The organism is Glaciecola sp. 33A (genome assembly GCF_002836745.1).
GTDB lineage: Bacteria > Pseudomonadota > Gammaproteobacteria > Enterobacterales > Alteromonadaceae > Glaciecola.
Map to the genome: position 1 here is coordinate 519,042 of NZ_PJAR01000044.1, position 115,343 is coordinate 634,384.

Annotated in this window: 90 protein-coding genes (2 of these 90 cut by a window edge); 62 read left to right on the forward strand and 28 right to left on the reverse strand. The window is 40.8% G+C overall.

The annotated features are described in order from the left end of the window. The 3 genes from CXF81_RS18395 to CXF81_RS18405 all read left to right on the forward strand — a co-directional run. Nucleotides 1-474, forward strand: partial view of a YceI family protein gene (locus CXF81_RS18395; RefSeq protein ID WP_101182860.1) — the 3' portion only. 192 nt of this gene lie to the left of the window's left edge; the window shows 474 of its 666 coding nt (coding positions 193-666); the start codon falls outside the window, past its left edge; it ends in the stop codon at nt 472-474. A 78-nt stretch (nt 475-552) separates the two neighbouring features. Then, nucleotides 553-1,728, forward strand: a complete 1,176-nt coding sequence (locus CXF81_RS18400) for a GGDEF domain-containing protein (protein WP_101182861.1) — start codon at nt 553-555, stop codon at nt 1,726-1,728. A gap of 123 nt (nt 1,729-1,851) precedes the next feature. After that, on the forward strand, nt 1,852-2,541 hold the full coding sequence (locus CXF81_RS18405) for a pseudouridine synthase (RefSeq protein ID WP_101182862.1): 690 nt from the start codon (nt 1,852-1,854) through the stop codon (nt 2,539-2,541). Nucleotides 2,542-2,606: 65 nt separating this feature from the next. On the opposite strand, the gene CXF81_RS18410 is transcribed toward CXF81_RS18405, so the two are convergent. Together CXF81_RS18410 and CXF81_RS18415 are read right to left on the reverse strand one after the other, a co-directional pair. Beyond that, nucleotides 2,607-3,077 carry an FKBP-type peptidyl-prolyl cis-trans isomerase gene (locus tag CXF81_RS18410; protein WP_101182863.1) on the reverse strand — a complete coding sequence of 157 codons (471 nt, stop codon included), beginning with the start codon at nt 3,075-3,077 and terminating at the stop codon, nt 2,607-2,609. Between the two features lie 60 nt (nt 3,078-3,137). Then, on the reverse strand, nt 3,138-3,326 hold the full coding sequence (locus CXF81_RS18415) for a DUF3012 domain-containing protein (protein ID WP_101182864.1): 189 nt from the start codon (nt 3,324-3,326) through the stop codon (nt 3,138-3,140). Nucleotides 3,327-3,713: 387 nt separating this feature from the next. Between CXF81_RS18415 and CXF81_RS18420 the strand changes: the two genes are divergently transcribed. From CXF81_RS18420 to CXF81_RS18430, 3 genes are all read left to right on the forward strand, one after another. After that, on the forward strand, nt 3,714-3,908 hold the full coding sequence (locus CXF81_RS18420) for a YwbE family protein (protein ID WP_101182865.1): 195 nt from the start codon (nt 3,714-3,716) through the stop codon (nt 3,906-3,908). Nucleotides 3,909-4,535: 627 nt separating this feature from the next. Further along, a complete protein-coding gene (locus tag CXF81_RS18425) occupies nt 4,536-5,903 on the forward strand; it encodes a polymer-forming cytoskeletal protein (protein ID WP_101182866.1) in 1,368 nt (455 codons plus the stop codon). 362 nt (nt 5,904-6,265) lie between these two features. Next, nucleotides 6,266-7,462, forward strand: a complete 1,197-nt coding sequence (locus CXF81_RS18430; RefSeq protein WP_101182867.1) for an FAD-dependent monooxygenase — start codon at nt 6,266-6,268, stop codon at nt 7,460-7,462. Between the two features lie 311 nt (nt 7,463-7,773). On the opposite strand, the gene CXF81_RS20535 is transcribed toward CXF81_RS18430, so the two are convergent. Further along, nucleotides 7,774-7,899 (reverse strand): hypothetical protein, encoded by a 126-nt coding sequence (locus CXF81_RS20535; protein ID WP_255409473.1) that lies wholly within the window; start codon nt 7,897-7,899, stop codon nt 7,774-7,776. Between the two features lie 479 nt (nt 7,900-8,378). Here CXF81_RS20535 and CXF81_RS18435 point away from each other — a divergent pair, with 479 nt between their 5' ends. Beyond that, nucleotides 8,379-9,851, forward strand: coding sequence for a DUF418 domain-containing protein (locus tag CXF81_RS18435; protein ID WP_101182868.1), 1,473 nt, complete (start codon nt 8,379-8,381; stop codon nt 9,849-9,851). Nucleotides 9,852-10,062: 211 nt separating this feature from the next. On the opposite strand, the gene CXF81_RS18440 is transcribed toward CXF81_RS18435, so the two are convergent. Together CXF81_RS18440 and CXF81_RS19965 are read right to left on the reverse strand one after the other, a co-directional pair. Continuing rightward, nucleotides 10,063-10,491 carry a hypothetical protein gene (locus tag CXF81_RS18440; protein ID WP_101182869.1) on the reverse strand — a complete coding sequence of 143 codons (429 nt, stop codon included), beginning with the start codon at nt 10,489-10,491 and terminating at the stop codon, nt 10,063-10,065. Between the two features lie 200 nt (nt 10,492-10,691). Then, on the reverse strand, nt 10,692-10,856 hold the full coding sequence (locus CXF81_RS19965; protein WP_157825587.1) for a hypothetical protein: 165 nt from the start codon (nt 10,854-10,856) through the stop codon (nt 10,692-10,694). Nucleotides 10,857-11,068: 212 nt separating this feature from the next. Here CXF81_RS19965 and CXF81_RS18445 point away from each other — a divergent pair, with 212 nt between their 5' ends. Further along, nucleotides 11,069-11,752, forward strand: a complete 684-nt coding sequence (locus tag CXF81_RS18445) for a phosphoglycolate phosphatase (RefSeq protein WP_101182870.1) — start codon at nt 11,069-11,071, stop codon at nt 11,750-11,752. Between the two features lie 123 nt (nt 11,753-11,875). Here CXF81_RS18445 and CXF81_RS18450 read toward each other — a convergent pair whose 3' ends face one another. Continuing rightward, nucleotides 11,876-12,565, reverse strand: coding sequence for a lipase (locus CXF81_RS18450; RefSeq protein ID WP_101182871.1), 690 nt, complete (start codon nt 12,563-12,565; stop codon nt 11,876-11,878). A gap of 151 nt (nt 12,566-12,716) precedes the next feature. Then, nucleotides 12,717-13,571 carry a carboxylate/amino acid/amine transporter gene (locus CXF81_RS18455; RefSeq protein WP_198556430.1) on the reverse strand — a complete coding sequence of 285 codons (855 nt, stop codon included), beginning with the start codon at nt 13,569-13,571 and terminating at the stop codon, nt 12,717-12,719. 276 nt (nt 13,572-13,847) lie between these two features. Here CXF81_RS18455 and CXF81_RS18460 point away from each other — a divergent pair, with 276 nt between their 5' ends. Then, nucleotides 13,848-14,876: a GGDEF domain-containing protein gene (locus CXF81_RS18460; RefSeq protein ID WP_101182873.1), complete on the forward strand. Its 1,029-nt coding sequence runs from the start codon at nt 13,848-13,850 to the stop codon at nt 14,874-14,876. A 70-nt stretch (nt 14,877-14,946) separates the two neighbouring features. Then, complete coding sequence (locus CXF81_RS18465; protein WP_101182874.1) at nt 14,947-15,900, forward strand: AEC family transporter; 954 nt, start codon at nt 14,947-14,949, stop codon at nt 15,898-15,900. Between the two features lie 127 nt (nt 15,901-16,027). On the opposite strand, the gene fldA is transcribed toward CXF81_RS18465, so the two are convergent. From fldA to CXF81_RS18485, 4 genes are all read right to left on the reverse strand, one after another. Next, a complete protein-coding gene (fldA, locus tag CXF81_RS18470; protein WP_101182875.1) occupies nt 16,028-16,552 on the reverse strand; it encodes a flavodoxin FldA in 525 nt (174 codons plus the stop codon). 40 nt (nt 16,553-16,592) lie between these two features. Further along, nucleotides 16,593-16,811, reverse strand: coding sequence for a DUF2788 domain-containing protein (locus tag CXF81_RS18475; RefSeq protein WP_101182876.1), 219 nt, complete (start codon nt 16,809-16,811; stop codon nt 16,593-16,595). A gap of 97 nt (nt 16,812-16,908) precedes the next feature. Then, nucleotides 16,909-17,709 carry an alpha/beta fold hydrolase gene (locus tag CXF81_RS18480; RefSeq protein WP_232771993.1) on the reverse strand — a complete coding sequence of 267 codons (801 nt, stop codon included), beginning with the start codon at nt 17,707-17,709 and terminating at the stop codon, nt 16,909-16,911. An 8-nt stretch (nt 17,710-17,717) separates the two neighbouring features. Then, a complete protein-coding gene (locus tag CXF81_RS18485) occupies nt 17,718-19,367 on the reverse strand; it encodes an electron transfer flavoprotein-ubiquinone oxidoreductase (RefSeq protein ID WP_101182877.1) in 1,650 nt (549 codons plus the stop codon). 244 nt (nt 19,368-19,611) lie between these two features. On the opposite strand from CXF81_RS18485, the gene CXF81_RS18490 reads away from it, so the two are divergent. Together CXF81_RS18490 and CXF81_RS18495 are read left to right on the forward strand one after the other, a co-directional pair. Next, complete coding sequence (locus tag CXF81_RS18490; protein WP_101182878.1) at nt 19,612-20,370, forward strand: electron transfer flavoprotein subunit beta/FixA family protein; 759 nt, start codon at nt 19,612-19,614, stop codon at nt 20,368-20,370. Beyond that, nucleotides 20,367-21,293, forward strand: coding sequence for an electron transfer flavoprotein subunit alpha/FixB family protein (locus CXF81_RS18495; protein WP_101182879.1), 927 nt, complete (start codon nt 20,367-20,369; stop codon nt 21,291-21,293). Before CXF81_RS18490 ends, CXF81_RS18495 begins: the two co-directional genes overlap by 4 nt. A gap of 139 nt (nt 21,294-21,432) precedes the next feature. Here the strand turns inward: CXF81_RS18495 and moaE are convergent, their stop codons facing one another. Further along, nucleotides 21,433-21,906 (reverse strand): molybdopterin synthase catalytic subunit MoaE, encoded by a 474-nt coding sequence (moaE, locus tag CXF81_RS18500; protein ID WP_101182880.1) that lies wholly within the window; start codon nt 21,904-21,906, stop codon nt 21,433-21,435. 290 nt (nt 21,907-22,196) lie between these two features. Here moaE and CXF81_RS18505 point away from each other — a divergent pair, with 290 nt between their 5' ends. The 3 genes from CXF81_RS18505 (at nt 22,197) to CXF81_RS18515 (ending at nt 27,262) form a co-directional block, all read left to right on the forward strand. Then, complete coding sequence (locus CXF81_RS18505) at nt 22,197-22,724, forward strand: hypothetical protein (protein WP_232771994.1); 528 nt, start codon at nt 22,197-22,199, stop codon at nt 22,722-22,724. Nucleotides 22,725-22,892: 168 nt separating this feature from the next. Next, a complete protein-coding gene (locus tag CXF81_RS18510; protein WP_101182881.1) occupies nt 22,893-24,101 on the forward strand; it encodes an efflux RND transporter periplasmic adaptor subunit in 1,209 nt (402 codons plus the stop codon). Next, nucleotides 24,101-27,262, forward strand: coding sequence for an efflux RND transporter permease subunit (locus CXF81_RS18515; RefSeq protein ID WP_101182882.1), 3,162 nt, complete (start codon nt 24,101-24,103; stop codon nt 27,260-27,262). The genes CXF81_RS18510 and CXF81_RS18515 overlap by 1 nt, the downstream gene beginning before the upstream one ends. A 139-nt stretch (nt 27,263-27,401) precedes the next feature. Here the strand turns inward: CXF81_RS18515 and CXF81_RS18520 are convergent, their stop codons facing one another. Beyond that, nucleotides 27,402-29,663, reverse strand: a complete 2,262-nt coding sequence (locus tag CXF81_RS18520) for a TonB-dependent receptor (protein ID WP_101182883.1) — start codon at nt 29,661-29,663, stop codon at nt 27,402-27,404. A 376-nt stretch (nt 29,664-30,039) separates the two neighbouring features. Between CXF81_RS18520 and CXF81_RS18525 the strand changes: the two genes are divergently transcribed. The 5 genes from CXF81_RS18525 (at nt 30,040) to CXF81_RS18545 (ending at nt 35,017) form a co-directional block, all read left to right on the forward strand. Beyond that, nucleotides 30,040-31,842, forward strand: coding sequence for an acyl-CoA dehydrogenase (locus CXF81_RS18525; RefSeq protein WP_101182884.1), 1,803 nt, complete (start codon nt 30,040-30,042; stop codon nt 31,840-31,842). Nucleotides 31,843-31,866: 24 nt separating this feature from the next. Then, nucleotides 31,867-32,871, forward strand: coding sequence for an NADP-dependent oxidoreductase (locus tag CXF81_RS18530; RefSeq protein WP_101182885.1), 1,005 nt, complete (start codon nt 31,867-31,869; stop codon nt 32,869-32,871). Then, nucleotides 32,871-33,638: an SDR family NAD(P)-dependent oxidoreductase gene (locus CXF81_RS18535; protein WP_101182886.1), complete on the forward strand. Its 768-nt coding sequence runs from the start codon at nt 32,871-32,873 to the stop codon at nt 33,636-33,638. Before CXF81_RS18530 ends, CXF81_RS18535 begins: the two co-directional genes overlap by 1 nt. A gap of 174 nt (nt 33,639-33,812) precedes the next feature. Further along, nucleotides 33,813-34,574, forward strand: coding sequence for an SDR family oxidoreductase (locus CXF81_RS18540; protein WP_006008365.1), 762 nt, complete (start codon nt 33,813-33,815; stop codon nt 34,572-34,574). Further along, nucleotides 34,574-35,017, forward strand: a complete 444-nt coding sequence (locus tag CXF81_RS18545; protein WP_101182887.1) for a YaiI/YqxD family protein — start codon at nt 34,574-34,576, stop codon at nt 35,015-35,017. Before CXF81_RS18540 ends, CXF81_RS18545 begins: the two co-directional genes overlap by 1 nt. Nucleotides 35,018-35,112: 95 nt before the next feature. Here CXF81_RS18545 and CXF81_RS18550 read toward each other — a convergent pair whose 3' ends face one another. Next, entirely contained in the window at nt 35,113-36,303 is a 1,191-nt protein-coding gene (locus tag CXF81_RS18550; protein WP_101182888.1) for an amino acid aminotransferase, read from the reverse strand. 81 nt (nt 36,304-36,384) lie between these two features. Next, complete coding sequence (locus tag CXF81_RS18555; protein WP_101182889.1) at nt 36,385-37,161, reverse strand: NRDE family protein; 777 nt, start codon at nt 37,159-37,161, stop codon at nt 36,385-36,387. Between the two features lie 160 nt (nt 37,162-37,321). Here CXF81_RS18555 and CXF81_RS18560 point away from each other — a divergent pair, with 160 nt between their 5' ends. Further along, nucleotides 37,322-38,578, forward strand: a complete 1,257-nt coding sequence (locus tag CXF81_RS18560) for a cystathionine gamma-synthase family protein (RefSeq protein ID WP_101182890.1) — start codon at nt 37,322-37,324, stop codon at nt 38,576-38,578. Nucleotides 38,579-38,784: 206 nt separating this feature from the next. On the opposite strand, the gene CXF81_RS18565 is transcribed toward CXF81_RS18560, so the two are convergent. Beyond that, nucleotides 38,785-39,336, reverse strand: a complete 552-nt coding sequence (locus CXF81_RS18565) for a glutathione peroxidase (protein ID WP_101182891.1) — start codon at nt 39,334-39,336, stop codon at nt 38,785-38,787. A 204-nt stretch (nt 39,337-39,540) separates the two neighbouring features. On the opposite strand from CXF81_RS18565, the gene CXF81_RS18570 reads away from it, so the two are divergent. Next, the gene (locus CXF81_RS18570) at nt 39,541-42,048 is read left to right on the forward strand and encodes a prolyl oligopeptidase family serine peptidase (protein ID WP_101182892.1); all 2,508 of its coding nucleotides are present in this window, start codon (nt 39,541-39,543) and stop codon (nt 42,046-42,048) included. A 345-nt stretch (nt 42,049-42,393) separates the two neighbouring features. Continuing rightward, the gene (locus CXF81_RS18575) at nt 42,394-43,266 is read left to right on the forward strand and encodes a GGDEF domain-containing protein (protein WP_101182893.1); all 873 of its coding nucleotides are present in this window, start codon (nt 42,394-42,396) and stop codon (nt 43,264-43,266) included. 83 nt (nt 43,267-43,349) lie between these two features. On the opposite strand, the gene CXF81_RS20420 is transcribed toward CXF81_RS18575, so the two are convergent. From CXF81_RS20420 to rrtA, 3 genes are all read right to left on the reverse strand, one after another. After that, the gene (locus CXF81_RS20420; protein ID WP_232771995.1) at nt 43,350-44,255 is read right to left on the reverse strand and encodes a hypothetical protein; all 906 of its coding nucleotides are present in this window, start codon (nt 44,253-44,255) and stop codon (nt 43,350-43,352) included. A gap of 245 nt (nt 44,256-44,500) precedes the next feature. Continuing rightward, nucleotides 44,501-48,415: an S-layer family protein gene (locus tag CXF81_RS18585; protein ID WP_101182894.1), complete on the reverse strand. Its 3,915-nt coding sequence runs from the start codon at nt 48,413-48,415 to the stop codon at nt 44,501-44,503. A gap of 308 nt (nt 48,416-48,723) precedes the next feature. Beyond that, nucleotides 48,724-49,326, reverse strand: coding sequence for a rhombosortase (rrtA, locus tag CXF81_RS18590; protein WP_101182895.1), 603 nt, complete (start codon nt 49,324-49,326; stop codon nt 48,724-48,726). Nucleotides 49,327-49,450: 124 nt separating this feature from the next. Between rrtA and CXF81_RS18595 the strand changes: the two genes are divergently transcribed. Together CXF81_RS18595 and ggt are read left to right on the forward strand one after the other, a co-directional pair. Continuing rightward, nucleotides 49,451-50,206 (forward strand): enoyl-CoA hydratase-related protein, encoded by a 756-nt coding sequence (locus CXF81_RS18595; RefSeq protein WP_101182896.1) that lies wholly within the window; start codon nt 49,451-49,453, stop codon nt 50,204-50,206. 42 nt (nt 50,207-50,248) lie between these two features. Next, nucleotides 50,249-51,991: a gamma-glutamyltransferase gene (gene ggt, locus CXF81_RS18600; RefSeq protein WP_101182897.1), complete on the forward strand. Its 1,743-nt coding sequence runs from the start codon at nt 50,249-50,251 to the stop codon at nt 51,989-51,991. A gap of 28 nt (nt 51,992-52,019) precedes the next feature. Here ggt and CXF81_RS18605 read toward each other — a convergent pair whose 3' ends face one another. Both CXF81_RS18605 and cysK read right to left on the reverse strand, forming a co-directional pair. Continuing rightward, the gene (locus CXF81_RS18605) at nt 52,020-52,478 is read right to left on the reverse strand and encodes a hypothetical protein (RefSeq protein WP_101182898.1); all 459 of its coding nucleotides are present in this window, start codon (nt 52,476-52,478) and stop codon (nt 52,020-52,022) included. 224 nt (nt 52,479-52,702) lie between these two features. Further along, nucleotides 52,703-53,668 (reverse strand): cysteine synthase A, encoded by a 966-nt coding sequence (gene cysK, locus CXF81_RS18610; protein ID WP_101182899.1) that lies wholly within the window; start codon nt 53,666-53,668, stop codon nt 52,703-52,705. A gap of 235 nt (nt 53,669-53,903) precedes the next feature. Between cysK and CXF81_RS18615 the strand changes: the two genes are divergently transcribed. The 3 genes from CXF81_RS18615 to CXF81_RS18625 all read left to right on the forward strand — a co-directional run bounded on the left by CXF81_RS18615 (nt 53,904) and on the right by CXF81_RS18625 (nt 56,731). Beyond that, nucleotides 53,904-54,740 carry a MoxR family ATPase gene (locus CXF81_RS18615; RefSeq protein ID WP_101182900.1) on the forward strand — a complete coding sequence of 279 codons (837 nt, stop codon included), beginning with the start codon at nt 53,904-53,906 and terminating at the stop codon, nt 54,738-54,740. Next, entirely contained in the window at nt 54,740-55,921 is a 1,182-nt protein-coding gene (locus CXF81_RS18620) for a VWA domain-containing protein (protein ID WP_101182901.1), read from the forward strand. Before CXF81_RS18615 ends, CXF81_RS18620 begins: the two co-directional genes overlap by 1 nt. Nucleotides 55,922-55,993: 72 nt before the next feature. Then, nucleotides 55,994-56,731 (forward strand): pseudouridine synthase, encoded by a 738-nt coding sequence (locus tag CXF81_RS18625; RefSeq protein WP_101182902.1) that lies wholly within the window; start codon nt 55,994-55,996, stop codon nt 56,729-56,731. Between the two features lie 8 nt (nt 56,732-56,739). On the opposite strand, the gene CXF81_RS18630 is transcribed toward CXF81_RS18625, so the two are convergent. Further along, entirely contained in the window at nt 56,740-58,122 is a 1,383-nt protein-coding gene (locus tag CXF81_RS18630; RefSeq protein ID WP_369828727.1) for an MATE family efflux transporter, read from the reverse strand. A 116-nt stretch (nt 58,123-58,238) separates the two neighbouring features. Beyond that, nucleotides 58,239-62,372, reverse strand: a complete 4,134-nt coding sequence (locus tag CXF81_RS18635) for a S8 family serine peptidase (RefSeq protein ID WP_198556431.1) — start codon at nt 62,370-62,372, stop codon at nt 58,239-58,241. Nucleotides 62,373-62,979: 607 nt separating this feature from the next. On the opposite strand from CXF81_RS18635, the gene CXF81_RS18640 reads away from it, so the two are divergent. From CXF81_RS18640 to rmf, 27 genes are all read left to right on the forward strand, one after another. Further along, on the forward strand, nt 62,980-64,167 hold the full coding sequence (locus CXF81_RS18640; protein WP_198556441.1) for a thiamine pyrophosphate-dependent dehydrogenase E1 component subunit alpha: 1,188 nt from the start codon (nt 62,980-62,982) through the stop codon (nt 64,165-64,167). Further along, the gene (locus tag CXF81_RS18645) at nt 64,167-65,144 is read left to right on the forward strand and encodes an alpha-ketoacid dehydrogenase subunit beta (protein ID WP_101182904.1); all 978 of its coding nucleotides are present in this window, start codon (nt 64,167-64,169) and stop codon (nt 65,142-65,144) included. Before CXF81_RS18640 ends, CXF81_RS18645 begins: the two co-directional genes overlap by 1 nt. Before the next feature lie 6 nt (nt 65,145-65,150). Beyond that, nucleotides 65,151-66,815, forward strand: coding sequence for a dihydrolipoyllysine-residue acetyltransferase (locus CXF81_RS18650; protein ID WP_101182905.1), 1,665 nt, complete (start codon nt 65,151-65,153; stop codon nt 66,813-66,815). Between the two features lie 99 nt (nt 66,816-66,914). Next, nucleotides 66,915-67,826, forward strand: a complete 912-nt coding sequence (locus tag CXF81_RS18655; protein ID WP_101182906.1) for a 23S rRNA (adenine(2030)-N(6))-methyltransferase RlmJ — start codon at nt 66,915-66,917, stop codon at nt 67,824-67,826. Continuing rightward, nucleotides 67,826-69,658 (forward strand): protein kinase, encoded by a 1,833-nt coding sequence (locus CXF81_RS18660; protein WP_198556432.1) that lies wholly within the window; start codon nt 67,826-67,828, stop codon nt 69,656-69,658. Before CXF81_RS18655 ends, CXF81_RS18660 begins: the two co-directional genes overlap by 1 nt. A gap of 34 nt (nt 69,659-69,692) precedes the next feature. After that, nucleotides 69,693-70,547 carry an acyl-CoA thioesterase II gene (locus CXF81_RS18665; RefSeq protein WP_101182908.1) on the forward strand — a complete coding sequence of 285 codons (855 nt, stop codon included), beginning with the start codon at nt 69,693-69,695 and terminating at the stop codon, nt 70,545-70,547. Nucleotides 70,548-70,566: 19 nt separating this feature from the next. Then, nucleotides 70,567-71,091: a gamma carbonic anhydrase family protein gene (locus CXF81_RS18670; RefSeq protein WP_101182909.1), complete on the forward strand. Its 525-nt coding sequence runs from the start codon at nt 70,567-70,569 to the stop codon at nt 71,089-71,091. A gap of 676 nt (nt 71,092-71,767) precedes the next feature. Further along, on the forward strand, nt 71,768-72,997 hold the full coding sequence (locus CXF81_RS18675) for a nucleoside recognition domain-containing protein (protein WP_101182910.1): 1,230 nt from the start codon (nt 71,768-71,770) through the stop codon (nt 72,995-72,997). Nucleotides 72,998-73,244: 247 nt separating this feature from the next. Beyond that, entirely contained in the window at nt 73,245-73,724 is a 480-nt protein-coding gene (locus CXF81_RS18680) for a GAF domain-containing protein (protein WP_101182911.1), read from the forward strand. Beyond that, nucleotides 73,721-74,029, forward strand: coding sequence for a hypothetical protein (locus tag CXF81_RS18685; protein ID WP_101182912.1), 309 nt, complete (start codon nt 73,721-73,723; stop codon nt 74,027-74,029). Before CXF81_RS18680 ends, CXF81_RS18685 begins: the two co-directional genes overlap by 4 nt. Continuing rightward, a complete protein-coding gene (gene proQ, locus CXF81_RS18690; RefSeq protein WP_101182913.1) occupies nt 74,029-74,673 on the forward strand; it encodes an RNA chaperone ProQ in 645 nt (214 codons plus the stop codon). The genes CXF81_RS18685 and proQ overlap by 1 nt, the downstream gene beginning before the upstream one ends. Nucleotides 74,674-74,702: 29 nt before the next feature. Further along, nucleotides 74,703-76,766: a carboxy terminal-processing peptidase gene (gene prc / locus CXF81_RS18695; RefSeq protein WP_101182914.1), complete on the forward strand. Its 2,064-nt coding sequence runs from the start codon at nt 74,703-74,705 to the stop codon at nt 76,764-76,766. Nucleotides 76,767-76,863: 97 nt separating this feature from the next. Beyond that, complete coding sequence (locus CXF81_RS18700) at nt 76,864-78,207, forward strand: sodium-dependent transporter (protein WP_101182915.1); 1,344 nt, start codon at nt 76,864-76,866, stop codon at nt 78,205-78,207. Nucleotides 78,208-78,216: 9 nt separating this feature from the next. Beyond that, nucleotides 78,217-79,734 carry a Na+/H+ antiporter NhaC family protein gene (locus tag CXF81_RS18705; RefSeq protein WP_101182916.1) on the forward strand — a complete coding sequence of 506 codons (1,518 nt, stop codon included), beginning with the start codon at nt 78,217-78,219 and terminating at the stop codon, nt 79,732-79,734. A gap of 2 nt (nt 79,735-79,736) precedes the next feature. Further along, nucleotides 79,737-82,352, forward strand: a complete 2,616-nt coding sequence (gene pepN, locus CXF81_RS18710; RefSeq protein ID WP_101182917.1) for an aminopeptidase N — start codon at nt 79,737-79,739, stop codon at nt 82,350-82,352. 43 nt (nt 82,353-82,395) lie between these two features. Further along, on the forward strand, nt 82,396-82,620 hold the full coding sequence (locus tag CXF81_RS18715) for a DUF2835 family protein (protein ID WP_101182918.1): 225 nt from the start codon (nt 82,396-82,398) through the stop codon (nt 82,618-82,620). A 164-nt stretch (nt 82,621-82,784) separates the two neighbouring features. Beyond that, entirely contained in the window at nt 82,785-84,866 is a 2,082-nt protein-coding gene (locus tag CXF81_RS18720) for a DUF1302 domain-containing protein (protein WP_101182919.1), read from the forward strand. Nucleotides 84,867-84,876: 10 nt separating this feature from the next. Further along, entirely contained in the window at nt 84,877-86,244 is a 1,368-nt protein-coding gene (locus CXF81_RS18725) for a DUF1329 domain-containing protein (protein ID WP_101182920.1), read from the forward strand. Between the two features lie 54 nt (nt 86,245-86,298). Continuing rightward, nucleotides 86,299-87,342, forward strand: a complete 1,044-nt coding sequence (locus tag CXF81_RS18730; RefSeq protein WP_101182921.1) for a sialidase — start codon at nt 86,299-86,301, stop codon at nt 87,340-87,342. A gap of 5 nt (nt 87,343-87,347) precedes the next feature. Continuing rightward, entirely contained in the window at nt 87,348-89,669 is a 2,322-nt protein-coding gene (locus CXF81_RS18735; RefSeq protein ID WP_101182922.1) for an RND family transporter, read from the forward strand. A 254-nt stretch (nt 89,670-89,923) separates the two neighbouring features. Then, nucleotides 89,924-94,762: an NAD-glutamate dehydrogenase gene (locus CXF81_RS18740; protein ID WP_101182923.1), complete on the forward strand. Its 4,839-nt coding sequence runs from the start codon at nt 89,924-89,926 to the stop codon at nt 94,760-94,762. Nucleotides 94,763-94,821: 59 nt separating this feature from the next. Then, on the forward strand, nt 94,822-95,826 hold the full coding sequence (pyrD, locus tag CXF81_RS18745; RefSeq protein WP_101182924.1) for a quinone-dependent dihydroorotate dehydrogenase: 1,005 nt from the start codon (nt 94,822-94,824) through the stop codon (nt 95,824-95,826). Continuing rightward, entirely contained in the window at nt 95,819-98,017 is a 2,199-nt protein-coding gene (gene rlmKL, locus CXF81_RS18750; protein WP_101182925.1) for a bifunctional 23S rRNA (guanine(2069)-N(7))-methyltransferase RlmK/23S rRNA (guanine(2445)-N(2))-methyltransferase RlmL, read from the forward strand. The genes pyrD and rlmKL overlap by 8 nt, the downstream gene beginning before the upstream one ends. Further along, the gene (locus CXF81_RS18755; RefSeq protein WP_101182926.1) at nt 98,014-98,304 is read left to right on the forward strand and encodes a glutaredoxin family protein; all 291 of its coding nucleotides are present in this window, start codon (nt 98,014-98,016) and stop codon (nt 98,302-98,304) included. The genes rlmKL and CXF81_RS18755 overlap by 4 nt, the downstream gene beginning before the upstream one ends. After that, nucleotides 98,301-100,232 (forward strand): ABC transporter ATP-binding protein, encoded by a 1,932-nt coding sequence (locus CXF81_RS18760; protein ID WP_101182927.1) that lies wholly within the window; start codon nt 98,301-98,303, stop codon nt 100,230-100,232. The genes CXF81_RS18755 and CXF81_RS18760 overlap by 4 nt, the downstream gene beginning before the upstream one ends. Before the next feature lie 11 nt (nt 100,233-100,243). Further along, entirely contained in the window at nt 100,244-101,932 is a 1,689-nt protein-coding gene (locus tag CXF81_RS18765) for a DUF3466 family protein (protein ID WP_101182928.1), read from the forward strand. Nucleotides 101,933-102,214: 282 nt separating this feature from the next. Further along, on the forward strand, nt 102,215-102,391 hold the full coding sequence (gene rmf, locus CXF81_RS18770; RefSeq protein ID WP_101182929.1) for a ribosome modulation factor: 177 nt from the start codon (nt 102,215-102,217) through the stop codon (nt 102,389-102,391). A gap of 134 nt (nt 102,392-102,525) precedes the next feature. Here the strand turns inward: rmf and fabA are convergent, their stop codons facing one another. Further along, a complete protein-coding gene (fabA, locus tag CXF81_RS18775; protein ID WP_026843638.1) occupies nt 102,526-103,044 on the reverse strand; it encodes a bifunctional 3-hydroxydecanoyl-ACP dehydratase/trans-2-decenoyl-ACP isomerase in 519 nt (172 codons plus the stop codon). Between the two features lie 145 nt (nt 103,045-103,189). On the opposite strand from fabA, the gene CXF81_RS18780 reads away from it, so the two are divergent. Further along, nucleotides 103,190-103,504: a hypothetical protein gene (locus CXF81_RS18780; RefSeq protein ID WP_034896855.1), complete on the forward strand. Its 315-nt coding sequence runs from the start codon at nt 103,190-103,192 to the stop codon at nt 103,502-103,504. Nucleotides 103,505-103,525: 21 nt separating this feature from the next. On the opposite strand, the gene CXF81_RS18785 is transcribed toward CXF81_RS18780, so the two are convergent. Both CXF81_RS18785 and CXF81_RS18790 read right to left on the reverse strand, forming a co-directional pair. After that, the gene (locus CXF81_RS18785; RefSeq protein ID WP_101182930.1) at nt 103,526-104,998 is read right to left on the reverse strand and encodes a cryptochrome/deoxyribodipyrimidine photo-lyase family protein; all 1,473 of its coding nucleotides are present in this window, start codon (nt 104,996-104,998) and stop codon (nt 103,526-103,528) included. After that, a complete protein-coding gene (locus CXF81_RS18790) occupies nt 104,995-106,314 on the reverse strand; it encodes a DASH family cryptochrome (RefSeq protein WP_101182931.1) in 1,320 nt (439 codons plus the stop codon). The genes CXF81_RS18785 and CXF81_RS18790 overlap by 4 nt, the downstream gene beginning before the upstream one ends. Nucleotides 106,315-106,510: 196 nt before the next feature. Here CXF81_RS18790 and CXF81_RS18795 point away from each other — a divergent pair, with 196 nt between their 5' ends. Genes CXF81_RS18795 through CXF81_RS18805 form a run of 3 tightly spaced genes read left to right on the forward strand, consistent with a single transcriptional unit; the run spans nt 106,511 to nt 109,597 of the window. Further along, the gene (locus tag CXF81_RS18795) at nt 106,511-107,947 is read left to right on the forward strand and encodes a deoxyribodipyrimidine photo-lyase (RefSeq protein WP_101182932.1); all 1,437 of its coding nucleotides are present in this window, start codon (nt 106,511-106,513) and stop codon (nt 107,945-107,947) included. Beyond that, a complete protein-coding gene (locus CXF81_RS18800; protein WP_101182933.1) occupies nt 107,944-109,482 on the forward strand; it encodes a cryptochrome/photolyase family protein in 1,539 nt (512 codons plus the stop codon). The genes CXF81_RS18795 and CXF81_RS18800 overlap by 4 nt, the downstream gene beginning before the upstream one ends. Continuing rightward, nucleotides 109,469-109,597, forward strand: coding sequence for a DUF2256 domain-containing protein (locus tag CXF81_RS18805; RefSeq protein ID WP_101182934.1), 129 nt, complete (start codon nt 109,469-109,471; stop codon nt 109,595-109,597). The genes CXF81_RS18800 and CXF81_RS18805 overlap by 14 nt, the downstream gene beginning before the upstream one ends. Before the next feature lies 1 nt (nt 109,598). Here the strand turns inward: CXF81_RS18805 and CXF81_RS18810 are convergent, their stop codons facing one another. Next, nucleotides 109,599-110,342 carry a DUF3307 domain-containing protein gene (locus tag CXF81_RS18810; protein WP_101182935.1) on the reverse strand — a complete coding sequence of 248 codons (744 nt, stop codon included), beginning with the start codon at nt 110,340-110,342 and terminating at the stop codon, nt 109,599-109,601. Further along, entirely contained in the window at nt 110,339-110,989 is a 651-nt protein-coding gene (locus CXF81_RS18815) for a hypothetical protein (protein ID WP_101182936.1), read from the reverse strand. The genes CXF81_RS18810 and CXF81_RS18815 overlap by 4 nt, the downstream gene beginning before the upstream one ends. 315 nt (nt 110,990-111,304) lie before the next feature. On the opposite strand from CXF81_RS18815, the gene CXF81_RS18820 reads away from it, so the two are divergent. From CXF81_RS18820 to CXF81_RS18830, 3 genes are all read left to right on the forward strand, one after another. Continuing rightward, nucleotides 111,305-113,455, forward strand: a complete 2,151-nt coding sequence (locus CXF81_RS18820; RefSeq protein WP_101182937.1) for a prolyl oligopeptidase family protein — start codon at nt 111,305-111,307, stop codon at nt 113,453-113,455. 333 nt (nt 113,456-113,788) lie between these two features. Further along, the gene (locus CXF81_RS18825) at nt 113,789-115,201 is read left to right on the forward strand and encodes a DUF2868 domain-containing protein (RefSeq protein ID WP_101182938.1); all 1,413 of its coding nucleotides are present in this window, start codon (nt 113,789-113,791) and stop codon (nt 115,199-115,201) included. After that, nucleotides 115,198-115,343 carry the beginning of a GTPase/DUF3482 domain-containing protein gene (locus CXF81_RS18830; RefSeq protein ID WP_101182939.1) on the forward strand. The gene runs 1,294 nt beyond the window's last position, so the window shows 146 of its 1,440 coding nt (coding positions 1-146); it begins with the start codon at nt 115,198-115,200; its stop codon lies off the right edge, out of view. Before CXF81_RS18825 ends, CXF81_RS18830 begins: the two co-directional genes overlap by 4 nt.

Here is a 115,343-nt window from a genome sequence, read left to right on the forward strand (position 1 = left end):
CTGCTATTTAAAATTAATCACATGGGGTTCTCAAGCTATGTGGGTCGCTTAAATGCGTTTGATGTCAGTCTGAATTTTGATCCCAATGACATCGAAAACGCGAACATTGAGGCGGTAATTGATATGCGTAGCATTGATGTTAATAATCCAGATTTTGCAGCAACGCTGAGAGGCACAGCATGGCTAAATACTGAAAGCTTCCCTCAGGCGGTGTTTCGCAGCGTGTCGGTCGAGAAAATAGATAATGAACAGTTACGTGTGCAAGGCGATCTGACTTTTTTAGGCGTAACGAAGCCTGTTACCATGGATGCTAAGCTCAATGGCGCGGCGAATAACCCGCTGACTCGGATCTATACAATGGGCTTTACTGCCAATCTGCGTTTTAAACGCGCTGACTTTGGTTTAAAGAAGTTCATTCCTATCGTTGGTGATGAAGTTGAGATTGAGATACACAGTGAGTTTCAGCGCCGGTAGGGTAAAAGATTAAATACGCATAGGTAATGCAGTACGTTAACTTAAATTTGGCTTTTGATTTAAATTGGGATCATTACTATGCAACGAAATGTGGTAGAAAAAACCGAACTGGAAATTATCGCTTTAACATTTGCGCAAACTGTCAGTGCATCGATTGCGCACCTGTTTGCGATTACGCTTATCGCTGTTTGGTTTTCTTATGTTGCCCCTATTAGCGAATTGCTCATTTGGGCAGGTGCTATTGCATTTGTATCTGTAGTGCGAATTTCTACATTTTTTGCATTTAAAAAATATGGGAATGGCCAAAATGCTAGGCTTTGGTTGCACGGATGGACCGGTTTATTCTTTATACTAGGCGTAATTTATGTTGGCGGATTTATGTATTTCACGCCGTTAAATAGGCCAGAATATTTGGTATCTATCGGTATGTTCGTCGTTGCATTTAGCGCTGCTTCTGCGATTGGTCATACCGCGAGTCTGTATGCGAGTCTAAGTTTCTTTGTACCCATCACGCTGCCAAGTGTGGTTTTCTTATTTTTATATGGTGGGTCAGCAGGCAATGTAGCAGCATTTACCATTGTCATATATTCGGTCACTGCGCTGTATTTACTGAAAAAAAGTAACCAAGCCTATAAGAAATCTATTTTTTTGAATTTTGAACACACACAAGAAATTGAAAAGCGTAAGCAAATAGAAAAGCAATTACACGATATTTCGCGCAAAGATAGTCTTACCAATCTTTTCAATCGCAGATATTTTGATGAAATGCTAGCAGTTGAAATAGGAAGGGCGAAACGCAACAATTTACCACTTTGTTTAATTATGTTTGATCTTGATTGCTTTAAGGAATATAACGACAAATATGGACATGTTAGTGGTGACAATTGCTTAATTCAAGTCGCACAAATTGCGCAAAGTTTGGTTTCTCGACAAGGCGACATGATCGCTAGGTACGGCGGGGAAGAATTCGCAATTATTCTGCCTAATATTGAATTAGATGGTGCGGTTTCGTTCGCTATTAACCTCCAAGAGCTGATTAAAAGCAAAAATATACCGCATGGCGGCACAAAAGTAGCCAATATAAAATGTGTCACTATAAGTTTAGGTGTGACTACGTTGATGATAGGTAAAGAAACAACAGCTTCCGAGTTGATTGAATGCGCTGATATTGCGCTTTATGAAGCCAAGAATCGAGGACGAAACCGCGTTCACTTCGATGCCAATGACTTTTCTTCAGAGGCTGCCCTAACGTAAGCAATAACCAACAGGTGTTAGGGTAACCTTGTCAACACTAAACTTATGAAAAAAATCAGTCGTTGACAGTTGTCGTCCTAAAACGCTACCGTCACGTGCCCAACTATCTTAATATTCCCTACAATGCGTCTCGATAAATTTGTTTGTAAAAGTACACAACTAAGCAAAAGCCACGCAATCCGATGTATTAACGCTGGTGAGGTTGTCGTGAATGATAAAGTAACAACGGATGAGGCTACTCAGGTTCATGAAAATAATACGATAACGCTGAACGGTATGGTACTGAAGAGTCGACAATTTCGCTATATTCTCATGCACAAACCAGCAAATACAATTTGCTCAAATATTGATGAAGTGTATCCCTCAATCTTCAATTATTTACATGTTGAAAAGATCACAGAGCTTCATATTGCGGGGCGTTTGGATGCGGATACAACTGGATTGATTTTGATTACTGATGATGGGCGCTGGTCGTATTCTCTTACAGCGCCAGCTAATCAGTGTCCTAAAGTTTATCGTGTGAATTTGTCCAAGGAGTTAAAAGCTGATGTTGCCTCCGCGTTTGAAAAAGGGGTGCAATTACAAGGCGAGAAAGAATTAACATTACCCGCTCGTTTGGAAAATATTTCCTTAACAGAAGTGCTGTTGACCATCACGGAAGGTAAGTTTCATCAAGTAAAACGCATGTTCGCCTCAGTTGGTAATCGCGTGGTTTCGCTACATCGAGAAAAAATTGGAGATATTTATCTCGATGTAGCGGTGGGCCAATGGCGTTATTTAAGCGACGATGAAGTTCAGTCATTTAAACGTTAAGTTTACTATATTTGCTAGCAATTCAGTGCAACTTGCGCATGTTTGACTGACTGGCACCTACGTCACTATTTAATTTCCAAAAGTTCGACTTCAAAGATAAGTAACGAACCTGGCGTTATTTTTCCAGTAGCTGAATTGCCATATCCCAACCTAGGTGGGATAAAAAATTTAAATTTATCACCCACAACCATCAGTTGAACGCCTTCGGTCCAACCCGCTATCACTCGATTTAGCGGGAAACTGATCGGTTCACCTCGGTCTACCGAGCTATCAAAGACAGTGCCGTCCAGCAATAAGCCGTGGTAATGCACTTTTACAGTTGTCGTGGCATTTGGGTGAGTACCGCCATCGCCTTTTTGTAATACTTGATATTGCAAGCCAGAATCTGTCTCTAGCACATCTTCATTAGTTTTGTTCTTTGCCAAGAAAGCGTTGCCTAGCTCAATGTTTTCAACAGCTAGTTTTTTATTATTTGAATTTCTAGTGAAATAGAATATGGCTATTCCAATAACGACGGCTAAAACAATATATTTCATAATTCATCCTGTCATGTAGCTAGTTCTGTATATTAGCAATGGATTTTTTTGGCGATAAAATTATTCTTTATCTTTACTTTTAAATAAGCAATGTTTCGCATAATCAGTCGCTTCGTTGGTTGACCAATCTCCTTTTGGTTTTTCGTCCAAATTATCACACCATTCTTTGCTACCGACTTCTGGGGCGCAACCACTTAAGACTATTAATAAGCCCGAGACCGCAATAATTCCTAAGCTTTTTTTCATCATTTATTCCTCTAACAGCAATTTCTATAAGCATAACCCAAAGCTTAGCTAACGTCAGTCAAATATTCTATGCTATTCGCTCGCGATCTCGCTTTGAATCGGGGGAATTTAAAATCCGTTTAACCTAAATGAGCAACGTCTTCAGCTTGTACACCTTCTTCTTCATTGCTTAATGACCCATCACAAGACTCGTGTAAAAAAGTATGTGTATTAAACATCAACAATTACCTTTATTTTGGTGGGATTAAACCCTACTTATAAATAGATCAGCATTTCCTGATGACAGATTAATCGAATTAAGTGAATTCGTGTTGATAGTTATCAAGCATGTAGTTTATTCTCGTGTAGTTACGAATTATGTGTATCTAAATATAAGACTAGGAAGTGACGATGGAAGGCACAAAACGAGTAAATATTAAGATTGGTACGAAAGTTTCTATCGTATTGAAACAAGATCAACGGTCGGGTGATTTAACTGAGGGTACGGTTGAAAAAGTCCTTACCAACTCACCAAATCATCCGCATGGAATTAAAGTCAGATTAGATAGTGGCGACGTTGGGAGAGTTAAACAAATTCATCGATAAAAAGTGCACTACAAAACCCCCTATTGTATCAACTGTGTTCCTATTAATAGTTAGTTGTTCATAAGCTTGGTCAGGCTAAGGCCTTTGAAAATCTGTACATTCTTATCCACTGGTAAATGCAAAGTATAAATGGCTCTCAGCTTGAGGTTGAGCATTCAGTGACTCACGTTTGTGGCTGGATTCAATGGCATCTTGTATGTCAAAGAACCTTGCTTATAAACCAAAGGCAATTGCCACAGATGAGATCTAGTTGCTCTACTTTATATTCAGACGCAGATAGAAGAGGACTGGGTATCTTACGTGTCTTTTTATCGTGCTGTCCATTCAGTAATTTCTCGATGTCGTAAGTGTCAAATAACGCAATCTCACCGGCTTGCCAAGCTTGAGCAGCATGCTGCGCAATGGTTCCAGAAATGTGCCCACGACAATCATCTAAAAAGCTAGATTCGATTCCATTTAACTTTATATAGATCGAGATACCTATGTATCACAGTGAAGGTTTTGCAATGATTCATCTTAGTGCTTTATGTGTCGACAGGCAGTTAGGTGCATAAATAGTAAAAAACGCTATGTATGACATGAACGCCTTAACTGGAGAAAGATAATGACAGCACTGGGGAGTTTTTAATGCAACACTTTACTATGAAGAAGAACAGATTTATTCGTTCTAGCACATTAGGTATATTTTGTATCTCAATGTCGATGACCAGCGGTGCCTTCGCTGACTATGATGAAGAAAGTGAATATGAAAATTCTAAATATATACCTATCGTTTATTCAGGCGCAGCTGTGACTATGGGTGCTGACTCAAGCGTCTTTGGTGATGTTCAGTCAGTCAGTGCAATAACCCTTGGAGACTCAGCAGTAGTTAATGGCAGCGTTCTGGCCGGAGCCGCTGTGACGATCGAAAGAGCTGGTGTGGTAACTTTCGATGTTAGGGCAGGTGACGCCGCTACCTTGGGCGCGAATGCGACGGTTTTTGGAAATCTAGCAGCTAGAGCCGCAGTATTTATTGGCGCAGAGTCAGAGGTCTCAGGTGAACTTACGTCCGGTGGTGACGTAAAACTAGGTGCTGCAGCAAAGGTTGGTGGCAATGTTACGGCCACAACCTCGGTAACGCTTGGCGCCCACGCAGAAGTAGGCAACTATGAATCTGCGGGCAACGTTCAGGCGGTCCATGGTTCCGTCGTTCTTGGTGGATACTCTACAGTGAAAGGTGATGCGCAATACGGAACTGTTATCTCGCTAGGTGATAATGCAATAGTCGAAGGCAATGAAATACAAAGTTACCCTGGGGATTTTATTAACCATGTTGAGGCCCCGCTAGCTAGTAAGAGAGAGCAACTGATTCAGAAGCAGCAGAAGTTTGCTGACATGCTGGTGCCTACCAACAATGAACTCGCGACAACCATCGATGCGGACAGAGATTTTGAACCAGGGGTCTATCATGCAACAGGTTTAACAACGACAGCGGACATAACGCTGACGTTCAGAGGCTCGCCGACTGAGCAGCCTGAACATTGGGTTATTAATGTTGATACCTATATAAGTTTTGGTGCAAAGATGAAAATAGAGTTAGTTGACGTAGCACTGGGCAGCACTATTATTTTTAACTCTGGTACCTACACAACTATCGGCGCGAATTCAATTGTCAGAGGGACGCTTTTAGCAGGCACTTACATCACCGCTGGCGCAAATACAACAATACATGGTATCGGTCCAGATTGTGGTGGTATGTTTGCAACCAACGGGGCTATTACAATGGGCGCAGGTAGCACATTTGGTGAAGCGGGTTGCTGGCCGGTAGAGCAGCAAAACGATAACGCTGACGAACATGATGGAAGTGAAGGGTCAAGCTGTGGTGATGAATCAAACGATAGCAATGAATCCAACTTTGGCGATGAATCCAACGAGGGTGATGAATATAACTATAGTGATGAATCTAACTGTGGTGATGAATCTAACGAGGGCAATGAATATCACTATTGGGAGTAATATAACTGAAGTAACTACAGGTATTGCACTCTTTGGAGATGGATAAATTAATGCCAATGGTCCGTATTGATGTTCCAACCTCTTAGTTGTAACAATAAATCTTAGTCAAAGCCCTATTTTCATAGGGCTTTTTTATCGATACGCTGCAAGATCAATTTCCTTGAGAGCACTAATCTATCAATTTATTGCAGCGGCATTTTCAAGCCAGTGAAGACGCTTTACTTGTAATTTTGTCATCTAAATTTGATCTGTCTCAATCAACTGAATTGATTAATCAATTTGAATGGGCATAACGCACTAGCCAAACTGCCAGCAACCATATTACTATCGGGGTAACGTTTCTAGATCGCAGGATAGTTGTTTTGAGTAAAAAAATTGTTATAGCTGGCGCAGGTATTGGTGGTTTATGCGCGGCGTTAGCATTGGCTAAACGTAAATTTGAGGTGGTTGTTTACGAAAAAAGTAGGCAGCTTGGCGAAGTAGGGGCTGGTTTGCAATTAAGCCCTAATGCCATGCATGTATTAGAAAATTTTGGCATAGCTGACGAAGTGAAAACTAAGGCTTTTTGTCCAGATTCCGCAGTGATGCGACATTATCGAACTGGCAAACCTTACTTCACTGTTCCTTTGGGTGATAGTGCGACACAAAAATACGGTGCTAACTACCTGCATATTCACCGCGCTGATTTACATGCTATTTTGCACCGTGCCTGCATAAATATGAGTGTAAATATCCACTTAGGTCACGCTATTCAAAGTTACCAACAAACGCCAAAAAGACTAACAATCCAATTAGATAACAATGAAAGTGTCAATGCCGACCTGTTAATTGGTGCGGACGGGATTAAATCCAATGTCCAAGCTTGTATGTTAGGTCAAACTGCAGCTGAATTTACTGGACAAGTTGCCTGGCGCGGAGTGGTCGAAGCCAACAAACTTCCAAAAGAATTAATTAAACCCAATGCGAATCTATGGGTAGGACCGGGCAAACATGTTGTGAGCTATTTTCTACGCGGCGGCGAATTAGTCAACTTTGTTGCTGTGCAGGAACGTACTGATTGGCAAAAAGAATCGTGGAATGAACCCGGCGATATCAGTCAACTGCGTCAGACCTTTGCTGATTGGCATCCAGAAGTAACCGAATTATTAAGCGCAACCGAGCATTGTTTTTTGTGGGCTTTGTTTGACAGAAAACCGCTTAAGCAATGGTCAGACCGAAACGTGACACTTCTGGGTGATGCATGTCATCCCATGCTGCCATTTTTAGCCCAAGGCGCGGCGATGGCCATTGAGGACAGCTATGCTTTGGCGCATTGTTTGGCGGGTGACACCAACATACAATCGGCGTTGCAAACCTACCAAAATATACGCTTGCCGCGTACCCGCAATATTCAACTTAATGCGCGTAAAAATGCAGCCTTATATCATATGAGTTCGCCAATCGAGCAAGCCAAATTAATGGTTTTATCAGGATTATCCGCTGTTGGTTTAAGTAATAAATTTGCGGCGACCAAGCTCGACTCCATCTATACATATAATATTGTTGATCAGTTAGCCTAATTAGCTAGAGTTGCAATGACCTGCGCCCCACGGGCAGTTGTTTAACCCAAATTAACAATGTAAAGGTCAAATACAAGTGGCACATTAAAGGATATATTTTTTTCATCCATAAATATGCTCTCACTTTGTCTTTTGCAAACTAGGCGAGGGATTAATGAACGCATAAAACGGTTTCGGATCTGCATGGATAAAACAATCTAGTCATTCTTGTATGGCCAGATTGCACAGTTGTCGCAACTGATTGTCATTTATTTGCTTGTCGACTTGACGCTGCAAGGCGTTTAGATAATTGAAGCGTATTGCTTAGCTATTTAAGCAAGAATAAGTGTTCCGATAAATACCAAATAGGGCGATAGGCATAATAAAATCAGCGTACCAACAATAACTAAAACCTGCCACCAACAAAACGAATCATTTACTTCGGCTGCTGCGACCATATTACATTCCTCCAACGATTAAAATTTCACTCTCAAGGAAGTGCGTGAAGGATTTTAGGTTGATACATGTTAATCCCTTATCCGCACACTTAACTAGACCTTTCCACTATTAGAGTATATGCATAACAAAGACTCGCACTCTTGATATAGATCAATAATGCATTGAAATCATTGGCTCACATCAAAGCCACCTTGGCTGTTTCCATCAAAGGAGACCTTTATCGATAGACCGTTACCTCAAGTGCGTTGTCATAGGCCATTTAATGGCGCCTAGCAATGTCTTTTTTGAATAGGAAATGTGCTTTTAGAATGACGTTTTTAACCGTAAATTAACGCTCCGTGTGTTGATCTATTATCTGTCTGCAAGCAAGTATCTTTGAAAGCATAATTTGCAAAGGCGACAGATTCAATCACTTGCTTTAAAGTAATGGTTCGTTTGCTATTACACATAGAAATTTATAATAAGGCCATAAAATACTATGCATGCAGAACAAGAGGAAACAAACAAACTTAAGAATAACGAATTGCCCGAGTTGTGCCCAATTTCTGTCAGTCAACGTATTGATACACTTGATATGTTGCGTGGTTTTGCACTCATTGGCATATTGATGATGAACATTGAGTGGTTCAATCGTGCGATTTCCGAAGGAATTACGCTTGATTATAGCCATACTGGTGCAGACTGGGTTGCCTCTTGGTCGGTAAAACTGTTTGTCGAGGGGAAGTTCTATAAGCTGTTTTCCTTGTTATTTGGGATGGGATTTGCAGTAATGCTGCTTCGGGCGAAGGATATAGGAAGGCCCTTTGGGGCTTGGTTCATTCGGCGTATGGGCTTTCTATATTTGTTTGGTATCTGTCACTTAATCTTTTTATGGGAGGGCGATATTCTTAATAGTTATGCAATAGGGGGACTGATTTTACTCGCATGGATATATATCACTCGCTTAAAGTTAATGCGCTATTTCAGTGGGTACACAGCCTTTTTACGTATGGGCATAGTGATGTCCTTTATACCGATTTTTATTGGCATTGGGCTAAGCTTGTATTTTGGCAACGTCCGGTCTATGGATGTTATCACGGATATTTACGAGCAAAATGTTGAAGCACGGGCGCGGGCTAAAATAATAACAGAGGATACTGAGCTATCAGCGCCGTTAATCGAATTTGCCGAGGCCTTAGAATCGGGTGAAGAGAAAGAAAAAGATATTGATGAGGATTCGCTTGAACAACCAGATTTAATTGAACATAAGGCAGAGCAATACTTTATTGAGCAATACTTCAAAGACAAAGACATCGCGAATGAGCGAGCCGCATTTACGCAGGATAGTTATTGGATAGCGACCAAATTCCGCTTTAAAAGAGCACTTTTTCAGATGCCAATTTCGTTAATTACGGGTCTGTTTGTCTTTTTTCCAATTTTTTTAATTGGTTACTGGTTTGTTGTCAGCGGCGTCATTCGTGAGCCTCGTAAACATTTGTTATTGTTTAAGACGATGGCTTGGGTTGGGTTACCCTTCGGCTTATTTTTTAGTGCTGGAGCACTGTTGATCATTGTTCACCCTGTCACTGCGCATACTGACCAGATAACGTTCGCAGCCAATGCGATATTTAATGTCAGTCAATATTTGGTCACTGCAGGATATTTAGGAATATTTGTATTGATATGTCTCACTGCAACAGGTCATCGACTGTTTTCTTGGATGGCACCTATGGGTAAAATGGCATTAACTAACTACATAATGAATTCGGTTGTTTTAACGACTATTTTTTATGGTTATGCCGGCGGGATGTTTGGTGAAGTTGGACGTGCTGCACAACTAGGTATGGTATTTGCTGTCATTGCTATTCAAGCGTTGCTGTCGTTTTTGTGGTTGAAACTCTTTCGCTTTGGACCATTGGAGTGGTTATGGCGTTCGCTGAGTTATTGGACAATTCAACCTATATTACGTTAGTAACAATATCAACTCGCCACTGGCTTTATCGTGCAAGAAGGACAAGTCGAGTTTCGACAACATTTATGCACTAAAGATTCATGGGCTGCGGCTTTCTTGCCTTCATTCGCGTTTCAGGCCAGTCATATTTTTCCCATACCTTGATTAAACCAACTTTGCATGCAAAACCTAAAAAATCGGGGTGCTTTACACTTGCGTTTAAAGGAGCAATTTAGGCCTTTGCTTTTGCTAATGCCGACCAACATTTAGCGAATTGCTTATCTATCGCAAGTGCTTTTTCAAACAAACTAATTGCCGTAAAAAGTACACCTTCTCCAATAATTCGTCGAGTCAGATCGCGCCCTTGCATGCAATAATCATAGGCCTCTTGGCTAGTGGTCATCTGATGGATCTTAGGCGTGACTAAAACGATATTAAACATTATATTAATTTCATTGCACACATCGTTGGCGACGGATTGTTGCAATGTAAATACGCTGTCAAGCGCACCAGCGTATTGTTTGCTCCATTTGTTTAAGCCTGTAATACCTTCTATTAACCTAACGTTAATTTTAATATCATCATCGATGTGTTGAAGAGAGCCGTGAAGGATATACTGTAGGTTTAAAAGTTTTGCAATTTGAAGCAGCGTTTTTACCACTGTCGTGCAGTCCAAATGTGGAGGTACTGCCTGCAAGTGAGAGAGTAGGTACCCGTGCTCACAATGTATTTAACTCTTCAGACACATTGTCTGTAAAATACTGTTGTTGCGATACTTCTGAGATCGATTTAAATGGTAAAATAGCCAAACCAATAAAGTCAATTACTGTTGGGCGAATGGACCACGGTTGGCTTATTTTTTTATAACTGATGGGTACCCATTTTACTCAGGTTGCCGATTATTATATCTGTGTCTTTAGCATACAAGGCATGCTCAATCGTCAGCAATTCGGTTTGTACGAGTACATCATTAATGGCAACATGCGAGCGTAAAACGACTAATAACTCTGGATGCAACGCGCTCAAAATATTACTTAAATATAATAAACATTGTCGTAAGCTCGATTTAGCTTGCGCATCAAACTTAGAAGCAGGTTTAGCTAAAAGTTGCTGTTTAAAGTCCTAGTTATATACATATTTGAGTTTTTATAGTTAATGCCTAAGTATTCGTGTATCAATGCATTATGTCCTTTATTATAGAGCAACAAGCAATTGGTCTGAAGTCAAAGGGAACCACGATGGATAAAATCAAACCAAATTTCGTGTTGTTTGATTTAGACGGCACGCTAATCGACAGCGTGCCCGATTTATCATTCTGTGTTGATGAAATGATGAGGCAAGTTGGCATGCCGGTTCGTGGTGAAGCACTCGTGCGCAATTGGCTTGGTAATGGCGTTCGGCGTTTAGTCGAACGCGCATTGGTCGGCTCAGATGAAAGCATGCCCGCTCAAGAATTAATGGATAGGGCGTACCCAATATTTCTGGATCTTTACAAACACAACAATTCGCTGCGTTCTACCATTTATGATGGAGTGGTAGAAGGATTAAAATGGATGTTAACACAAGGTTATCGCATCGCTTGTGTAACCAATAAGCCGCAAATCTTTGCCATTCCACTACTGAAGGATAAAGGTTTATACGATTATTTTGAATTCGTTATTTCCGGTGATAGCTGCGCCGAAAAAAAACCACATCCAATGCCTTTGCTGAATGCCGCAAAGCGGATGAATTTTACTCCAGAAAGCGGACTCATGATCGGCGATTCGCGCTCAGATATTAAAGCAGCGCGCAGCGCAGGCCTGCATATTTTCTGTATGACCTATGGTTACAACCACGGTGAAGATATTCATGATTACGAGCCAGATGTTACATTGGACTCATTCACGGAGTTAGCAAATTACATAGAAACCAAGATAGGGTAATTAGATTACCCTAAAAATGCTTAATCAAATACAGCAGTGGTTTGAGGCGATAGCGCGGCCAACTTTGCATGAATAATGTAGGGCGCTTGTGTTTCAGCGCCAATCTGATTTGACGCATCAGGTCTACTGAATTAGATTAACTTGGTCAATGGCAGTATCTGTTTGCAATCCAAAATGGCCTAAAGTGTAAGTGTACGTAGCATCTTCGCTCCAAATACGGCTGCTGTGGATCCCATAAACATAACAAGTCCCTGTGGAGCAAACTACTTGGTCAATAACACTTTTCATTGAATACACTTTATCGCCTAAGGGCACTCCATAGATCCCATCAAGAAATGGACTGCTGATGGATAGACCAGAGCTTCCACAGGTACTATTCCACACGTTGTAAGGGTAAATACCGCAACTACGAAGTCCTAATAGTGCTCCAGCAATACCGACAAATGTATCCACATAGGATGCAGCGGCAAGTTTGTCAATTTGCTGAACGGCTAGTGTTACCCCCATGGAATGAGCAATAATATCAATTTTGCCGGTACAAGAACGGTTGATTGCGTCCACAATTGCGTTGCGTACGGGTGTCTCTTCGCTACCGTTGTGATTGTTGCAAGTAGCACAGGATTTAGAACCCCAATTGGGAACGAAAATTTGGTTGTTTGCATAGCCTCTCGCATACAACTCATTAAGGGTATTGTTCCAACTCGCGGGCGAAGCGGTATTGCCGTGAACTAATACGACGTTATCTTTACAGGCAGCCCTAGTTGTACCGCAGATTAAGATAAATAAGCCAATAGTAATTAAATAGTGTTTCACACTCGCCTCACTTGTTAATTTTGTGTTAACACTCTAGGCGAAAAGTAGTGGCGCTAATATAGTACTTTGGTACGTAAGACTAATAAGATCTATATTTCAACACTGATGAACATTAACCGAGTTCACTTCATTAAAATCTTAGCTTTTTGATTCAGTCGCGATTTGATTTAGCCGCGATTTGATTTATTAGTAACGCGGCTAAAATAATCCCTGCGCCAATGCTTAACCTGAATATGTCTGCATCTCTGTTCCATATAAGGACGTTAACAGCAATACCTGCTGGAATGAGTAAATTATTCATTACTGCTAACGTGCCCACGTTGACGAGGGTTGCGCCTTTATTCCACCCAAAATAGCCTAAGCCTGAAGCAATGATGCCTAAGTAGATGAGGACTCCCCATTGGGTCGATGTGCTGGGTAACTTATTGGTGTTGCCAAATAAAATAAAGCAGACAATAGCCACTATTAATGCGCCAATAAAAAACCAGCCAAATACAGTTTTATGCTCTAGCCCATTGCTAGTCATTAAACGTTTGTAGCTAACTTGTCCTGTGGCAAAGCAAATATTGGCTGCTTGCACTAAAAATAGGCCGATCAAAAAGTCACTATTAATACTTTCATAGCGGATAGCTAACGCACCAGCGACGGCAATAATAGCAGCAAGAAAAAACCGAGGATTAAAATGCCTTTCAATAGCATCGTTTAGTAGGGTGATATAAATAGGTGTCATTACTGTAAATAATAAGACTTCAGGCACAGACAAATATAAAAAGGAGTGATAGTAAAAACCATACATTACGCCAAGTTGTAAGGCACCTATAAGCATGAGCTTCATAGCTAAGGGCTTTGGTGTTTGTGTCAATTTCAAAAATGGCAGAAAAACCAACGTAGCCAACGCAATGCGCATCAGGACGCTAAACCACGCATCAACTTGGCCTGCTAAATAAACCCCAATTAAGCTAAATGAAAATGCCCAAAGCAGAGTTACTGCAAATAAATAGCGCATAAATACCATCGTTAAGTAAGTGATGGCGACAGTTTATCTGTTATAAATTGAGGGATAAACAATAAAAGGCCAAAATGATTTTAATCAAGCTTTCCTTGTCGCGATACTTAGCAATACTTTAGCCTAAAGTCTAGTCTTCTCATATATTTACAAAAAAAAGTTGGTTATTTGTTGCTTTAATTATGCAAATTCTTAGTATAGAAAATTAAGATCCAAACATGCAAGTGTAACCAACCCAATGAATTTGAAAACACAGCGATATAATCGAGGGCCAAGATGAATTTTTCCGACAATTCAGACCAAGCAGCAGACTACCTCCGTCAAGCTGTTCCAACGATGGTCAAGTATAAAATTGTACCTAATCCGCTGAACTATACGTTGTGGTACAGTTATTACGCGCAAGCATTTCCAACATTAAATAAAGAATTAGATCAAACCATAGAACGATACGGAACATGTCCCTCAGATGTAGGAGAAGCATTATTTATTCAGCATATAATACCGTTGAATAAAGGTAGTGAAAAACAACTACAGTCGTTTCACAAAGCCTTCTCCCATATCGTCGATAATTTATCTGTTTCCTTAGATAATACAGCGAAGGAAACAACGGGTTACTCGCAAGCCTTAATGGATAACTTAACGATGCTTGGCGCACATGACCTTGATACGGCAATAAAACCTGTATTAGAACGATTAAATGAAAATGCAAGTGCAATCTGTCTGGCAAATGAAGAGTTTCAAGGGCAATTAGTATCAGCTCAAACTGAAATTAGTATGTTAAAAGCGGAACTTGAACAGACTAAAAAAGAAGCAAACACAGATTCATTAACTGGCTTGTCTAATAGACGAGTATTGGAATCAATCTACCATCAGTTTGTTGAAGAACATGACGATAGCGATGAGCTTGCATTAATTATCATGGATATCGATAAATTTAAATTATTTAATGACACCCATGGTCACCTGTTGGGTGACCAAATTCTTAAATTTGTTGGCCAATTATTGCGTAAAGAATGCAAAGAACCTCTGGTGCCTGTGCGCTTTGGCGGTGAAGAATTTGCACTATTCTGCCCACGTTATAGTCTCGAAAAAGCACATCAAATAGCTGAAAATATTAGAGTTAAACTTTCATTGATTAGGTTTAACAATAAGCGAACAGGCGATAAAATTCCACCGATTACAGCATCCTTTGGGGTTACTATTAAAAAGCATGGTGACATTTTAAATAATGTTATTGAGCGCGCTGATCAAGCACTTTATGCTGCCAAAAGTGCTGGTAGGAACCAAGTTATGCTAGCCAATTAAGCGCTAGTGCTACATATCCTGTATATTACGCTAGCTGATTTTCATCTCTTATTTATTTGGCGGCGCCAACGTGTTAAATATTTCTCTATCAATTCTTCCTGTTTTTTTACTCTTATTGTTTGGTGCATTATTACAAACCAAGCGCTTTCCAGCTGAGGATTTTTGGCCCGGCGTCGACAAGCTGGTGTACTGGGTTTTATTTCCATCCATGTTGTTCTATAACATCTCAAAAGCCGACTTAAGCAGTTCTGTTTTACCAAGCTATACTTTGATACTCGGTTTGTCTCTCTTTACAGTCTCGGTACTAGCGTTAATTATTAGTCTGATGAATCGCGTCGACAGGCCAACGGGCACCTCCATATTACAAGCCAGCATACGATTTAATTCTTTTATCGCTTTGGCATTAGCTAGCACCATATACGGTGAAGAAGGCCTGATCTTAGCGACACTTGGTGCCGCTATTTTAATTCCTTGTGTGAACGTGGTGTTGGTTATCACTATGGTGAGTCTGCATGGCAACAAAAATGGCAAGTCTTTATCTAGTTTATTGATCAAAGAACTATTCAAAAACCCCCTGATCTTGTCTATTGCTGCTGGGGTGGTCGTGAATTTAACCGATATCGGTGAGTTCGTGATTTTACTGACGGATATAACCGGTATTTTAGCTCGCGCCACTTTACCATTAGTATTGCTTGCAGTTGGCGCCAGTTTGCGATTGCAAGCTTTGAAATCATCGCCTAGATTATTAGTTTTGTCTACATTAACAAGACTCGTTGGCTTTCCACTGTGCATTGGAATAGGCTGCACTATTCTTGGCGTAGGTCCATTGGAAGCGTGTGTTGCTATTCTTTTTGGCGCTGTTCCCACAGCTACATCTGGTTATGCGCTGGCCAAACAGCTGGGTGGCAACGCTTCAATATTGTCTGTATTTATAAGCGTACAAACTGGGCTAACCTTGCTGACGTTGCCGGTCACGGTATGGTTTAGCCAAATCTGGTTTGGTTATAATTTACTTCTCAATTAGTCGATATTAATAAGTGAAGCCAAGTTGTTTCGCCTCGGCATAAAAATAAGTCATAAAAAAGCGTGACAAGAAATTTTACTAATCCTCATCACCTCTTTTGTATTGTTACAATATGAAGTAGGGTGGCTTAGCTCAATTCAGCCAAACACAGTTCTTCATTAAGTTGTTTACACCACGCTTTCACTCGCTGTTCGGTTAGTTCCGGCTGGCGGTCTTCATCAATACCTAAACCGACAAAATGATCATCGTCGGCCATTCCTTTTGATGCTTCAAAGTCGTAACCTTCAGTTGGCCATTGTCCTACTAAAATTGCGCCTTTGGGTTCTACTATGTCTCTAATCATACCCATTGCATCGAGAAAATATTCAGCATAGTCTTCTTGATCGCCACAACCAAATATAGCGACAAGCTTGTCTTCAAAATTAATCTCATCTAGGTCAGGGAAGAAATCATCCCAATCACATTGAGCTTCTCCGTAATACCAAGTAGGAATACCAAAAATTAATAAATCAAAGCCAGCAATGTCTTCTTTACTGCTTTTAGCAATATCTTTGACGTCAATGAGATTACTACCCAATTCTTTTTGGATCATTTTGCCAATATGCTCTGTGTTACCCGTATCGCTGCCAAAAAATAAACCAACACTAGCCATTTGTTACCCTCTAAAACGTCTTATTGATTGCACTAGCTCATTAAATTCCGCTAGCGTCATAAATTAATTGAATGATGCCTTTAGCGATAAACCCTGCGGCGCCTAGTCCTAAAACCCCGTAAGCAATAACGCGACCCAACAGTGGTACATCATTTATAGTTAGTACGTCATGGATCGCTAAACCGAGCAGTATAAACAAACCGATTAAACTCGCATATAATACTATGGACTCAATTTGTTGATAGTTTTCTGGTGTCATACACATTCCGCAAGTGACATGAGTAAGTTTGTTGCAGATATTAGCACAACTAAGCTGGCTTTTTGAAGCCACTTAAGTGATTAATAATGTATCTTTGTCAGTTATGTGCGCCAAGTAAAATCAGGGTTAACAGCGTATTAACAAGTTGAGGCTTCTCAGCATGAAGCCAATGTCCAGTATCAACAATTTTCACTTTTGCATTCGGGAACTGAGCCATTATGGTTGCTTGATACGCCGTAATAATGTAGTCACTATTACTACCTTTAATAAATGTAATGTCACCACAGAATAATTCTCCTTCAAAAGGCCAATCACTCAATATCGGATAGTCACGGCTAAGCAAATGCAGATTGAATCGCCATCGCCACTGTTTTTCCACATCTTGATACAAGCTTTTGAGCAAAAATGATCGTATTCCCGGGGCTTCAATATACTCAGACAGCTGCGCCAATGCTTCTTTTCTATCCGCTATATTACCTAGTTCTACATTACTTAAGCCATCGATAACGTTTTGATGTCGTTGTTCATATTTGACGGGTGCTATGTCCATTATTATCAGTTTTTCTATCAGTTCGGGCGCTAAACTTGCTGCTCTCATCGCAATTTTGCCACCTAATGAATGCGCGACTACAAATGCTTTTTCAATATTCAGAGACTGCAGCGTTTGGATAATTTGTTGCGCCCAAACATCGAAACTAAAGCGCTTGCTCCAAGGTGACTTGCCATGATCAGGTAGGTCAATTGAAACAACATGATGGGTGGTTTCAAACTGGCGGCGAATAACAGAGAGGTTATCACTGTTGCCAAATAAGCCATGGATAAGCACCACACTGGCTTGATAGGGAGAGGAAGCTAAATGTTCCTCTCCAAAGGTCTGACTAAAAAGTAATTCTGACATATTAACAACTACATATTTGGGTAGTTTGGACCGCCGGTACCCTCAGGCACGATCCAATTAATGTTTTGATTTGGGTCTTTGATATCGCATGTTTTGCAATGTATACAGTTTTGAGCATTGATTTGAAGCTGTTTGTCTCCTGCAGCGCTTTCAATAATCTCGTATACACCTGCTGGACAATATCGTTGAGCCGGTTCATCATATTTTGGTAAATTTATCTTAATCGGAATACTAGGGTCTTTTAGCACTAAGTGGCATGGTTGGTCTTCTTCATGGTTTGTATTTGACAAAAATACCGATGACAATTTATCAAAACTTAACATACCATCAGGTTTTGGGTAGTCAATTTTCGGCATATCTGCGGCTAGTTTCAAACTAGCATGATCGGCCTTTGAATCGCTAATGGTAAAGGGCAGTTTGCCACCAAAAAAGTTTTGATCTAAGGTGTTGTATGCACCGCCCACGTAATTGCCAAATTTATGAATGGCTGCACCAAAGTTTCTCGAGCGATATAATTCGTCGTATAGCCAAGATTGCTTAAATGCCGCGGTATATTCAATAGGGTCTTTCACGTTAACAGACTCGACTGAAAGTAATTCAAACAAAGTCTCTGCCGCAATTAAGCCCGACTTCATTGCGGTATGATTGCCTTTGATTTTCGCGAAATTCAATGTACCAGCGTCGCAACCGACTATTAATCCACCTGGGAAGGTCATTTTAGGAAGCGAATGAAAGCCGCCTTTAGCTATCGCTCTTGCGCCATAGGTCACGCGCTTGCCGCCTTTTAGTGTATCGGCCATAATTGGGTGATGTTTTAGACGCTGAAATTCATCAAAAGGACTCAAATGGGGGTTCGAATAATTAAGGTCAACAATCAAGCCAACAAACACTTGATTATTTTCGGCATGATATAAATAGCTTCCACCGGTGGTATCACTTAATGGCCAACCTGCTGTGTGCACGACTAGCCCTTCTTGATGCTGCTCAGCTGGAATATCCCAAATTTCTTTGAAACCGAGCGCATAATGCTGGGGCGAAACACCTTTATTTAAGTCAAACCGTTGCAAAAGTTGCTTACCTAGATGTCCATGACAACCCTCGGCAAATACAGTGTATTTTGCGGTTAACAACATACCGGGCATGAAGCTGTCTTTTTGCTCTCCAGCCTCGTTAACGCCCATATCTCCGGTGATAACGCCACCGACACTGCCATCTTCATTATAATGAACATTGGCCGCAGCAAAGCCAGGAAACACTTCCACACCCAGTTGTTCAGCTTGTTCAGCCATCCAACGGCACATGTTCGCCATACTTGCAATATAATTGCCAGTATTATGCATGGTTTTGGGCGCCATAAAATTAGGTAGTTTAGTAGAACCTGTTTTGCTATTGAGTAAATAAATATGGTCTTCAGTTACTTTGGTGGTTAAAGGCGCACCTAATTCAGCCCAATTTGGAAACAATTCATCGAGTGCCCTAGTTTCGAAAACGGCACCTGAAAGAATATGTGCACCTACTTCAGACCCTTTTTCGAGTACACAAACGTTTAATTCCTGACCTTTTTCATTCGCCAATTGCTTGAGTTTACAAGCAGTTGACAGCCCTGAAGGGCCAGCGCCAACTACGATAACATCAAACTCCATTACTTCTCTTTCCACGTGTGTCTCCTAAACAACTCATACCAGTTATAGTAAAACATTAATTAATTGAATTTTACAGCTTGTCAAAACATTGTAAAATGTAAATACCAACTAAATTTATAATATAGTGAATACAGGTTGACGTTTACGTAAAGTGCAAGTAGATTTTGCACCAACAAGTTGGTATGAATGCTATATTTACTTACATCTGTAATTAAAGCGAATAGTATTTATTTATCGAAAGCCCTAAATAGAGGTTATTATGAAAATTTTAGTACCGGTAAAACGGGCAGTAGACTACAACGTGAAGGTACGAGTAAAACCTGATAACTCAGGTGTTGACCTGAATAATGTAAAAATGGCGATTAACCCCTTTTGTGAAATTGCGATTGAAGAAGCAATACGTTTAAAAGAAAAGGGCGTAGCGACTGAAGTTGTTGTTGTTTCAATTGGCGACAAGGCTTGCCAAGAACAAATTCGCACTGGCTTAGCATTAGGTGCAGACCGCGGCATTCATATTGAAACCGACGCCGGCGTGGTTGTTGATTCACTGCAAGTGGCAAAATTGTTGCAAAAAGTAGTTGAGGCTGAAAAGCCTGATTTGGTCATCCTCGGTAAACAGGCAATAGATTCTGATAATAATCAAACTGGCCAAATGCTTGCAGCACTGACTGGTATGCCGCAAGGTACATTTGCCTCTGAAGTGGTAGTGGCTGATGGCACTGTTAATGTTACTCGCGAAATTGATGGCGGTTTGCAGACGGTCAAGTTGCAGTTGCCAGCGGTGGTTACCACCGATTTGCGTTTAAACGAACCAAGGTATGCATCATTGCCCAACATCATGAAAGCAAAGCGTAAACCAATTGACGTTAAACCGGTTGCTGACTTTGATGTTGATATGACATCTAAAGTGACTGTGATTAAGGTTGAAGCACCCGCTCAGCGCGTTGGCGGGGTCAAAGTTGCTGACGTAGCTGAGTTGGTTCATAAATTAAAGAATGAAGCGAAGGTGATAGCATGAGTGTATTAGTTTATGCAGAACACGATAACGAATCGTTAAAAATAGAAACCAACAAATTAGTTCATGCCGCGCTTGGTGTGTCGTCAGATATTGTCGTACTGGTTGCAGGTTCAGGTTGCGCTGCTATTGCTGAGGCAGCAGCGAAAATCTCGGGCGTCTGCAAAGTAATTTTGGCTGACAATGCTGTTTATGAACATCAATTACCAGAAAATATTGCTGACCTAGTCGTTGAAGTTGCCGCTGATTATTCACATGTTTTTGCAGCAGCAACAACAACAGGTAAAAACTTTATGCCTCGCGTTGCTGCTCTTTTAGATGTAGCACAAATATCAGATATTATTAAAGTAGAATCCGAAGATACGTTTGTTCGCCCTATCTATGCAGGTAATGCTATTGCAACAGTGCAATCAACTGAGATTAAAAAGATAGTTACTGTACGGGCGGCTTCTTTTGATGCTGCGGCTAATGATGGCAGTGCATCAGTTGAGCTGTTGGACACAATTAAAACGTCTGAGAAATCAAGCTATGTATCGGCTGAACTAACCGTATCTGCACGTCCGGAGCTAACCGCAGCAGATGTAATTATATCGGGTGGTCGTGGTATGCAAAACGGCGAGAATTTTGTACTACTTAATGGTATCGCTGACAAACTGGGTGCTGCTATTGGTGCGTCGAGAGCTGCTGTTGATGCTGGTTTTGTGCCAAATGATATGCAGGTTGGGCAAACGGGTAAAATCGTTGCTCCACAGTTGTACATTGCTGTTGGTATCTCGGGTGCGATCCAGCATTTAGCGGGTATGAAAGACAGTAAAGTGATTGTAGCTATTAATAAAGATGAAGAGGCTCCAATCTTTTCGGTTGCTGACTATGGCTTGGTAGGCGATTTGTTTGATCTGCTACCGCAGTTAGAAGCTGCACTTTAAATAACACATGTAAAGTAAACCGATAGCTTGACAAGCCTTTGTGAACGTAAAGTCACAAGGGCTTTTTTTATTTTTTAAAAGGATAAAATAGCGGGGTATCTTCAGCAACTATATAGTAGATTTAGGTTCAAGAAATGATTTAGTTGGCAACTAACCAATCATCTGCTTTTTGTTTATCAGATAATTTTGCTTGAACCCAAAACTCACCTTCCGAACTAACTTCTTTCTTCCAAAATGGGGCATTTGTCTTCAAAAAATCCATGATATATTCTGTTGCTGCAAAGGCCGATTTGCGATGTTTGCTGCTTACTCCGACGAACACAATTTGTTCGTTAGGTGTTAATTTGCCAATTCGATGAATAATATTAATTACACCTAAAGGCCAACGTTTACGGGCCTGCTCACAAATATTCAGCAGGCTCTTTTGCGTCATCTCTGGGTAATGTTCGAGCGTCATGTAATGCAGGTTACCGCGTTCAGTAAACTCTCTTACTAGCCCTGTAAAGGTCACTATTGCGCCGTCTGAGTCAGCATTTTTTTGAATTTTTGCATATTCGCGAGCAAGGACAAAATCATGCGTTTGTATACTAATGAATGTAGTTGGTTGTTTCATAAATTCGATCGCAACGCCGATTAAAACTGGTTTAAGGGTTGATTGTTTTTGCTAAGCATTGTTGCTGTTAATTTGTAAAAATGAAAGCGCAACAGACAGCGCAACAGCATGTGATTAAAGCCCGCTTTTATGTACCGATATGTAACTAACACGTTCCCACAAAATAGGGTAATATTCAACTGTTAAACATGTATAATTAACAGCCTGATGTCAATTTGAGGGGAATGCCTAGGTTTAATAACGACCATTAAAAAGTCGAGAAATACTTATTTATTACTTATTCTGGCCTTGTGTTAATAAATTATCATTACACATTTAATAGGGGACTTATCATAAAAAAGCCAACCATTATTGATATTGAGGCTAGCGGATTTGGGCCTGACAGTTATCCTATTGAAATTGGGGTTATGCGTTCAGATGGACTTCGATATTGCCAGTTAATCAAACCTTTTGATGATTGGTTTCATTGGAATATTGAAGCAGAAAATATACACGGTATCAGTAAACGTTTATTGGACAAAAAAGGTATTTCAGGTATCCAAATTTGTTTAGAACTGAATGATTTTATTGGGTCTGAACAAACTTATAGCGATGGTTGGGTTGTTGATTCACCGTGGTTAATGAAGTTATACGATCGTTCCCAAGTAGAACTAGGCTTTCGATTAAGCGCGCTAGAAATGATTTTAAATGAATTTCAATACGATGTTTGGGATAAAACTAAAGCAGAGATACTAAGTAAAATGACGGTTCAACGTCATCGGGCAAGCAACGATGCAATGCTTGTTCAACGTACTTATGTCGAGACGTTGAATCGCTAAAACGCCATCTCAAATACGAAATTTAAGGCTGTTCTACCTTCAAGAATTACTCCTTCCTATTGGACACATCTATTTACACTTTTCACTAAATATAAAACAATTTTTGTTCTAAAATTTGCGTACAATCTTAGCCCTAAAATAATTTAATGAATTGACAAGGTTTTTTCAATGGCGAGTGGTTTCAAAAAAGTAGGTATACCAATATTGATTTTAATCGGTGCAATAACAGTAATGGTTATATTGATTAGCATAAAGGAACAGCCCGAGAAAGACCAAATAATTACACGTGACTTTCTAATTGATGCAAAACCAATAGAGGTCAAAAATGTCGATTTCTTAGTGTATTCACAAGGTTCGGTACAGCCAAAGAACAGAACAATGTTGAGTGCCCAAGTCAGTGGACGTGTTATTACCATTGCAGATAATTTCATTGAAGGTGGCTTTTTTAAGAAAGGTGATGTGCTAGTTGAGTTAGAAACTGCTGACTATCAAACCGATTTATTACTAGCTGAATCTGAAGTTGCGCGAGCACAAGCGACATTAGACGAAGAAAAAGCGCGTGGAAAAGTGGCGGCACAAGAGTGGCGTTCTTTTAACAAAGGAAACGCGCCTGAATTAGGACTTAGAAAACCTCAACTCGCTCGTGAAAAGGCCTCAGTCAAAGCAGCGCAAGCCAATTTGCAACGTGCAGAACGTAACTTGGATAGAACAAAAATCCGAGCACCATACGATGGCTTAGTTAAATCTCGCGATGTAGATTTAGGCAAATTTGTCTCTTTAGGTGGGCAGCTTGGGGAAGTTTTTGCAACAGACGTAGCTGAAGTGAGATTGCCATTAACTGACGATGATATTGCCTTTTTAGCTGACTTAAGTAAAGAAAGCCCGCAAGTAACATTAAGCTCTGACGTTGCTGGAAAGAACATTAAATGGCAAGGCAAATTGGTTCGTGATGAGGCCGTGTTAGACACTCAAAGTCGAGTAATATATGGTGTTGTAGAGGTTTATGACCCATACCAGCTAAATGCACCTGCAGAATCAAAAGGCATGGCACTACGTTTTGGACGGTTTGTAAGTGCGACAATCACCGGCATTACGTCAAGTAATATGGTGGTGTTACCGCGCAACATTTTACGCTTAGACGGCACAATATTAACGGTAGATGATGACAAAAAAATCAAAATTAACTTTGTAACAGTACAAAGGTCTGATGAAAATTTTGTGTATATTAGTGACGGTTTAAATCCTTTAGAACAAGTCGTTATGAGTGCTATACCTAACCCGTACGAAGGTATGCCGGTTCGTTTCTCGGATGATGAGGTAACGCCGAAGATTCAAGCAGAGTCGACTGTAGATGATAATGCTATTGAGGTTAAATAATGAGTGAACAATACGAAGAAGAACAGATTGATACCGAGAAAGGCGTCATTGCTTGGTTTGCACGCAACAGCGTAGCGGCTAATTTGTTAATGTTCATTATTATCATCGGTGGAATATTTGGTATTTTTAGAGTCCAAAAACAGATTTTCCCCGCATTCGAAGTCAACGTCATAGCTGTACAAGTCCCGTATTTAGGCGCTGCGCCACAAGAAGTAGAAGAGGGCGTTATACTCAAACTTGAAGACGCAATCAAAGATCTCGAAGGGATTAAAAAGCTAACTTCAACGGCTCGTGAGGGTGTCGGCTCTATTAGCATCGAAGTGGAAGATGGTTACGACGTACAAAACTTATTAGACGAGGTCAAAGTGCAGGTGGACGCGATTCCCAGCTTTCCCGGGAATACCGAAAAACCAGTGGTATATCGAATTAAGGTGCCACAAGACGTACTTTGGGTATCAGTGTATGGCGAAACAACGGAACGAGAGTTAAAACAGTATGCTCAAGGTATTCGCGATGAAATCGTCGATTTAGGCGGAATTTCAGACGTGTCAGTTGTCGGTTCGCGTGATTATGAAATTTCAGTTGAAATATCCGAATTAAAATTACAGGAATACGACTTAACCTTTAATGACATGGTGACCGCAATTCGCGAGTCTTCTATCGATTTACCAGGAGGGTCGATTCGTTCAGATAATGGTGATATTTTATTGCGCGCGAACGGTCAAGCCTATAACGCTTGGGACTTTGCTAAGATTGTTTTGATCAGTCGAAATGATGGTACAAGACTTCTTCTAGGTGACATTGCGACAATTAATGACGGTTTTGTAGAAGATCGACAATTTGCATTATTCGACGGTAAGCCAGCAGTTAGCCTTCGTGTTAGGGCCGTTGGCGACCAAAATGCCTTGCAGATTTCTAATTCCGTCAATGCATATTTAGATGAAAAACGTAAAACGATGCCCGCCAATTTAAGTGCTGACACGTGGGGCGACAGTTCATTTTATTTAGCTGATCGTCTTAGTATGATGCTTAAAAATATGGGATTTGGCGCGTTACTTGTTTTTATTGTTCTATCATTATTCTTGCGAGTGAAGTTAGCTTTTTGGGTGATATTAGGCTTGCCGGTTTGTTTCCTTGGTACGTTAATGTTCATGCCGGCGTCGCTGATAGATGTCTCCATTAATATGTTGAGCTTATTTGGATTTATCTTGGTTCTGGGGATAGTGGTAGATGATGCCATTATTATGGGGGAATCGGCATATTCCGAAATTGACCAAAAAGGACACAGCGCCGAAGCGGTTATTAGGGGTGTTAAAAAGGTAGCAATGCCAGCTACTTTTGGGGTGTTAACCACCATTGCCGCGTTCTCACCTATGTTAATGGTCAGCGGCACCTTTGGTGTTATATGGAAGACGATTGGTATTGTCGTCATCATGTGTCTTGTGTTTTCTTTAATTGAATCAAAATTAATATTGCCAGCGCATTTAGTACACATGAAATTAAAGCCTTACGACCCAAGTAAGGCCAATAAATTTCAGAAGTTTAGAGTCTTTTTTAGTGTCGGTATTAAAACTTTTATAACAAATAAGTACGTGCCATTTTTGAGAAAAGCGGTCAAATACCGTTACACCACATTAGCTAGCTTTGTTGGTTTATTGATTATTACCATTGGTTTATTTGCCAGCGGTTTAGTGCGCTGGCAGTTTTTCCCAAGTATACCTTCGGACTTCATGCAGGCTACCGTTGAGCTTGAGGCTGGTTCCTCTTTAGGACAGCGTGATGAAGCGATAAATGCCATGTTAGACGCGATGCGTAAAATGGACGATGACGTAGTAGATCAAACCGGCGTAAAAGCGGTTAAACATGCAATTGCATTTGATAATGGTATTTTAGGTGGTGTGGTCTTTATTGAATTAACAAAAGGCGAAACACGCGAATTAACAGATGTACAAATTCAAGATATTTGGCGCGAATACTTACCTGAAATTCCAGGCGTCAGGAACTTTACGATTGGCAGTCCTGGTGGTCCAGGCGGTGGCAATGGATTGAGTTTCGAATTCCGTTCAGATAATGTCTCGCAACTTGAAAATGTTTCTAAAGAATTACGCAGTTATCTAGGTGGCTATGCAGGAATTACTGAAGTAAACGATTCATTCAGCGGTGGCAGTGACGAAATAAATTTATCACTCAAACCAGAGGCCGAGGCGCTAGGTTTGTCTCTATCGCAACTCGCACAGCAGGTACGTTATGGTTTTTATGGTGCAGAGGCTCAACGTATTCAGCGCGATGACGAAGAAATAAAAGTAATGGTTCGGTACCCAAAAGACGAACGTAATTCAATTGGTAACCTTGAAACTATGCGGGTTCGTGCGCCAAATGGTGATGACATCCCGTTTAGTGAAGTTGCCGATATTGAGTTAGGTAAAGGCTACGCCAATATAGTGCGTGTAGATGGCAGTCGCTCAGTGTCTGTTACTGCAAAAGTAAACGCTGACATTGTTGATACTCGTGACTTGCTCATTGATGTGCAAAGCAAAGTTATCCCTGAGATGTTGGTGCGTTATCCTGAAGTTGAATTTCGCTTACAAGGTAACTCAAAAGACGAAACAGATGCGATGATGTCCTTGGCTCAAGGCTTCGTTTTTGCGCTTATTGCTATCTATGCTCTAATGGCAATTCCATTAAAGTCTTATTCACAGCCTCTTATTATTATGTCGGTTATTCCATTCGGTATGGTTGGTGCTATTGTTGGTCACCTTCTGTTGGGGCAAGCCGTCAGTGTGTTGTCAATATGCGGGATCATTGCTTTAGCCGGGGTAGTGGTGAATGACTCACTCATTATGGTGGACTTTGTTAATCGAGCTAGGGCAGAGGGTAGAAGCTTAATTGATTCTGTTTTAAAGTCTGGTAGTGAACGTTTTAGAGCGATTATCCTTACTTCGTTAACAACATTTATGGGTCTAATGCCAATAGTTTTCGAGCGCAGCTTGCAGGCTCAGGTAGTCATACCGATGGCGATATCGCTGGCCTTTGGTATTTTATTTGCGACGGTTATTACCTTGTTGCTAATCCCGGCTCTATACATGATTTTGGATGATTTTAAGCAGCTATTCAAACGTAAAAAACGGATTGATTCATCACCGCTGCCCGAAAAGGTGTAGTGATTATAAAAAAAGGCCATTTCACAATGTGAAATGGCTTTTTTTGTGTCTTCATTTCCTGTTGGCTAATCAATAAGGCTTGAGCGCATAGTGACAATTCAGGAAGGTGTCTTAAAAATCAAACACCTTCACCAAACGTTTAAAAGAAACTAATTTTACCTTCAACACCAATAACTCGAGGTTCATTCATAATACCGGCTAGATTATTAAAATCGACAGCGCCTTTTACATTATCTTCATCCGTTAAGTTTCTGGCAAATATAGCAACGGTGTAGTTTTGTGCAAAGTTTTCGTAACCTATACGTAGGCCTGCTTCAAAGTTGTTATCCGTTTGGAATTCAACTGATTCATATAGGAAAAAATTAGTTTTACCTTGGAATGCCCAATCAGTGTAAGCAAAAAATTCGCCATCATCACCCATCGGCACACTATAACGAGCCGTAAAGTTGAATATTGTTTCAGGTGCTTGCGGGAAAGGGTTACCGTCAATTAATGCACGATTATCGTTAGTCATAGGATCAGTAACCGTGCAGTTAGGACCAAATTCAGCGCTAGCACCACATGGAAAAACAGACAAACTATTATCTTCAATTTCAGTTTTGTTATAGCTATAACCGCTCGTTAATACGAGATTTTGATTAACAACATAAGTGGCGTCTATTTCAAAACCGTATGCAGAGCCTTTATCAGCATTTAGTAGCGAAACACTATTGGCATCGCCACCAATTGCAGAAAACTGTATGTCGTCAACTGTGTAGTAAAAAACAGCCGCATTTAAACGCAAACTGTTATCCAACACATCTGACTTAACACCAAATTCAATACTGTTAATGGTTTCGGCTTCAGCAACTGAAGGAGCTCCCTCAAAAGCGACATCACGACCCTGGATACTTTGTGCTCTGAAACCATTTGCGTAACGAGCAAACAAAGAAGAGTTCTCATCGAGCTTGTAGTTTGCACTTAGTTCGTAGCCGACTTGATCATCTTGAACATTTATAGGGTCGTAATCTTGAACACTCGCGATATTAAAAACTAAGGCTAATCCGTTGACGTTTTGATCACCTACGATCAATGATTTTTCATCGTCGGTATAACGTAAACCGCCGGTAATGGTCAATTTATCAGATACGTCGTATGTACCTTGACCAAAGATTGCCCAAGTTTTGTTTTCATGGAAAACGGTTGTGGCACCATAGAAACCATCGATACTAGTGACATTGAAAGAGGAGTCATAGTAAAACGCACCCACTTGCCAATTAAGAGGGGCACTGTAATTACTAGCAATGCGAAATTCTTGAGTAAACTGCTCAAGATCATTCATTTTATCTTGGGTAACTGCGGTAAATGGAATAAAGCCAGGAATACTCGTATTAAGTGAACCAGCACCGCCGTCGACGTCACCTAAACTGAAACCATCGGCTTCTTCATTCGCCGTAATGGATGTGAATGTAAGATCCCCTAAGTCATAATCTACTTTTAACGAGAAACCAACGTTTTCGTACTCTTGAGGATTATTGTCAAAGCCATTGCCGAGTAAGTTAGCATCGTAAAATACACTGTCGCGATCGTAGTTTTGGTTCAAATCGTTAGAACCTTTGGTAAACACGTTTGCACGGAATACGGATGCAGTCCCCTCCAAATCACGGCCGTGCACATTTAATAGCATTGATAAGTCGTCAATAGGTGTGAATAACAATTGCCCACGCCAAGCTAGTTCATCGTAGCCACCAAGAGCATCGTCCTCGCCTGCAAACGCATTATCTATATAATCGTCACGTTGTTGTGAAAGAAATGAGAAGCGACCAGCGAGATTATCAGCAAGGCCACCGCCTACCGCGCCTTCTATATTAATCGTACCAAAAGAGGCTATGCTCATTTTACCGTATGCGTCAAAATCTTCTGTTGGCTTAACGCTGTCAAACTTAATAATACCCGCAGTCGTGTTACGACCAAATAATGTGCCTTGCGGTCCACGAATTACTTCCACTTGTTGAATGTCAAACAATGGGAAGCTTTTTAGAATGACGTTCTCTTTAACAACGTCATCCATAATTATCGAAACAGGTTGTGAAGCAGCTAGGTCAAAGTCAGTGTTACCTAAACCACGAATATAAAAACGTGGAGCAACACGACCATTTGATGATTCAGCATACAAACCAGGCACTCTAACCGCCAGCGCTAAAATATCTTCGCCTCCGGAAAAAATATTTTCAAATTGTTCGCCACTTAACGTAGCAATCGAAATGGGCACATCTTGTATTGATTGCGTACGTTTTTGAGCAGTTACCGTTATTTTTTCTAAAACAGATTCTTTTTTTTGTGTCTCTTGCGCTGTTGCGACGTTGGCTTGTAGCGCGGTTGCTACGCATAATGCAATGCTAGCTAGTTTGTATGTTTTCATTCGATGCCACCTAAAATGAGTGTGTTGTATTGATATTTGAGCTGATTATGGCTGAAGTAGTCAACTTCCCGTGCTTTTTTGTGCTTTTTTGTGCTTATTTTTTACTCAACATTCGTTGCGATTGACTGCGCGCGCGTGACCTTACCAGAATTTACACGTAATCGCATCAACCTTAATTAGTAGCTGAATAAAGCATTGTATTTACCGAACCTTTATTCAATTAATTGTTAATCTTATATTAGTTAAATCAATTGGCAAAAGCGCGTGCATACATGCTGTAATGTTGAGTTAAATGGCCACTGACCATTGTGCATTTTAAAAAACAATGTGCGATAAAATGTGCGATAAAATGTCGATAAAACCGAGGCGTTTACTAATGACAGACAAATTGATCCCTGATTTGGAAATGAATTTCCAGCTTTATGATGTTTTACACGCTGACAAACTGTGTGAATACAGTAAATTTGAGGAGCACAATAAAGACACATTTTCTGCCACTCTTGCCACGGCAGAGAAAATCGCAACCGACCTATTTTTACCACATAATCATATTGCTGATAAAAATGAGCCAACATTCGACGGTCATAAAGTGACTATGATCCCAGAAGTTCAAGTTGCTTATAATGCGTTTTGTGAAGCGGGCTTCATCGCAGGTCGATACAGTTTTGAAGATGGCGGTATGCAATTACCAGAAGTGATAATGACGGCAGCGTCTGCGTATTTTATGGCGGCAAATCCAAGCACCACTTCTTACCCATTTTTGACCTCAGCAGCGGCTAATGTTATTTGCCACTTTGCCTCACCTGCATTAAAACAGCAATTTATGCCCAGAATGCTGACCGGAGAATTCACTGGCACAATGGCATTAACTGAACCTCACGCGGGTTCATCATTAGCCGACATTACGACCAGTGCAGTTAAGCAAGCCGACGGCAGTTATCGAGTAAAAGGAAGTAAAATATATATATCTGGCGGTGATCATGAATTGTCCAGAAATATTGTTCATCTGGTATTAGCGAAAATTCCAGGTGGCCAACCCGGGGTAAAAGGTATTTCTTTATTTGTAGTGCCCAAGTACCGACTCGATGAAAATGGCGATGCTGGCGATCGCAATGACGTGCAGCTGGCGGGACTATTGCACAAATTAGGTTATAGAGGAACAACATCAACTGCACTCACATTTGGAGAGAATGATGATTGTCATGGTTATCTTGTAGGTGAAGAGCATCATGGTTTGCGTTATATGTTTATGATGATGAATGAAGCGCGAATTGGTGTTGGTTTTGGTGCTGCTATGATTGGTTATCGTGGTTATCAGTATTCGCTAGAATTTGCGAGGGACAGAACTCAAGGTCGTCATGTTGATCATAGTGACTCAAGCAAACCGGCACCTATCGTCTTGCATGGTGATGTTAAAAGAATGCTACTTGCTCAAAAATCATATGCTGAGGGTGGGATGGCGTTGTGTATGTACGGCTCGCATCTTATTGATCGAGTTAATACGTGTGACGATATTGAGGAAAAACATGCGTTAAAAGAAATGCTTGACTTGTTAACGCCTGTTTTTAAAGCATGGCCGTCGGAATTTGGGCCAAAAGCAAACGACTTAGGTATCCAAGTTTTGGGTGGTTCAGGGTATACCAGAGAGTACTATTCTGAGCAGTTCTGGCGTGACAATCGCTTAAACCCAATACACGAAGGAACTAACGGGATCCAAGCTTTGGATCTTTCATTTAGAAAGCTATGGCAAAAAGAGAGTCTTGGCCTGAAAATACTCAAGCGTGAAGTAGCACATGACTTGTCACAAATAGTCACGCCTAAAACAGCGGCAATGGCAAAGGAATTAGTACATTACTTAACCGCCCTACATGAAATAATTGTGCATGTATCTGGTACGATTAAATCTGACAAGCAAGCGACATTATTGGCAAATGCTCAAGCGATGATGAATGTGTTTGCGCAAATAGTAGTGAGTTGGATTTGGATACGTCAAGCTAGTGTTGCTGAGCAAAAATTAATGGCTGGAGATGCCACCGAAAAAGAAGCTAATTTTTATAAAGGTAAAATTCAGGCGGCGCAATATTTTATTAGTTGGGAATTACCCACAATTGACCGTGATTTAAAAATACTCAAACAAGACAATGACGTTTGTAGTGATATGAATCCAGATTGGTTTTAGGAAAAATAATAATGAAAAATAATAATGAAAAATAAACAATGGCAACTTGCTAAAAGACCTTTTGGCGAAACTACAAGTGATACTTGGCTGTATGCTGAAACTGATGTCCCCGAATTAAAAGACGGTGAGTTGTTAGTTAAAATTCAATACATTTCTTTAGACCCTGCGATGCGCGGTTGGTTGAATGATACAAGATCCTACATTGAACCAGTACAAATTGGTGCTGTAATGCGCGCCGGTACTGTGGGGGAAGTGGTTGCTAGCAAAAATGAAAAATTTGCCGAAGGTGACCATGTTTGTGGTCATCAAGGCGTTCAAGAATATGCCGTAACTGATGGCAAAATGTTGCATAAGGTTGACCCCAAAATAGCGCCGCTTTCATATTATTTGGGTGTACTAGGCATGCCGGGTATGACCGGCTATTTCGGATTGCTTAAAACCGGTGAACCAAAAACCGGTGAAACGGTTGTTGTTAGCGGTGCAGCAGGTGCTGTGGGCGGTCTTGTTGGGCAAATTGCTAAAATTAAAGGATGTCGCGTTGTCGGTATTGCTGGGGGTGCTGCGAAATGTCAGTTCTTAATTGATGAATTAGGCTTTGACGCTGCGATCGACTATAAATCTCAAAATGTAAAAAAAGCATTAAGAGATGCTTGCCCAAAGGGCGTTGATGTTTACTTTGACAATGTCGGTGGTGATATTTTAGATGACGTCTTAACTCAAATTAATATGAAAGCGCGGATTGTAATTTGTGGTGCAATAAGTCAATACAATAATACAACACCAGTGAAAGGCCCTTCTAATTACTTATCGTTGCTGGTGAATCGCGCTAAAATGGAAGGCATTGTGGTGTTTGATAATATTGCTGAATACCCAGTTGCAATGAAGGATATTGCAGGCTGGATCGATTCCGGCGAAATGAAAGTGAAAGATCACGTTGTAGTAGGAATAGAGAAATTCCCTGAGACATTGATGATGTTATTTAAAGGTCAAAACTTCGGTAAGTTAGTACTAAAGGTAGGGGACGAATAATGCAGCCTGCAGCTCACGTAGAGAATAAACGTATTTTGATTACAGGCGGTGCATCAGGTATTGGCGCTGAGGTTGCTTTGCTTCTGGCGAGTCGAGGAGCGAAAGTCATTATTGCCGATTTGTCCGATGACAACGGCTTGAAAATTGTGGCACAAGCAAAAACTCAAGGTAATGATATTCACTTTGCAAAAGTGGATGTGACCAACGGCGATTCAGTAAGGGCATTGTTCACTCAAGCAATGCAAACATTGGGCGGTCTTGACGTGGTTATTAATAATGCCGGAATTGATCACACACCAGCACCTATGCATGAATTGTCAGATGACGACTTTGATCGCAATATTGCGGTAAACCTGAAGGGTGTTTGGCATTGTATGCGCGCCGCTATAGCTTGCTTTGCACCAAATGGAGGCGGCCATGTTATCAATGTTGCATCAGTTGCCGGTTTGCGTTCATCGCCAATGATATCGGCCTACTCAGCTTCAAAACACGGGGTCATTGGTCTAACCAAATCAGCAGCGGTTGAATATGCGCGCGCAAATATTCGTTTTAATGCTGTTTGCCCAAGTTTTGTAGATACGCCGATGGTGCAAAACACCTTGGCTAAGCTAGATGAGCGTGGTCAAAATGCAATAGTCAAAGCTAACCCAATGAAGCGATTGGGTAGACCTGAGGAAATTGCAGGTGCTATGGCGTGGTTGTGCAGTGATGAAAGTAGCTTTATGACTGGGCACACAATGGTACTCGACGGTGGTATGTTAGCTTGAATGTAGTTTTATATCCGGTTGACGACTAACTTAAAGTAAGTTGATCGCGATAACCACTGACTACCATCAATGATATTTTTGTTATGCATTTTACAGGAATGTTATATTTACATTAGTTACCTCACCAAGGCGCTAGTATTTTAGTCACAAAGAAAAATAAAATAAGGACAAAATATGCAAGATTTATTTGATTTAACAGGAAAAGTTGCGGTTATAACCGGCGCTAGTCGCGGTATTGGCGAGTCTATTGCTCGATTATTAGCAGCTAAGGGCGCGCACGTCATTGTGTCTAGTCGTAAAATTGATGGTTGTGAAGCGGTGGCTTCAAGTATCAGAGAAAACGGCGGAAAGGCTTCTGCTTTTGCATGTCATGTAGGTGAAATGGAACAAATTTCAAGCTTGTTTGAGCACGTCAAAAGCGAGTTCGGTAAAATTGATATTTTAGTCAACAATGCCGCTGCAAATCCTTATTTTGGACACATTCTTGATACTGACATAGCGGCATTTCAAAAGACCGTTGACGTTAATATTCGTGGTTATTTTTTTATGTCGGTAGAAGCCGGTAAGATGATGCGAGAGCAGGGCGGTGGTGTTATTTTAAATACTGCCTCCGTAAATGGCGTTACGCCAGGTGACATGCAGGGAATTTATTCGATTACTAAGGCCGCTGTTATCAGCATGACTAAGTCTTTTGCTAAAGAATGCGGCAAGTTAAATATTCGCGTTAATGCGCTACTACCCGGTTTAACTGACACTAAGTTTGCCTCTGCGTTAACCACTAATGATTCTATTTTAAAGCATGCACTCAAAGTGATCCCATTAGGTCGTGTTGCCCACCCTGATGAAATGGCAGGTACGGTATTATATTTGGTCTCTGACGCATCCAGCTATACTACAGGCGCATGTATTAATGTAGACGGTGGGATGCTGGCTTAATGCAAATATGGGTTGATGCGGACGCATGTCCAAGCGTTATTCGAGAAGTCCTCGTAAAGGCCTCTCAACGCACTCTGGTGCCACTTACTTTTGTGGCAAATCAGCACATTTCCGTACCGCATAATGAACACATTACTTCTTTACAAGTAAGCGCTGGATTTGATGTGGCTGACGATGAAATTGTTAAACGTTGTAATGCCAATGACCTAGTTATTACTGACGATATTCCTTTAGCCGCTGAGATCCTTGCGAAAGATGGATTAGCCGTCAATTTTCGTGGTCAAGCGTATGATAAAGCGACAATTAAAGCGACACTGACCATGCGCGATTTTATGGACCAAATTAGAGCAAGTGGTGAACGTACGGGGGGTCCAAAATCATTTTCCGCAAAAGACAAAATGAATTTTGCGAACCAAATAGATCGAATTCTGGCTACACGTTAAAAGCAAGACCGGTCGAGTTAAAAACAAGACCGGTTTTTGTATTCGCTACTTTGGGTTTCGTCTGCTCAAACAAAACCCCAATTACCTCCGATAGGCTAAAGTACACCAGAAATAGCTGCAGCTAGCACTTCAACGTTTTTAGTGTTAATACCTGCAATGTTGACTCGGCTAGAGTCAACAAAGTAAATGCTGTTTTGATCACGTAGCTTTTGTACTTGCTGTGGCGCAATACAAAGAAAGGAAAACATGCCTTTTTGTTGGTTAATAAAACTAAAGTCTTTGGATGCACCGTGCGCAGCTAAGTTATCAACAAGTAGCTTGCGAAGCTGGATCATGCGTTCACGCATTTCAGTGACTTCGCTTTGCCACAATGCACTCAAGTTTTCATTAGCTAATATAATATCGACCAAAGCGCCGCCGTATGCCGGGGGCATTGAATAAATACCGCGAGCAACATATTGAATTTGAGACTGCACAATGTCACGATTAGCCGAATTATGCGTAATCAATGCAGCCAATCCAACCCGTTCACGATATAAACCAAAATTTTTGCTACAGGAGGCTGCAATGATCGTTTCAGGCACTGACTCAGCCATTAAACGAAGCCCATAGACATCTGCTTCTAAACCTTCACCAAAACCTTGATAAGCTAAATCAATAAAAGGTAAAAAGCCAACTTCGTTGGCTAACTTAGCCAGCGCTTGCCATTGTTCTCTGGTTAAGTCAGCACCTGTTGGATTATGACAACATCCGTGCAATAACACGACGTCACCTTTTTTAACTTGAGCTAAACAGCTCATCATTTCGTCAAATTTAATGCTGGCAGTGGTTTTATCAAAATAAGGATAGGTAACTATTTCGAGACCGGCATCGCCAATGAGTGGAATATGGTTAGCCCATGTTGGATCACTGACCCATACTTTAGTCTCTGTATTACAACGTTTGAGCAACTCGGCTAATATGCGCAACGCTCCACAACCTCCGGGGGCCTGGACTGCAGCGACACGGTTTGCTAATAAAATGGGACTGGCTTTGCCTAAAATTAACTCAAGCATACCATCAATAAAACCTTGAACACCTTGGGGCGTGATATATACCTTTGAGGTTTCTGTTTCCATTAACTGCTTTTGTGCTTCAACGACAGCCTTTAGAATTGGCGTATTGCCTTGTTCGTCTTTGTAAACACCAACACCAAGATCAATTTTTGCTGGGTTGTTGTCTTTCTTGAAAGCGGTGGATAAACCTAGAATAGGGTCGGGCGCTAGAGCAGGCAAATGTTCAAACACGATTGTTCCTTAAAGATGAATTAAATGTGATTTTTTATAGAATTAGTATTATGCCAGTTTTAGGCTAATTTTCGAGATAAATTACTCTTTCTTGATATCAAATTCAAAATGTTGAACCGAGGTTTGCTCTGCTTGGGCATTAAACGAGCGTTCTTCCCAAGTCACATGCTGATCATGATCAACTAATAACACGGTTGATGCACGCGTACCATATTCAGGGCTTTGAATAAATATTGACGATAACCGTCGCTCCCACTCAATGGGAACGCCTGTTTTAGGCAGAGCACTGTCATCGGCAAGTTTGTCATTATGAAGTAGTTCAAAAAGGTGCTCAGTATCCAACACATCTGCATGTTGGCAATATTTTGCAAGCGCATCTCGCCCAGTCGATAACTTTGGCCAAGGACTGTTAAGTGATGCGTTTGAAAGCCCATAAACGCCGTCATCTAAAGCTACGCAGGTATCTTCAAAGTTATTATAAACGTGAAGCTGCTCCAGTGTTCCAAACAACAAGTTATAACCGTTATATTGTGCTTTCGAATCTGCGAGTGTTTGCGCATACTTCTTTTGTTGTTTATCTGAACCCAACAAGAAATTTAATACCAATTCACCGCGTGAATTAGCATCTTTTACTTCTTTGTTAAGTGCTCTAATATTTGTCAGTGCGGAGATGCTACCATTCTTGTTAATTCCCATCCATGTGCCGCCGGCCTGATTGTCTTTGCCTGCCAATATATCTTTATGATGTTCCCAAAACGCGGAATTAGTTGTTGACCGATGATGAAATTCATCACGGTTAGCCATAATAATGAGGGGGAATTTGGGATGCTGATTAACTGCAATAAACAAAATACACATATTTGAAGTAGGAACCTTTACTTATCATGCGTCGTGAAACGCTAGTACGAATAATGAACAAGGAAATAATGAAACCCGTTTTGTTCTAACAAGGTGCGCTAGAACGAGCCGCTAACTATGGTATTATCTCGGTAACAAGTCAATACGAGAAATATTTTCAGTGAAGAAATTAGCCCTTGATACTAAATTAGTACATGCAGACCGAAAAATAAACAAACCACAGTTTGGCGCTGTTCATGAAGCGACCAATAATTCAGTGTTATTTGAATTTGAAGACGTACAAGATCTCGTCGATGTGTTTCAAGGTAAAAAAGCAGGGCACGTTTATTCACGTTCAAGCAGCTCTTCGGCTGTCTCATTGCAAAACGTACTCAACGAGTTAGATGGTGGTGTTGGAGCCGTTGTTTTTGCAACAGGTATGGCCGCTATTAGTACAACCTTGTTGTCGCTGTTAAAAAGTGGTGATCACATTGTTGTAAGCCAATATCTTTTTGGTAATACACGCAGCTTCATGGCGACTATTGAAGGCTTTGGAATTAGTGTCAGCTATGTTGATGTTACTGACATTCATAGGGTGCAAGAGGCTTGCAATGCAAATACGAAAATGATCTTTTGTGAAACTATAGCTAATCCAGTAACACAAGTTTCGGACTTACAGGGAATAGGCGATTGGTGCGAGTCACATAACATTTTATTTGCACTGGATAATACGATGACGCCCAGCGTCTTGTTAGACGCAAAAACCATCAAAGCATCCCTGTTATTAACCTCGCTTACTAAATATATTGGTGGGCACGGTAATGTGTTGGGTGGTGTTTTAGTTGACACAGGTCTTTTTAATTGGACAAAGTACGACAATATTGAGAGTAAGTATAAGGTTGAAGACGAACACCAATGGGGACTCACGCAAATTAGAAAACGTGGATTGCGTGATATGGGAGCGACATTGGCTCCGCAGTCAGCGCATTTAGTTTCTATTGGTTTAGAAACATTGACTATGCGCTTGAGAAAAATCTGTGCCAATGCACAAGCGTTAGCGAAATACTTGTCGACGCATAAAGGCGTTGAAGCTGTTTATTATCCTGGTTTACAACAACATCCCCAGCATGTTAGGGCAAAGGGGCTTTTTAAACGCGGTTTTGGTGGCATATTATCGGTCGAGTTAAGCGCTGAAATCGAGCCGTATGCATTTCTGAACGCATTGTCTTTAGTTATATCGGCCACTCACTTAGGCGACACACGTACATTAGCGTTACCTGCTGCCTCTACTATTTTCTTCGAAAACGGTGCGCAAGAGAGAGCGAAAATGGGGATTTCAGACGCTTTGATTAGAATTTCCGTGGGCATTGAGGATATCGAAGATATTTTAGCTGACTTTGACCAAGCCTTCGCTTCAATGCTTATGGATAGGGTGTGAACTCATCATTTAGGATTTTTAAAATTAAATTAAAAGTTTTCTGAACTAATTTACGATCCACATGACTAACTAATGCTAGTCGATAACGTGTATTAGTTGTTTGATTAGTTATGTGTTCCTAGTTGAGTGTGTTTAGCCCCGCCCGTTAAAGGTGGGGCTTTTTTTTGCACGCTATTTATAGATGAGAAAAACAGGGTATTACGTCTTTACAACGCCAGCGCTGTTTTGATGTCGGCAACAAACTCGTCATTATCTGGTTTTGTAAATGCGCTATATGACTCGACTACATTGCCGTTTTTATCCATCAAATACTTGTAAAAATTCCACTTCGGTGCTGTACCTGCTTTCTTTGCTAACATCGCATAAAGCGGGTCTGCATTGTCGCCACGAACAGAAATTGATTCAAACATGGGGAAATTAACGCCGTACGTAAGTTCGCACAATTCGGCAGTTTCTTTTTCAGTCCCAAATTCTTGATTGAAGTCATTTGAAGGGAAACCTAAAACAACTAAACCTGCTTCTTTAAATTCAGTGTATAGCGCTTCTAGGCCTTCGAATTGAGGTGTAAATCCGCATTTACTTGCTGTGTTCACGAAAAGTACGGTCTTACCTTCATATGCTTCACACATATTGACAACTTCTTGTGAGTTGAGTTTTCTTTTCACAAATTTTAGTAAATCAGGGCATTCAGAGGCTACCGCTACTTGGCTGCCTAATATCATTGTCATCAGTAGTAGCAAGGAAATTACTTTTTTCATTTTCGGTAGTCCTTTTCACATTGTTATTGATTGTGGTTAGTTTGATCAAATTTAGGGAGCTGTTGTATTTATAAAAACCAGCTCAGTCGCTGTGCGGATAACGTTAACATGTTAACCTCTAGTTTGTTCAGTCTGAGAGGGAAATAACTTTGTCCCTTAACGACGTTAATATAACGTGATAACTACTTTTAAAGAACACTAATAATGACAAAATATAAAAAAATAGTTTATTCAAGTGTAGGTATAGCTTTACTTAGTGCTTGTTCTGCAACGGAAACCTCAGTTTCTAGTCCGAGTAAAAACCCAGTTGCTAATTTTCCAGTGGAAACTGTATATCAAGTAAACAAGACGGTAACAACAAGCGCTAAGATTCAACTTAATCTTAAGCAAATAATGTCGGACCCAGATTGGTTAGGCCGCAGTCCCGAAGATGCATTTTGGAGTGCTGATGGCGCTTCAATTGGCTATTATCGCAAGCAAGAAGGTAACCCAATCCGAGACTTGTGGCTAACTGCGCCAAATAGTGAGGATAATAACGCTGGAAATGGTCACAAGGTCAGTTTAGCTGATATTCATCAGTATCAGTATGATGAAATTATTAGTGATAAAGACATGGACTTTGTCGCGTGGCTGTTTGAGGGAAATATCTTCGTTCAATCTAAAACTGATAAATCAGTGCGTCAGTTAACGAAAAGTATAAATGGCGCGAGGAACCTTCAGTTTTACGAGCAAGATGGGGTTTCTTTCCAGCGTAATGATAGTTTTTATACCGTAAATGTTAGAACCGGTATGCAGGAACAAATGTTGTCGTGGTACTTTGATGATGAATATGAACCTGTTAGTGAGCCAGAAGACTACATAGCTGAAGAACAAATTAAGTTAATTGATTATGTAAAACTGCAACGCAAAAATAGAATTCTGCGCCATGATAACGACACTAGTTTAAGAGAGAAAAATAGCAGCTTGATGACATCGTCATTTTATTTTGATGCCGAACATAGAACGGTGCTAGCAAGCTTATCACCCAATGGCAAGTGGGCTATTGTGGTCACCACTGAAAATACGCCGAGCAATGATGATACTGACATTATGCCGGATTACATTGAAGAAAATGGGCGTATTATAGCGCAAAGCGTGCGTCAGAGAGTTGCTGATGCAAAGCCAATTCAACAAGATGTTTGGCTACTTGAAGTGCAGTCGGGTGAAAAAACCAAGTTAGACTACAAAGCCTTGCCAGGTTATAACGAGGACGTATTAGCCGCGGTAAAGCGCGAAAATGCAGAAGTGAGAGGCAATACCTATAAAGAGAACCGATTGCCTCGCGACATTGGTTTGCTGTTTGATTGGTACGCAACCGAGCCGCCGATTAAGTGGCATGATAACAGCGATAAAGTCGCTGTAATGTTGGAAGCTTGGGACAACAAGGATCGTTGGATAGCAACAATCGATGTTGATGATAAAGTGTTTGAGACCCAGCATCGTATGCATGACAATGCTTGGGTGAACTACCGATTTAATCAGTTTGGTTGGTTTGATGAAGCTGAAACACTTTACCTTTTATCTGAAGAGTCTGGCTACTCGCAATTATACACAAAACCAGTAAACGGTAAGTTAACGTCAGTAACGCATGGAAACTTTGTTGTTGATAATGTTGTTCTCAGCCAAGACGACAATTACTTTTATTATAAAGCCAATAAGAAGCACCCAGGCATTTACGAAATCTATCGTGTGTCTACCGATTCAATGAATTCGCAAGCATTGACCGATTTAAATGGAATGACGGATTACCAATTGTCTCCTGATGAGTCGTCGTTATTACTCATACACTCAAAATTGGTCAAGCCGCCTGAATTGTATTCAATGGATTTGCGTATTGAAAACGATGTACCGGTAAAAATTACAAGTACGATAAGCGATGATTTTCTTAGTGTTGATTGGACTTCACCTTCTATTGTTGCGGTTAAGTCAAGTCACACTGAGCAACCGATTTATTCACGTGTCTATGCACCGCAAGGTCCCGTTAGTGGAAAGCATCGAGCCGTCATGTTTAATCATGGTGCGGGTTACTTACAAAACTCACACTTGGGCTGGTCAGGGTATTTTCGTGAATTTATGTTTCATAGCTTTCTAGTGTCACAAGGCTATGTGGTTATGGATATGGACTATCGTGCGTCGGCAGGTTATGGGCGTGATTGGAGAACCGCCATATATCGTCAAATGGGCACGCCAGAAATCCAAGACCTAAAAGACGGAGTTGAGTGGTTAGTGCAAAATGCGAATGTCGATCGCAATAGAATAGGCACTTATGGGGGCTCATATGGTGGTTTTATGACCTTTATGGCATTGTTTACTGAACCTGATTTATTCCAAGCAGGTGCAGCGCTGCGTCCTGTATCCGATTGGGCGCATTATAATGATCCATACACTTCTAATATCCTCAATAGACCGGACGTTGATCCTATTGCTTATGAGCGTAGTTCTCCCATTTATTTCGTTGACGGCTTAACCAAACCGCTGTTGATTAACGCCCCAATGGTCGATGACAATGTGTTCTTTGTCGATGTCGTTAGATTAGTACAAGTTCTCATCGAAAAAGAAAAAGAAAATTTTGAAACAGCTATATATCCGGTAGAGCCACATGGTTTTGTGCAGCCTAGTTCATGGCTGGATGAATATCGCCGTATTTATAAGCTGTTTGAAGAAAATCTATAATTTATGTGAAGCGCTTATACACATCGTCACTCAGATTTAGTTGTTTGCAGTGATAGAAAGTAGAATATAAAGACAAAAAGGTGCGACTGATAAAGTGAGCACCTTTTTATTTTCGCTTCACAGTAACAAATACGTAAATATTTATCCAAATCTAACAAGAAAAATCTACCTCTTGGGGTAACAAGATAAGCCTGAGTCGGTGATATTTGTCTCAAGCACAGCCTGGTTATTGATAGGTCGTGATGGGTTATTTTAGACAGAGGGACTAATAATTCTACACTACCGCCAATTTTCCAATCGAGGCATATAAAAATTCACTGGGCTGATATTCTATAATGTGTCAAAGTGTTGATCGCGTTTATTGGTGGCTCACAACCGACTCTCAAAAAGAGTAAGATAATCTGGATAAATATTGTTCTGTTAACTGTTGTAAATACAGGCGTGTTTTATCTGTATATAGACAACTTTGCTATGCGAGCAACGATAACCAGTGTGAATATAGCCATCGTTTTTTATAGTTGCATTGCTAAAATTCCTAAAAATTTGAATCTTAAAACAGATGGCGAAAAAATCCTGCAGTTTGCGGTATGCATAATTGTTCTACTAACACCTGCTAGCGCCATTTTTTATTGGTTTGAACAATCGTTTTTCGTTTATATGTCGACCTTAATGTTTACTCAAGCAATTGCGGTTACTGGGTTAATAGGTGCTTTTTTAACCTTGTTAATGTCTGATTTAATTGAAGATCATTACCATAAATCGGTTATTGATCCTTTAACAGGGGTCTATAATCGACGTTTTTTTGAAGAAAAAGTGCTTAAGGTGACAGGCTTTACCCAAAAAAGTCAACACGGCATTATTATGGTAGATATCGATGATTTTAAAGATATTAACGATACTTTTGGTCACGCAGTAGGTGATGAAGTGTTAGTTAAATTTGCTAAAATAGTATCAAAAATTGTGAGGGATTCAGATATTGTCACTAGATTTGGTGGTGAAGAATTTGTTATTTTGCAGGCTTCTGCATCTATAACAGAGACCCAGAAGTTAGCTGAAAGGTTATGCGATGAAGTATCGAAGTGTTCAATAGAAACCCAAGCTGGAAATTTAACCATTACAGCCAGTTTTGGAGTGAGTTCACTGTCTGCTCCGGACCAACTAGAAAGCAGTTTAAAAATGGCGGATGACGCCATGTATGGTGCAAAAGAGGGGGGGTAAAAATAGCGTTGTTGTGCGCGATCCTTAACAGCTAATGGGGTGTGAAATTTGCAGTAAGTTTTTCTATATGTGCAGTACCGTATTTAATCTTCATTTCCAACAAATAGTAATTTAAGCCAGCGTATATCTTCTGGTCCTAATCGTGCCGCCTCATGTTTATTGGTGTCTTCGACGACGTCTCTATATACATGAAAAATTGCTTTTTCCGTGAGCTGTCGCCAACTTTCATCGCCCAACTGAGGAATAGTTCTGGGTGACAAATTGGGATCTAATAATGGATCATACTGCATCTCAGTTGTTCTAAGGGCATATTCTAGTTGATGTAATATTGGATTAGTCACCTTAAGCGTATTGGCTTCTGAAAACTGTTTAAGTACCTTTTGTTCTGCATTTTTTACTTGATTCTCTAATTGAGATTGGGTTAGTTTTTCACCTAAGGGGCGCAAACCATAGCTCGATAAGAGTCCAGCAACGCCAGGGAAAATGGCCTTTGCCGCAATACCGGCACCTACCAACGGATTAAAAATTGCCGCTATACCACCAATAATTAATATTCCATAAGTGAGTTTAGAATCCAAAGCGTCGATTTTATTAGCGAGCATTTCTAACGAGCTTACATTTTGTGCCTCGCTACCATAGGCAATATCTTTAGCCGTATTGACCATGTGAACACGCAAGGTTGCCTCGTAGTGTTCATTCGGAAAGTGAAACACCCTTCTTTTTGGTAAATCATTAATTTCAGGGACATGAGCTGGCAGGGAGCGCATAGTGTGGAGTGAAAAGCCTGCTTCGCATGAGTGAAATGGAATGATGAAGTAATGCTTTTCGTCGTATTCTAGTGTGGGATTTTTCAATCGTTCGAATGAGACAAAAATAGGCAGACCATTAACTACTTCTTTGACCATATGCATTCTCGAATCGACTTCACGTGTCAGCTTAATTGCCGCCGTATCAAATATGTTTTTACCTTTCTCGAATAATTTTTTCATAATCTAATCTTATTTGACACTGTCAGTCTGCTGTTTAGGTAGCGATAAAAAAATAACCGCCTCATCGGTGCCAATTAGAAACTATTGCAAGTTAGTGATTTTTTCATTGAGTTCATATCTTTTGTGACAGTAATCACTACTAAGAGTAGTTCACCAGATGTAGTACTTACGGTTAAAAAACCAAAAGTTAATTACCATCTTGCTTGACCACCCTTATATAACCGACGCTTACTGATCAAGTAAATTTATTGTGCAAAATTAAAGGTATTAATTAAAGCAAAAACGCTATTACTTTGGTCGTCAGAAATCACATATGAAATAATATAAATACGGGCTTCCACATCATTATCTAATTCATAACCAATAAAGCTAAACTCTCCCGCCGTTAGATCACCGTCACTGATAGCTGCGGCCGTGGTTATAGGTGATCCGGGAAAATCGACGAAAACGTTTCCATTATTGGGGTCGCGATAACCAATATTTATTTGTTCAATATTAAATACTCGATTAGTTAGGTTCCTGACGAGTACAAAGAAGGCACTACCCTGTTGAAGCATATTATTCTCATACAACCCATTTGATCTGCCAGTTGACGAAATCGCATCGGATAAACTATCTGTGCTTAATACGCCAGAAGTCACGGTATAATCATTAGTACTGGCAGACAAAGAAATAAACCCATCGTACGAGGATTGCAGCGAATAACTCACTGCACCATTTGTGGTAACTAAGTCTACATTTCGATCCATAGCACCTTCAGTTATCGTTAACGTTATGGGGGTACCGTCGGCTATTACACCCCCATTCGCACTCGGTACTAACACGAGATCAACTTGGGCTGCATCATTGCTATCGTTAATTATGATATTGGGTTGAACCAGCATATTAATGGCTTTTGGTAAATTGGGATTGAAGACAACTTCAAGCGCAATAGGGAGCGAATTAATACCCGACCTAGACGCTGATATATCAACAATACCAGGCGAAAGGGCGCTGACAAGTCCTTTCTCAAATTCAGTATTGCCAATGGATGCAATATTCACATTACTGCTCAACCAATTCACTTGAGATGACAAATCCTGAGTTGATGAATCAGAAAAGTGCCCAATTGCGGTTGCCAATACCGATGACTTTACATTCAATTGAGTGCTTACACTGCTGACCTGAATACTGGTTAGTAGTGCATCTGTAACATCAATATTAACTTGATCAATAAGCGAACCTAAGCTTGCTGACACCGTTAATTGACCCATCCCAATGGCTCTTAATAAACCTGACTCCGCATTATTATTTGAGACCGTGGCTTTTAGAATATCATCACTCTGCCAGCTTACTTGCTGACTAATATTTAGAATCGAGCTATCGGAGTAAGTGCCGGTTGCAATGAGACGCTGGCTCATGCCGCTTGGCAGCATGACTTGTGTTGGACTGATCGAAATACTCTGTAAGGTGGCCGCTGTTACTGTGATATTCCCCACGCCAGTCAAACCCTCTAGCGTTGCGCTTATTAGGGCGCTGCCGGCATCCAAACTTTGTACGGTTCCGTTATTAGCGGAGAGCATATTTACGGAACTATTATTTGATGAGCTCCATATTACTTCTGATGTTAAGTCAATTTTGGAACCATCCGTATAATAACCGCGCGCGCTAATTTGAGCATTTGTGCCCTTAGCCACGGCTTGATTAGCAGGTTGGATTTCTATACTACTTAACACTGCATTTGTTATCGTTAAGGATGTATCTTGTTGAATGTCGCCAACAACAGCAGTCAGCGTGACGGTGCCTGAGGCAACTGATTCAGCCAACCCTGTCAACGATCCGGTGTTGCTTATTAGTGCAAATCCTTCATTATTCGATAACCAAGTTACCACAGAGCTTAAATCCTGAACGCTTGCATCGGTATATGTTCCTTGAGCTGTGTAACGCTGTGACTGGCCAAGTGGAATAGACGCGTTAACGGGAGACAGTGAAAGAGAAACAAGTTGAGCATCGGTTACATTAATTAATAAGTCTGCTTGTTGGCCAGAAAGAGTAGCCGAAAGGGTTGTTGAACCAGCTAACCGCGCAATCACTGTGGATGAATTATCGTCAATGATTGCTATTTGGTCATTCGAATTAATCCAGTCAACCTGGCTGCTTACATCTAGCTTAGTGTTATCAGAAAAAACCGCGGTTATATTCACCTGTTCACTTGAGCCTGCGGCTAAGGTAATGTCAGAAGGTGAAATCGCTATACTACTCAAGGTAGCTTGAGTAACAAAGAAAGATAAAGCATTGCTCAAGCCCTCTTTAGTCGCAATAACCGAGACTGTGCCGGTTTCAAGTGCGGTTAACAAGCCTGTCTCTGGATCTATTGAAGCTATCGACTCGTCAGATACGCTCCAAACAACTTGGCCACTTAATACTTGCTCAGTGCCATCTGAATAGAGTCCTTTAGCTGATAACGACGCCGTTAAGCCAGCGGCCAGTTGCGAAACTTGGGAACTCACCACAATTGAACGAAGGGTCGCAGGAGACACTGTTACACTCAAACTTGAACTTACTGAACCAACACTGGCTGTAATAGAAATAGTACCAGTTGCAACACCAAGTACCACTCCTGAATTTGAGATGCTTGCAACGTTTACATCTGTCGTTTGCCAAGTCACTACGCTACCCAATGCTTCTACACTGTTATCAGTATATCGGCCAGTCACACTTAATTGTTCTGAAGACGCTATTGCTAGGGTCATAGAGGTCGGTGAGATACTCAAATCGGCTAAGGCTTTCACCGAAATACTGCGTTCAACCGTTAGACCTTTATATAATGCTGTTACTAAAGTTGTGCCTGCTGACAAAGCGGAGACTAAACCAGTACTTGATACGCTAAGTACTGTTACGTCAACGACAGACCACGTCGCTAATGAGGTTAAATTCTGTGTGGAAGCATCAGAATATATTCCTGTCAACGTCAGTTGAAAAGTGTCGAATATTTTAAGGCTCGGTATTACTTCAGTGCTTGACAACGAAACTAAATTTGGCAGAACGGTCACTTGTTTTGCTTCACTTACACCCTGCAAATTAGCGGTAACTGAAACTGTACCAGCCGAGATCGCAAGTACCATACCAGACGTTGATATAGTGGCAACACTTGAATCGGAGGATTGCCAAGTCACTAAATTATCCACACCCTCAACACTGTCATCGGTATATGTGCCGGTTACACTTAGTTGTTGTGAAGAGGCAATTGCCAGGGTTACAGAGGCTGGTGAAATACGCAAATTGAGCAAGGCTTTGACTGAGATACTTCGTTCAACGGTTAGTCCTTCATAAGCAGCCGTTACTATAGTCGTGCCTTCAGACAAGGCCGTGACTAGACCTGCACTCGATATATTGAGGATGGCTGCGTCGGCAACAGCCCACGTTGCTGATGAACTCACATTTTGTGCAGACGCATCAGAATAGGTGCCAGTCACAATTAGTTGAAATGTGTCGGACACCTTCAAAGTTGACGAAAGGTCGTTAATTGTTAATGAAACTAGATTTGGTAGGACGGTCACTTGTATTGCTTCACTTACTCCTTGCAAACTAGCAGTAACTGAAATTGTTCCGGCAGAAACAGCAAGAATTACCCCAGATGTTGAAATACTAGCGATATTCGGCGCGGAAGATTCCCAAGTCAATAAACTATCAACACCTTCAACACTGTCATCGGTATATGTACCGGTTACACTTAATTGCTGTGAAGAGTCAATAGCCAGCGTTACTGAGGCCGGTGAAATACCTAAATCTAGCAGCGCCTTGACTGAGATACTGCGCTCAACGGTTAGGCCTTCATAAGCAGCCGTTACGATGCTTGTACCTGCAGACAAGGCGGTAACAAGGCCTGTACTTGATACGTTGAGCACCGATGTGTCGGTAACAGACCATGTTGCTAATGAGGTTAAATTCTGTGAAGAAGAATTAGAATATGTTCCAGTAACAGTTAGTTGAAATGTCGCTGCTACTTTTAGGCTTGATTCAACAGGATTGATCGCTAACGAAGCTAAAGAAACGACAGGACTAGCACCTCCACCTCCATTGTCGTCACCACCGCCACCGCCGCATCCAGAGAGAATAAGGGCGAACAAAAAATAGATAAAAAATGAATAGATAGAGCTAGTATTTCTTAATGCAGGCATGGTGTAGCGTTCCTATTTTGAATATCAACGCCAAGTTAATATTCTTGCTAATAATCCCTATATTGACAAGCGGTAACTGTAGGCTTTAATCAACTCTGTAAACTTATCTATGACATTTGATTATAAATCGAGCCGTCATAACCGGCATATATGAATATCAGCTAAAAGACTTTTATTCGGCTAAGGTATTGTGAAATACTGCTCAACCCGTAGCGATTTGTTCCTTTTAGTCTCAAAATGGATTTGGGTCAACTCTGTCATTAAAAGATAAGTATATTTTGACATCACTATGAAGGTTGTGAAGACCGCTAAATTGCGGCTTTATGAACCAAGAAGCGGCGTCTTAGCAAGCTAGCAAAACCAATCAATAGGCCAATAATCGCACCGTATAGATGACTATCTACAGCTACATTAGCATCAATGAGATCAGGCATTAAACTACCTGCACCGTTTAATTGTTCGTTTCCTACTTTTAGTACCAGACCAATCAATAAAAGCCATCCACTCAACAGTTTGTTTTCCAAGTCTCTGATGCAACCCAAAGCGAATACCCCATGAATCGCACCTGACAGGCCGACATACCAGATGACATCCTCAGAAAATAGATATAAACAAAGTGAAAGAGCAACACAAATAAGAAAAAACTTGGCTAAATAGGAAACGGTCTCATAATCGTCGCCATGCAGTGCCCATAATAATAATAAGCCCAAAAGATTAAATAAAATGTGAATGAAATTGGTGTGTAGAAAATGCCCGGTCACTATCTGATAGTAATCTTCTTGTGTCCACCAACTGCGTTCAAGTGCAAAATAGTCTGAACTCATGGGCTCGAACAAAAAGGCGACGACACTAATTAACCCTATGATCAGCGGGCCTAAGTATTGATTTGGACGAGTAGGGAATTGGATCATGTGTAGATTGCTTAACTGCGTATAGATTATTTTAATGCTATCTTATCACTAGAAAACAACAATGTGCTCACACAATCTGTTAAATTAATGACGGAGTAAAATTTATGATAAACAGTGGTAAAGCATGATAAACGTTAGTCAACAAAATGCAGTTTTAACAATCGAAATTGATAGGCCTGATAAAAAGAACGCACTGCTCCCAAATATGTATATGGACATGGCAAAAGCCATTGAATCTGCCAGCGAAAGTGATATAAGAGCGGTGCTTATTCAAGGTTCCCACGGTTGTTTTACTGCAGGTAATGACATCGCTGATTTTATGTCAAAAAGTAATGACCAAGGGGTGAATGAAACTTATCGCTTCATGATGGCTCTGGTCAATTGTCCAGTGCCTGTTGTTGCTAAAGTGGAGGGTTTGGCGATTGGGATTGGAACAACATTGCTATTGCATTGTGACTTTGTTTACTGTGCCGACAAGGCTAAATTCGCAATGCCGTTTATCAACTTGGGCTTAGTGCCTGAATACGCGTCGAGTTATATTCTTCCTCGGATTTCAGGTAATTTGCAAGCCGCTGAATTGCTGTTGTTAGGAGAGACCTTTAGCGCTCAAAAAGCCTTTGAATGTGGTATTGTTTCCAGAGTCGTAAGTGAAGAGGCGTTATCAGGTTTAGTTGCACAGACCCTAGCAAAATTAGTCTCTAAACCTAAAATGGCACTGGTACAATCGAAAGCGCTTTTGCGCAATCAGAATGCTGAAATTGAACAGCATATTATTACTGAAATAGCGGCGTTTGCAGAAGCAATGGTGAGTGAGCCTGCGAAAGAAGCGTTTTCTGCTTTTTTAGAAAAAAGACCAGTAAATAGATTGATATACAAGTAGCTTCTCAATCAACACAAATATTGTTATCGAAACAGGTAAAAAATGAAAAAATTAGTTCTCGCTACATTGACAGTGTTCGCTTTTTCATCCTTTGCTCAAGCAGCAAATCAGGTACGAGAGGATCGCGAACCAGAAGCTGATACAGGAAAAACGGTTAAGCAAGCACATGAATCAAAGGAATATATGGTTGTCGCAGCCAATCCTTATGCCGCTTGGGCGGGTAAAAATATACTTGAAAAAGGCGGTTCGGCAATTGATGCCGCTGTTGCGATACAAGCGATGTTAACGTTAGTCGAACCGCAATCGTCGGGTATAGGTGGTGGAGCTTTCATGCTATATTGGGACAACAAGAATAAAAAGCTGCATACGTTTGATGGTCGCGAAACAGCCCCTCAAAAAGCAACACCTTATATCTTTTTAGACGATGGCGAACCTATGCGCTGGATTGACGCAGTGGTTGGTGGCAAAGCAATCGGTGTACCGGGTGTGTTAAAAGCGCTTGAAATGGCACATAAGGAATTTGGTAAGTTAAAATGGAGAGATTTATTTGAAGATGCTATTACAACCTCAAGGCAGGGATTTATAGTATCACCCAGACTAGATTCGTTACTAAAATTAGATATACATCCAGGTCTAAATAACTTTGTCACTTCACAAAACTATTTCAAACCAAATGGCGAACCGCTCGAACAGGGCACGCTACAAAAAAACCAACTGCTTGCAAATACCCTACTTAACATTGCTCATCACGGTACAGATTATTTTTATAAAGGTGAGTTAGCAGAGAAAATTGCTGAGGCGGCTCGCACAACGATAATTAATCCTGGCTTTATGACAGCTGACGATTTAGCCCTTTATGAAGCAAAGAAACGCGCGCCGATATGCGGGAACTATAGAGGTAAGAAAATTTGCGGGATGGCGCCGCCAAGTTCTGGTGGAATATCGGTATATCAAATTTTGAAAATGCTAGAACAATTCGAACTAAAAAAGTACGGGCCCGGTAGTAAAGAATTTATTCACTTGTTTTCGCAGTCTAGTGCGCTCGCATATGCTGACAGGGATCAGTACATTGCGGATACTGACTTTACCAACCTACCAGCAGTATCGCTTATTAATTCAGCCTACTTGTCGCAACGAGCTAAGCTTGTTGGGCTAAATAAACTGGTAACGAAAGCTGAGGCAGGAAAGCCATACATGAATGTAATGGTGGGTGAAGATCATACGCCAGAGTTGCCAAGTACCAGTCATTTTTCTATTGTAGATAAAGAAGGCAATGCGATTTCAATGACTACCAGTATCGAATTTATGTTCGGTTCTGGTGTTATGGTTGAAGGTTTTTTATTGAACAATCAACTAACAGACTTTTCGTTAGCGCCGTCTAAAAATGGTTATCAAGCATTGAATAGAGTCGAGCCCAACAAACGTCCCCGCAGTTCAATGAGCCCGACGATGCTGTTTAACGAAAAAGGAGAGCTAGAGTTGATTATTGGTTCCCCGGGAGGAAGTCGTATTATAAATTACGTTGCACAGACAATTATTAATGTAGTTGATTTTGATATGAATATTCAACAGGCAATAAATGCGCCTAGAATAACTAACCGTAATGATTATACTGCCCTTGAGAAAGGAACCGTGCTTACCGAGCTGAAAGTTGACTTAGAAAGACAAGGGCATGATGTGCGTGTGCTTGATCTTAACAGCGGTTTGCATGGCATTCAATTAATTGATGGTAAATTAATCGGTGGTGCTGATCCAAGAAGGGAAGGTGTTGCTGTTGGTCGCTAAGCTGACGAAAAAAAAATCAGTCCCGTTTCTAAGGGACTGTATTTGACACACCTACGATTTTCCAATCCCCTGATTGTCTAATCATAGAAATTGTTTTTAATTCGGTAATTTTTCTATTGTTGTAAGTGCCAATGATTTTAACGTCAACGGTCACTTCTTTTTTGAATTCTGTCATACTTTCAAAACCGCCTGAAACCGGCTCTACGGTCATTTCCGTTAATCGTAAATTCAATATATGGCGCTGAACCCCACTGTTTGTATGATATGACTTTAGCAGTCCTGCAAACTTATCAGTCGATAATTTAAGCGCACCGTCCAAATTATCATCTTCGTAAATTGCCATTATAAATACCAGTGCAGCATATTGCGGTGTTTCGTCACTCATCATGCCGTAACGACCCGCTTTTATTTCTCTGTCTGGTTTATCACAAGCAGCCATTGTTAGTGCAACCAAACACAATAAAATAACTTTGCTAATTTTCTTCATACACTATTGCTGCCGTAATAATTTATACCTTGCAGGCAGACTTACCCTCTAAGTAAATTTGTCTATGGTAATTTTAAAATAAAAAATATAAGGACACTAGTTTGTTTCTTTATAGACAAAAAGTAAAGGGACTGTAAAGCCCCGTTAAGTGAACCATCGAAATGTGCTGATTGTGATGGTTTGTGTAAGTATAAGCAGCTGATTAGATGGAGCCGTTAATTGGACTATTGAACTTCTTCTACGTCAGAAAACTCACCAGAAAACAATGGGCTACTCAAATAACGTTCTGTACCACTGGCTAACAATACTACGACGATTTTGTCCTTATTTTCTGGGCGCTCGGCATAACGTTTAGCTGCTACAACGGCAGCGCCAGAAGAAATACCAGCTAAAATACCTTCTTCTTTCATCAGTCTGTTTGCCATCGCCATTGTTTCTGCATTGCTCACTTGTTCTACTTCATCAATCAGGTCGAGGTCTAGATTGCCAGGAATGAAGCCCGCACCAATACCTTGTATTTTATGCGGGCCAGGAGTTAATTGCAGGCCGGCTTTAGCTTGAGTAATAACAGGGCTGTCCGTTGGTTCAACCGCTACTACCGTGATGGCTTTGCCCGCTGTCTTTTTAATGTAACGGCTTACACCAGTAATTGTGCCGCCTGTGCCCACACCTGCAACAAACGCGTCAACTTTGCCTTCGGTATCTTCCCAAATTTCGGGACCTGTTGTTTTCTCATGAATTTCTGGATTTGCAGGATTATCAAACTGATTTAATGGCACATAACGACCTGGGTCTGCATCCATAATTTCTTGCACTTTGGACAATGCGCCTTTCATGCCCTTAGGAGCATCGGTAAGTATTAAGTTTGCGCCTAACGCTCTTAACAACTTTCTGCGCTCTAAACTCATACTACTAGGCATGGTGAGCGTTAGTTTATAGCCACGAGACGCCGCAACAAAAGCAAGTGCGATACCTGTATTGCCGCTTGTCGCTTCAATAAGCTCTTTACCTTCAGTCATCAAACCTTTCTTTTCAGCGTCCCAAATCATATTGGCGCCAATGCGGCACTTGATACTAAAGCTGGGGTTGCGAGATTCAATTTTTGCGTATACGTTACCACCAGTGACTCTATTGAGTCTGACTAATGGCGTGCGGCCAATGGCAAGCGAATGGTCGTCAAATGTGTTCATTATACTTCCTTTGTTAAACAATCATCGCGAGTTAACTTCTCATTAATGGTTGTTATCAAAAAAAATAACTATCACCAAAAGTTACGTGTCGCTATTATTAATCGTTAGTGTTCAGTTAGTCGTAAAACTTCTACAGTGATAAGAGTATGCGCAAATTGAAAAAAACACAGTGCTTTTTTAGCTATATGTTATTTTTATTTCACTTAATCAATAAAAACAAAAGTTGAGGGATCCCATGGGGTTTACTGGTACCAAGAATTATATTGCGAGTAAAGAGCTACAACTGGCAGTAAATGCAGCTATCACACTAGAAAAACCACTTCTTATTAAAGGTGAGCCGGGCACGGGTAAGACAATGTTGGCGGAAGAGTTATCTGCTGCACTGGGTGCAGATTTATTACAATGGCACATAAAATCAACAACTAAGGCACAGCAAGGATTGTACGAATATGATGCAGTGTCACGTTTGCGTGATTCGCAACTAGGCGATGCGCGCGTTCATAATATCGGTAACTACATCGTCAAGGGTAAATTATGGCAAGCGTTCACAGCAGAAAAACGTCCTGTTTTGTTAATTGATGAAATTGATAAAGCGGATATTGAATTTCCAAATGACTTGTTACTAGAACTCGATAAAATGGAATTCTTTGTATATGAAACACAAGAAAGAATTGTGGCCAAGCAGCGTCCGATTGTCATAATTACCTCTAACAACGAGAAAGAATTACCTGATGCGTTCCTTCGCCGCTGTTTCTTTCATTATATTCAATTTCCTGAAAGAGAAGAGATGACCCAGATCCTTGATGTGCATTTCCCTAATATTAAGAAAGACCTTCTTGAAAAAGCGCTGACATCATTTTTCCAAATTAGGGATGTTGGTGGTATCAAGAAAAAACCGTCTACATCAGAGTTAATTGACTGGTTAAAATTACTAGTGGCTGACGATATTCCTGCTTCGGTATTACAAGACAACGATGCAAAAAATGCACTACCTCCGCTATATGGTGCCTTGCTGAAAAATGAGCAGGATATACACCTATTTGAAAAGCTTATGTTTATGGCTCGTCGTTAATGTTAATCGAATTCTTCTTTAAATTACGTGAATACCGTTTAAAGACGAGTATTACCGAATGGTTAGATTTAGTGAATGCCCTTGATCATAATGTTGTGCATGCAGATATTGAAGGTTTTTACTTTTTAGCCCGCACCGTATTGGTTAAAGACGAAAATCAGTACGACAAGTTTGATAAAGCCTTTGCCGATTATTTTAAGGGCGTGCAATCGATTAATTTGTTTGATAAAGAAATTCCAGAAGATTGGTTGCGCTCTGAAATGGAGAAGTTCTTAAGCGAAGAAGAGAAGAAAAAAATTGAAGCACTTGGTGGTCTCGATAAGTTAATGGAAACCTTGCAGGAGCGCTTAAAAGAGCAAGAAAAACGGCACCAAGGCGGCAATAAATGGATTGGTACAGGAGGTACATCACCCTTTGGGGCGAATGGCCATAACCCAGAAGGTGTGCGGATTGGTCAAGATAAAAACCGTAATTTTTCAGCTGTTAAGGTGTGGGATAAACGCCAATTCAAAAACCTTTCCAGTGACGTTGAAATAGGTACGCGTAACATTAAAGTTGCGCTCCGTCGATTACGTAAGTTTGCACGCACGGGCGCAAGTGAAGAGCTAGATATAAAAGACACGATTAGTTCGACAGCGCGAAATGCGGGTTACTTAGACCTGAAGATGGCACCTGAACGTCACAATGCGATTAAACTTTTGTTATTTTTTGATGTGGGTGGCTCAATGGACTCCCACATTAAGCGTTGTGAAGAGCTCTTTTCAGCAGTGCATTCTGAGTTTAAACACATTGAGTTTTTCTATTTTCATAATTGTATTTATGATGGTGTGTGGAAAGACAATCAAAGGCGAGGGCAGCAAACCATGGATATTTATCAAATAATCCATAAATATGGTGCTGACTACAAAGCCATATTCGTGGGTGATGCGACCATGGGGCCATACGAAATTACCTACCCTGGAGGTAGTGTCGAACATTGGAATGAGGAAACCGGCGCGGTGTGGATGGAGCGTCTTTTAAATCATTTTGAGCATGCTGTTTGGTTAAATCCACAACCCAAGCAATATTGGCATTATCATGCTTCATTGCAGATTATGCAGGAGTTGATGAAAAACCGAATGTACCCATTAACGGTAGATGGGTTAACTGAGTCAATAAAAACCTTGTTGAAAAAAGCGTAAGATACCCGCTATTCGTTGCATAATAGCGGGTGAAGCTTGTATCATTAGGCGTACTTAAAACAGGGAAGCCAAATGTTAAAACGTCTTAATAAATATATCAGTGATTCTGGTTTTTGTTCACGCCGTGAAGCTGATGCTTTAATTGAAAAAGGCAGTGTTGCAGTCAATGGCGCAGTGCCTGAATTAGGAACCAAAGTCAGCTTAGACGACAAAGTAACGGTTAATGGCAAATTGATTGAAGCGGTTGCTGAAGATAAAACGGATCGTGTTTACCTTGCTTACAACAAGCCAATAGGAATAACTTGTACGACTGAACGAAAAGTGCAAGGTAATATTATCGATGCTATTGGCTTTGCAACCAGAATCTTCCCCATTGGTCGGTTGGATAAACCGTCAGAAGGGTTGATACTACTGACTAGTGACGGGGACATCGTAAACAAAATTTTGCGCGCTGAAAACGCGCATGAAAAACATTATCGCGTGATAGTAAATAGAGTGGTTTCAGATGAATTTATTAGTAAAATGTCATCCGGCATACCGATACTGGATACGGTCACGAAACCCTGTGAACTAAGACGGGCTGGCAAGTTTGGTTTTGATATTATCTTAACGCAAGGGCTAAATCGTCAAATTCGTCGCATGTGTGAATACTTAGGCTATGAGGTTACACGCTTAACTCGTAAGCGTATTATGCATGTCAGTTTAAGCGGCATTAAGTCGGGTCAATATCGACATCTAACGGATGCTGAAATGGTAGAGATGAATAAAGCATTAGAAAGTTCTACTAAGACGTTTACGCAAGTTCCATAATAGCCGCCTTAAGCGAACGCTTTAACATCATTCGCTACGCGTTTTTGGATGATGCTTACGCGCCAATACATTAATACAGCAGCGCAACTTAGGCCAGAAATAAAGCCTATCCAAAAGCCTTTGGCCGCCATTGCAGGAAACAACCAATCAGTTAGACCAAGCACAACACCAACAGGCAGTCCAACTAACCAATACGACACAAAACTCAATATCAACATGGCCTTTGTGTCCTTGTATCCGCGTAATGCGTTAGCCGAAACAACTTGGATGCCATCGCTGAACTGAAATAAAGCAGCGAAAAACAAAAGGCTAGACGCCATTAGAATAACCTCTGTATTCTCGGTATATAGCGCCGATATTTTGGTACCCAAAATGACGGTCATGGTCGCTGTAAATAAGGCGATGAGGATTGCGGATACAAGGGCACAATATACCGATATTTTCGCTTTTAGCGCATCTTCTTTACCGACGGTATAACCAATCCGAATAGCTAGCGCCATGCCAATACTCATCGGTAACATAAACATCAGTGAGGAAAAATTCAAAGCGATTTGATGCGAGGCGACAACCTCAGCACCAAAGCGAGCAAGTAACAAGGCAACGACGCCAAATAGTGAGACTTCAAACACAATCGTGAAGGCGATGGGTAAGCCAATTTTTAACTGAGTTAATTGTAAGTCTAGTTTGGGCCAATGAAACTGGGTGAACAATTCATACTTTTTTAATTTTTTGGCCATCATCATATACAGCAATGTTACAAACGCCATTACGTAAATAACAAGTAAAGTAGCGATACCACATCCAGCACCACCCATTTGAGGAACACCAAACAAGCCGTTAATGAAAATATAATTTGCCGGAATGTTAACCAGTAAACCAGCAAACATGATGATCATAGTAGGGCGTGTACTGGATAAACCCTCACAACAGTTGCGTAAACTTTGATACAGCGCAAACCCGGGAGCTGCGAGCAAGATATAGACAATATAGTCGACCGCTTTGGACCTCACATCGCTCTCCATTTCAACACTTGCTAGCAGTGGCGATACAACAAAAACAAACAATAACGCCAACACGCTCAGCATGAGTGACAACCAAACACATTGATGGAGCGCGTTTGCCACTTTGTTGGTTTGATTACTCCCTTGTAAACGACTTATGATGGGAGACAGACCCAATGTTACGCCTTGAATAAACATTAATACCGGCATCGTAATACTGAATCCAATAGCGACAGCAGCCATATCAGTGTAGCTATATTGGCCAGCCATGATGGTGTCTGATACGCCCATTAATGTTTGAGTGACTTGTGCTATAAGCAGGGGCCAAGCCAGAGTAAACAGCGATTTCATTTCTGTAAAGAAGGCTTGTTTGGTAATTTTTTGGCTCAAGATGACGGTTCAGTTAACAATTTTGCTAATGCTACCACATTATTTAAGCAAAAAAGAGCCACGACATAGCGACTCTTTACTTTACTGCTTGCTCGACGTAACAAGCCAGCAGAGTGTTAGCGGTTATTTTTCCTACCTAGCCTAAACAGCCTCCTAAAAAACAAGATAGGTACTAATAAAAATATGAATGCGCCCATCGAGCCACCGCCGCTGTTAGAAGACGGCACTGCTGTTACGGTTATACTAACTGATTGGCTAACCTGATTAATACCATCTGAAGCAACCACATCAAATCGTAATGTGGTTGGGCTTGATGGTGCATTGCGAGTTAATACTGTGCCATTTCGACCATCAATAGTCACGCTAACGCTATCGTTTTCCGGATCACTGCTGGTTACGCTCACTGTGTAACTTTGCCCAACTGTGACTGATGTGGGCGACGACACAGTGATCGTAGGTGCTTCATTGTTGCCAATGCTCACCGTTACCCGTGCAGTATCAATGTTACCTTGTGGGTCCTGCACGCTTACTTCGAGTGTAGCAACTTGCGGTCCCTCAACAGATGGCGCAGTAAAACCAACTGTTGCAGATGTCGTATTGGTTAGAGTGCCACTGGGACCGTCAACTTGACGCCAAGTAAAGGTTATCGCTTCACCATTAGGTTCGACCGCAACAGCTGTGATATTGATTGTTTGCGTTTCAATCACAGCGGCAGTTGCGTTGTTAGAACCGTCAATAGTGACAATAGGTGGAGCGTCTAGTTGAATTACGCTAGATAATATGGATGTTTCAACTTGTGCAGCCTGAATATTCGTAACATCGGACGTAATCGAAAAACGTAAGTCTTGTTCAGTGATGGTTGATGTTGGAATGAGTTCAAAAGTAATGATCTGATTTCCAACTTCAGCAGTTTGTTTGGTAATATTCCAATTTACCTCATTACCGGAAACAGCACCGCCTTGGCCCACAGAGTTTGCATCCAAACTAAAGCCAGAAGGTATTGGCAGGGTAATATCATAATTACGGTTTTCGGGTGAAGACGTACCTTTGACCAGAATATGAAACTCAGTGTTCTCGCCAATGTTAATGAAACTTGCAGCAGAGCGCAGTTCAACGTCTTGGCCGCCTTTGGTCAGATTAAATAGACTAACGCCAGAATCATCTGGAGCGCCTGCATTGCCAAACACAACAATGCCATAAAACTTATCATCTGTTTGTGCATCACCTAGGTCCCAATTTGCTCGCACATCAAAAGCATTACCTGCAGAAACACTTGAAGGGACTGAGAAGGATAGGGATGTGTCATCTGTACTCTCGTTAACAGCGGCGTAAAACAAATTATAGGTATCTGCTTGCCCTTCAATTCCCGCTTCATAGTTTTGTACCATCACCCAGTATTTTCCAAGCGATAATTCTGTGGTGTCAATATATTCAATAGAACCGCTGGTAGTGCTGCTATTAACGACTTCAACATCCTCCGGAATACCATTACCATTGGCATCAAAAACTAAGAAAAGGTCGATATCAGTGGCGCTGCTTTGAGTGATTTGCGCAACAATTCTTTGATGACTGGAATCGACATCAAACTCAAACAAATTAACCCCTTGTTGAATATCGTCAAAGACAAATGTGGGTGTTGAATCTTGCAATATCTCGCCATTGACTTCATTCGCTTTAGTAAATCCAAGTGTTGTTGCTGTAAAGCTAGTTTGGGTTTTACTTTTAATATTTTTAACTAAATATGAATCAGCTAAGCGACCTGCAGTTATCCTTAACAACTCGGGTATTGAACCCGCAGTCGGATATACTGATACAGGGAGATGTAAATCGGGCTGACCATTCGCTGTCATTGTAACTGCGCCAAAAAGCCAATCTGAACTACTTGCATTGGTGACATCAATAGTGGTGGTGATGATTTGTGTTTCGCCGACGTTTAAGCTAAACGATGCCGGTGTGCTCGTAATTTGAATATTAGGTGAAATAGTTTCGCTATTTACACTCCATGTACCTGATTTAGCCGCAGTAAATGTTCGACTCCAAACACAGGTATTAGCGCATTGGTTATCGGTAATGCTCGGCAAATTAAGTTCACGCGGTTCGCCTCCAATATTGGGATCAGCCGCGGCATAGTTTGCTGCGGTCTCATTCATAATAAGTCCAGCCTCGACTGCTTTATCAACTTGCACTCGACCAGAGCCTGAATCAAACCAATCAGCATTGGTCACAGCATCCTCTTTTTTTACCGTTCTTGAGGCAGTCATGGCTAAAGCTGAACGAATATTATCAGGCGTCCATGCTGGCTGAGCAGCCTTAATTAGCGCCGCAGAACCAGCGACATGTGGACTAGACATTGACGTTCCTGATAAATAACTGAAATCACCGGCCGCTGGCTCATGTCCATCATGACCGAATTGTTGGTCAGCCCAAGCAGCATAAATTTGAACTCCGGGACCACCGATCGCGGGTGTTAGTGTGCTGATACTGTTACTCGGACCTTTTGAAGAAAACCCGGCCAACACATCTTCGCGTTGTTGGTTAATGATAATATTGCCAGATGAGGCCGTTATTGTTGCGACATGATTACTGCCAAAGGCTAACCAATTTCGCAACAACGATGCTTGTGCAGATTGAAGATGGATACCGGCAACAACATATTGATCATTTGCCAGGTTATCTGAACCACCAACTACGTTTCCTAATACATAGCCGCCAGCACCACCATCTCTGACATTCACTGCCTTTTGCACGCGTGCTATTTCGCCTCGATCACAAACCACAATTTGTCCACTAAAAGTGCCCGCTGGAAACGCTTCTAAACATTGTGCTGGATCATTGTTAGGATCATTGGGGTTACTAAAATCACCAGCATAAACAATAGGTGCGGTAATGCCCCCAGAATTACTGGTACCCGTCAATGAACTTAGGTTTGTATTACCACCAGAAAAATTAGTTAACTGCTTTTGATAGCTTATTGAGCGCCCATGTTCAGAGGCAGCCACAGCGGTATACCACGGTGCATATTTTACCGTAGAACCGGCACTTGGACCACTATTACCTGCAGATGTAGCTACAAAAATACCCGCATTTTGTGCAGCAAGAAAAGCCAGTTCGGTTGAGCTATTCCACGGTTGACCGCCGCCACTAATTGAATAGTTAATGATATCAACCTGATCTTGGATTGCATCTTCTATGGCTGCATTAATTGCCGCACCGGAACAATCTCCATACGTGTCTCCTGCATCTTCCCGTCCGCCCCAGCACACTTGGTAACTGATGATGTTAGCTCGGGGCGCAACACCCGATATTCTATCAAAGACAAAGCCAGTTGCTATACCATCGCTCTCTATAGCGCCTAGTTCGGGTAACGATTCAGGCGTATTTAACAGTATATTACCTGCTGCAGTGCCCGCTACATGCGAACCATGACCACCATAATCTTCACCATTACGTGGCAAATCAATGCCAAAAACATCGGTGTCTGCATATTCGTCTGTGATCACGGGGTAGCTATAAACACCAATGAGTTTACTGTTACATAAATTACTAAAGTCACCTGCACAGTCACCTAAATATACACCAGACCCGAACGGGTTAATGTGTACGTATCCGTCTCCCGCAACTGCTGAAAATGATGGGTGATCAGTATTAATACCTGAATCGATGATTCCTACCACAACACCTTCGCCATAAGTGCCGACACCGCTGTCTTGTGCTGCACCGCTCCAAACTGCGGGGGCGCCAATAAGACTCGGACCTGTATCGGTGTCAAGCTTGTAAATACGGTCTTTGACTACTTTCAATACGCCCGGGAGTCGTGATATTGCACTAGCTTGGTCTTGGCTTAGCTTTATTGCCAAACCATTAAATGCAATTTTGTAGGCTAATGTGGGTTCAACGTTAACGACTTGTTTTTTTAGTAATGATAAAAATTGGTCATGCTTCGATGCTAAATAGCCCGAATAGGATTCAACTGCAGGGGAATCCAACTGTAATTTTCGATTGTTTGGTTTTGTCGCAGCATATTTTTCTATGCCACCTTCATACAATGCTACCGGCGCGTCAGCCAAATGCACTACGTAAAGATGTAGACCTGTCGTATCCTTGGGGTCATAAATAAATGACGCAGCGGTTAAGTAACTGGGCACCGTCTGTTTTTGCACAGTTTGTCCATCTTTTTCACTAAGACTATATGCCATGAAGGCGCTTGACGAGAAAGCAGCTAATATTGCTAAGGTGAATTTATTGTTCAAACGAACCTCCGATAATACTGATCTGACGAAAACTAAATTCATCGCCGTTCATTGGGTAACGTAGCTCACTATTTATTTCGTGACTATGCTAAATTACCATTAATTTTACTTTGACCTATTGTTTTAATTTATAACTTTATTTCATAAAGAAGTGTAAACGTTTTATGCATTTAATATTTTCATCCTAGCAAGATTAGTTTACAAACAAATATATTCGTGGTGTTTTATTGGTTTTTGCGACAACTAAATCGCTGCACGATGGCTAAATATGGTTCCATGAATTGAATGAAAACACGCAGCCAGTTTTCACATTGCCGAGCTTAGTAAAAGTGTATCGGCAGCACAATGTGACATCGACAGTTTTATTTTGGTCAAAACAGGAACAAAATTTGGCCTAATAGTGCCCCCTTAAGTCGACGTTATATTGCTTCTATTATTCCACGCCCATTTAGCAAATTTTTAACAAATAGGATGATTCATTTAAAAAATATGAAAAAATAGGGGTTTTATAATTAGTCGTTTACAAAATATGAAAAAAATAGCAAAAAAGACGATTCCACTATTAACTAATATAGAGCCTGATAATAAAATCCAATGGATGTTGAATATGCAAGACAGAAATCACCTTTCTGATGTACAACCAACAAACAGCGTTTGCTTGATTGAAAACGGTCTGATAGAAATACCAATGTTGCAATTGCTTGATGAAAATGGACACGAAACCAATAAAGAACAAAGTCCTGAAATTGATGAAGCAACAGCTAAGAGAATTGCAGCTACCATGCAGTACATTCGTCTATTAGATGAACGTATGGTTGGTGCACAGCGCCAAGGCAGAATTAGTTTTTATCTTGCTTGTACAGGCGAAGAAGCGTCTACAGTGGCGAGCGCTGCTGCGTTGTCATCCGATGATATGATTATGTCGCAGTATAGAGAACAGGGCGCATTAGCTTATCGTGGATACACCACCGAACAGTTTATGAATCAAATGTTCAGTAATGAATTAGACCCTAATAAGGGACGCCAAATGCCTATCCATTATGGTGATAAGGCATTGAACTTCATGACGATTTCATCGCCATTAGGCACGCAAATACCGCAGGCCGCTGGTTATGCCTATGGACAAAAAATGTCTGGAAAACCAGCTTTAACGATTTGTTATTTCGGCGAAGGTGCGGCTTCAGAGGGCGACTTTCATGCCGGCGTTAATATGGCTGCCGTATTAAATTGCCCAGTAATATTCTTTTGTCGCAACAACGGTTACGCAATTTCTACTCCGGTGGAAGAACAGTTTAAAGGCGATGGTATTGCATCACGCGGCATTGGTTACGGTGTTAAAACTATTCGCGTTGATGGCAATGATGTGCTGGCGGTTTTTGCAGCGACTAAAAAAGCAAGAGAAGTTGCTTTAGCGCATAATTGTCCTGTATTAATTGAAGCGATGACCTATCGTTTAGCCGCTCACTCTACTTCAGATGATCCTAGCGGGTATCGGTCTAAAAGTGAAGAAGAAAAGTGGCATGCGAAAGATCCTGTTGAACGCTTTAATAAATGGCTAGATAGCAAAGGTTGGTTCGACAAGACAGCAACCGATGCTTATCTCGAAAAGTCGAGGGCTGAAATTCTAGCCGCAGTCAAAAAAGCTGAAAAAGTGCCTGTTGCGTCTATCGATGAGATTGTTGAAGACGTTTACGATACGCCACCTTGGCACTTAAAAAAACAACTCGTAGAATTAAAAGCGCATATTGCAAAATACCCTGAGCACTATCCTAAAACATCAGGGAGTGTAAAATAATGGCGCAAATGAATTTATTACAGGCGATTAACAACGCACTCATTACGGCAATGACAGACGATGAAAAAGTCATGGTGTTTGGTGAAGATGTCGGCCATTTTGGTGGTGTTTTTAGAGCCACAAGCAACCTACAAGAAAAGTTTGGTAAAGGACGTTGCTTTAACACGCCGTTGACCGAGCAGGGTATTATTGGTTTTGCAAATGGACTCGCATCGCATGGTTCAGTGCCTGTTGCCGAAATACAATTTAGTGACTATATTTTCCCAGCGTTTGACCAAATTGTGAATGAAACTGCGAAATGGCGTTATCGTTCCGGTGGCCAGTTTACTTGCGGAACACTAACAATTAGAACGCCTTATGGCGGCGGCATAGCGGGCGGTCTTTATCATTCTCAATCCCCAGAAGCTTTTTTTGCGCATATTCCTGGCATGAAAGTGGTTATTCCGCGTAACCCACGTCAAGCTAAAGGGTTGCTGCTAGCGTCCATTAGAGACGATAATCCCGTGTTATTCATGGAACCGAAAAAACTGTATAGGGCCTCTGTTGGCGACGTACCTGAAACGGACTACGAATTACCATTAGGCAAAGCCGATATGGTAAAAGAAGGCACCGACATTACTTTATTAGCATGGGGAGCCCAAGTAGAGACCATTGAAAAAGCAGCAGCAATGGCGCAAGAGATTGGTGTGTCTTGCGAAGTTATTGATTTACAAAGCATACTGCCTTGGGATGTTGAAACAATTTGTGAATCGGTTTGCAAAACAGGTAGATTATTAATTAATCATGAAGCACCGTTAACGGGTGGTTTCGCGAGTGAAATTGCTGCAACGGTTCAGGAAAGGTGCTTCTTATATCTCGAATCGCCAATAGCACGGGTTTGTGGCCTTGATACGCCATTTCCATTAGCACACGAGAAGGAATATATGCCTGATCATTTGAAAACGTTTGAAGCTATTAAGCGAACAATGGACTACTAGGAGGCAATGATGAACGAATTTATATTGCCTGATATAGGCGAAGGTATTGTTGAATGCGAACTGCTTGAATGGCTTGTTAAAGAGGGTGACGTCATTACTGAAGATCAACCTGTTGCTGAAGTCATGACCGATAAAGCAACCGTTCAGATCCCGGCGATGCACAACGGCGTTGTACGCAAACTTCACTACAAGGAAGGTGACATCGCGAAAGTACATGCTCCTCTGTTTGCCATGGATATTGATGACGAGGTAAGCAATGAGACGTCATCTGAAGCGGTTTCTCCTTCACTAAGTGATAGTCCTGCTAGTCAGATGATAATGCCCCCTCCAGCACCAGTTGCAGGAATAAACGCAGAACAAATCGAAGCGTTTATTTTACCTGATATTGGCGAAGGTATTGTTGAATGTGAAATTGTCAAATGGTGCATTCAAGAAGGTGATCTGGTCACAGAAGATCAGGTCGTTGTTGAGGTCATGACGGACAAGGCCGTTGTTGAGATACCAGCGAAATATCAAGGTAAGGTTGTAAAACTGCATTATCAACAGGGAGATATTGCGCAAGTACATACGCCGTTATTCGATCAGTTGATTCAATCTGATGGTCCAGTTGTGTCAACTTCTCCAAGCGAATTAACAGTTTCAGCTACTACAGTAAGGCAGGCTGCTAAGACCGAGAATACTGATGACAGCGAGCTTGAGTCAGTGCGAAACAATCGTGCTAAGGCAATGGCTAGTCCTGCAGTAAGGCGCATAGCGAGAGAGCATAAGATTAATATTGCTCTGGTGTCAGGTTCAGGTAAAAAAGGCCGTGTATTGAAACAGGACATTGAGGCTCACATGCAGGGTCAAGATGAAATAGTACAAACTGCAAATCCTGGTGCGACAACGCAACAGGCAAATACTATAATGGCTAATGCCAACAGTAATCAGTTAACAGGCTCTAGTAATGAAGTCACGCAGTCAGCAGTAAGCAAGGTGATACCGATGCGTGGCATTAAAGCTGCGATGGCGAAACAAATGATGGCGAGTGTAAGCACAATTCCACACTTTACTGTTTCGGATGAATTGATTATGGATAACCTGATTACGCTGCGAAGTCAGTTAAAACCAGAGTTTGAGAAACAGGGTGTTAAGTTAAGTTTCATGCCTTTTTTCATCAAGTCATTGTCGTTGGCTTTGAAGTCGTTTCCTGAAATTAATTCGCGTTTAAACAAAGACGAATCGGAGCTACATTATTTATCATCGCATAATATTGGTATGGCAATTGACTCAAAAATTGGCCTACTTGTAGCGAATATAAAAGACGTACAAAACCTGTCATTATTTGAAGTTGCGCAAGAGTGTGACCGTATTATTAATGCTGCGCGCGAGGGGAAGTTGTCAAATACTGACTTAAGTAATGGCACAATAAGTATTTCAAATATTGGTGCTTTAGGCGGAATGACGGCAACTCCGGTGATTAATAAACCTGAAGTTGCTATCGTTGCATTGGGTAAAACTCAAAAGTTACCTCGTTTTAATGATAATGGTGAGGTAATTGCGCAAAGTATTATGATGCTTAATTGGTCAGGCGATCATCGCGTTATTGATGGTGCGACGATGGTTCGTTTTAACAATCTATGGATGAGTTATTTGCAGTATCCTGAAAAAATGTTAGTTCATCTTAAGTAAGCATTTTTAACTTAGCGTGTATCATTGTAATATATAGGTATCGTAGTGTTATATTAGCCCGCGTAAGCGGGCTTTTTTATTTTAAGAGTGAGAGTTTTAGTGCTCAGTTATCAACATTCCTTTCATGCTGGAAACCATGCAGATGTGCTTAAGCATCTGACTTTAGTTGCAGTGCTTGAGCGTTTGAATTTAAAGACAAAACCATATTTCTTTTTGGATACACATGCCGGTGACGGTATATATAATCTAAACTCAGAACAAGCTTTACAAAATTCGGAAGCTAAAACTGGTATTTTGCAACTAGAGTCTAATCGTCAGTTAGATAATGATGAAAACAATAACGTTAAAGGTAATTCTGCACTGTTTAATTCCTATGTAAACATAGTGAATCAGTATATTGGTGAGCAACAGTATCCGGGCTCTCCCATGGTAGCCTCTGCATTATTGCGCAAAGGTGACAACGCTTTTGCTGCTGAATTACACCCACAAGCATTTGAGTCACTGCAACGAAGTTGTCGCCGAACAGGTATTAAAGCGCAGCATCGAGACGGCTATGAAGTGCTGAATGCAGTTTTACCACCCACGCCAAATAGAGGAGCAGTGCTAATTGATCCTCCTTATGAGCAGGTGTGTGAATATCAACAAGTTATTGATGCGGTTACTAAAGCTATAAAACGCTGGCCAATTGGTATTTATATGATTTGGTATCCCTTACTCTCTGATACCAGAGAAGATAGAAGAACCAATGAGATTGTCAATAATCCTAAATCGGCGTTAAGTGAAAAAATGCTATCTCAATTCTCCGGGCTTAATGTAAAGTCGGTGCTAAATATACAGTTTTGTACGCTAAAACCTTCACAGAAAGTAGGTATGTATGGTTCTGGTATGTGTATATTGAACCCACCTTGGCAGTTAGATAATGACTTAAAAGAAATTCTTATGACGCTGCAAAAAATATTGCCTAGTGACAATAATGAACTATCAAAAGTGGAATGGTTAAAAACTGAATAATGCAGCAACCACAACTTAAACATTTCTATATTCCTGATGACCAGTCGGTTTATTTGCTCTCGCACAAGGACGCAAAAAAGCTAAAAAACTGGTTTGGCTTATGTATTTCACAACTTAAGAAATTAGGTTATACGGATATAGAAATGATTGGTAAGGGGGCGTTTGGATTTGCTTTTGCAGGTACCGATAAGAAAGGACGGGAGTTAGTCTTTAAATTTTCCCGAATCACCTTGCCCCAACATATTCAAGACAGACTCGAAGAAGAAGCTTTTATGCAAGGCTTAGTTGAGCATCCTAATGTTCCTAAGTTGATCGCTTTTCAGCAAATTAAGCGGCAATCAATTTTAGTCATGGACCGAGCTCCAGGAATTGATCTAGAAAAATATTCATTACGTGTCGGTCCCTTACCACCGAGAATTATCCTTAAAATAACCGTGCAAATTTGTGAAATTTTGCACTTCTTAAGAGAGTTTCAGCAAAATGGCGTGTTTCGTCCTGTCGTTCATGGCGATATCAAACCCTCCAACTTAGTTTGGGATGAGCACACAGAACAAGTCAGTCTAATCGACTGGGGTTCATGTGTCTTCGCGCAAATAGATCCATCAGGGCAGACGATTACCACTAATGTGATGGATTTGATGTCATCCGATTTACAGCAAACTAATGCAAGACTCGGCGATGTTTACTTTATTGGGGATGATCAACTGGATGGCAAATTATCGAGTCCTCGTTTTGATGAACAGGGCTTAGCGAGCACGATATATGCGCTGGCGTCAGGCCAAGGCTCACGATACGGTAGAAAGGCTATTCCAGCTGATTCGCTTGGTCTGCCGCTAGAGTTTGCAAAGGTACTGGCAGCATTAATGAGCAGTGACCCCATTGAACGTCACTCCGGTGGCGATTATTTGTTACAACAATACCCTCGATTTCGTCACTTTGTATTTGCCGAAGACCGCTACCAAGATCAAGTTTGTTTAGTCCCAACTTGGGGACATCAAGAAATAAAAGACATAGAAACGGTTGTGTATAGTTCAAGGAAGTCATATCTAAGACAGCAGGAAGGTATTGATATGACTGAATTAAATTATATTGATGATGCTCAGTTTGAGCGTTATTACAAAAATTACTTGCAAGGAATGGGTGAAACAGAGAAAGGATTTATTGCCGCGGTAAGCCGCCTAGGGAAATATCCTGTTGTCGGCGGGTTAGCAATTAGATGGGAGGATGAGGGGATTTTTGTCGATTCTAGCCTAAACTTATATAATCCGAACTTGCAGTTATCATTTGATCGAGGCGTTGATAATGTCATTAATTTAGCGCGTACTATTGTCAGAAAGGGGGTTTTTAAGAGTTGTATGTTTAATGCGAAAAACACATTGCATGTTGAACGAGTCACTGAAGAGAAACCCTTTGTGCCAAACCCAAAAATGCAGATTCCGTATGAGTTAAGTAAAACCTCATTAGGAGAAAATGAAAGTCGTATGCATTCTTATTTTGAAGATGGAGAGGATCCTGATGAATTGTTGAAATTGCCAGCAGCACTAATGTCAAAAATTAAAAGCTTAAACGCAATTCACCACACCGGGTGTATTATTTTTGAGGCACTTCCGAAACATTTGAAGGTGCATAATTATTACACTTTGCTTGATCATTCGATGGAGCTCGAATTCAAAAGCTTACTAAAGGAAATTATTGATTTAATTCCAAAAATTAATGGCTTAGGTATTTCAGGCTTCATGAAACTACCCTACAAAGACACACGATTTTTTAAGCATCAGGTAAAAATGACACAAAAATTTTACCCAAGAAACCCAAAGAAAATAGATAATTAGTAGTGAATTAACTACATGTCAAAGTGAGGTTACATTGTTAGATGTTAGATTAGAGTCGTTGTTCACGATGGAAAAAATTGAACAAGGTTTATATCGTGGTCAAAGCTGGGACTTAGGTTTTAGGGCGTTGTTTGGCGGGCAAGTTTTAGGTCAATCTATTGCTGCAGCTTATAAAACAGTTGAAGAGGAACGTATTATTCACTCCCTACATTCATATTTTTTATTACCAGGGGATGCTCAAAAACCAGTTATTTATGACATAGAAAATGTCCGAGATGGCCGCAGTTTTTCATCAAGACGAGTAAAAGCGATTCAAAATGGGCGCACTATATTTGTGATGACCGCATCGTTTCAAATTCCTGAGCCAGGGTTAAGTCATCAGTATGCCGAAATGCCAAAAGTGCCTCCTCCTGAGGAGGTTACTCCAGATATTCGTTTTTACGAGGACAAATATGACCAATTATCAGAAAGGATAAAAGAATCGTTGAGTTATCACCGGCCAGTCGATATTCGGACCGTCGATTCCGCTAATTCTTATACTGCTGAAAAACGCGAACCAAAGCGGTCAATATGGTTAAAGGGAAGGGATAAACTGGATGGCCCTTTGCAAGTGCATCAGGCGTCACTTGCCTACGCGTCGGATTATCACTTTTTAAGTACATCTCTACAACCGCACGGTATGGCAGTGCATGATAAATCACTTAGATTGGCCACAATTGATCATGCAATATGGTTTCATAAGCCGTTTAAATTTGATGATTGGTTGCTGTATGAAATGGAAAGTCCTTTTAGTGGAACGGGGCGAGGGTTAGTTCAAGGTAAAGTCTTTGACAAACAGGGGACGCTTGTCGCAACTACAGTTCAAGAAGGGCTAATGCGCCAAGTTTAGTTTTAATGAGGAAAAACACATGATATATCAGTTAGGTTCAGACAAAGTAACATTAGGGAATAATACTTATGTGGCTCCAGGGGCGCATGTTATGGGTAAAGTGACACTGCATGACAACGCAAGTGTTTGGTTCAATGCAGTATTGCGTGGTGACTGTGATCAAATAGATGTGGGTGAGGGCAGCAATGTTCAAGACGGTGCAATTTTACATACTGACTATGGTTTCCCAATGCGTCTTGGCAAAGGGGTAACCATCGGTCATAAGGTTATGTTACATGGTTGTGAAGTTGGCGATTATTCCTTGATTGGTATAAATGCTGTTGTTTTAAACGGGGCTAAAATAGGGCATCACTGCGTTATTGGTGCAAACGCGCTAGTCACTGAGGGCATGGAAATTCCTGATTATTCGGTGGTAATGGGATCGCCGGGTAAAGTAGTAAAAACGATTAAAGCAGAACAAGCCGAGATGCTAGAAAAATCGGCACAACATTATCAGAAAAATGCTCAACGTTTTAAAAATGAGTTAAAACAACAACCGCGGTAGTTTGCAGCGTGCGTACTTTAAAAGTATAGCGTAGTTGTATGATATTAGGGCAACTCAACAACGTTTCAGAAAGCTTGGATTACACATTATCACCCCCTAGTAATAAAAAGGCCCGGAACAATCGTTCCAGGCTTAGGGGAATGGCCCATTTCTGAGCCTTGCGCTAACTTTCACTTGCACTTGAGATATCTTGCTTAACGTCAACACCTATCTCTATATCTCATATATAAAACACACAATGCCAATGTCAGGAAGAGGCGTGTGATATAGACGACGGACATTAATAATAAGCTAAATCAGTATAACCGATGTGCAACGTGTCATTATTTTTGAGTTTTAACACTAGAGTAAACATAACATAAAAAAAAATAAACACCTAAAACTTTTTAAAGTCAATAACTTAGTTTTAAATTTTTACACAGCTTATACTCGATAAATACACACCTTATCCACAGATTTAACCACAGATGACCTCGGATCAATCAATTATGCGAAAATTTAATGCGCAGTGGTTAAAAATCACTGAGTTTGATGTTGTATTGTGTTAATTTTAGCAACATAGATTGTGGAACTATATTGATGCCGTGAATTTATAGCGCATATCGCAAAACAAGCTATCAAAAAAGCCTAATAAATAATGCTAATAAGCCTTAGCTCATAAAAATATAGGGTAACAATGCTCCACAGAATTTGGTTGTTTTTTATTGTCAGTGCGTTTTTTGCTACCTGTTGGAAAGTTGTTGCTACGGGTGACCTAGGTGGTTTTGAAGAAGTTATGAACGCGGTTACTTCAATGGCGAAAACCAGTGTTGATATTGCTTTGGGCTTGGTAGGACTACTCGCGTTTTGGCTCGGCATATTTAAAGTTGCAGAGAACGCTGGGTTAATTGCTAAATTTTCCAAAATACTTGAACCTTTGTTATGCCGCATTATGCCAGATATTCCTCGCGGCCATCCAGCACTTGGAAGTATTACCATGAACATGTCTGCCAACGTATTAGGTTTGGATAATGCGGCAACGCCATTTGGCATAAAGGCGATGCAAGACATGCAAACACTATCGCCGGTAAAAGATACACTGACTAACTCTCAGATCTTATTTTTAGTCTTAAACACCTCCTCGGTTACATTATTTCCAATTGCTGTTTTTCTGTACCGCGCGGAGCAGGGCGCTGCGCAGCCAACTGACGTATTCATTCCTATTTTATTAGCAACCAGTGCATCCACTTTAGTCGGTTTATTTGTCACTTGTGCAATACAAAAAGTTAACTTGTTTAATCGGGTTGTAATGACTTATTTGGTCGGTGTGTTTAGTTTACTCACTGCTGTTATTCTTTATTTCTCTAAGTTGGCTACCGATCAACTTGCAGCCCAATCATCACTAATTGCCAATTTTTTATTGCTATTGTTTATTGTCGTTGTGTTAGTTCAGGGGTGGAGAAAGAAACAAAATACTTATGAGCAATTCGTAGATGGAGCAAAACAGGGCTTTGAAGTTGCGGTCACTATTATTCCATTTTTGTTAGCAATGCTTTTTGCCATAGGCATGTTAAGAGCTAGTGGCTTACTAGAATTAGTTATGAATGGGTTTTCCTATGTATTTGGCAGTATTGGTATGGACACTCGCTTTGTTGATGCCATTCCCAATGCACTGATGAAACCGCTGAGCGGCAGCGGTGCTCGAGCACTGATGATAGAGACTATGCAACATCATGGTGCTGATTCTTTTGCAGGTCGACTTGCGTCGGTGATGCAGGGTTCTACCGAAACTACGTTTTATGTATTGGCGGTGTACTTGGGTGCTGTTGGTATTAAACACAGCCGGTATGCTGTTGGGTGTTGTTTAGCCGCAGACTTTGCTGGTATCGTCGCTGCTATTGGTGTGAGTTATTGGTTTTTTGGTTAATTCTGAGGCTTTTTTCATTTGCGCACGTATATAGTGTTTAACTTGCAAATAATAGGTCTCGAATACACTAGCTTGGTTCGTACTTGTGTTTTTTGAAAAGAGACAGCTTACTGTCGACACATTCAAAAACAATGTAGTAAACTTTAAATGTGTAAATAAGGTGAAAGCCCTTCTAATGAGCTTTCACTGAGTGTTATTATCTTATAATGTAATGTAAAAAATTTTAAGTGAGTGATTCCTGGTAACAATGAGCAACAAAAATAAGCAATACAAATTAATCAATGCGCAAGTTCAGGCGTTAATATCAGATGAGTCTGACATGATAGCTAACATGGCAAATATTGCGGCGGTATTGTTTAACAATGTAGAACAAATTAATTGGGCTGGTTTTTATTTATTTAAACAAGAACAACTGGTGCTAGGTCCATTTCAGGGTCAACCTGCTTGTGTGCGGATACCCATGGGCAGGGGCGTATGTGGCACATCGGCTGCAACACGAGAAACCGTTATTGTTGACAATGTGCATGAATTTGCGGGTCATATCGCTTGTGATGTTGCTTCGAATTCTGAAATAGTTATACCCGTTGTATTTAATCAACAGTTAATAGGCGTTTTGGATATCGATAGCGCAGTAGCAGCACGCTTTGATGATGACGACCGTCAGGGATTAGAGTCCTTGGTGAGGATCTTACAGCAAACATTAACTTCTTTGGAAACAACACAGTGAAGGACTTCGTTGATATACATGTATTATTGAGTACGCCTGATGATATGGAGGACGTGCATGACGACCCGGTCGAGGCATCGGAGAAACTAAACACTATCCTGCATTTAGTCTTTGACCATATAGATGAAGATGAAGAAGTTGAAACAATTCATAGAATAATTGAAAAAACATGGGAACATTGGCACCTTGAGAGCTATTTATTAGAGATTGAGGTTGACGACTTGGTTGATTGGGTGGATCATCTGCTCTCAACTTGGGATGATTCCGAAGACAGCATAAACAACACAGATGACGAAATAAATTAATGGACGAACAACAAAAGCTAGCAAATAGTAAAGAAGTCTTAGCCTTCCTTGCTACCGAATTTCCAAAGTGCTTTTCGCTTCAATCTGAGGCTAAACCGCTTAAAATTGGCATTTTTCACGATTTGTCTCAACGCTTAGAGAATGATGCCAGATTAAGTAAACGTCTGTTGAGAATGTCATTAAGGCATTACACCAGCAGTTGGAAGTATCTCGCGTCTGTTAAGGAAGGTGCGCATCGCATTGATTTAGATGGTGTAGATGGTGATGAAGTCGAGAAGGAGCATGCTGACCATGCCGCTACTCAGTTAAAAGAGAGTAAAGCGAAAGCAGCTGAAAAACGTCAAGAGCTTAAAAAGCAAGCGCAAGATAAAAAAGTACCTAAAAGCAGAGCAAATATACCTAAAAAGGAAGACGTTGCGGCTAAAAAACCGCCAGAACGTAAAGTAAAACAGGCAGCGCCAAAAGTTAAAGTTCGCGAGTTAGTAGACGATGACATGAAAGTAGGTGTACAAGTTTCAGTAAAGGTAGGCAGCTCTCCTATGCCTGCAACAATCACTGAGGTTGCGAAGGACGGCATTCAAGTGCAACTAAATTCGGGCATGACGGTCAAAGTTCAACGAGCGCAGTTGCGTCTTACAATATAACGTCAAGCAAAAAAAGAAAGGTAGGTAATATGCAGTTAAATTTGGGTAAATCTTTTAAAAAGCAATTGATATGGATCTCTGTCGCGAGTGCATTAGTTGTTGGCGCTAGCATTGCGGGACCGACGGCAGAAACCGTTGATTCCATTCCTGAGCTGGCGCAAGAATCCCAACATAGCAAAGCTGCGAAACGTATTACCGACCACTTCACGCGCTCACATTATAAAAAAATCAAAATAGATGACGAGCTATCAGAAAAAGTATTTGATCGTTATTTACGCTCGCTTGATGTTAATAGAAACTTCTTCTTAGCCTCCGATATTGCGAATTTTGAAAAGTCGAAAGATTCATTTGATGATGCTATCCGTCAGGGGCAATTAGACATCGCCTACGATATTTATATGGTTAATTTAAAGCGCAGAGCTGAACGGTTTCATTATGCGTTAACTTTGCTTGATAAACCATTTGACTATGAAGTTGCAAACGACAAGTACTATTACGACAGAGAGAAATCGGCTTGGGCTGAGACAAAGGCTGACTTGAACGAAGTTTGGCGCCAGCGTGTTAAGTACGACGCATTGAATTTAAAAATGGCTGATAAAACATGGGAAGAGACGCAAGATATTCTGACCAAGCGTTATCAACGTGCCATTAAACGATTGAGCCAGACTAACAGTGAAGATGTTTTTCAAACGGTTATGAATTCTTTTGCACGCAGCATTGAAGCACATACTAGCTATCTTTCACCTCGCAACACCGAACGTTTCCAAATGGAAATGAACCTGTCGCTAGAGGGAATTGGTGCAGTGCTGCGCAGCGAAGACGACCACACTGTTATTGTAAGTCTCGTGGCTGGCGGACCTGCAGATAAGTCTGACAGAATAAAACCAGAAGATAAAATAATTGCTGTCGCTCAAGAAGGAGAGGAGTTTGTTGATGTTGTCGGTTGGCGCTTGGACGAAGTCGTTGAATTAATAAAGGGTCCTAAAGGCAGCATTGTAAAACTTCAAGTGCTGAAAGGAAGCAGTGAGAGTAAAAAAATCGCTGAAATACAAATAACGCGCGACAAAGTAAAGCTGGAAGATAGAGCAGCTAAATCTGAGGTATATATTCCAGATTCAGGTCCGCACAAAGGGCAAAAGTTAGGCGTTATTAATATTCCTAGTTTCTACCATAATCTGCATGTAGATGTTTTGAAAGAGTTGAATAAGCTCAAAGAAGAAAATGTTGAAGGGGTTATTATCGACCTTCGTGGCAATGGCGGTGGTTCATTGCCAGAGTCAGTGTTATTAAGCGGTTTATTTATTGATAAAGGGCCTGTTGTTCAGGTTCGTTATGAAAATGGTCGTATTAGTGTTGACCGAGATACTGATGGTATTGTGCATTACGGTGGACCACTAACAGTAATGGTTGATCGTTACAGTGCCTCAGCCAGCGAAATTTTTGCTGCAGCAATGCAAGATTATAACCGGGCGATTATTATCGGTGAGCAAACGTTTGGTAAAGGGACGGTGCAGCAACACAGAGGATTAAGTCGTATATATGACCTAGATAAAAAGCTAGGAGCAGTGCAATTTACGATAGCTAAGTTTTATCGTATCAGCGGCGGCAGTACGCAGCATAAAGGTGTTTTGCCAGATATTCTTTACCCATCACCCGTTGATCCAGCAGAATGGGGCGAAAGCAAAGAAGAAAACGCGCTTCCATATGACAGTATTCAAAAAGCAAACTACGCTCAGTTAGGACGGTACGAAGGCGTTATTGATGAATTAGCCGCCAAGCACAATGAGCGAGTGATGAAGGATCCCGAGTTTGCTTATATTTTCAGTGATATTGAGGAATATAACAAAAACAAAGACAAAGATTACATCAGTCTAGTTGAGTCTGAAAGACTGAAAAAGAAAAAAGAAAGCGAAGCTAAACAACTTCTTAGAGTTAATGAGCGTCTGCAAAGAATGGGATTAGAGAAAGTTGTATCTTTGGAAGATGATTTACCGGAATCGTTAGATAAAATAGACCCATTTTTAGACGAAGCTGCCAATATTACTTTTGATATGGTGAGTTCGGGAAGTTACGCACTAAACTTAAAAAAATAGATTTAATTTAAAAATCAATAGTATAAAAGGCAGCGATAAAGCTGCCTTTATTTGCTTAAACATATACCACTAATAAAAAAAATATAATGGGGTAATTATGAGTGCACGCGGTGAGTTTTCTTCGCGAATGGGTTTCGTGTTGGCTGCGGCAGGTTCTGCGGTCGGTTTAGGTAACATTTGGGGTTTCCCAACAAAGGTTGCTGAAAACGGCGGTGCTGCTTTCGTTTTAATGTATTTGGTAATGGCATTTTTATTAGCCTACCCAGTACTCATGGCGGAACTAATTATTGGTCGTGCAAAGCGAGCCAATATGATTGACGCCCTTGGTTCCCTTTCGACAAACCCTAAGGCTAGGGTTGCAGGTATAGTTACTGGGTCTATAGGCCTGCTTACCGTTGTCTTTATTCTTGCTTTTTATAGTATTGTTGCAGGCTGGATGATTGCTTTCTTTGTCGATGCAGCAAGCAACATGCTTGGACTTAGTATTCCGTGGCTAACAGAGTTCTCAGTGTCTCGAAACGCAATATTTATGGCCTTATTTCTGTTTTTGACTGGATTCGTGGTTAGTGGTGGTGTTAGTAATGGTATCGAACGGTGGTCTGTGAGGCTTATGCCTACATTATTTACCATCATTATCATTTTAATCATCTATGTGAGTTTTCAGGAAGGGGCTATAGAAGGTTGGAAAGCGTATCTAGTACCAGATTTTAGCCGTTTATTGGATGCTGGATTGTTAATCGACGCAATGGGACAAGCATTCTTTTCTATGTCTCTTGGTGTTGGAACGATGTTAGTCTACGGCTCTTATATCCAACAAAATGAAAATTTGCCTAAGTTAGGTGCGTCTGTCGCTTTGGTTGACATTGGCGTAGCGGTATTTGCCGGTATGCTAATTATTCCGGCAATGTATGTTGCTGCAAACAATGGCGTACAGATATTTACTGATTCAGGCGCGCTTATTCAAGGCGACAGTCTAATATTTAATGTTTTACCTGCTCTATTCGCCACAATTGATGTCGTTGGTTGGGTCGTTGCGACTGCATTTTTCGCACTGATGGTGATTGCAGCCTTAACTTCGTCAATTTCTATGTTAGAAGTACCGGTCGCCTACCTAGTTGATAATAAAGGAATTAGAAGACAAAAAGCCTCAGCTATACTTAGTGTGGCTGTGTTAGCTATATCTGGCTTTATCATTCTTAATTTTGACACCTTGTTTGGTTTAGTGATTTCACTAACTACCCAATATAGCCAACCATTACTTGGTTTTATTTTATGTCTATTCGCTGGTTGGGTTTGGAATAGAAATGAAATACTGACAGAATTAAAACATGGGCAGGATAGCGCTGAACAGAGTCTATTCTGGAGAGTTTGGCCTTGGTATATCAAATTCGTATGTCCTGTCGTCATTGCCTTTATGTTTTATCGCTCACTGACTGCGTAAGGAAATTAAATGACTAATCAAACACGAATAAAAGAGCCGACGCTCGTTGATGCCCTTATTCCCATTGTACTTCTAGTTTTTTTTATGGGCAGTGCGGTTTTTTTGTACCGTGAGGATTCATCTTATGGGCCTAATCAAATCGCCTTGTTGCTGGCGATGGGTGTTGCGGCTCTCGTTGGTATAAAGAATGGTCATCGCTGGAAATCAATTGAAGAAGGATTAGTTAAAGGTATCTCAATGTCATTGGGTGCCTGCATGATTTTATTTGTTGTCGGTTCGTTAATCGGTACTTGGATGTTAGCTGGCACTGTTCCCACGCTTATTTACTACGGATTAAACTTACTCAACCCGACCTTTTTTTACGCTGCTGCTTCCATCATTTGTGCGGTAGTAGCGATGAGCATTGGTAGTTCATGGACAACAGCTGCAACCGTCGGTGTTGCATTAATTGGCGTTGCTACCGGTATGGAAATGTCACTAGCCATTACCGCTGGTGCGGTTGTGTCGGGCGCTTATTTTGGAGACAAACTGTCGCCGTTATCTGAAACCACAAACTTAGCACCCGCCATTGCAGGCACCGATTTATTTGAACACATCAAATATATGTTATGGACAACCATTCCTAGTTTTCTTATTACGCTGATTCTGTTTGTGATCCTTGGATTAACCGAAGACACTAGTCAGGTAAGCGGCAGCATTGTAAAAATGCAACAAACGATAGCAAGTCAGTTTGAACTTGGTTTACACCTTTTGATCCCCTTAGTTGTGCTGTTAACGCTAGCAATTAGAAAGATGCCCGCTTTCCCCGCAATAGCTATTGGCGCCCTATTGGGAGCTGTATGGGCCTTATTATTTCAAGATAATTTAGTTTCTTCATTTGCCGACAATATTAAGGTTACTGCACCAGATGCGATTCATTGGTTGTTTAAAGATATTCCTGAATGGGTGAAACATATTATGGTTACTTGGACTGCATTATTTGATGGTGTCAGTTTTGATACGGGTGACGAGGGCTTGGATAAGTTACTAAGTCGCGGCGGAATGGCCAGTATGCTCAATACCGTATGGTTAATTATTTGCGCTATGAGTTTTGGTGCGGTATTGGAAAAAGTAGGGCTGCTAAAAGCGGTTGTTGCTACTTTATTAAAAGGAGCTGAAACCGCGGGTGCCATGATTAGTAGAACAATCCTAACGTGTATTGGTACTAACATAATTACGGCAGACCAGTATATTAGCATTGTGATGCCCGGTCGGATGTACAAAGAAGAATTTGAAAAGCGCGGTTTAGACCAGCTTAATTTATCAAGAAGCTTAGAAGATGGTGGTACCTTAACTTCGCCTCTTATCCCTTGGAATACATGCGGAGCTTATATGTCAGGCGTACTAGGCGTATCAGTTTATGACTATTTTGTGTATGCATTTTTCAATCTCATTAATCCTGTTTTGGCTATAATTTATGCCTATCTAGGAATTAAAATACTACGTTTAACACCACCGCAAGTTAAGGTGGTAAATCAAGGAACCTAAATTTGTCTCAAATAATCGTTAAAAAGCGCTTGGATTATCAAGCGCCTAGTTATCTCATCAATGAAGTAGATTTGGTTATAGAACTTGATCCAACTGAAACTATTATCACTTCAACTTTGCAGTTTGAAACGGCGTCTAGTTCTATCGACACTGATCAGCACGAGCCCGCTGTACGCGACCTAATTTTAGATGGCGAGAACCTAAAGTTGATTAGTATTACGCTCAATGGTAATGCATTAACTGACTATCAGATTGAAGATGGAAAGCTTATTATTGCTCAGGCTGACCTCACACTCCTTGCTAATTTTACATTGGTTATTAAAAACAGTATTGATCCAAGTAATAATGCAACATTGGAAGGCCTGTATCTATCCGACGCGGCATATTGCACACAATGTGAAGCTGAAGGTTTTCGAAAAATTACGTACTTTTTAGATCGCCCAGATGTTTTGTCTATTTATACAGTCACAATCATTGCTGACAAAGCCGCATTTCCTCATGTTCTTTCAAATGGAAATTTGATTGAAGAGTATGATTTAAGTGATGAGAAAAAGGTAGTTAAATGGCATGACCCATTTAAAAAGCCTTGTTACTTATTTGCGCTAGTGGCAGGCGATTTTGACAAGCTAAGTGATTCATTTATAACAATGTCTGGTCGCAAGGTTCAACTAGAGTTATTTGTGGATAAAGGTAAAAAATCTCAAGGGCATCATGCATTAGCGTCTTTGAAAAAGGCGATGAAGTGGGATGAGGATGTTTATGGGCTAGAATACGATCTTGATATTTTTATGGTCGTGGCTGTCGATTTTTTCAACATGGGCGCAATGGAAAATAAGGGACTAAATGTTTTTAATAGTAAATTCGTATTAGCCGATCCTAGCATTGCAACAGACAATGATTTCTTTAATATTGAATCGATTATTGGACATGAGTACTTTCATAATTGGACAGGAAATAGAGTAACCTGCAGGGACTGGTTTCAGTTAAGTTTGAAAGAAGGCTTAACAGTTTTTAGGGACCAACAGTTTTCTGCCGATATGTTTAGCTACTTAGCCACCCGAATTAGCCAAGTGAAGGTGATGCGAGAAAATCAATTTGCTGAAGACGCTGGCCCTATGAGCCATCCTATCAGGCCAGATGAAGTTATACAGATGAATAACTTTTACACAGTAACTGTTTATAATAAAGGCGCTGAAGTAATAAGAATGCTGCATACGCTGCTGACTACCGACGGTTTTAGGCGTGGTATGGATTTGTATTTTGAACGACATGATGGTCAAGCAGTAACCTGCGATGATTTTGTGAATGCGATGCAAGATGCAAATAAGGTCAATCTTGACCAATTTAAGTTATGGTACTCACAGTCAGGTACACCAAGAGTTAAGGTTGAAAAAACCTCGGAAAATGGCGTCGCTAAATTAGCGTTTACTCAACGAACCTTACCTACAGTCGATCAGGCAGATAAACAAGCAGTTTACCTGCCAATAAAAATGGAATGCCTGGATAGGTCTGGAACCAAGATTGATCTCAAATTAAGCAACGATACATTTGTACTAGACTCGGCAAGTGCAACACTAGCGATAAGCAGTCAAGATTTTATACCTGTGCTATTAAGCGATTTTTCTTCACCCGTGATGCTCGATTATGCCTATTCATTGGATGACTTATTGCTGATCATGACGCATGCTTCAAGCGATTATTCAAAATGGGATGCAAGCCAAGCCTTTTATTCAGCGCTTATACGTCAGCTGTATGTCGATAAAGACACTGAGGTTTCAGCGCAGATATGGCGTCAGCTCGAAACCGCATTACAGCAAGCTCATGATAACTTCGAGCTATTAAATGAGATGCTAACAATACCTAGTATAGAGACATTAACTCAAGAAATTGAACAAACAGAGCCGCTTAAACTTTCTGTTGCTCGGTCACGCTTTCTTAACTATTTGCAGCAAAATTTACATGGGTTTTTAGAAGGTATTGTTGCTAACATTGAGCAACAAACATATGAATATACAAAAATGCAAGTGAATGAAAGGCGCGTAAGAAGTGCTGTATTGCAGTTACTGAGCTATTCAAAGAGTGTTGATGTTAAGGATCAACTAGAACGCCAGTTTATTACTTCAGATAACATGACGGATAAACTAAATACATTGAAAGCGGCTCAAATATACTCGACTGAGTTATTTGAAAAATTGATGGTCGATTTTGAGCAAGAGTATGCCGACAACGCAGTGGTAATGGATAAATGGTTCGCTCTACATGCAACGACGAACAGCAACGATATTCTTGCTAAATTGACGCTACTAGCAAGTCATCGACAATTTAACATTAAAAACCCAAATAAAGTCAGATCGCTAGTCGGTAGTTTTGCGGTTTACAATACCGACGGTTTCCACGCGCTGGATGGAAGCGGATATCAATTCTTAACTGATTATTTAATTGAGCTTGATGATCTAAACCCACAAATTGCATCAAGATTAGTGACGCCGCTTATTCAATACAAAAAATTTGCGACGGCGCACCAAGACTTGATGACGATGCAATTAAGAAGGTTGCTCAGTCGTCCTAATTTAAGTAAAGATTTATATGAAAAAGTAAGTAAAAGTTTAGCTCAATAGAAACGTTCGCAAGTTTTATTTTTGGAAGAGTGATGTAAACGCAATGAAACGCTATTTGTTTACAATTAAGCTATCGTATTTGGAATGCGAAAGTTTATATCTAACAACGGTAACAACAGCGATTGTTACCGCAACTACCGGCGAAAGAGTGCAGGTCCCTTCAATTAGTTTGCGGCCATTTATTGAGCCTACAGGCATAAATGGTACTTTTTGTTTAACCATAAACAAGGAGAATAAAATTCAATCATTTGAGCGAGTGAGTGGTTGAAAATGTAATATAATTGTTGTTTTTAAGTGCTTTTATTGCAAATTTTGTCAACTGGTACGATTTGTTCTTGCGATTGACTTAAAATGATGTAATGATTTTGTTAATAGTTTATTTATTACTAGAAAAGTATCGTATTCAGCGATAGTTCCGGAGAATTTAAGAACATGACAAACAAGCCTCGCATATTTAAAAAGTCTTCAATTGCAATAGGTGTTACTGCGCTATTAGCTGCAACATCTCAAGGCGCTAATGCTGCTAATTGGGATTTTGGTGATTTATCAGTAACGTTCGATTCAAATTTCACACTTGCTACCAGCATTAGAACCGAAGAACGTGACTTTAGCCTTATTGGCCACAGTAACCAACCAAGTCTTAATTGGACTGGTTATAATGCGGCAACAAACGTTATTTATCCTTCGGCAGATGTTTGGGCATTGACTGATGGAGCCTATTCATCAAACGGTGACCTTGGTGATCTGTCTTATGATGAAGGTGACGCTTTTTCAACTCAATTTGTAGGTCTACACGAATTAGAGGTCGCTTATGGTAATTTTGGTTTCTTCTCTCGTGCTTACTATTTCTATGATTTTGAAAATTCAGACAATAGTCGCGCATACTCAAACCCTATATCAGGTAACGTTGCTGATCCTTGTAGAGATAAGCAAGCATCTGAGCAATTGTGTAAAGACTTTAGATTATTAGACGCCTTTGTGTATGCTGATTTCTATGTCGGCGAGATGCCTGTTTCTCTGCGTCTTGGTGATCAAGTGGTTAGCTGGGGTGAAAGTACTTTTATTCAACATGGCATCAATACGACTAACCCAGTTGATGTAACTCGCGCCCGTGCACCCGGTGCTGAGCTGAAGGAAGTGTTCATTCCGGTGGGTATGCTATTTGGTTCAGTTGGTTTGACTGATACAGTCAGCTTGTCAGCGTATTATCAATATGAATGGGAACGTTCATTACTCCCCGTTGCTGGCAGTTACTTTGCGGCTAACGATTTTGCGGGTGAGGGCGGTTCATTTAATAACATTCAGTTAGGATTCACAGGTAACCCCGATATTGACGCAGAGACCTTAATTGAACAGTTAAATCTATTAGGTTCGGCGCTTCAATCGGGTGCAAACCCAGCCGCAATCGGTGCAGCTTACCTTGCGTACCCTACTAAAGTTGCAGTCAGAGACCAAGGTGATGCGGCGCATAACGATGCCGACGATCAAGGCCAATATGGTGTTAAAGTCTCGTGGTTCGCAACTGACTTAAACGAAACTGAATTTAGTTTTTATCACATTAATTATCACAGCCAACGCCCATTGGTAGCGGGTGTGACGTCTGATTTTAGACCAGAGGCAATTGCTGCTGATCTAGCAATACTGGCGTCTCCGGGCGGTGTAACACGAGATAATCTGACTGATTTAAATGCATTTACGAAAGCACGTTTTGATTATCCTGAAGACATTAAATTATATGGTGTTAGTTTTAACACGACTGTTGGTGAAACGGCATTCGCCGGTGAGTTCGCTTACCGCGTTGATGAACCTTTACAAATTGATGATGTTGAATTGCTTTACACTGGTATGCCTGAGCAGTTAGCAAACGCAGGGTTAAGACCAGATCTTGCAGGTATTTCTCAGTTAAACAATATAGGTAGAAACGTAGGTCCAGGCGAAACTGCAGCAGGTTTCTTGCTGTCAGATACTTGGCAAGCACAAATGACTGCATCACATATTTTTGGTCCAAAGTTTGGCACCGATAATTTAATATTGTTGGGTGAAGCGGGCTATGTGAAAGTGTTGGATTTCCCAGACCCTAGCATTATTAGACTAAACGCTCCGGGCACAGCTAGAACAGCTTCTTTAGAACCTGTGTTAGACGGTGCTGGCAATATTATAAGCGACAGAGCCGGATTACATACAGGTTTGTCTGATGGACCAGAAACAAATCCATTCGCCACTTCGGGTGCGTGGGGATATCGTTTATTAGCAATCGCTGATTATAATAATATTTTTGCAGGTATTAATTTACGTACAAGAGCGACATTCTCGCATGACGTAAATGGCACAACGCCGGATCCATTATTTTTATTTTTGGAAGACAGAAAATCAGCAAACATAGCGTTTACGTTTGATTATTTAAGTAAGTGGTCTGCTACAGCCTCGTACAGTACTTTTTGGGGTGGAATAGGCACAACAAACGTGCTTTCAGACAGAGACTTTGTATCTTTCAATATTAAATACGCAATTTAAGGACGTAGTAATGATTAAAAAACTAGGTTTAATAACGGCAGGACTTGCTTTAGTCCTCTCTAGCCAAGTAGTTTTGGCAAAAGTATCTCAGGCTGAAGCTGACAAGTTAGGCAATGAATTAACGCCACTGGGTGGAGAAAGAGCGGGTAATGCTGACGGTTCGATTCCTGCTTGGACGGGAGGTATTACCGAATTACCAGAGGGTTATACGCCAGGTAGTTTTCATATCGACCCTTTTGCTAGCGACAAAGTGTTATTTACGATCACAGCCCAAAACTATAAAGAATATGCAGAATTTCTAAGTGACGGTCAGCAAAAGTTGTTCGAAACTTACCCTGATACTTACAAGATGCCAGTTTACCAAACTCGCCGCTCAGCGAGTAATCCCCAAAGTGTTTACGATGCAACTAAAGCAAATGCGATTCGAGCAGAATTGCTTGATGGCGGCAATGGTATAAAGGGAGCTGCAGTGGGTGTTCCTTTTCCTATTCCTAAGAATGGTTTGGAAGCAATCTGGAACCATACATTGAGATATCGCGGTGAAGCGGTTCAACGAAATGGCGGACAAGCTGCAGTAACCGCGAGTGGTGCTTTTAATGTTATCGGTTTTGATGAGCAGTTGATGATCAAATACTCCGAAAAAGGAGCAACACCAGAGTCGTTGAGTGAAGAAAATATTCTATTTAAATTTAAGCAGAGCGTAACGAGCCCTGCCAGACTTGCTGGTACCGCGTTACTAGTTCACGAAACGGTTGACCAAGTGAAAGAGCCACGTCAAGCATGGACTTATAACACCGGACAGCGTCGCGTTCGTCGTGCACCAAACATAGCATACGATGCACCGGGTACAGCAGCTGATGGCTTAAGAACGACTGATGATTTCGACATGTATAACGGTTCACCAAATCGTTATAACTGGGAATTAAAAGGTAAAAAAGAATTATACGTGGCTTATAACAACTATGCGTTGCATAGCGATGCGGTTTCGTATGAGGATATTCTAATGCCAGGTCATGTTAATCCTGATTTAACTCGTTTTGAAAAACACCGTGTTTGGGTCGTTGAAGCAACGTTAAAGGAAGAGTATCGTCACGTTTATCAGAAGCGTACTTTTTACTTAGATGAGGACAGCTGGCAAATTCAAGTTGCTGATATGTATGATAACCGCGGAGAATTATATCGTGTCGCTATTGCTCATGGTGTAAACTACTACGAGGTGCCAACTCACTGGTCTACATTAGATGTTTATCATGATTTAAATTCTCGTCGATATTTGGCGATTGGTTTGGACAATGAAGAACAAATGTATGACTTCAGTATCAAACCAGACGATCGCGCATTTACGCCACAAGCTCTAAGGCGAGAAGGCAAGAGATAAGACAAGAATAAACGGTTGGCTTAGCCAGCCGTTTTTTTTAATTACGGTGAATAAATGATTTCAAATTTTAAAAAGGCCTCTTTAGTCGGTCTCATAGTTTTCAGCGCAATAGCGTCTGCCAATTCTTCATATCAGGCTCCGTTAGTTAAAGAGTCACTCTTACTTGATATCGCGCTCGGCGATAGTATTTTAATAGTAGGCGAAAGAGGGCATATTTTAACGGGTACAACCGTGCAAAACTTAACACAGGTTGCCGTCCCCACGAAAACAACGTTAACAGCGGTTACTTTGTTTGCGCAAAACGCTTGGGCTGTAGGTCATGACGCTAGTATTTTGCATTCATCTGACGCCGGACAAACTTGGGAGTTGCAACTGAGTATGCCTGAATTGGACCGTCCATTTCTTGATGTATTTTTTAAGGATGAGAACACGGGGGTCGCGGTCGGTGCTTATGGTTTGTTTTATAGAACAATCGATGGCGGCGTAACTTGGCAGAAAGAACTACATGCATCAGTACTTCCGCAAGACGATATTGATTATTTAGACAGTATTAAAGACGAACCTGAATTTTATCAAGATGAGCTGTCGTTTATTCTGCCACATTTTAACCGACTTAATTATGCGAACGGTAAGTTATATATGGCGGGCGAGGCCGGATTATTAGCAGTAAGTACGGATTTTGGACGTTCTTGGAAGCGCTTTGATATAGCCTATAATGGCTCATTTTTCGATATTCAAAAGACTGAAAACGGTCAACTTTTCGCGGTTGGTTTACGCGGCAATATCTTTTTAGCAAATGATGACTCTAAAAAGTGGGACAAACTTCAAACGTGTGTTACCACCTCATTAAATTCGGTTGTTCACGGCAACGATAACACTATTTATATTATGGGGAATAACGGCGTTTTATTGTCGCTAGATCAAACTAAAGTAGCTGTTAATGAATACTATCCAGCTAACGATGAAGGGTGTGCAATACATATCTCAATCAAAAAGTTAAAAAATGATTTAAGTGATTCCATATTGAATGGTTTGGTAATTAACGACGCTATGCTTGCTGTAACAGCATCAGGCATAAAGCAAATTGAGTTAAAGTAATTAATATGACAAATTTCATCAACGCAATAGAAAAAGCAGTATTTCGTCACAGGATCGCAGTGATTGCTTTTTTCTCCTTGGTTACTCTATTTCTTCTATACAATGCTGCGCAGTTAAAACTAGACGCCGGATTTGAGAAAAATATTCCACTCAATCATGAGTACATGCAAACATATATGGAGCATCGTCAAGATTTTGGTGGTGCCAATAATGTGCTTGTTTCAGTGTGTGATAAGCAAGGTAATATTTTTAATCAAAACTTTTTTGATACGTTTAAAAACGTCCATGATCAAGTCTTCTTTATCAATGGGGTCAATCGGTCATTAGTAACCTCTTTATTCTCGCCAGCAACACGTTTTACCGAAATTGTTGAAGGTGGTTTTTCTGGTGGGCCTGTCATACCGGCGGATTTTGATTCTTCTGATCCCGCAGCATTGGATTTAGTTCGCAAAAATATTGATAAAGCGGGCATCCTGGGCAGACAAGTGTCTAGCGACTTTAGCTGTGCCATGGTAACAGCACAACTGCTCGATATAGATCCTGAGACAGGATTACCATTAGACACCCTAGCGATTGCGGATGACTTGGAAACCCAGCTTCGTGGGCTTTACGAAAATGAAGCAACGTCTGTGCATATCATTGGTTTCGCGAAAATGATAGGTGACGTAGCAGAAGGTGCAAAAGATGTTTTATTATTCTTTGCAATTGCTATAGCGATTACTGCCATCATGGTGTTCTTCTTTTCAAAGTCGATTATGCTCACATTCTTGCCATTATTCTGTTCCATAGTTGCAGTTATTTGGCAGTTAGGTTTATTAACCTTACTCGGCTTCGGTTTGGACCCAATGTCTATTCTCGTTCCGTTCCTAGTTTTTGCTATCGGCGTAAGTCATGGTGTGCAAATGATAAATGCGGTTGGAAAGAAAGTTTCCGCAGGCATGAATGTAAAGTTAGCATCGCAATTCGCGTTTAGAAGTCTACTTATCCCCGGTGGTATTGCATTGTTATCCGATACTGTCGGTTTTATGACCTTGCTGGTTATCGATATTGGTATTATTAGGGAGCTCGCTATTACGGCCAGTATGGGTGTTGCCGTCATTATCTTAACCAATTTATTATTGTTACCGGTGTTGATGTCTTATGTGAAGGTATCCGATAAATATAAAGCTAAATTTACTGAAGCAAGTGACAAACATGCAAAAACCTGGGAAATAGTCTCGAAATGTGCGAGTCCAAAAGTTGCAACCATTATTGTTGCAGTAACTGCAGTGCTATTCGTTTTCGGTTTTATCCAGTCGCAAAAAATGAAAATTGGTGATTTACACGCTGGTGCACCTGCATTGCATGAGGAGTCTCGCTACAATCAAGACACATTCTTAATTACTGATAAATTTGAAATCACGGTTGACTACATTTCGGTTATTGTCGAAACCAAAGTGGACGCTTGCACTGAGTTTGAGTTTATGACAACGATGGATGAGTTTCAGTGGAAGATGGAGAATATAGAGGGTGTTCAGTCTGCTATTTCGCTGCCTTCAGTAGCTAAGCAGGTAAATGCAGGTTATAACGAAGGAAATCCTAAATGGGAAGTATTGCCACGAAATCAGGCGACAATGGTACAGGCAATTTCTCGCATACCGACTTCAACAGGGCTATTAAATAGAAATTGCTCTGTCATGCCGATCATCTTATTTATGCAAGACCATAAGGCTGAAACGATTGAACGAATTGTTGCAGCGGTTAAAGAGGTCAGCCAAGAATATGCAACAGACGATATGCAATTTAAACTTGCTTCTGGTCCTGTTGGTGTAATGGCGGCAACAAACGAAGCGGTAAAAGAGTCACAAAATCCAATGTTGTATTATGTATTTGGTGCTGTGATTATGTTATGTCTAATTAGTTTTAGATCAATACGCGCCACGTTAGCAGTTGTTATACCCCTATATGTTGTTTCGGTTTTAGCGCAGGCATTGATGACTTATTTGGAAATTGGCTTGACTGTGTCAACGTTGCCTGTCATTGCATTAGGTGTCGGTATTGGGGTGGATTACGGTATTTATATACTTTCCACGATGAATACAAAATTGCGAGAGGGACTTTCAGTTCAAGCTGCATACCTAGAGGCATTGAAAGAACGTGGCAGTGCCGTATTGTTCACTGGTATTACGCTGGCGATCGGTGTTAGCACTTGGGTGTTTTCAAGTCTCAAGTTCCAAATGGACATGGGCATATTGTTAACCTTTATGTTTATTGTAAACATGTTAGGTGCAATTATTGTACTTCCAGCCATCGCTAGACTATTGTGGTTCAGATCGGTAGAAAAGTAATTTTGAGTAATTATCTAAAAAAAGGCCGTAAGGCCTTTTTTTATGCATGAAATGAACATGCTTATGCAATTTGTAAATTAAAGGTTAAATATTGCTTTCAAAACCTCAGTATTTTCGGGAGAATACGAATGATAAAAGAGATACATAAGGTTAAGTAAATCTGATGGCTCAATATTTGTTAACGAAAAACGAGTAGTAGCATCTGTTAACTTACCTTTATTCAACACACAAAAGACAACCTAACGAGAACGTAAATGTCGGTAACAACCCTTCAACATTCTGTTTTACTTGAACGTGTATTTTCCCTCATAGATGAAAAAGTGGATAACGGTGATGCTGCTTTAATCCAAAAATTTGGACAATTGTTATACAAAAATATGTCTTTTGAAGACATTAATGGACGCAGTGATAGTGACCTGTACGGCGCAACACTAAGCCTATGGCAACTCACACAGACATTCTCAGTGAATAATCCGTGTATAAAAGTATTTAATCCTGAAATTTCTAAACATGGCTGGCAGTCATCTCATACAATCATAGAAATTATCGTTAAGGATTTGCCTTTTTTGGTCGACTCAGTTCGTATGGCGATCAATAGATTTGGCTTTGCAGCGCATCTTTTACTGCATTCTCCAATGCATGTGACTCGTAATAAAGATAATAAAGTCACAGGCTTTGTCGATAGTAAGTCAAAGTCGACTAAAGACTCGTCAGAGACTGTTATTTTTATCGAAATAGATCGACAAGCAAAAAGGTCAGATATCGACAAACTACGAACTGAATTATTATCCGTAGTCGATGAGGTTTCTCTTTCCGTTTCTGATTGGCTGCCAATGAGAGAGAAGTTGGCTGACATTACCAAAAACTTCGAAAAATCAAAATCAGTAGCCTCTTCAGCAATTAAGTCGCAAGGCAAGACATTCCTAAACTGGTTAAATGATCACAACTTTACCTTAATGGGCTATCGTTATTATCAAGTGAAAGCGATTGAGGGTGATCATCGTTGGATACCAGAGAATGATTCAAGCCTTGGATTAATGAAAAATTCTATAAACGATCGTCAACGGGTATTATCTAACCTGCCAACAACTGCAAGAGATGCAGCGTTAAGTGACAATCCGTTAATTTTAACTAAAACAAACAGCCGTGCGCGTGTTCACCGTCCCGCTTATATGGATTACGTTGGGATTAAAGAATTTGATGCCGAAGGACATGTCACTGGCGAGCATCGGTTTTTAGGTTTGTATTCTGCGTCATTTTACAATAGCAGTGCAACAGACTTACCTATGTTGCGTGAAAAAATTGACCGGATGTGTGAAATATCAGGTTTTGATAAAGGAACTCACGCGTATAAAGCATTTGTAAATATTGTTGAAACTTATCCCCGTGATGAACTTTTACAAACCTCAGATGAAGAACTTGCGCAAATTATAAAAGGCATTTTTCAAATGCAAGAACGAGGGATTTCTCGTTTATTTGTGCGTAAGGACGCTTTTGGTCGTTACTACTCCTGTTTAGTTTATGTCCCAAGGGAGCGCTACAATACACAATTACGAGAGGAAACTCAGGCCTTGCTCAAGCGTTCATTTAGATCGGATGAAGAGGTTGAATTTAATACGTATTTCTCTGAATCTGTGTACGCACGAACGCATTACATCGCCCGCGTAAAAAATAATAATATGGAGTTTGATGTGAAAGAGATTGAAGATAATTTGATTGAGCTAACGAAGTCATGGCAAGACAAGTTAGCGGCTAAAATCACATCTGCATATGGTGAAGCGAAAGGTAAAGCAATTCAGAAGAAATATGTTAATGCGTTTAATCGAAGCTATGCAGAACATAGTTTACCGAGTGCTGCATTGGTTGATATAGAACGAATTGAATTATTATCTGACGATAATAAACTGGATATACTTTTTTATCGTCCGCAGGAACAAAGTGTTGAGAGTAACATTGTTAAGCTCAAACTTTATCACGGTCACGTGCCCATTCATTTGAGCGACGTACTACCAATGTTGGAAAATTTTGGATTGCGAGTCATCGATGAAAGTCCTTTCAGAGTAACGAATGATGAGGGTAAAGTCAGTTGGATAATGGACTTTACTATGCTGCATAAGAACGGGCAAAATTTCCATATGGAAAAAGTCCAAGAGCTTTTTCAAGATGCATTTTCTAAAACGTGGAATAAGAGTCTTGAGGACGATGGCTTTAACCGCTTAATCCTAAGCGCTGGTATTAGAGGGCGCAACGTCACTATATTGCGCGCATACGCAAAATATATGCGCCAAATTGGGACCTCATTTAGTATCGATTACATGGCTAACACACTCTCAAACTATCCGGATATCGCAACCGATGTAGTGAGTTTATTCAGACTTCTATTCTGTCCAACTATCAAGCGGATGCCAAAGAAAGTAGAAGCGTTAAAAACTGAAATTTTGGCTAAGCTTGATAATGTTTCGAACTTAGATGATGACCGTATAATCCGTCGCTATTTAGAGTTATTGAATGCCACGGTGCGTACTAATTTCTATCAAAACGATAATGAAGGAAATGAGAAATCGTATATTTCATTTAAATTATTGCCGAGCCAAATTAACGATATGCCACTACCTATACCAAAATTTGAAATTTTTGTATATTCACCGAGGGTAGAGGGCGTGCATTTGCGCGGGGGCAAAGTCGCCAGAGGTGGCTTACGTTGGTCAGATAGACAAGAAGATTTTAGAACTGAAATTTTAGGTTTAGTTAAAGCACAACAAGTAAAAAATACGGTCATTGTGCCTGTTGGCGCGAAAGGTGGATTTGTATGTAAAGCAATGCCCACTGAGGCCGACAGACCTACGATACAAGCAGAGGGGCAGGCATGTTACAAAATATTTGTGCGCAGTTTACTAGATATCACTGATAATATTATTGAGGGTGTCGTTATTCCGCCAAAAGACGTTATTAGACTGGATGAGGATGACCCTTATTTGGTGGTTGCGGCTGATAAAGGAACGGCAACGTTTTCCGATATTGCGAATGGTATTTCAGATGAATTTAGATTCTGGCTGGGCGATGCTTTTGCATCAGGTGGAAGTGTTGGCTACGATCATAAGAAGATGGGTATTACCGCTCGCGGCGCTTGGGAATCAGTTAAACGTCATTTCCGTGAAATTGGTATTGATTGTCAAACGACACCTTTCACCGTTGTGGGTGTTGGTGACATGGCCGGTGATGTTTTTGGAAATGGGATGCTGTTATCCGAAAAAACGCAAATTGTGTGTGCGTTCAACCACCTACATATATTCTTTGATCCAAACCCAGATGAAAAAGCCAGTTACAAAGAACGACTTCGCCTGTTTCAAGACCCGTCGCTCAGTTGGGATGATTACAACAGAAAGCTCATCTCAAAAGGCGGAGGTATATTCAAACGCTCTGTAAAAGCAATTCCGTTGTCATCTGAGATGAAAAAGTGCTTGGGCACACGCCAAACAACGATGACACCAAATGAGTTGATCCGCAACACCTTGAAGATGCCGGTTGATCTTATCTGGAACGGCGGCATTGGTACTTACGTTAAAAGTTCAAAAGAGTCACATACCGACGTTGGTGATAGAGCCAATGATACTACACGCGTCGACGGTAAAGAGGTGAAAGCTAAAATTATAGGCGAGGGTGGTAATTTAGGATTAACGCAACTTGGTCGTATTGAATTAGCGGCCAATGGTGTTTTGGTTAACACCGACTTTATTGACAACGTGGGTGGTGTAGATTGCTCAGATAATGAAGTTAACATTAAGATTTTATTAAATACCTTAGTCAACGCTGGCGATTTAACGTTAAAACAACGAAACGCATTGTTATACGAGATGACGGATGACGTCTCCGAAATTGTTATTCAAGATTGTTACCGCCAAACACAGTCAATTTCAATCACTCATTTGGCTGGTGTAAAACAACTCAAAGAACAACTGCGCTTCATTCACGGTTTAGAGAAAGAGGGGCTGCTCAACAGAGAACTCGAGTTCATTCCTTCAGATGATGAAATTTCAGACCGAGTAATAACAGGACAAGGTCTCACAAGACCTGAACTTAGTGTGCTAATCGCGTATGGTAAAATGGTATTAAAAGATAAATTCAATATCCCACAAATTACCAACAATCCATATTATGATAAGTTGCTCGTAAATGCCTTCCCCCCGGTATTAAGAGAAAAATATCAAGCCCAAATGCAGGAGCATCCTCTTCGCTCTGAGATTATTGCGACTAAATTAACCAACGAAATGGTTAACGACATGGGTTTAAATTTTGTTTATCGTTTACAAGAAGAGACCGGAGCCCTGGTTGAGCAAGTTGCAGAAGCATACACGGTAGTAAAAGGTGTATTAGACGTGTCCTCGCTATGGGAAAGTGTCGAGGCTCTGGATAATAAAATTGATGCCCAGTTACAATTAAATATATTAGACAAGATACGGCGGATCTTACGTAGAACTTGTCGTTGGTATATTCGCCACGGTGGTAAAATAAACAATATTGAAAAATCCATTATTCGTTATAAGCCAGCTTTTAAGGCGGTATCGGAAAATTTAGGTAGCTATTTGGTTGCTGCTGAGTTTGAAGAGGTCCAAGCTGATACAAAACGCTTAATTGAAGCAAAAGTACCTAAAGAGATTGCTTACCGAGTTGCTGGCTTAAGTAATATGTTCTCTAGTATGGACTTAGCTCAAATTGCTGAAACTGAGAAACGACCTGTTGAAGTCGTTGCACGACTTTATTATCAATTGGGATCGCGTTTTGAGTTGCATTGGTTCTTAGAACAAATTAACCAACAGTCAGTTTCAAACCATTGGCAAGCATTAGCAAGGGCTTCTTACAGAGAAGAACTTGATTGGCAACAACGCTCATTAACGACCGTTTTGTTGAACATTGAACCAGGAGAGACAGATGCGGATAAGATTCTGAACGACTGGTGTAAAACAAATAAAAACGTGTTGAAGCGCTGGTTTCACATGATGGCAGAGTTTAAAACGTCAGATAATCACGAATTTGCTAAATTTTCTGTCGCATTAAGAGAATTGATGCTGTTAAGCGTGAAGGCAAACCATTAGAATATACCCGTTTGCAAATAGCCCTGCTTCGCGGGGCTTTTTTTTAGTTTGGGGAAACAGTGTATTCTTTTGTTCAAAAATTTTTATTAAATCGTGATCCTGAATGGAGCCACGACGCAACTATCGCATTTCTTAAGCGCTCTCAACGTAATTTTATGTCGGGTTTTTATGCACAAAAGCTGCCTGATAAACCGGTGAATTGCTTAGGTATGACGTTCAAGAACCCGATTGGCTTAGCTGCAGGGTTAGATAAAAACGGGGAGTGCATAGATGCTTTCGCCGCGATGGGTTTTGGTTTCATCGAAGTTGGCACTGTAACCCCAAAACCACAGTCGGGTAACGACAAGCCTCGCTTATTCAGGCTTGCAGAATACAACTCAATTATCAATCGAATGGGATTTAATAATAAAGGTGTTGATTATTTGGTTGAGCAGGTGAAAAAAATGAAGTACACCGGCATCTTAGGCATAAATATTGGTAAAAACAAAACTACCCCAGACGAAAATGCTTTAGACGATTATTTATATTGTTTGAATAAAGTATATGCTTTTGCTTCATATATCACAGTCAATATTTCTTCTCCAAACACCCCTGGTTTGCGTAATCTACAATATGGAGATGCACTCGACAGTTTGTTATCAGGCTTGAAACACAGACAATTAGGGCTTCAAATCGAACATAAAAAGTATGTGCCAATATTGATAAAAATTGCACCGGACTTAAGTGATGATGAAGTTAAATCAATTGCCGCATCATTAATAAACTCAAAAATGGATGGCGTTATTGCTACCAATACAACGATCGACCGTGAGCAGGTTGCAGGCCACGCGCATGCTAACGAAGCGGGCGGTTTGAGTGGCGAAGTACTGACTGAAAAAAGTCTTGCTATGACAAAAATATTAGCCAAAGCGCTCGATGGTAAAATGCCAATTATCGGAGTGGGGGGCATTAGCAGTCCACATGATGTGCAATTACGAATTCAAGCTGGGGCTACGTTAGTTCAAGTTTATTCATCTTTCATTTACCAAGGTCCACCACTTATTAAGGAGCTTGTTAATGCATAAGCTAATTGTAACGACGTCTAAAGGATTAGATGAACTACTAAAAACAGAAATTGAGCAAATACTTAGCCAGTTTAATCAGGCCCCAGCCAGCGCTGATGACTATGAACTACCTACTTTGCAACTGCAACCCGGTCAGGTATCTTTTACAGGAACCTTGAAAGATGCGTATCAATTATGCCTGCATTCAAGATTGGCAAACAGAGTCTTGCTGGTTGTCGCCGAAGGCAAAGTAAACAGCGCTGAAGAATTATATGACGTTGCTAAAGAAGCTGATTGGCCGTCACAATTTGATACTTACGTTCCCTTCATGATCCAGTTTAACGGCACTAACAATGCAATTAATAACAGTCAGTTTGGTGCACTCAAAGTAAAAGATGCCATTGTTGATCAATTCCAAGAAGCGGGCCATGAACGTCCATCAGTAGATAAACTCAAGCCGGGTATAGTGATCCAAGCTAGATTGCGACGCGACAATCTGCATCTGTGTATCGATCTCTCCGGTGGTAGTTTACATAAAAGAGGTTACCGCACTGGTGCGGGTGAAGCACCGTTGAAGGAACATGTCGCTGCAGGTATTTTAATGCGTAGTGGCTGGGCCCAAAATAAAGACAGCGTGCTATTGGACCCAATGTGTGGTTCGGGAACTATTCCGATTGAAGCTGCAATGATGGCTGCCAACATACCACCAAATTTAGCCAAGGAAACATGGGGCTTTGAACATTGGAATGGGCATGAGCCAAGCACATTTGGTGACGTTGTAGAACAAGCCAAAAAGCATATAACAGTGCCTGGTGCGGCTATTTATGCTTATGATTTAAGTACTACCCTAGTTGAATTGGCAGAGCAAAATGCGGTGAGGGCCGGCGTTGCAGATTATATTGCATTTAAACAGTGTGATGTGTTGGACGCCGTTGTTGTTGATGCAACTGATAGTAAGGAGGCTACAGGTACCGCTGCTTGTGAAACAATGAGCAGTCAGGCTGAGAATAAAGGCTATATCGTTTCTAATCCACCTTATGGTGAGCGACTCGGTGAATACACCTCACTACTGCCATTATTTGATAAGCTTGGTCATCATCTAAAAAAACACTTCGCTTTTTGGCATGTGTCCTTATTAAGTTCCAATCAAGACCTACTTAAAGCATTAAAGCTCAGATATACCAAAAGCTATAAACTAATGAATGGTAAACTTGAGTGCGTGCTTGTAAATTACCATATTAGTGCCCAAAACCTTGAAATATTCGATAGTCAAACAGATGAAAATCATGAGTTTGCTAACCGCTTGCGAAAGAATTTAAAAAGGCTGAAACCTTGGATAAAACGCGGTAACACGAACGCTTATCGTATTTATGACGCCGACTTACCTCACTACAACATTGCTATAGATATATACAATGATTGGGTAGTGGTTCAAGAGTATGCCGCTCCTAAAGATGTGCCAGAGGAAAAAGCAAAACAACGTCTGCAGGAAGCGCTTATTCATATTCCCAAGGTATTAGGCATTCCATCAAGCAAAATGTCGGTCAAAGTTAGACGTCAAAACAAAGGTAAAGAACAATATGAAAAAGTGGCTCAAAAAGGACAGCGAGTCATTGTTCAAGAACACGATGCCCAGTTTTATATTAATCCAACAGATTACTTAGATGTGGGTCTGTTTCTAGATCATCGTGATACCAGGTTGATGTTCAAACAACGATGTGCAAATAAAGATGTTCTTAACTTATTCGGTTATACTGGCAGCGTGTCAGTGCATGCGGCGCAAGCAAAAGCGAAAAGTGTCACAACCGTTGATATGTCAAATACCTATTTAGATTGGGCAAGAGACAACTTCGCATTAAATAAATTGAACGGTTCATTCCAGTTTGTACAAGAAGATTGTTTAAAATGGTTAACTAGACAGCATGCCAAATATGATTTGATGTTTATTGACCCACCGTCGTTTTCAAACTCTAAACGAATGGACGATACATGGGATGTACAACGGGACCATGTTAGCTTGTTAAGTGATGCTAAAAATTGCCTAAAAACAGATGGAGAAATCTTTTTTAGTACTAATTTACGTCAATTTAAATTAGATCAGGCAGCTGTTGAGGACCTCGGGTTTACAATAGAAGATATTAGCCAAAGGTCGATACCAGAAGATTTTAAACGTAATCAAAAAATTCATAAGTGTTGGATACTGACCTTGTGAAATTAGTTTTATATACCGGACCAAATTGTTCTTTGTGTGATTTAGCGTTCGATATTGTCGAGCAATTTAATGCGCTACAGACAAAGGCAACGAGTGAGTCTACTTTCCAACTTAGTCCATCACGTAGTCAATTTGAACACGTTGAACTTGAAACAATCAATATTAGAGATTCTGCGGATTTGTATCATTTATACGCCGTTAGAATTCCTGTATTGAAGAAAACAGATGATGAATCTGAACTAGGTTGGCCATTTATACTTGAAGATTTAATTGAGTTTTTACAATGAATTTAATGCAACTAAAAAATGCCTCTATTTTATTTGGGCAACCACCATTATTAGACAAGGTCGCTTTAAATATACAAAGCGGCGAGCGAGTCTGTGTGGTTGGTCGCAACGGTAGTGGAAAATCTACCCTTCTAAAAGTGATCGCAGGTGAAACGAAATTAGACGAAGGGCAAATGATATTGCCAACAGGGACGGTAGTATCAAGACTACCGCAGGATCCACCGCAAGATATTAGTGGTGATATATTTGATTATGTTGCCGAAGGTTTGGAGGATGTCGCGCAAATACTGAAAGACTATCACCATATAATCAATATTATTGGTGCTGATCCGAGCGAAAAAAACCTAAATCGAATGCAAGAATTACAAGAGCAGTTAGATTCGAGAAATGCATGGCAGTTTGAACAGCGCATAAGTAATGTACTGACGCAACTTCAGCTAGAACCAGATCAGATTTTATCTGAACTATCAGGTGGTTGGAGAAGAAAGGCGGCATTAGCAAGAGCACTAGTGAGTGAACCGGATCTGTTATTACTGGATGAGCCAACTAACCACCTTGATATAGATATGGTGCAGTGGTTAGAAAAAGCGCTACTTAATTATAACGGCGCAATCATATTTATTAGCCATGACAGGGCGTTTATACGTAAGTTAGCCACGCGTATAGTAGATATAGATCGCGGTCAAGTAGTCAGTTACCCTGGGAATTACGAAACTTATTTAGAGCAAAAAGCGCACGATTTAGAAGTTGAGCAGACCAGCAACCGCGAGTTTGACAAAAAACTGGCGAAAGAAGAGGTTTGGATAAGACAAGGTATTAAAGCCAGACGAACCAGAAATGAAGGTCGAGTTAGAGCGCTCAAAGCACTCAGAGATGAATACAGTTCACGTCGAAACGTCACTGGAAATGCGGTTATAAACCGAAATGCAGGCGGAAAATCAGGTAAGCGTATTTTTGAAACTGACGGTTTATTCTTTAATTTTGAAGACAACCTATTGGTCGAAAATCTAAATCTACTAATTACTCGCGGTGAAAAAATTGCATTAATTGGCGGCAACGGTTGTGGTAAGAGTACCCTCATTAAGCTGTTACTGGGTGAGTTGGAAGCAAGTCAGGGTGACATATTCAGAGGAACCAATATAGAGGTTGCTTACTTTGATCAACATCGTACTGCGCTAGACCTTGATAAGTCGGTGATTGATGTCATTGCAGACGGTAAAAGAGAAGTTACGATCAACGGTAATACACGCCATGTTATGGGGTATTTACAAGATTATTTGTTTTCGCCTGAGCATGTAAATGCGCCCGTATCTACTTTATCGGGTGGTGAAAGAAATAGACTAGTGTTGGCAAAACTCATGTTAAAACCCAGCAACTTGCTGGTACTCGATGAACCAACTAACGATCTGGATGTCGAAACTCTCGAATTACTGGAATCCCTATTAGTAGATTATGAGGGAACCGTATTATTGGTAAGCCATGATAGAGAATTTGTTGATAATGTAGTGACTTCAAGCTTAGTTTTTGAAGGTAACGGGATCATTAAGCAATTCGTTGGTGGCTATAGCGATATGCGAAATTGGTATGATGAAAAAGCACTCTCAGCAAGAAAAATGAACGAAGGCGTTGCAATGCGGACTAAAAACAACGTAGAGCGAGAAAAGCCGGTGACTAGTGCTTCTACTGGAAGCCACAAAAAGCTATCATACAAAGATAATAAAGAACTCGAAGATTTACCTAAAAAAATTGAGAAAATGGAAGAAGAACAAAAAGGATTACAACTGCAAGTTAGTACGTCTGATTTTTATCAGAAAGCGGCAGATGTAACACAACCGGTTCTCGACAAGTTAACAACCATTGAGCAATTATTATCAGTCGCTTATAAGCGCTGGGATGAATTAGAAAGTTTACAAAATAACGAGCAGTAACAGGATAATTAATGAAATTTACTCGACTGGCGTCAGCAGTGTTACTTTACACCGCATCGCTCCCAATTTTAGCAGCATCATATACAGCCACTGAATTGCCAACAGATACGCTAGGTCAAAATCAATATGCGGTTTCTATTGATAATACAGGCGTTATGTTAACCGCGATTGAGAATATTTATAATGCGCCAGTAGACTTGTCTACGATCGACTTTGAAAACGCGTTTATTATTGCCGGTTTGACTGACATTGAGGCTGCTAGAAACGGTCAATTTAATCTTGCTGACTATACTTTTTTAATTGCCAGGGCTATTGCAGGCTCAAGCAATTTTAGTTTTTTCACACAGCAACTTGGTCGTATGCAAGCTTATAAAACCGACGGCTCCGACGCTAATTTCGATTATATCAATGCCTTCGATACCGAATCAGAAGCCTTGGGTGGATTTTCGCGTGCGATGGAAACCACGCCAAGAGATTCAACTGCTGGAACACATATCGTCGGTAACACTGTGGGACCATTCAGAACAATTGATTACGTGAACCTAAATGGCGAAAATGTAAAATATATAATAAGTGATTTTGATCAACGTGCTTTTGCGCAAGTTGGCGAAAATGTAACGCCATTATTGCCAATCGATACAACCTTGGGTGGCACAAGTCAGGTTAATCGAATTAATGCTAATTATGTTGCTGCCGGCAGTGGTTCAATTGAAGCGACCGGTGCATTAACGACTGGCTTAGCCAATTGTGATGATGATGAAATTCGTGGTGATCAGCCAATCGAAGCATGCCTTCGCAGTATCATTACAGTAACGAGTAATGGCGCCTTAACAAGACGCTCTGATTTATGGCTACAACGTGCGCATTTATGGTCAATGGATGTCGAAGGAACGGTCACTGATACACGCACTTTCGGGACTTTAGTTACTGATGAGGAACCTGCTTTACAAGGTTCAAGCCAAGCGTTAGATGTCAACATTAACGGCGTTGGTGTTGGTGTTGCTAGTGTAAAATTTGCTGATGGAACCTTACAATCAACCGCTGCTGCTATGTTTTTGGCAAGCGGCGAAGTGGTGCAAATCATAGATGATGAAGCCCTGTTGCCAAATAGCGCTATTTCAATAAATGATATTGGCTATGTCGTTGGACTTAGAAGACAAAGAATTAACAACATTCCACGAAATAAAATGTTTATCTATAATAGAAATGACAGCAGCGTGACGTTCCCTGACGATTTCTTTGATACTTCAAGCACCGTTCCACGGTCAATTAATAATAACAATCTAGTGGTTGGTTCTGCAGACGTTGAGGCGACCAACGTCACCAACAGAAAAACTGCTGCATTTATTTATGACATTGAAGCTGATACTTTTACTAACTTGAACACACTAGTTAGCTGCGACAGTCCGTTTGATTTTATTGAAGCAATAGATATTAATGATAGCAACCAGATTATAGTCTCAGCGTTGACCAAAAAAGCCGCCAGAAATGCCCGTGGTGAGCTTATAAAAGATGATGCTGGAGAGGACGTGCTGGTAGATACTATCGTTACAGTAAAGCTGAATCCGACAGGTCAGGCACCAACGGTTTGCTCTAACGACGACTTAGGTATTCCAGATAGACAAGGAGCGAGTACGGGCATATTTATGTTTACGCTACTGAGCTTTGCAGCATTCTTTAGAAGACGCGTAAAAAAATAAAACCGAGTTAGTTGTTATGAAAGCCCCATTGTTCGGGGCTTTTGTTGTTTTAATAACCGTTGGATCTAAAAAACCAGTTTAATAGACAAAATTGACCCAATTAAACATTTCAATACTTTTCAGTATGTTATTCAAAAAAGTGTAAAACTGTCAAAATTTAGACATTGAACTTTTCTCACCAAAAAGCTATTGATAGAAGCGTAACAAAGGAAAGAAACTGACTAAAAATAACTCGATTTCATTTCCTGTTGTTGCCTTTTTTTAGCCAAGAGAGGTTTAACTATGAAAACACAAAAAAGAGATAAGTTAACACGTGCACATGCAAAAGGTTATCAAGCGGGTATAACACATCGTTCAAAAGAATTATGTCCATTTCAAGCTATCCAAGCTCGGTCGGAATGGTTAGGGGGGTGGAGAGAAGCTCTCACCGACAGACAATCCGGCTTAGTAGGCCGCTAACACATACAATAAATTAAGTGCAAGAAGCCCAACTGATGTTGGGCTTTTGTCATTTTAGCGTTGCAGAAGTGTCGCTTACATAAATAACTACAGTGCTATTAAAACAAAAAATCACATGAAATCGACAACTTACCTTAAAACGCGCTGGTATCTTGAAATAAACCTACTTTTAATCCTTTAGCCACATAAATGACCTTACCATCCACTGATACAGTGCCGTCAGCCAAGCCCATGAACAAACGACGCTTAACGACTCGCTTAAGGTTTATTTCATAAGTGACTTTTTTTGCTGTTGGCAGGATTTGTCCAGTAAATTTCACTTCACCAACACCCAGTGCACGACCTTTTCCTGGGCCACCTGACCAACCAAGAAAAAACCCGACTAATTGCCACATTGCATCCAGTCCTAAACAACCAGGCATTACTGGGTCACCAGGAAAGTGGCAATCAAAGAACCAAAGATCGGGGGTAATATCTAGTTCTGCAATGATATGTCCTTTATCAAACTCACCACCGTCCTCTGTTATTTTTACAATTCTATCCATCATTAACATGTTTGGCGCAGGAAGTTGACTGTTGCCAGCTCCAAACATTTCGCCGGTACTGCATTTTAAGAGATCATCTCTATTAAATTCTGATTTTCTATTTGTCATATTACACACTAGTTTTCCATAAGAGTGCGTAATTTAACGAACAGTTGTAAGCTAAACAACTCTGAACAGTTAATTTTGCTAAAAAAAGTCAGTTTTTTGCAGTACACTGGTCAAACTGAATGTTTTTAAACCAAAATATGAGCAAATGAAGAATCCAAAAAAATCAGCAAATGCAGAAAAGCAACGCCGTTTTAGAGAAAAACAAAAATCGTTAGGCAAAAAAATGGTTAGAGGTTATGTCACAGCTGCCGCGATGGAAAACTATAAAGAAATAGTGGCGAAAACTGGCTGGACAGATAGTGATGTTCTATCTAATTCGTTACGCATAACCTTTGCAGCGTATAAGAATGGACAGATTAGACTGCTAAATCAATGGTTAACAGAACAAGACCAAAAGAAACGTGCGCTTATTTTGAAGCAGGCTGAACAAGCAAAAAATAAAGAAAGTGATGATCAATAGAAAAGTGACGAGTGAGCAAAACTAGCTCGTGTGTATTTTCAAAATCCTTGCCGCTTCTTTTTTCACGGCGGGCTTGGATTTATACGACCACATTCTGTCTCGCGCTTCGCTTGCCGCTTCTTCAACGTTGATAATAGGGGAGTAATAATCTCTTTCACAGTTGAACTCATACATTGCCTCTTCCATCGGTGTTATTACCCAAGGTTGATGAATGATAGGATTTGGCAGTGAGCTCAATTGCGGCAGCCATTTTTTAATAAAAGTACCTTCTGAGTCCTTATCAATCGACTGCTTTACAGGATTATATATGCGCAGGGTGTTGATACCGGTTACTCCTGCCTGCATTTGAAATTGTGGGTAATGAATACCGGGTTCAAAATCCAAAAATTGTGCGGCTAAGAAACTGGCTCCCCTGCGCCAGTCGATGTTTAGGTGGTGACATAGAAAGCTAACTACCATAGCCCTCATTCTGAAATTAATATACCCAGTTTTTACCACCGCTCTCATGCAGGCATCTACGATTGGCACACCTGTGCAGCCATTTTTCCATGCAGCTAACCTTGTTTCTCCCTCGGCGCCCCCGCAATATGAGAAATCAAGATACGCTTTGTTAATAGGACGGAATTGCATAGCTGATTCTGTTTCAAATTTCTGAATAAAGTGACAATGCCAATGCAGTCTGGACTGAAACGCCACAATGGATCGGTTCCAACCTGGACGGTCGCTTTGAGATAAGCTAAATTGATAAACCTGCTTTAATGAAATATTGCCCCATGCTAAATAGGGTGATAAACGGCTGCAGGTTTTTCTTGAAACCGTGGGGTCGCCAATATTACCAAAATAGGCTTTTCCTCTTTCTTTAAAAAAATGCTTTAAGGTGTACCACGCTCTTTTTTCACCCCCCAGTTGCATGTTTACATCTGCTTCCTTCCACTTTTCAGGAATAGTCCACATGCAATCGTCATCTATTTCTTGCTGAAGATTTGAAACCCACTCTGTAGTGCTTAGTTCGGGGTGAGTCGGCGTGGCCAAAATTCTAGTATTCCATTGTTTCGGCCAATTTTTACGATGATTCAGGGGCCTATGCACTGCGCCTTGCGCAACTTCAGTCCATCTAACCCTACGTGAACGACACCAAGCTAAAACATCTTTGTCACGCACGTGGGTGTGCTCTAAGCCAACTTCTTCGTGACTAACAATATGCTTAATACTGTAGCTTTCATGCAGCTTTGATAGTACATCAATAGCATTGCCATAGAGGATTGAAATAGAGGCATTGAATTGTGCCAATTGTTCATTGAGGTCTGTTATCGACTGAAATATAAAGCGCCAATGTCGAATGTCCATATGCGGATCTTCTATCATCATAGGTTCGACGATATAGATTAATGCCAAGGGCATTTTTTGCTCACTTGCCATTTTTAATGCGTCGTTGTCGCGCAAGCGCAGATCGCGTTTAAACCACATAACAGTTAAGGCTTGTTTGTTAATCATGTTGCAGCTTCGTTTGTCCATTGCGTGATAAATTTATTATTGGGGTCGTAAGTTGCCGTTTGTTTTTGTAAGTTGAATTGTCTGTGTCCTCTGGGATCAGCGCCGACGCCGCCAAGATACTGCCAATTTCCCCAGTTGCTAGCGACGTCAAAATCAATCAGTTGATACTCAAAATACTTTGCACCGTAACGCCAATCTTGACCTAGTTCATGCACAAAACAACTCGCGACCAACTGTCTGCCTCGATTAGACATGTAACCGGTTTTTAATAATTGACGCATACACGCATCAACGATCGGATATCCCGTTTGCCCCTGTTGCCACTGTACAAATGTTTTACGATCAAAATTGCTTGGACGAACTAGCCGTTGAACACCCGATGCTGCAAAAAGACGATTACCATGCACATAATGCTGCCAATGAAAAAATTCTCGCCATAGCAACTCAAAAAACAACCAATATGTTGACTCATTTTTGACTCGTTCGGATTCATATCGACACAGTTCAGCATAAATTTGCCTCGGACTGATACAACCAAGCGCTAACCAAGCTGAAAACTTGCTGGAGAAGTTCCAACCATCCAGCCCGTTTCTGGTCTCTTTGTAACGACTGATATGGTCCGTACTCCACAGATAATGAGTGAGTTGTTGGTGTGCATCAGTTTCTCCGCCAGATAGTCTTTGGTAATGATTAACACTTACCAACAAACTGTCTAAATCTATTACGTTTTCTATCGCAAATAAATCAGGCATCGAAGGAAGCGCACTGAGGAGCGGATTTACGGCTTGTACTTCACAATACTTTTCAACTTTTTTTCGAAACGGTGAAAAAGTATTAGGCATATTTTCAATAGAAAATGGAAATTGCGAAGCGTTGAACAGGGTGGATGAGTTGACTTGAATGAATTCAATATTGAGACCAGTTTTAGTCACTAAATCTTGCGTTTCCTGCCACTCTTTTCGTTCATTGAAACCACAGTGCCATTGTGCGCTGAGGTGAGTCACATGGAGTGCTTTAACAAGTGCCAGTAAAGCCTCAACAGATTCTACTTCATTTGTGGATAGGACGATTAAACGCTGGTTAAAACCGCTTAATGTGCTATTCAAATCGTGTAGTGTTTGATGTATGAAATTAAGTCTATGTTTGCCTATCGTTTCTTTCTTGTGCAATTCATTGATGCTGTCTTGATTTGCTTCTGGCTGGTAAACATAAACACACACCAATTCATCAACTTGAGATGCTAATTCAGCTAGGCTCGCGTTGTCTTGAATGCGTAAATCTTTTCTAAACCAATGTAATCCAACTTTCTTTGTCATTTATGTTTTACTTTAATCTTGATCCTATATGTTATCTACTTTGGATAGTGAGTTTTCGATCTATTTACGGGACTATGGTGTAATATGAATACGAGTATATTTAACCATTACGTTGGTTAACCCAGAGCATCTTTGCTTAAAAATAGTTATTTAGACGCATAGCTATCACAATGGTAGGAATAAAACATTGAGTTTGATGTCATCAAAAAAGATAATCGTTTGGTTCAGACAGGACTTACGCCTTACCGATAACCCAGCACTGAGCATCGCAGTTGATAATGGCACTATTATTCCTGTTTTTATTCTCGATGATGGTGCTCCTGAGAATGCGGCATTAGGTGGCGCAAGCCAGTGGTGGTTGCATCATTCATTATTATCACTGAGCAAATCGTTAAATAATAAGTTACTTATTCGTCGTGGTGAGCCTCTCGCGATTTTAGTTGAGATAGCCGAGGCATTTTCTGCTGATTCTGTTATCTGGAACCGATTATATGAACCTTGGCAGAGAGAACGCGACGAAAATATAAAGACTGTTTTAAAGAACCGTGGCATTGCCGCAAAAAGCCTCAATGGCTCACTCTTGTGGGAGCCTATGAGTGTTTTAAAGAAAGATGAAACCCCTTACAAGGTTTTTACGCCGTATTACCGTAAAGGCTGTTTAACTCGTCAAGCTCCTCGCTTCCCGATAGCAAGACCCAAGGAGATGCACATCGCAGATGGCGTTAATTTTTCTATGGACGCACTCACAAGCCTACAACTTCTGCCTAAAATTGAATGGTACACAGAGATAGAGGCGCAATGGCAACCGGGTGAGGAGGGTGCTGCGAATAGGCTACAGAGATTTATTAGTGAGGCGGCAACGAGTTATCAAGACGCCAGAAACAAGCCTGCCGTAAAAGGAACTTCTCTGTTGTCGCCACACCTGCATTTTGGCGAAGTATCGCCTAATCAGGCTTGGTACGCGATACAAGGCGCATTTGAAAACGCCTTCGACAATAAAGATCTAGATGTTTATCTCAGTGAACTGGGGTGGCGAGAATTTAGTTATTATTTGCTCTTTCACTGGCCTGAAATTCAACATAAGAATTTTAATGCCAAATTTGACTTCTTTCAATGGCGCTCCAGCCCTGATGATCTGAAAGCTTGGCAATTTGGTAACACAGGCGTTCCGATGATAGATGCAGGAATGAGAGAGTTATATCAAACAGGATACATGCATAACAGAGTAAGAATGGTGGTTGGCTCATTCTTGGTTAAAAACCTGCTGATCGACTGGCGTGAAGGAGAGCGTTGGTTTTGGGACACCTTGCTTGACGCGGATATGGCGAGTAACTCTGCGGGTTGGCAGTGGGTTGCAGGTTCTGGTGCAGATGCTGCGCCATTCTTTAGGATTTTTAATCCGATTTTACAGGGCGAAAAATTCGATAAAGAGGGTGAATATGTTAAGAAATATTGCCCAGAACTTAAGAGACTACCGACGCAATTTATCCATAAACCATGGGAAGCACCACCCGAGATACTTAAGGCTTGTGGGGTGGAACTAGGTAAAAACTACCCAAATCCGATTGTTGATCTAAAGCTTTCTCGTAAAAGAGCGCTCGATGCGCTCGCTCAATTAAAGGCAATATCATGAGTCAGTTGGTTGTAATCTTAGGTGACCATCTCAATACAAAAATCAGTTCGCTGGCGAACTTTAACAAAGAGACTGACAAGGTCTTAATGTCAGAAGTAAAAGAAGAGGCCACTTATGTTAAGCATCACAAAAAAAAGATTGCTTTCGTTTTCAGCGCAATGCGTCATTTTTCAACTGAATTGCAGAATCACGGTTTTGCGACTATTTACGTCAAGTATGACGCAGCTGATAATCATGGATGTTTATTTGAACAAGTAAAGCACACGTGCTCACTGCACACATTCAAGAGTATTACCATAATGCATCCGGGTGAATACCGGTTACTTGAAGAGGTAATGACTTGGGAGAGCAAGCTAAACATCACGGTTAATATTACACCTGATAATCGTTTTATTGCGACCCAAACGTTTTTTAGTGATTGGGCTGATGGTCGTAAGCAATATCGTATGGAGTTTTTTTATAGAGAAATGCGCAAACAAACCAATGTACTAATGGATGACAAACAGCCCATGGGTGGAAAGTGGAATTACGATGCAGATAATCGTAAACCCTTTGGTAAAAACCCTGACATTCCTAGTCGAACATTATTAGCCCCAGACGCAATCACAAATGAAGTTTTAACACTCGTAGAAACTCAATTCGCTGATCATTTTGGCGAGCTAAGTAATTTTGCTTTTGCCACAACTAGGGAAGGGGCTTTAGGTGTCTTATCAGAATTTATTAACATCCGATTGGTAGATTATGGCCAGTATCAAGATGCGATGCTGGAAGGCAATCCTTGGCTATTCCATTCCCACATAGGTCTATATCTTAATACAGGCCTTTTAATGCCTTACGAAGTGATTCAGGCTGCGGAGGAAGCTTTTTTAAACGGCCACGTACCGATTAATTCGGCCGAAGGTTTCATTAGGCAAATTCTTGGCTGGCGAGAATACATTCGCGGCTTTTATTGGTATTTTATGCCAAGCTTAAAGGAATCGAATTATTTAGCAGCGAAAAGGGCATTACCAGACTTTTACTGGACCGGCAAAACACGAATGAACTGTCTGTCACAGTGCGTTAATGATACAAAAGAGCATGCCTACGCTCATCATATTCAACGCCTAATGGTACTTGGTAACTTTGCATTATTAACCGGTATTGAACCAAAGGCGATTAATGAGTGGTATCTAATCGTATATGCAGATGCTTATGAGTGGGTTGAACTGCCAAACGTCAGTAGTATGGTGCTGTTTGCTGACGCCGGTAATTTAGCCAGCAAACCTTACGCAGCAAGCGGGTCTTACATTAACAAGATGTCTAATTACTGCAAGAGTTGTGACTATAGCGTTAAAGAAAAAACAGGGCCACAGGCGTGTCCATTTAACTACTTGTATTGGCACTTTTTACATCGTCACCAAGACAAACTGAGAAGTAATCCAAGAATGGGCATGATCTATAGCACGATGTCGAAGATGGATCAGACTAAGTTTAGCCATATGCTAGACGATGCCGACACATTTCTGCTTAAATTAGAAAATAATGAAGAAATCTGAGCTTCCTAGTAAAATGTGCCCAGTGTGTAACCGGCCTTTTAATTGGCGTAAAAAATGGGAAAAAAACTGGGCCGAAGTGAAGTATTGTTCAAAGCGCTGCGCATCCAACAAGTAACTTATAGCGTCGTCAATAAGTAATCGGCGAGTTTGCCTATAGCAATACCGAAACTGAAGCTGAATAAGGTCCCCAGCATAATATATTCAGTTAGTTTTCTATCGCTTTGACGACGCATATCACCAAACCTAAAGACACTTTTTGCAGCTAACAAAAAACCGACACCGACAAACTGCCCAAGTAAAATAAAGGTCGCAATTAAACCGCGCTCGAAATATCCAATTAACTCGCCAGCTGAAGCAAGTCCCTCATTGGCTTTTTCTGATTCATTGAATTGGTCTGTATATTTGGTCAACGATAGTGTGATAATTAGTGATACCGGCTTACATAGGAATAAATACAAACCCACTAACATCAGCGTTTTGGCATCAAAAAGATGATGTATCTCAAACAGGACTGCTTCAACACTTAACCCACTTAGCCAGATCGATATACCGGTAATAAAAATAAGATGACCCACTTGATCAATCAAAAAGTACCTTAATACGAAAACCCGATACGTTTTCCAAACATCAATAATATAGTGACTGCTAATAATGACAATTAAGGCTATTAATGCCTTGTAATCAAGCGCAATCCCGCTGAGTATTATTGCAATACTAGTGAGTGCTAAATGCACTAGCATGTGCTTAAACAGGCCGATTGAGCGTTCCTTGTTTTTAACTTTACACATGATCCAGCTGTGTTTTTGTAAATAAAAGTCAGCAATAAAGTGAACAACAAGTAACAAGAAAAAGAGTTTCATTTTTGTGTTCCTAAACAAGTGTCACGATAGCCTGCTAAGTAAGCTTTAACTAATTCTGCACCACTGCGCTTTAAATGTGCGGCGATATTTTGTCGAGTCATATTCATATGGTCAGCGATACTTTGTTGTTCCGGGAAATCGAAGTCGATGTAATAATACAGTACTTCGGCTTGTTTTTCTGTCAAACCGTTCAGCAAGTGACGCAAAAATAAGGTAGCAACCGTCAAGTCTGTTGACCATAGTTCAGTGCCAAAGTTAAGAACCAGATCACCCCTTGTTGCCTTATCGAATGATCTACCTGATAAAATGAAGGCTTCTCCAAGAGAACTACTCAGGTTTTTGGATGTTTGTTCAACACTACCAATCGCCAATGATTGGGTTAATTTAATCGATGGGCAATCAATACCTGATTGCAGATAGAGTCGCAATGAGAGCGTTGACGTCATTGCATCGTTAATGTCTGTATAAAGTACTTGAAAACTATCTCCTCTAAATATTTCAGATTGACACTGGTAACGCACCTCATGCGATTTTAGCAGCTGTTGAAGGGTTTTCATTACGCAAGCATATGCTTTTGCTTCAAGTTTGGTCGAGTGAACGATGTCGGTGGTTAAAACAGCATATTGCGTGTGTGCCTTATCCGTCATAAGAAACCCTTCAAGTAGTTAAATTAATGAAATATACAATGAATGTCATCACTATAAATGCAAACGATTACGTTTGCAAATATTAATTGCAACTATATATGTTTGCTATTAATGAAAGCAATTGAATACATTTGCAATGTTAATAAGTAATGAGTTACTTTATTGTTTTAACACCGTTTGTATTTTAATTTGAACTTGTAAGTCAATATCAGTATCTGATGACGTTGGCGCTAGATCTTAAAAATAGTTGTGTTTTTACCAATGTAACGCAATGATAAATATAACAAAGCTAACCATGCTAAAAGGACAACTTAAATGAATAATCGTTTATTAGCACTCTTGGTCACAAGTACATTCTTGTTTGCTTGTTCACATGAAAAGGCCAAAGAAGAGTCAAACATGGATCCTGATAAAAGCAGCAGCATTGGTGCAGCTGAAGCAATAGCACCTTTGTGGTTAGAAGAAATTGAAGGAGAGCGAGCTCTCGCTAAAGTGAATGAGTGGAATAAAACAACACTTGACAAATTAATGAATGACGAGCGTTTTGACCAATATAGAAACGATGCGTTAAGCATTGTGAATGCGACCGACAAGATCGCGTATGGCCGCTATTATGGCGGATACGTGTATAACTATTGGCAAACTGCGGAGCAAGTAAGAGGTGTTTTAAGACGCACCTCATTGGAACAATATGAAAGTGAAAATACCGCTTGGGAAACGATTTTTGATTTAGATAAAATAGCGGTGTCCGCGAATAAAAACTGGGTATACAAAGGGTCAACTTGTTACGACAAGAATTATGATATGTGCATGATGTCCCTTTCTGATGGCGGCAAAGATGCGAAGGAATTGAAAGAATGGAACCATGCAACCAAGCAGTTTGTAGAGGGCGGCTTTTACATCCCTGAAGCAAAAAGCAGCATTTCATGGTTGGATAAGGATACCTTGATCGTAGGCACAGACTGGGGTGATGACACGCTCACTGAAAGTGGTTATCCGTATATTACGAAATTGCTGAAACGCGGACAGACCTTGGCTGAGGCTACAGAAATATTTAGAGGAGAAAAGACTGACGTTTCGGCGGGCGCGTTCTCATTAAATCTAGATGGTGACTCAGAAATATTAATGGGATACCGCTCAACAAGCATTTTTAAGAGTCAGTACTATTGGTTAAAAGATAATGAGCAAACACAATTACTGCCCATACCGGAGAAAAGTAATCCCGTGGGTATATTTAAAGACCAACTTCTCGTAAGTTTAAAAGATGATTGGCAACCCAGTGGTACTTCTATTTCTTTTACTAACGGTAGTTTAGTCTCATTTGATATTGCTGAGTGGATGAAATCTAACACTATTACTAACGCGAAATTGGTTTATCAACCAAACGCTAAATCGACTATTTCGGGTGTATCAATTACAAAGTCTACAGTATTGTTATCAATTACTGAGAATGTCGTTGGCAACGTATATGTGTTTGATTATCAGGACGAGTGGAGGTCAACCAAGTTAGATTTACCACAGAACGGCACCGTAAGTATTATTTCTGCGAATGACGATAGTGATATTACGTTTATCAACCAAGAGAGTTTTATATCGCCTGATACTTTATTTAAGGTTGACCTTAATAGCAATAAGATCACAGTCGCTAAAAGATCTCCAACTAGATTTGATGCATCCGATTTGGTCGTTGAGCAATTTCAAGCAACCTCTAAAGATGGCGTAAAAGTGCCGTATTTTGTTATTCGTAAAAAAGATATTGTGTATGATGGCTCAAATCCAACGTTGCTTTATGCCTATGGCGGCTTTCAGGTTTCACTAACGCCAAGCTACTCGGGTATTCGCGGTAAATTATGGTTAGAGCAGGGTGGGGTTTATGTTTTGGCAAATATCAGAGGTGGCGGCGAGTTTGGTCCTAAATGGCACCAAGCCGGTTTGAAAACAAATCGACAAGTGATTTACAACGATATGATTGCCGTAGCTGAGTCACTCACCGAGAAAAAGATAACATCGCCAAGACGTTTAGGCGTAATGGGAGGGTCCAATGGCGGCTTATTAGTGGGGGTAATGTATAACCAACGGCCAGACCTTTGGAATGCGGTCGTTTGTCAATCTCCATTGCTCGATATGCTGCGTTATCACAAATTACTCGCCGGTGCTTCTTGGGTTGGTGAGTTTGGAAGTCCTGATATTCCCGAGGAAAGGGCGTTTTTAGAAACCATATCTCCACTTCATAATGTTAATGAAGAAGGGGAGTATCCTCCCATATTTTTCGTAACCTCAACAAAAGACGATCGTGTTCATCCAGCCCACGCAAGAAAGATGGCTTACGTATTAGAACAATATGGACATACCTTCGAGTATTATGAAAATATAGACGGTGGGCATTCAGCTTCAGCAAATTTGACGGAAGTCGCAAAACGCAGCGCTCTTGAATATACGTTCCTGAGTCAGCAGCTAAAAGATTAATGTTAAGACAAACCTGTTGTGGAAACTGAGATTGGTTATTCAGGTTACCTCGTTGTATTTAGGGATCACGCTGCTCTGAGCGCATAAAACGTATCGCTATTAGATATATTGATCTGAAGCACTAATACTCTCTTTGCCAGAGAGACGTTACTAAGGGCCACGCCATCTAGCGTTTAAAATGATTGGCGGTAAAGTGTTTAGTAAATAAGCTATCAAGGCTTTCTGATTGACATCATAATGCAGACTTAAGCAGTTTAACATCGGTTGAATATAGCAAGTACATCGTTTATTCTTCAACTCCCGCAAATGCTGAATTGATTATCGGAATAAATAATGACAGATCGCTGTCTTCGCCTGCTGCTAGATTTTGATGGCTGCGCCCAAAGAGATAGCGGGCAGTCTTCAGTATTTCTGCACAGGCGCGATCGCAAGTTTGCTCTTACCTGTGAAGAGCAGGGGGTAAGACCCAGCCCTCAACGTTGGATTGCCTATATAAATCGTTTTAGCAACTCAGATCCTGAATTAAATCAATCAACCAAACTGCTGCGTTTCTGGCGCAGAGTTGACAATGGTTTTGTTACTGCAGGCGCACTATTTGGCCTATTGAGCATGCTCGCTTTACTGTTTTATGATGGCGGTCAGCGTATTAACATTACGGTTATTATTGCCTTTGTCGCTTTTCAGCTCTTATTGGCGCTGATCACTACCGTTCAATCATTGGTCGGATGGCAACCATGGCGGTCCTTACTGCAAGGTTTTGGCAGCCATTCGCAGTCAGAAGTCGTATCACATGTTCAGCCAGTGCTGATGGCACGATCAGCACACATGGGAGGCTCGTGCTTCGCATTAGCAGGCTTAATCAGCCTATTAGTTATGGTGTTACTGCAAGATCTTGCGTTCGGCTGGAGTACAACATTGGAGACTGATGCTGGTTCTTATCATGCAATTATTGCTGTGATTTCAGCGCCCTGGGCTTGGCTTTGGCCGGCGGCTGCGCCTGAACTAGGATTGGTAGAATCCACTCGTTTCTTTCGGGCTAGTGGCATTCAAGGTGATACAGACCCTGCGCTATGGGGCCAATGGTGGCCTTTTATTACTATGCTTTGGACAACATGGGTACTGCTACCCCGTTTAATTTTATGTTGGGTAGCTGGAGTCTTGATCCGACGTAAGTCGCGGCAATTACTAGGCAAGCACCCAGCAATGCGCGAATTGATGTATCGCATGGAAACTGAAACGCTCGACACCGGTAATAAACACAACGATGCGTTAGACTTGCCTGATATTAAAACTCAATTTGCGCTCACACCGTTGCCAAAAGCCAGTATTTTGTTGAGTTGGGCAGGGGCTGGCGACTCAGCACTGCCAACATATCTTACTCATTCAAAAAGTATGCAGGCAAAAATAGGCGGAAGAGTAAAATTGTCAGAGGATCAACGTACCTTGGAGCAAGTGGCGATAAAACTTGCACAGGAATCGAATCGTTGCGTGCTATTAGCTACACGCAGTTGGGAACCGCCTACTGGTGAGTTGGAAGACTTCATTGCTAAAGCGCAAGAGCGTTGGCCAAAAGGTGCTCGATTAGTATTAGTGCCGCTAGCTATTAACACCGCACTGCAACCAGAGCAGCATCAACTGCTGCCGTGGCTGAGGTTTGCTTATCGCATTCCAGCAAAGTTTGTATCGGTAAGTATGATGAGTTTAGATCACCTTAGTAGCAGTATTCAGGAGGGACCTAGAATATGAAAAGTGCACCCAACTTTGCTGTGGTAGGCCATCCAAATAAAGGAAAATCTAGCATAGTCGCTACGCTATCGCAAAACGATGCCATTGCAATTGCGTTAGAACCGGGGACCACTCGAGCACGGCAAGCTTATCCATTAAAAGT

Excerpts from the sequence above, each read along its gene's own strand:
- CXF81_RS18800 (WP_101182933.1), top strand. The coding sequence starts at position 107,944 with ATGAGTCAGTTGGTTGTAATCTTAGGTGACCATCTCAATACAAAAATC.
- CXF81_RS18640 (WP_198556441.1), top strand. The coding sequence starts at position 62,980 with ATGCAAGACAGAAATCACCTTTCTGATGTACAACCAACAAACAGCGTT.
- CXF81_RS18815 (WP_101182936.1), bottom strand. The coding sequence starts at position 110,989 with ATGACGGATAAGGCACACACGCAATATGCTGTTTTAACCACCGACATC.
- CXF81_RS18595 (WP_101182896.1), top strand. The coding sequence starts at position 49,451 with ATGATAAACGTTAGTCAACAAAATGCAGTTTTAACAATCGAAATTGAT.
- cysK (WP_101182899.1), bottom strand. The coding sequence starts at position 53,668 with ATGAACACATTTGACGACCATTCGCTTGCCATTGGCCGCACGCCATTA.
- CXF81_RS18720 (WP_101182919.1), top strand. The coding sequence starts at position 82,785 with ATGACAAACAAGCCTCGCATATTTAAAAAGTCTTCAATTGCAATAGGT.
- CXF81_RS18615 (WP_101182900.1), top strand. The coding sequence starts at position 53,904 with ATGGGGTTTACTGGTACCAAGAATTATATTGCGAGTAAAGAGCTACAA.
- CXF81_RS18495 (WP_101182879.1), top strand. The coding sequence starts at position 20,367 with ATGAGTGTATTAGTTTATGCAGAACACGATAACGAATCGTTAAAAATA.
- CXF81_RS18820 (WP_101182937.1), top strand. The coding sequence starts at position 111,305 with ATGAATAATCGTTTATTAGCACTCTTGGTCACAAGTACATTCTTGTTT.
- rrtA (WP_101182895.1), bottom strand. The coding sequence starts at position 49,326 with ATGATCCAATTCCCTACTCGTCCAAATCAATACTTAGGCCCGCTGATC.
- CXF81_RS20420 (WP_232771995.1), bottom strand. The coding sequence starts at position 44,255 with ATGAAAAAATTATTCGAGAAAGGTAAAAACATATTTGATACGGCGGCA.
- CXF81_RS18455 (WP_198556430.1), bottom strand. The coding sequence starts at position 13,571 with ATGCGCTATTTATTTGCAGTAACTCTGCTTTGGGCATTTTCATTTAGC.
- CXF81_RS18715 (WP_101182918.1), top strand. The coding sequence starts at position 82,396 with ATGAAACGCTATTTGTTTACAATTAAGCTATCGTATTTGGAATGCGAA.
- CXF81_RS18405 (WP_101182862.1), top strand. The coding sequence starts at position 1,852 with ATGCGTCTCGATAAATTTGTTTGTAAAAGTACACAACTAAGCAAAAGC.
- CXF81_RS18605 (WP_101182898.1), bottom strand. The coding sequence starts at position 52,478 with ATGAAGAAAATTAGCAAAGTTATTTTATTGTGTTTGGTTGCACTAACA.
- CXF81_RS18795 (WP_101182932.1), top strand. The coding sequence starts at position 106,511 with ATGTCATCAAAAAAGATAATCGTTTGGTTCAGACAGGACTTACGCCTT.
- CXF81_RS18540 (WP_006008365.1), top strand. The coding sequence starts at position 33,813 with ATGCAAGATTTATTTGATTTAACAGGAAAAGTTGCGGTTATAACCGGC.
- CXF81_RS18535 (WP_101182886.1), top strand. The coding sequence starts at position 32,871 with ATGCAGCCTGCAGCTCACGTAGAGAATAAACGTATTTTGATTACAGGC.
- CXF81_RS18740 (WP_101182923.1), top strand. The coding sequence starts at position 89,924 with ATGTCGGTAACAACCCTTCAACATTCTGTTTTACTTGAACGTGTATTT.
- CXF81_RS18825 (WP_101182938.1), top strand. The coding sequence starts at position 113,789 with ATGACAGATCGCTGTCTTCGCCTGCTGCTAGATTTTGATGGCTGCGCC.
- CXF81_RS18475 (WP_101182876.1), bottom strand. The coding sequence starts at position 16,811 with ATGACACCAGAAAACTATCAACAAATTGAGTCCATAGTATTATATGCG.
- fabA (WP_026843638.1), bottom strand. The coding sequence starts at position 103,044 with ATGACAAATAGAAAATCAGAATTTAATAGAGATGATCTCTTAAAATGC.
- CXF81_RS18680 (WP_101182911.1), top strand. The coding sequence starts at position 73,245 with ATGAGCAACAAAAATAAGCAATACAAATTAATCAATGCGCAAGTTCAG.
- CXF81_RS18705 (WP_101182916.1), top strand. The coding sequence starts at position 78,217 with ATGACTAATCAAACACGAATAAAAGAGCCGACGCTCGTTGATGCCCTT.
- CXF81_RS18765 (WP_101182928.1), top strand. The coding sequence starts at position 100,244 with ATGAAATTTACTCGACTGGCGTCAGCAGTGTTACTTTACACCGCATCG.
- CXF81_RS18555 (WP_101182889.1), bottom strand. The coding sequence starts at position 37,161 with ATGTGTATTTTGTTTATTGCAGTTAATCAGCATCCCAAATTCCCCCTC.
- CXF81_RS18415 (WP_101182864.1), bottom strand. The coding sequence starts at position 3,326 with ATGATGAAAAAAAGCTTAGGAATTATTGCGGTCTCGGGCTTATTAATA.
- fldA (WP_101182875.1), bottom strand. The coding sequence starts at position 16,552 with ATGGCTAGTGTTGGTTTATTTTTTGGCAGCGATACGGGTAACACAGAG.
- CXF81_RS18425 (WP_101182866.1), top strand. The coding sequence starts at position 4,536 with ATGCAACACTTTACTATGAAGAAGAACAGATTTATTCGTTCTAGCACA.
- CXF81_RS18565 (WP_101182891.1), bottom strand. The coding sequence starts at position 39,336 with ATGAAAAAAGTAATTTCCTTGCTACTACTGATGACAATGATATTAGGC.
- CXF81_RS18460 (WP_101182873.1), top strand. The coding sequence starts at position 13,848 with ATGAATTTTTCCGACAATTCAGACCAAGCAGCAGACTACCTCCGTCAA.
- CXF81_RS18410 (WP_101182863.1), bottom strand. The coding sequence starts at position 3,077 with ATGAAATATATTGTTTTAGCCGTCGTTATTGGAATAGCCATATTCTAT.
- CXF81_RS18570 (WP_101182892.1), top strand. The coding sequence starts at position 39,541 with ATGACAAAATATAAAAAAATAGTTTATTCAAGTGTAGGTATAGCTTTA.
- CXF81_RS18700 (WP_101182915.1), top strand. The coding sequence starts at position 76,864 with ATGAGTGCACGCGGTGAGTTTTCTTCGCGAATGGGTTTCGTGTTGGCT.
- CXF81_RS18510 (WP_101182881.1), top strand. The coding sequence starts at position 22,893 with ATGGCGAGTGGTTTCAAAAAAGTAGGTATACCAATATTGATTTTAATC.
- CXF81_RS18660 (WP_198556432.1), top strand. The coding sequence starts at position 67,826 with ATGCAGCAACCACAACTTAAACATTTCTATATTCCTGATGACCAGTCG.
- CXF81_RS18735 (WP_101182922.1), top strand. The coding sequence starts at position 87,348 with ATGACAAATTTCATCAACGCAATAGAAAAAGCAGTATTTCGTCACAGG.
- rmf (WP_101182929.1), top strand. The coding sequence starts at position 102,215 with ATGAAAACACAAAAAAGAGATAAGTTAACACGTGCACATGCAAAAGGT.
- moaE (WP_101182880.1), bottom strand. The coding sequence starts at position 21,906 with ATGAAACAACCAACTACATTCATTAGTATACAAACGCATGATTTTGTC.
- CXF81_RS18435 (WP_101182868.1), top strand. The coding sequence starts at position 8,379 with ATGCATGCAGAACAAGAGGAAACAAACAAACTTAAGAATAACGAATTG.
- CXF81_RS20535 (WP_255409473.1), bottom strand. The coding sequence starts at position 7,899 with ATGGTCGCAGCAGCCGAAGTAAATGATTCGTTTTGTTGGTGGCAGGTT.
- CXF81_RS18780 (WP_034896855.1), top strand. The coding sequence starts at position 103,190 with ATGAAGAATCCAAAAAAATCAGCAAATGCAGAAAAGCAACGCCGTTTT.
- CXF81_RS18545 (WP_101182887.1), top strand. The coding sequence starts at position 34,574 with ATGCAAATATGGGTTGATGCGGACGCATGTCCAAGCGTTATTCGAGAA.
- proQ (WP_101182913.1), top strand. The coding sequence starts at position 74,029 with ATGGACGAACAACAAAAGCTAGCAAATAGTAAAGAAGTCTTAGCCTTC.
- CXF81_RS18645 (WP_101182904.1), top strand. The coding sequence starts at position 64,167 with ATGGCGCAAATGAATTTATTACAGGCGATTAACAACGCACTCATTACG.
- CXF81_RS18525 (WP_101182884.1), top strand. The coding sequence starts at position 30,040 with ATGACAGACAAATTGATCCCTGATTTGGAAATGAATTTCCAGCTTTAT.
- CXF81_RS18810 (WP_101182935.1), bottom strand. The coding sequence starts at position 110,342 with ATGAAACTCTTTTTCTTGTTACTTGTTGTTCACTTTATTGCTGACTTT.
- CXF81_RS18445 (WP_101182870.1), top strand. The coding sequence starts at position 11,069 with ATGGATAAAATCAAACCAAATTTCGTGTTGTTTGATTTAGACGGCACG.
- CXF81_RS18520 (WP_101182883.1), bottom strand. The coding sequence starts at position 29,663 with ATGAAAACATACAAACTAGCTAGCATTGCATTATGCGTAGCAACCGCG.
- CXF81_RS18670 (WP_101182909.1), top strand. The coding sequence starts at position 70,567 with ATGATATATCAGTTAGGTTCAGACAAAGTAACATTAGGGAATAATACT.
- rlmKL (WP_101182925.1), top strand. The coding sequence starts at position 95,819 with ATGCATAAGCTAATTGTAACGACGTCTAAAGGATTAGATGAACTACTA.
- CXF81_RS18490 (WP_101182878.1), top strand. The coding sequence starts at position 19,612 with ATGAAAATTTTAGTACCGGTAAAACGGGCAGTAGACTACAACGTGAAG.
- CXF81_RS18625 (WP_101182902.1), top strand. The coding sequence starts at position 55,994 with ATGTTAAAACGTCTTAATAAATATATCAGTGATTCTGGTTTTTGTTCA.
- CXF81_RS18675 (WP_101182910.1), top strand. The coding sequence starts at position 71,768 with ATGCTCCACAGAATTTGGTTGTTTTTTATTGTCAGTGCGTTTTTTGCT.
- CXF81_RS18530 (WP_101182885.1), top strand. The coding sequence starts at position 31,867 with ATGAAAAATAAACAATGGCAACTTGCTAAAAGACCTTTTGGCGAAACT.
- CXF81_RS18785 (WP_101182930.1), bottom strand. The coding sequence starts at position 104,998 with ATGATTAACAAACAAGCCTTAACTGTTATGTGGTTTAAACGCGATCTG.
- CXF81_RS18620 (WP_101182901.1), top strand. The coding sequence starts at position 54,740 with ATGTTAATCGAATTCTTCTTTAAATTACGTGAATACCGTTTAAAGACG.
- CXF81_RS18790 (WP_101182931.1), bottom strand. The coding sequence starts at position 106,314 with ATGACAAAGAAAGTTGGATTACATTGGTTTAGAAAAGATTTACGCATT.
- CXF81_RS18400 (WP_101182861.1), top strand. The coding sequence starts at position 553 with ATGCAACGAAATGTGGTAGAAAAAACCGAACTGGAAATTATCGCTTTA.
- CXF81_RS18725 (WP_101182920.1), top strand. The coding sequence starts at position 84,877 with ATGATTAAAAAACTAGGTTTAATAACGGCAGGACTTGCTTTAGTCCTC.
- prc (WP_101182914.1), top strand. The coding sequence starts at position 74,703 with ATGCAGTTAAATTTGGGTAAATCTTTTAAAAAGCAATTGATATGGATC.
- CXF81_RS18805 (WP_101182934.1), top strand. The coding sequence starts at position 109,469 with ATGAAGAAATCTGAGCTTCCTAGTAAAATGTGCCCAGTGTGTAACCGG.
- CXF81_RS18730 (WP_101182921.1), top strand. The coding sequence starts at position 86,299 with ATGATTTCAAATTTTAAAAAGGCCTCTTTAGTCGGTCTCATAGTTTTC.
- CXF81_RS18480 (WP_232771993.1), bottom strand. The coding sequence starts at position 17,709 with ATGTCAGAATTACTTTTTAGTCAGACCTTTGGAGAGGAACATTTAGCT.
- CXF81_RS18515 (WP_101182882.1), top strand. The coding sequence starts at position 24,101 with ATGAGTGAACAATACGAAGAAGAACAGATTGATACCGAGAAAGGCGTC.
- CXF81_RS18420 (WP_101182865.1), top strand. The coding sequence starts at position 3,714 with ATGGAAGGCACAAAACGAGTAAATATTAAGATTGGTACGAAAGTTTCT.
- CXF81_RS18760 (WP_101182927.1), top strand. The coding sequence starts at position 98,301 with ATGAATTTAATGCAACTAAAAAATGCCTCTATTTTATTTGGGCAACCA.
- CXF81_RS18650 (WP_101182905.1), top strand. The coding sequence starts at position 65,151 with ATGATGAACGAATTTATATTGCCTGATATAGGCGAAGGTATTGTTGAA.
- ggt (WP_101182897.1), top strand. The coding sequence starts at position 50,249 with ATGAAAAAATTAGTTCTCGCTACATTGACAGTGTTCGCTTTTTCATCC.
- CXF81_RS18585 (WP_101182894.1), bottom strand. The coding sequence starts at position 48,415 with ATGCCTGCATTAAGAAATACTAGCTCTATCTATTCATTTTTTATCTAT.